Origin of the sequence: Mesorhizobium sp. WSM4898, assembly GCF_029625845.1 — a bacterium.
Lineage (GTDB): Bacteria > Pseudomonadota > Alphaproteobacteria > Rhizobiales > Rhizobiaceae > Mesorhizobium.
In genome coordinates, this window is sequence record NZ_JARTVQ010000007.1 from 115,344 (window position 1) to 203,375 (window position 88,032).

General features: G+C 58.4%; 66 protein-coding genes and 13 pseudogenes (1 of these 79 cut by a window edge). 40 read left to right on the forward strand and 39 right to left on the reverse strand.

Annotated features, from left to right (window positions below; translation table 11 throughout):
* The 5 genes and pseudogenes from P9228_RS24420 to P9228_RS24440 all read left to right on the forward strand — a co-directional run.
* Positions 1-22: the 3' end of a DUF4231 domain-containing protein gene (locus P9228_RS24420; RefSeq protein WP_063169305.1), read on the forward strand. 839 nt of this gene lie to the left of the window's left edge; the window shows 22 of its 861 coding nt (coding positions 840-861); its start codon lies off the left edge, out of view; its stop codon occupies positions 20-22.
* Between the two features lie 9 nt (positions 23-31).
* Positions 32-538 (forward strand): TIR domain-containing protein, encoded by a 507-nt coding sequence (locus P9228_RS24425; RefSeq protein WP_063169304.1) that lies wholly within the window; start codon positions 32-34, stop codon positions 536-538.
* A gap of 483 nt (positions 539-1,021) precedes the next feature.
* Positions 1,022-1,442: pseudogene (locus P9228_RS24430) on the forward strand (transposase); the annotation flags it as partial.
* A gap of 190 nt (positions 1,443-1,632) precedes the next feature.
* Positions 1,633-3,039: an aminotransferase gene (locus P9228_RS24435; protein WP_063169303.1), complete on the forward strand. Its 1,407-nt coding sequence runs from the start codon at positions 1,633-1,635 to the stop codon at positions 3,037-3,039.
* An 870-nt stretch (positions 3,040-3,909) separates the two neighbouring features.
* Complete coding sequence (locus P9228_RS24440) at positions 3,910-4,647, forward strand: LuxR family transcriptional regulator (RefSeq protein WP_082826574.1); 738 nt, start codon at positions 3,910-3,912, stop codon at positions 4,645-4,647.
* Positions 4,648-4,822: 175 nt separating this feature from the next.
* Here P9228_RS24440 and P9228_RS24445 read toward each other — a convergent pair whose 3' ends face one another.
* Together P9228_RS24445 and P9228_RS24450 are read right to left on the reverse strand one after the other, a co-directional pair.
* The gene (locus tag P9228_RS24445; protein WP_063169302.1) at positions 4,823-5,779 is read right to left on the reverse strand and encodes an IS481 family transposase; all 957 of its coding nucleotides are present in this window, start codon (positions 5,777-5,779) and stop codon (positions 4,823-4,825) included.
* Positions 5,780-6,217: 438 nt separating this feature from the next.
* Positions 6,218-6,499 (reverse strand): DUF2285 domain-containing protein, encoded by a 282-nt coding sequence (locus tag P9228_RS24450; RefSeq protein WP_063169301.1) that lies wholly within the window; start codon positions 6,497-6,499, stop codon positions 6,218-6,220.
* 115 nt (positions 6,500-6,614) lie between these two features.
* Between P9228_RS24450 and P9228_RS24455 the strand changes: the two genes are divergently transcribed.
* The gene (locus P9228_RS24455) at positions 6,615-6,848 is read left to right on the forward strand and encodes a helix-turn-helix transcriptional regulator (RefSeq protein ID WP_082826573.1); all 234 of its coding nucleotides are present in this window, start codon (positions 6,615-6,617) and stop codon (positions 6,846-6,848) included.
* A gap of 438 nt (positions 6,849-7,286) precedes the next feature.
* On the opposite strand, the gene P9228_RS24460 is transcribed toward P9228_RS24455, so the two are convergent.
* Positions 7,287-7,553 (reverse strand): DUF2285 domain-containing protein, encoded by a 267-nt coding sequence (locus tag P9228_RS24460; protein WP_063169299.1) that lies wholly within the window; start codon positions 7,551-7,553, stop codon positions 7,287-7,289.
* A gap of 109 nt (positions 7,554-7,662) precedes the next feature.
* Here P9228_RS24460 and P9228_RS24465 point away from each other — a divergent pair, with 109 nt between their 5' ends.
* The 9 genes and pseudogenes from P9228_RS24465 (at position 7,663) to P9228_RS24505 (ending at position 14,493) form a co-directional block, all read left to right on the forward strand.
* Positions 7,663-7,881 (forward strand): helix-turn-helix transcriptional regulator, encoded by a 219-nt coding sequence (locus P9228_RS24465; protein ID WP_029354714.1) that lies wholly within the window; start codon positions 7,663-7,665, stop codon positions 7,879-7,881.
* Positions 7,882-8,538: 657 nt separating this feature from the next.
* On the forward strand, positions 8,539-9,483 hold the full coding sequence (locus P9228_RS24470; protein WP_082826572.1) for a DMT family transporter: 945 nt from the start codon (positions 8,539-8,541) through the stop codon (positions 9,481-9,483).
* The gene (locus tag P9228_RS24475; RefSeq protein ID WP_063169298.1) at positions 9,480-11,462 is read left to right on the forward strand and encodes an argininosuccinate synthase-related protein; all 1,983 of its coding nucleotides are present in this window, start codon (positions 9,480-9,482) and stop codon (positions 11,460-11,462) included. The genes P9228_RS24470 and P9228_RS24475 overlap by 4 nt, the downstream gene beginning before the upstream one ends.
* 221 nt (positions 11,463-11,683) lie before the next feature.
* Positions 11,684-11,911 (forward strand): aminotransferase class III-fold pyridoxal phosphate-dependent enzyme, encoded by a 228-nt coding sequence (locus tag P9228_RS24480; protein WP_263485461.1) that lies wholly within the window; start codon positions 11,684-11,686, stop codon positions 11,909-11,911.
* On the forward strand, positions 11,872-12,120 hold the full coding sequence (locus tag P9228_RS24485; protein WP_063169297.1) for an aminotransferase class III-fold pyridoxal phosphate-dependent enzyme: 249 nt from the start codon (positions 11,872-11,874) through the stop codon (positions 12,118-12,120). Before P9228_RS24480 ends, P9228_RS24485 begins: the two co-directional genes overlap by 40 nt.
* Positions 12,121-12,428: 308 nt before the next feature.
* A pseudogene (locus tag P9228_RS24490) lies at positions 12,429-12,663 on the forward strand (aldehyde dehydrogenase family protein); the annotation flags it as partial.
* A gap of 68 nt (positions 12,664-12,731) precedes the next feature.
* Positions 12,732-13,387 (forward strand): annotated as a pseudogene (locus tag P9228_RS24495) (IS630 family transposase); the annotation flags it as partial.
* Between the two features lie 101 nt (positions 13,388-13,488).
* Positions 13,489-14,148 carry a hypothetical protein gene (locus P9228_RS24500; RefSeq protein ID WP_063169296.1) on the forward strand — a complete coding sequence of 220 codons (660 nt, stop codon included), beginning with the start codon at positions 13,489-13,491 and terminating at the stop codon, positions 14,146-14,148.
* A 144-nt stretch (positions 14,149-14,292) separates the two neighbouring features.
* Positions 14,293-14,493 carry a hypothetical protein gene (locus P9228_RS24505; RefSeq protein ID WP_244514237.1) on the forward strand — a complete coding sequence of 67 codons (201 nt, stop codon included), beginning with the start codon at positions 14,293-14,295 and terminating at the stop codon, positions 14,491-14,493.
* A gap of 307 nt (positions 14,494-14,800) precedes the next feature.
* Here P9228_RS24505 and P9228_RS24510 read toward each other — a convergent pair whose 3' ends face one another.
* Both P9228_RS24510 and P9228_RS24515 read right to left on the reverse strand, forming a co-directional pair.
* Positions 14,801-15,499: an OmpW family protein gene (locus tag P9228_RS24510; protein WP_063169295.1), complete on the reverse strand. Its 699-nt coding sequence runs from the start codon at positions 15,497-15,499 to the stop codon at positions 14,801-14,803.
* Positions 15,500-15,537: 38 nt separating this feature from the next.
* Positions 15,538-17,700, reverse strand: coding sequence for a prolyl oligopeptidase family serine peptidase (locus tag P9228_RS24515; protein WP_082826571.1), 2,163 nt, complete (start codon positions 17,698-17,700; stop codon positions 15,538-15,540).
* A 217-nt stretch (positions 17,701-17,917) separates the two neighbouring features.
* On the opposite strand from P9228_RS24515, the gene P9228_RS24520 reads away from it, so the two are divergent.
* Together P9228_RS24520 and P9228_RS24525 are read left to right on the forward strand one after the other, a co-directional pair.
* Positions 17,918-18,178: a hypothetical protein gene (locus tag P9228_RS24520; RefSeq protein WP_095769041.1), complete on the forward strand. Its 261-nt coding sequence runs from the start codon at positions 17,918-17,920 to the stop codon at positions 18,176-18,178.
* Between the two features lie 93 nt (positions 18,179-18,271).
* A pseudogene (locus tag P9228_RS24525) lies at positions 18,272-18,472 on the forward strand (SMC-Scp complex subunit ScpB); the annotation flags it as partial.
* A 161-nt stretch (positions 18,473-18,633) separates the two neighbouring features.
* Here P9228_RS24525 and P9228_RS24530 read toward each other — a convergent pair.
* The 5 genes and pseudogenes from P9228_RS24530 to P9228_RS24550 all read right to left on the reverse strand — a co-directional run bounded on the left by P9228_RS24530 (position 18,634) and on the right by P9228_RS24550 (position 25,057).
* A complete protein-coding gene (locus P9228_RS24530) occupies positions 18,634-18,870 on the reverse strand; it encodes a hypothetical protein (protein ID WP_063169293.1) in 237 nt (78 codons plus the stop codon).
* Positions 18,871-18,986: 116 nt separating this feature from the next.
* Positions 18,987-19,670 (reverse strand): annotated as a pseudogene (locus P9228_RS24535) (integrase); the annotation flags it as partial.
* Between the two features lie 243 nt (positions 19,671-19,913).
* A complete protein-coding gene (locus tag P9228_RS24540; protein ID WP_082826570.1) occupies positions 19,914-23,447 on the reverse strand; it encodes an autotransporter domain-containing protein in 3,534 nt (1,177 codons plus the stop codon).
* Positions 23,448-24,149: 702 nt separating this feature from the next.
* A complete protein-coding gene (locus tag P9228_RS24545; RefSeq protein ID WP_127287488.1) occupies positions 24,150-24,782 on the reverse strand; it encodes a hypothetical protein in 633 nt (210 codons plus the stop codon).
* A complete protein-coding gene (locus tag P9228_RS24550) occupies positions 24,779-25,057 on the reverse strand; it encodes an AlpA family phage regulatory protein (RefSeq protein WP_063169289.1) in 279 nt (92 codons plus the stop codon). Before P9228_RS24550 ends, P9228_RS24545 begins: the two co-directional genes overlap by 4 nt.
* A 975-nt stretch (positions 25,058-26,032) precedes the next feature.
* On the opposite strand from P9228_RS24550, the gene P9228_RS24555 reads away from it, so the two are divergent.
* Positions 26,033-27,964 carry a potassium transporter Kup gene (locus P9228_RS24555; protein ID WP_063169287.1) on the forward strand — a complete coding sequence of 644 codons (1,932 nt, stop codon included), beginning with the start codon at positions 26,033-26,035 and terminating at the stop codon, positions 27,962-27,964.
* Between the two features lie 307 nt (positions 27,965-28,271).
* Positions 28,272-28,732, forward strand: a pseudogene (locus P9228_RS24560) (OB-fold nucleic acid binding domain-containing protein); the annotation flags it as partial.
* A gap of 512 nt (positions 28,733-29,244) precedes the next feature.
* Here the strand turns inward: P9228_RS24560 and P9228_RS24565 are convergent.
* Positions 29,245-29,741 (reverse strand): annotated as a pseudogene (locus tag P9228_RS24565) (aldehyde dehydrogenase family protein); the annotation flags it as partial.
* Between the two features lie 650 nt (positions 29,742-30,391).
* Between P9228_RS24565 and P9228_RS24570 the strand changes: the two are divergent.
* Both P9228_RS24570 and P9228_RS24575 read left to right on the forward strand, forming a co-directional pair.
* Entirely contained in the window at positions 30,392-30,691 is a 300-nt protein-coding gene (locus tag P9228_RS24570) for a helix-turn-helix transcriptional regulator (RefSeq protein ID WP_210326673.1), read from the forward strand.
* A complete protein-coding gene (locus P9228_RS24575) occupies positions 30,681-31,997 on the forward strand; it encodes a HipA domain-containing protein (RefSeq protein ID WP_063169281.1) in 1,317 nt (438 codons plus the stop codon). The genes P9228_RS24570 and P9228_RS24575 overlap by 11 nt, the downstream gene beginning before the upstream one ends.
* 569 nt (positions 31,998-32,566) lie before the next feature.
* On the opposite strand, the gene P9228_RS24580 is transcribed toward P9228_RS24575, so the two are convergent.
* A complete protein-coding gene (locus P9228_RS24580; RefSeq protein WP_126066776.1) occupies positions 32,567-32,926 on the reverse strand; it encodes a hypothetical protein in 360 nt (119 codons plus the stop codon).
* Positions 32,927-33,442: 516 nt separating this feature from the next.
* On the opposite strand from P9228_RS24580, the pseudogene P9228_RS24585 reads away from it, so the two are divergent.
* From P9228_RS24585 to P9228_RS24595, 3 genes and pseudogenes are all read left to right on the forward strand, one after another.
* Positions 33,443-33,976: pseudogene (locus tag P9228_RS24585) on the forward strand (IS21 family transposase); the annotation flags it as partial.
* A 10-nt stretch (positions 33,977-33,986) separates the two neighbouring features.
* A pseudogene (locus P9228_RS24590) lies at positions 33,987-34,300 on the forward strand (ATP-binding protein); the annotation flags it as partial.
* A 192-nt stretch (positions 34,301-34,492) separates the two neighbouring features.
* Positions 34,493-35,122, forward strand: a complete 630-nt coding sequence (locus P9228_RS24595; RefSeq protein WP_063169279.1) for a hypothetical protein — start codon at positions 34,493-34,495, stop codon at positions 35,120-35,122.
* On the opposite strand, the gene P9228_RS24600 is transcribed toward P9228_RS24595, so the two are convergent.
* Positions 35,088-35,333 (reverse strand): tyrosine-type recombinase/integrase, encoded by a 246-nt coding sequence (locus tag P9228_RS24600; RefSeq protein WP_082826569.1) that lies wholly within the window; start codon positions 35,331-35,333, stop codon positions 35,088-35,090. The two genes, P9228_RS24595 and P9228_RS24600, sit on opposite strands and share 35 nt — an antisense overlap.
* 763 nt (positions 35,334-36,096) lie before the next feature.
* Positions 36,097-36,552: a transposase gene (locus tag P9228_RS24605; protein ID WP_256748481.1), complete on the reverse strand. Its 456-nt coding sequence runs from the start codon at positions 36,550-36,552 to the stop codon at positions 36,097-36,099.
* 793 nt (positions 36,553-37,345) lie between these two features.
* Here P9228_RS24605 and P9228_RS24610 point away from each other — a divergent pair.
* Positions 37,346-37,861, forward strand: coding sequence for a DUF2285 domain-containing protein (locus P9228_RS24610; RefSeq protein WP_224570032.1), 516 nt, complete (start codon positions 37,346-37,348; stop codon positions 37,859-37,861).
* 784 nt (positions 37,862-38,645) lie between these two features.
* Here P9228_RS24610 and P9228_RS24615 read toward each other — a convergent pair.
* The 7 genes and pseudogenes from P9228_RS24615 to P9228_RS24645 form a co-directional block, all read right to left on the reverse strand.
* Positions 38,646-40,113 (reverse strand): annotated as a pseudogene (locus P9228_RS24615) (NAD-dependent succinate-semialdehyde dehydrogenase).
* 415 nt (positions 40,114-40,528) lie between these two features.
* Positions 40,529-41,794 (reverse strand): pitrilysin family protein, encoded by a 1,266-nt coding sequence (locus P9228_RS24620; protein ID WP_128311092.1) that lies wholly within the window; start codon positions 41,792-41,794, stop codon positions 40,529-40,531.
* A gap of 9 nt (positions 41,795-41,803) precedes the next feature.
* Positions 41,804-43,108 (reverse strand): annotated as a pseudogene (locus P9228_RS24625) (pitrilysin family protein); the annotation flags it as partial.
* Positions 43,109-45,058: 1,950 nt separating this feature from the next.
* Entirely contained in the window at positions 45,059-46,387 is a 1,329-nt protein-coding gene (locus P9228_RS24630; RefSeq protein WP_063169275.1) for a HAMP domain-containing sensor histidine kinase, read from the reverse strand.
* Positions 46,384-47,043 carry a response regulator transcription factor gene (locus P9228_RS24635; RefSeq protein WP_024505389.1) on the reverse strand — a complete coding sequence of 220 codons (660 nt, stop codon included), beginning with the start codon at positions 47,041-47,043 and terminating at the stop codon, positions 46,384-46,386. The genes P9228_RS24630 and P9228_RS24635 overlap by 4 nt, the downstream gene beginning before the upstream one ends.
* A 619-nt stretch (positions 47,044-47,662) precedes the next feature.
* Positions 47,663-48,095, reverse strand: a pseudogene (locus P9228_RS24640) (helix-turn-helix domain-containing protein); the annotation flags it as partial.
* A gap of 244 nt (positions 48,096-48,339) precedes the next feature.
* On the reverse strand, positions 48,340-48,798 hold the full coding sequence (locus P9228_RS24645; RefSeq protein WP_224570033.1) for a response regulator transcription factor: 459 nt from the start codon (positions 48,796-48,798) through the stop codon (positions 48,340-48,342).
* Between the two features lie 751 nt (positions 48,799-49,549).
* Between P9228_RS24645 and P9228_RS24650 the strand changes: the two genes are divergently transcribed.
* Both P9228_RS24650 and P9228_RS24655 read left to right on the forward strand, forming a co-directional pair.
* Positions 49,550-50,671 carry a DUF418 domain-containing protein gene (locus P9228_RS24650; RefSeq protein WP_063169274.1) on the forward strand — a complete coding sequence of 374 codons (1,122 nt, stop codon included), beginning with the start codon at positions 49,550-49,552 and terminating at the stop codon, positions 50,669-50,671.
* A 1,543-nt stretch (positions 50,672-52,214) separates the two neighbouring features.
* Positions 52,215-52,427 carry a cold-shock protein gene (locus P9228_RS24655; protein WP_008874821.1) on the forward strand — a complete coding sequence of 71 codons (213 nt, stop codon included), beginning with the start codon at positions 52,215-52,217 and terminating at the stop codon, positions 52,425-52,427.
* A 228-nt stretch (positions 52,428-52,655) separates the two neighbouring features.
* On the opposite strand, the gene P9228_RS24660 is transcribed toward P9228_RS24655, so the two are convergent.
* The 6 genes from P9228_RS24660 to P9228_RS24685 form a co-directional block, all read right to left on the reverse strand.
* Positions 52,656-53,126, reverse strand: a complete 471-nt coding sequence (locus P9228_RS24660) for a MucR family transcriptional regulator (RefSeq protein ID WP_024505385.1) — start codon at positions 53,124-53,126, stop codon at positions 52,656-52,658.
* An 894-nt stretch (positions 53,127-54,020) separates the two neighbouring features.
* On the reverse strand, positions 54,021-54,563 hold the full coding sequence (locus P9228_RS24665; protein ID WP_082826568.1) for a tetratricopeptide repeat protein: 543 nt from the start codon (positions 54,561-54,563) through the stop codon (positions 54,021-54,023).
* Between the two features lie 53 nt (positions 54,564-54,616).
* A complete protein-coding gene (gene sctV, locus P9228_RS24670) occupies positions 54,617-56,680 on the reverse strand; it encodes a type III secretion system export apparatus subunit SctV (RefSeq protein WP_063169272.1) in 2,064 nt (687 codons plus the stop codon).
* A gap of 232 nt (positions 56,681-56,912) precedes the next feature.
* Positions 56,913-57,803, reverse strand: coding sequence for a hypothetical protein (locus P9228_RS24675; RefSeq protein WP_024505382.1), 891 nt, complete (start codon positions 57,801-57,803; stop codon positions 56,913-56,915).
* A gap of 117 nt (positions 57,804-57,920) precedes the next feature.
* Positions 57,921-58,163 (reverse strand): nodulation protein NopA, encoded by a 243-nt coding sequence (locus P9228_RS24680; RefSeq protein ID WP_224570034.1) that lies wholly within the window; start codon positions 58,161-58,163, stop codon positions 57,921-57,923.
* 71 nt (positions 58,164-58,234) lie between these two features.
* Positions 58,235-58,564, reverse strand: coding sequence for a hypothetical protein (locus tag P9228_RS24685; RefSeq protein ID WP_081714433.1), 330 nt, complete (start codon positions 58,562-58,564; stop codon positions 58,235-58,237).
* 1,348 nt (positions 58,565-59,912) lie between these two features.
* Here P9228_RS24685 and P9228_RS24690 point away from each other — a divergent pair.
* Positions 59,913-62,027, forward strand: coding sequence for a hypothetical protein (locus P9228_RS24690; RefSeq protein WP_224570035.1), 2,115 nt, complete (start codon positions 59,913-59,915; stop codon positions 62,025-62,027).
* 525 nt (positions 62,028-62,552) lie between these two features.
* On the opposite strand, the gene P9228_RS24695 is transcribed toward P9228_RS24690, so the two are convergent.
* The 12 genes from P9228_RS24695 to P9228_RS24750 all read right to left on the reverse strand — a co-directional run bounded on the left by P9228_RS24695 (position 62,553) and on the right by P9228_RS24750 (position 72,103).
* On the reverse strand, positions 62,553-63,356 hold the full coding sequence (locus tag P9228_RS24695) for a hypothetical protein (protein ID WP_024505378.1): 804 nt from the start codon (positions 63,354-63,356) through the stop codon (positions 62,553-62,555).
* A gap of 355 nt (positions 63,357-63,711) precedes the next feature.
* Complete coding sequence (locus P9228_RS24700; RefSeq protein WP_024505377.1) at positions 63,712-64,749, reverse strand: EscU/YscU/HrcU family type III secretion system export apparatus switch protein; 1,038 nt, start codon at positions 64,747-64,749, stop codon at positions 63,712-63,714.
* Positions 64,746-65,564 carry a type III secretion system export apparatus subunit SctT gene (gene sctT / locus P9228_RS24705; RefSeq protein ID WP_063169270.1) on the reverse strand — a complete coding sequence of 273 codons (819 nt, stop codon included), beginning with the start codon at positions 65,562-65,564 and terminating at the stop codon, positions 64,746-64,748. The genes P9228_RS24700 and sctT overlap by 4 nt, the downstream gene beginning before the upstream one ends.
* 8 nt (positions 65,565-65,572) lie before the next feature.
* Positions 65,573-65,848: an EscS/YscS/HrcS family type III secretion system export apparatus protein gene (locus P9228_RS24710; protein WP_024505375.1), complete on the reverse strand. Its 276-nt coding sequence runs from the start codon at positions 65,846-65,848 to the stop codon at positions 65,573-65,575.
* A 2-nt stretch (positions 65,849-65,850) separates the two neighbouring features.
* Entirely contained in the window at positions 65,851-66,516 is a 666-nt protein-coding gene (gene sctR / locus P9228_RS24715; RefSeq protein ID WP_029354851.1) for a type III secretion system export apparatus subunit SctR, read from the reverse strand.
* Positions 66,509-67,537, reverse strand: coding sequence for a type III secretion system cytoplasmic ring protein SctQ (gene sctQ / locus P9228_RS24720; protein ID WP_095769044.1), 1,029 nt, complete (start codon positions 67,535-67,537; stop codon positions 66,509-66,511). Before sctQ ends, sctR begins: the two co-directional genes overlap by 8 nt.
* A gap of 89 nt (positions 67,538-67,626) precedes the next feature.
* Positions 67,627-68,139: a hypothetical protein gene (locus P9228_RS24725; RefSeq protein ID WP_063169269.1), complete on the reverse strand. Its 513-nt coding sequence runs from the start codon at positions 68,137-68,139 to the stop codon at positions 67,627-67,629.
* Complete coding sequence (sctN, locus tag P9228_RS24730; protein WP_063169268.1) at positions 68,115-69,473, reverse strand: type III secretion system ATPase SctN; 1,359 nt, start codon at positions 69,471-69,473, stop codon at positions 68,115-68,117. The genes P9228_RS24725 and sctN overlap by 25 nt, the downstream gene beginning before the upstream one ends.
* Positions 69,470-70,093, reverse strand: a complete 624-nt coding sequence (sctL, locus tag P9228_RS24735) for a type III secretion system stator protein SctL (RefSeq protein ID WP_024505371.1) — start codon at positions 70,091-70,093, stop codon at positions 69,470-69,472. Before sctL ends, sctN begins: the two co-directional genes overlap by 4 nt.
* Positions 70,090-70,728, reverse strand: a complete 639-nt coding sequence (locus P9228_RS24740; RefSeq protein ID WP_306462320.1) for a nodulation protein NolU — start codon at positions 70,726-70,728, stop codon at positions 70,090-70,092. Before P9228_RS24740 ends, sctL begins: the two co-directional genes overlap by 4 nt.
* The gene (gene sctJ, locus P9228_RS24745) at positions 70,721-71,557 is read right to left on the reverse strand and encodes a type III secretion inner membrane ring lipoprotein SctJ (RefSeq protein ID WP_272483026.1); all 837 of its coding nucleotides are present in this window, start codon (positions 71,555-71,557) and stop codon (positions 70,721-70,723) included. Before sctJ ends, P9228_RS24740 begins: the two co-directional genes overlap by 8 nt.
* Before the next feature lie 36 nt (positions 71,558-71,593).
* Entirely contained in the window at positions 71,594-72,103 is a 510-nt protein-coding gene (locus P9228_RS24750; protein WP_024505368.1) for a nodulation protein NolB, read from the reverse strand.
* Positions 72,104-72,290: 187 nt separating this feature from the next.
* Here P9228_RS24750 and P9228_RS24755 point away from each other — a divergent pair, with 187 nt between their 5' ends.
* The 12 genes and pseudogenes from P9228_RS24755 (at position 72,291) to P9228_RS24810 (ending at position 87,844) form a co-directional block, all read left to right on the forward strand.
* Positions 72,291-72,989: a secretin N-terminal domain-containing protein gene (locus tag P9228_RS24755; protein ID WP_024505367.1), complete on the forward strand. Its 699-nt coding sequence runs from the start codon at positions 72,291-72,293 to the stop codon at positions 72,987-72,989.
* A 301-nt stretch (positions 72,990-73,290) separates the two neighbouring features.
* Complete coding sequence (locus P9228_RS24760; RefSeq protein WP_024505366.1) at positions 73,291-75,225, forward strand: HrpF/NolX family T3SS translocon protein; 1,935 nt, start codon at positions 73,291-73,293, stop codon at positions 75,223-75,225.
* Positions 75,226-76,281: 1,056 nt separating this feature from the next.
* The gene (locus tag P9228_RS24765) at positions 76,282-76,626 is read left to right on the forward strand and encodes a helix-turn-helix domain-containing protein (RefSeq protein WP_082826567.1); all 345 of its coding nucleotides are present in this window, start codon (positions 76,282-76,284) and stop codon (positions 76,624-76,626) included.
* 37 nt (positions 76,627-76,663) lie between these two features.
* Positions 76,664-78,001, forward strand: a complete 1,338-nt coding sequence (glyA, locus tag P9228_RS24770) for a serine hydroxymethyltransferase (protein WP_063169266.1) — start codon at positions 76,664-76,666, stop codon at positions 77,999-78,001.
* A gap of 57 nt (positions 78,002-78,058) precedes the next feature.
* Complete coding sequence (gene metK / locus P9228_RS24775; RefSeq protein WP_063169265.1) at positions 78,059-79,234, forward strand: methionine adenosyltransferase; 1,176 nt, start codon at positions 78,059-78,061, stop codon at positions 79,232-79,234.
* A gap of 100 nt (positions 79,235-79,334) precedes the next feature.
* The gene (locus P9228_RS24780; protein ID WP_063170366.1) at positions 79,335-80,348 is read left to right on the forward strand and encodes an adenosine kinase; all 1,014 of its coding nucleotides are present in this window, start codon (positions 79,335-79,337) and stop codon (positions 80,346-80,348) included.
* A gap of 65 nt (positions 80,349-80,413) precedes the next feature.
* The gene (tdh, locus tag P9228_RS24785; protein WP_063169264.1) at positions 80,414-81,448 is read left to right on the forward strand and encodes an L-threonine 3-dehydrogenase; all 1,035 of its coding nucleotides are present in this window, start codon (positions 80,414-80,416) and stop codon (positions 81,446-81,448) included.
* Between the two features lie 714 nt (positions 81,449-82,162).
* A pseudogene (locus tag P9228_RS24790) lies at positions 82,163-82,331 on the forward strand (transposase); the annotation flags it as partial.
* Between the two features lie 805 nt (positions 82,332-83,136).
* Positions 83,137-83,823, forward strand: a complete 687-nt coding sequence (locus tag P9228_RS24795) for a response regulator transcription factor (RefSeq protein WP_063169262.1) — start codon at positions 83,137-83,139, stop codon at positions 83,821-83,823.
* A 71-nt stretch (positions 83,824-83,894) separates the two neighbouring features.
* Positions 83,895-85,316 carry a type II and III secretion system protein family protein gene (locus P9228_RS24800; protein ID WP_063170365.1) on the forward strand — a complete coding sequence of 474 codons (1,422 nt, stop codon included), beginning with the start codon at positions 83,895-83,897 and terminating at the stop codon, positions 85,314-85,316.
* A gap of 12 nt (positions 85,317-85,328) precedes the next feature.
* Complete coding sequence (locus P9228_RS24805; RefSeq protein ID WP_063169261.1) at positions 85,329-85,889, forward strand: CpaD family pilus assembly lipoprotein; 561 nt, start codon at positions 85,329-85,331, stop codon at positions 85,887-85,889.
* An 83-nt stretch (positions 85,890-85,972) separates the two neighbouring features.
* Positions 85,973-87,844 (forward strand): acyltransferase family protein, encoded by a 1,872-nt coding sequence (locus P9228_RS24810; RefSeq protein ID WP_063169260.1) that lies wholly within the window; start codon positions 85,973-85,975, stop codon positions 87,842-87,844.
* The last annotated feature ends 188 nt before the right edge of the window (positions 87,845-88,032 follow it).

The following is an 88,032-nucleotide window of genomic DNA, read 5'->3' on the forward strand; positions in this document are numbered from 1 at the left end:
GGTTGCTCGTCAAAACAACTAAGAGACAACAATGGCATACAGCGATCCGACCTATGTAATATTTGACGGCGATGAAGACGCTTGGGCATACCGCTTTATGAAAGGGTGGAACGCCAGCGAGAATGTGAGTTTTGAATTCGCGAACGCTCACGATCTGGACAATATGACGAGCCGAGCACAGGACGAAGATTATGTTAAACGCAATCTTCGCAACAGAATGAATGGATCGAGCCAGGTACTTGTCCTGATCGGTGAGAAGACGAAAAACCTTTTTCGCTTCGTGCGCTGGGAAATGGAATTGGCTCTTGATCTAGGTCTGCCGATAATCGCAGCAAACCTTAACGGCTCGCGGCAACAAGATGTGAGCTGTCCGCCTATCATCAGGGACAAATGTGTTGTGCACGTGCCGTTCAAGATGAAGGCCATCAAGCACGCGCTAGCCAATTGGCCGAGCGAATTTCATCGGCTTTCAAACGCTCAGCGTGGCGATGGCGCCAGGAGCTATGGCGAAAGCACCTATCGCGATCTCGGCTTATAATCGCCACCTAAAAGCACTTAGCCGCCCAAACATCCTCGCCATCCGCTGGCGGCGACTAGCCTTAGCAACGTCCGCCAGCGTGTTCCGAGCTTGCCGAGCGATGATAAGAAGAGCACGACGTCCGATTTGCTGAGTTTGGCTGAAAGCTGCAGGTCATGTGCAACCTATTAGAGGAGCCCCGCTCGAAGCGTCGGATCGTCAGACAAGATCATGTCGCGCGAGGGCGCTGGTTTCGCGAGGAAAAGGAGCGGCTGTTCGATGTTTGAGGCTTGATCCAGCGTTTCGAGACTGCACGAGCGGCCAGCATTGATGGAGGCAGCTTTTCAGGCCGCGCAATTCTGTCGGCTCGCCCCCTCCTGCGAGCCGCAGCTCGGCTCGCCCTGCGCAGCAACCACGAATTTGCGATCGCAAGAAAGGCAACACGCTGACGATAGAACTTGGCGGCGCTGGTCGGCTGCGAATCAAGATGTCAATGGCAAGGAGCTCTCGCCGCGCGTCTTTGCCGGGCCGAACCTTCTGGCTATGCTCCTTCGAGAAGTCTGCCGAGCACCAGCCGCCGCACCGCCAAAGCTATCAATATGCGCGAGGGCACGACCTCAGCCTCTCAGCGCTGGCCAACCAGGTTGGAGCCTGTGCCGCGGCACGGAACCCGCTGCCTGCTGATCGAGGCGAATGTGCTTTGCCCCTGATCACCTCATTACCACCCTTGGGAAGGGCAAGACCGATCCGGACCGTCAGAATGTAAGGGATGACCGGCAGTTCGGCGGAACATGGCCGCCGGCGCTCTATCGTGCCTCGCGCGGCCGGCGGGAACAGCGTCCCGAGCGCTATTCATCCGTCAATATCGCCCGCTAATCGGGCACTATGCTGGGCGCATGCGCGTCGTAAGCTGTTCGTGTTTGCAGGACGCGCCCCCGACCCTCGGCTAAGGCGAAGGTGACGCCTTAGTTTTCACGGCAATTCGGGCCGATCCCGCGAATTTCACGGCGAATAACCTGCATTCCCGAGAAACTCAAGGGACGTTTCCGGTATGCTATTTGCTAAACAGGTGGCTGGCCGAGTGCCCTCCGCCAATTTATCGCGAGGAGAGGGACATGCGCTTGAGCAATCTGGGAACCGAGCAACTCCGGGAGAAGGATAGAAGCTTCGTCTTCCATCCTTCTACGCATCTGGCCAAGCACAGCCGAGGCGAAACGCCAAATAGGATTATGGCCGGTGCGGAAGGCGTCTATATCTGGGACACCGAAGGCCGAAGGAGCCTCGACGGTTTCGGAGGACTCTACTGCGTCAACATGGGATATGGATGCACGGAGATCGCCGAGGCCATTGCCAGGCAAGCACACGAATTGCCGTTCGCGCACGTCTATGCCAGCCAAGGTACGGAGCCGGTCGCCCTGTTGGCAGAGGCCGTGGTCGAGTATTTCGGTCAGAACATGCGAAGGGTCTATTTCGGCCTCTCCGGTTCCGATGCCAACGAAACCAACATCAAGCTGGTCTGGTACTATAATAACATTCTTGGCCGGCCCGAAAAGAAAAAGATCATCTCGCGAAATCGCGGCTATCACGGGTCTGGATTGGTCACGGGTAGCCTAACTGGCCTTCCCTTCTTTCACAATTTCTTCGACCTGCCTCTGGATTTGGTGCGCCATACAACCACGCCGCACTATTACCGCCAGGCGCGTGTCGAGGAGAGCGAGGAAGCGTTCTCCCGGCGCTGTGCCGATGAGCTTGAAGCCTTGATCCTGGCCGAAGGACCGGAAACGGTTGCAGCTTTTATCGGAGAGCCGGTACTTGGGACAGGAGGTATTGTGCCGCCCCCCAAAGGGTACTGGACGTCCATTCAAGCGGTGCTCGACAAATACGATATCCTTCTAATCGCGGATGAAGTGGTCTGTGGCTTCGCGCGAACCGGCGAGAAGTTCGGTTCCCACCTGTATAACATGCGTCCGGATTTCGTGACCATCGCAAAGGGTTTGAGTTCCGCCTACCTCCCCATCTCCGGGTCAATCATTGGCGACCGTGTCTGGTCGGTTTTGGAACAAGGAACTGAGAAGCACGGCGCACTCGGCCACGGCTGGACATATTCGGGGCACACGCTTTGTGCCGCAGCCGCGCTCGCCAATATTCGACTGCTTAAAGAAAAAAATATTCTGGAGCATGTCCGCGATGTTGGACCGTATTGGCAAGACCGGATGAAGGCCGAGCTGGCGGGACATCCCATCGTTGGTGAAGTTCGCGGAGTGGGTATCCTGTCGGCCGTAGAGATGATGCGGGACCCAAAACAAAGGATACCATTCGAACCCGACCTTCAGGTCGGGGTGCGCACTGCAGCTGCTCTGTTTGAGAATGGTGTCATCGGACGGGCCATGCCGCATGGCGACATCCTCGGTTATGCCCCCCCCCTGATCATTACCCGAAAAGAGATCGACATCATTGTCGACGCGACGGTAAAGTCGGTCGATACCACCTATCGCGCGCTGAAGGCCGAGGGTGCCGTATGATTTTGCGATCGCGAAGGAGCGAGTCCGGAGGCAGGCATGTCCCTGCGCGCTACTGCGCCGAGCAGACCCAAAACTGTTGAATTCCAGATATCTGATCTTGAGCATGCTCCGGGCTATTTCAGTCACGATTTGTAACCGAATCAGTTCTGCCGCCGCTGTCCTGTTGCCCAACGACCAGGACCTCTGTGCGGCGCGCCCTGCGGGTGTACCTCCCCGCCGGCAGGGCGCCCTTTTTGACCCACGTAATCAGTATCATTATGGCCCGTGCGGGATCGAGGGTCTGGTAAAGGTCATCTGCACGTTCCGATGCAGATTGAGCTTAGACGTGCCCTTTACATCATTGCAGCGGGCCATAATCATTGCGGTGAATTTTATCACGTCAGGTATATAGAAGGACGATACTCACACGCCACCCCGTTCACAAGGAAAGGCATTTTAATATTGTTGAGACGATTTGCCTATCAAAGAAAAGAAAGCATCGCAACACTTCTTTGCGGATCACGGCGCCCCGGGTGGGGGATGAGCGGCTATCCGAATTGTTATGCTAATGCCGACCCAAATTCCTGCAAAAGCTGGGGTCAATGATGGCTTTTGGTCAGCGCAGGATGATTTCTCCTGATTTGGTCGGTGCAGGGGCGGTCATGATTTAATGCATGGAGATTCTCTGATTGAGCTGTTGAGATCATGAGGCGTCTGCCAGACGCCCATCGGGTGAGCCCAGCATGATTGGGATGACCGACGAAGATCGAAAGTGTGGCAGCATTCTGGAGCCCGGTCAGCCCAGCGACGCCCGCGAATTCAATCACGTTTGTCGGGACATACACGACGCAGCCGGAAGGCGTGCAGAAAGAGGAAGAATCGAGCGCGACGATGACGAGGCACATGCCACTTGTTTTCGAGACATTCCTTGAAAGACTGTCACAGAGTATCGATGAGGCAGATTTCCGGGATGCCATGGCTGAGGCGGCCGGACGACTTGACCTAATCTTCTTTGCCTACCTCTCCTTGCCAGCACGGCCTTCCGGCAAACCGAGGTTAATTTCAAACTATCCACCCCGCTGGACCAGACAGTATCTGGAAAATCAGTATGAGAAACTCGATCCTGTGGTCTTGCGTGCTCGAAATGGCGGCTGCCCGTTTCACTGGGGATCGAATTTGGGAGGCGATAAAATGTCGCCGGCTCAACAGCAGCTATTCGATGAGGCGGCTCAATTCAGCATCTGCTGCGGTTTGACGATCCCAATTGTCGATCTCCGCGGCCGCATCGCTGCGGTTACTTTTGCCGCCGATGAGCCTCGTCCAGTATTTCTTCGGGTCGCTGAGCGGTACGAACAAGCTCTTCAACTGATGGCGGCCTGCTTTCATCGTTGCGTTCGCCGCAAATTGCCGAGCGATCGAACAGTGGATGGGGTTTCGCTGACATCCCGCGAATATGAGTGCCTGAGGTGGGCAGCGCGGGGTAATTCAGCCTGGGTGACCGGCCGCATCTTGGGTATCAAGCCACGCACGATCGCTTTTCATTTGGACAATGCCAAGAAGAAGCTAGGCGTGCGAACCCAAAATCAGGCTATAGCCCTTTTGGGGTCCGAAGGGTCCTCAATTGTCTGAGAAGCTTTTTGATCCCCTTGTGCTCGGGCCATTCGATCGCGCGCTTTGTATCGAGCGTTGACTGGATGCCGAGATCTTCTGTTCCGCCGGCTCGGGCGATGCAGCCGTATTCTTCCAGTCCGCGCCGGTGATCATAGTCTATGGGTGCTCGAGCGGGTGTGTCGTCGCTGACGAGCTAGTTGTGGAGCCTCAACAGGTTGTCCTCGGTTAGAGCGAGGCGACTGATAGGTGTTTTGGACTTTAGGCTCCCGTGGGGACGGTGCCAATTGTATCTGTGCAGCCAGACCGGCAACTCTGCGGCGCGGTGATCTGAAGTCGGATAAGCGATGGCATAAGCCCATTCGCGCAGTGCTGTCTGGATGAAGCGCTCGGCCTTGCCATTGGTCTTGGGTGTATAGGGTCTTGTCCTGACGTGCTTGAGGCCGAGATCGCGGCAGGCCTTGGCGAAGGCCTTTGATCTGTAGCAGGAGCCGTTGTCGGTCATGACGCGGGCTATCGTGACGCCGAGGCTGGCGTAGTAGGCCACCGCCGCCTTGAGGAAGGCGATGGCGCTTTCTTTTTTCTCGTCGGGCAGGATCTGCGAGAAGGCGATGCGGGAGGCGTCGTCGATGCAGACATGGACGAACTCCCAACTGCTGCCGCGCGAGCTGGCATTGCCGGTGCGCTTGCCGGTAATGCGATGACCGATGCGCTCGAAACGACCGAGCTTCTTGATATCGATATGGATCATCTCGCCAGGATGCTCGCGCTCGTAGCGTCGGATCGGCTCGGCCGGTTCGATATCCCGCAACCGCGACAGTCCGGCACGCTTGAGAACCCGGCTAACGGTGGCGGGCGAGACGCCGACCTCATGGGCGATGTGCTTGCCGGTCCAACGTTGCCGCCGCAGCGCCATGATGCGCTCGGCGATCAACGCAGCGGTGGCCTGCGGCATATTGGCGGGCCGCGAGGAACGGTCGATCATGCCGGCCCGCCCTTCGGACTTGTAGCGCTCGACCCAGCGCGCCACGATCTTGGCCGACACGCCGTAGACACGCGCCGCATGGGCTTTGGAGAAAGCGCCTTCTATCACCGACAGCGCCATCTCCTCTCGACGCAGCGGTGTGAGACGGGCATTCTTATGGATGTTCATTCGGACCCTCCGGTGAGTGCTGAAGCTTGGTAACTCCAGTCTCCCCGGTCCGGTCCGAATGGACAACCTCCCGAAAGCTCACAGCTAGTCGTGCGGTTATATAGTTTCCGAGGATGGCCCGCTTGCATACCTGCCTGCCGGTAATCTCTAACCCTTGACTTAGGGCGATGGCTATCGGTTATGCGGCTTGAAAGCGAAGAGGTGGACCCTTCGTCGAGCGCCGGTACGATATGGAGTGCTGCTCCGGGCTAATACCCATCCAGACAGAGCGGAACCTTCTATCACGTCAGACGCTCGGACAGTTGCCAAACCCCGATTTCCTGGGAACTGAATTGTGCTCGCCACCGGGTCCATTTTGCCGGCGCGTCTGTGGTGCAGGCCCCGATCAGCCTGACCAATGGCACAGGAACGCTTCTATGACCGAGCACTGCGAATTTGTCAGCTGGCGAACAATTCCTTGTAGCCGCTCGTCACCATCCAGTTCGCACGGTCGAGATGACTACGAAGCGCCTTCCTGGCGCGCTCCGGTTCAAGTGCCGGATCAATGCCGAGGATCAGTTGGGCCATTTCCTCTTCGGGCGCCTCATCGGCTGAGGCGTCCAGGAGCCTCATATAGATGGTAAAGTGCGCCCTGTCGTAGGCGGTAAGACGGTCAGACCAAGGGACTTCGTCGAGCAGTGTTGAGCTTTGAGTCCTATCTGTTCCCGTTGATTGATTCATGTCTGCCGCGAACCTCGCATGTTGATCGCTGGATCCAAGGCAGAATATCCCAAAATGGGATAATCCGAAACGGGGATTAGTCGCTGAGCCGGTCTCTACCTGCCGGTTCACCTAAATGCCCAAATCTCTTCGATCTCCCCGCCACCAGCGGTTTCTGGCCCAGTTGATCTCACTGCGCAATGTCAAAGGGCTGACGCAGGCGCAGGTGGCTGAGAAGCTTGGTCGTCCGCAATCTTTCGTGGCGAAATATGAGGGTGGCGAACGGCGTCTCGATGTCATTGAGTTTCTCGACGTAACTGCGGCCCTCGATGCTGATCCGTGTGAGATTCTGTTGAGCCTGCGCACGTAGTGGGCGCCCGCGCCCATCACCGCGCGTGCCGTGTGCCGGTGGGTCGAGCCCCGATTTTCTTGGCTCTGGCGTCTCGACCATTCCGCTGCGCCTCCTAGCGCGTCGTTAGACTCTCGCAATTCGCTCTGTTTTGTGCCTTTCTCAGCAGGTGGCGCCGCATCCTTCTAGGCCCGCCGCGGCGTCCCGCAACCCTTAGCCAGCTGTGAGCTTTCAGTAGGTTGTCCATCCGGCCCTTCGGATGCGGTGCGGCTCAGACGGCGGACCCGTTCCTGTCATGATTCGCCGCCGCACCCATTCCTGGGAAGCAGCCATTGGCGAGCGGAGGACAAAATGATGAGACAGCGAAGCGCTGGGCCATCCGCGCTGTGGTGATACGTCGATGCATGGCGGTTGCGCGACTTCGTTGCTTGAAGCGAAGCGACCGCACCGCCCATTTCGTCAACTGGCGAACAAATCCTTGTAGCCGCTCGTCACCACCCAGTTTGCACGGTCGAGATGACTGCGAAGAACGTTGCGTGCGCGCTCAGGTTCGCGTGCCGGATCAATGCCGAGGATCACTTTGGCCATTTCCTCTTCAGTGGCGTTGTCGGCCGAGGCGTCCAGGAGCCTCATATAGGTTGTAAAGTGGTCCTTGTCGTAGGCTGTAATGCGGTCCGACCAGGGGACCTCGTCGGCGAACGGCGTGTTCGATCTGGGCTGCAACATCGCTAATTCTATCTCCGGCCAATGGACCCGCGAAGCCCTGTGCCTGCTAAATGTGGATTACATATTATAGTTGATAAACTCAAGCCGCCTGATCCGCTGGCTTGCGTGCATGGATATGCGCAAGTTGGTCGGACGGAATGTGCAGAGGATCAGGCAAAGGAAGCGCCTGACGCAGGAGCAGCTTGCGGAGATTTCCGGGTTCAGTCAGCAGTACATCAGCGGCTTGGAGAAAGGCCGAAGAAATCCGACAATTATCACGATCTATGAACTGGCATTGGCCCTCGGCGTCAGCCACATGGATCTGGTTCGGCCCGACAAACAGGCATGATACACCCGCCCTCCAAGTAGCTGGCCGCCTGATGGCGCGCGCCGGGTGCTCGTGAACCCAGGCTTTTCTTAGGGTCCCCCGGCAGCCCCTGCCATTTGGCTCGCCCTGGCCCGGCGCACCCTATTGGACAGTCGGCCGCTGCGGTTTTTGTCAGCCTTTCCTGGGGCGGTCGGCATTGCCTTTTAGGCCCGCCGCGGCCTCCCGCAACCTTCGCTCTCGCTTCAGGTCCTTCTCTTGGTTACGATCCTTCGGATGCGGTTCGCCTCTTTCAGCGGGCCTAATCGCTTTCTGCCGCCCACCCCACGGGGACAGCCACGCGAGACTAGTATGGAGCGTTGCGGTTAGCGCACGAACAGCAAAGGAACTGAAAAAACAGGCAACTGTCGAAGCATGGCTGAACCAGCCATCGTGTCGGCATCTTGGAGCCGCGTGTTCGCCTTGAGGCCCTGCCGGTAGGATCCCTGCAGTTGAAGTCATTGTCGGCATTCTGACAACAATGGACATGAACCGCCGAACTATCAAGGCGACCAGGTTGTTGTCTAGCAATGGTTTTCCGAATCGGCACGGCACTTGCGTTACCAAAAACAAGTACGCCGCGGCACGGATCGCCCAAGAGGCTGAACGACCTGATCTGTTTGACCCTCGCAGCAGGGGTGGATGGCTAACACAAAGGAAACTTTGAAGGTGGACGTTTTCGAAAGTTCTCCAATACCTGTCAGGAAAACACGGACGCCATCTTTCTCGGTGGATCTAGCCTTGCTGGGAGTCGCATTCGTTTGGGGGGCGAGCTATCCGGTCGGGAAAGGCGCACTGTTCTACGCGCCGGTTTCGATACTTGTTCTTTATCGCTTCCTGATTACTACGATCATTACGGCAGTGGCTGCAAGACATGAGATCGCATTGGTCTCCTGGGGCGATTTCATCCGCGGCTTCGCATTGGGAACAATACTTTTTTGCATCTTTATTGCTGAAACTTACGGCGTTGCATCGACAAGCGCAATGAACACGGCCTTGATCATATCGCTTTGTGTGATTTTCACGCCGAGCATCGACTATGGGCTATCACGGCGACTTCCACCTACGGGCATTTTGGCAAGTGCTGCCATAGCGTGCATCGGTGTCGGCATTCTCACTGGCGGGATCAGCAGGTTCAGCCCGGGTGACGCGCTTGTCTTGGGGGCCGCGATTCTGCGAGCGGTTATGGTCGTTTCCACCAAACGCCTTCTGGCCGGCCGGCAGATTTCATCTGCAGCCCTGACGGCCATCCAAGGATCGACGGTGGCAACACTTACTTTCGTTTTGGCCGTCGCTCAGTTCGGAATTTCAGGCCTTGTTGTGAGGGCCACCCTTCAGTTTTGGGGCGCTGTTGCCTTCCTTGCACTCTTCTGCACCCTCGCTGCATTCTACATTCAAAATGCCGCAGTGAGAAAATCCACACCGACACGGGTTGGCTTCTTGATGGGAACAGAACCTTTTTTTGGTTTCGTTCTAGCGCACCTTCTTCTGAATGAGCCTTTGACAGTACCGAGCTTGATAGGCGCAGGCCTCGTCCTCGCTGCGACGTTTGCTGGCATCTGGTTTGAGAGCAGGACATCCAAATGAACCCCATCTTGGCTTCCACCAAACCCGCCATCGGCGGCATTTCGAGTTTTGAAGATCTGGAGGCTTTTCCGGACCGAACCGCACCAGTTGCAACCATGTTCAGCGGCGGTCTCGACAGCACCTATCTTCTCTACAAGCTGCAAAGCCTTGGCTTTGCGAACATTGAAGCTGTCGCAGCGGATGTCGGAACGCGCATCGATCAGCCTTTGTTGGAACGGACGGCAGCCATGTTCGGCGCGCGCTTTGTCTGCCTCGAAGGGCGGGATGCCTTTGTCGAACAAGGCGTGAAATCAGCCATTCGAGCCCACGCCAAGTACCTTGGCATCTATCCGTTGAGCAGTTCGTTGAGCCGTCCCATAATCGCATCTTTGGTTGTTAATCATGCTAGGTCAATCAACTCACGGCTGGTTCTTCATACAGCAAACCTTTCTCAAAACAGTCTTCCGCGCCTTAACAATAGCATTAAGCGCTCAGGATTTTCCGGCAACTTCGGCAGTCCGTATGAATGCTCTGTGATATCCCGACAACAGAAGACCTCCGACCTGTCCAAGTGTGGAGCGACTTTTGTGGCGGACCGCACGTGGAGCGCGGACGAAAACCTCTGGTGTCGGGAATTCGAGTCGGGGCCTTTGGAAGATCCCGAGAACTTTTCCATCCCCGAGGAGGCATTTGCTTGGACGCGCCACATTCCCGCAGAGCAGCCGGTAGAGATCAAACTCGGGTTTGCAGACGGAAGTCTCGTGTCAATTGATGACCGTGATGTTGCATTGGTCGACGCAATCCCGTTCCTGAATAACACGGTCGGCAAATTCGGGCACGGCCGCTTTGTCGGGCTTGAACACATCACAACCGGCCAAAAGGTTCTCGAAGTCCGCGAGGCCCCTGCCGCGGCCATTATCTTCGACGCGCTGCGTCACCTCGAAACCGCTTCTCTTGACGTGGCATCAATCGTTTTGAAGCAAGGGCTTGAGCAAGCCTGGTCCCAAGAGGCGGTTTCAGGTGCATGGGGCAGTACTATTCACCAGATGTGCGAACGGGCCATTGCATCCGCCCTCGAGGGCGTTAGCGGGAGCGTCAGCTACATAGTCGATCACACACGCTTTTTACCTCGGTCGATCCGAGCCAGGACGCCGAGATACATTAGGGACCGCGACCTTTGGGAATACCAAGCCGCAACCCACATAGCGTTGTCCAAAGCGTTCCGTCCTCGCCAAGTCACCAAAAGGGAGACACCCGTGGAAAACAACGCACCCCAGGCGCCGGCCAACCTCAGTCAACAATGCACTGACGGTCTGGTGACAAATGGATGGTGGTTTTCAAAAGGCGAGCGCGCCGAAGCCTGCTTTGGCATCGAAATTGATGCAGCCTGGAAGAACTTTGCTGACCATTGGAATCGACTTCTTCTCGATGAATACATGCGTGACGGCGGAACATATCGTTACCGGCGCTATAGCGCTTTTGAATATGACGCGACTGACGGAATCTTTAGGCTCCTACCCCACGCCCCCTACGAACAATCAAAAAGTGTCAATCATCTGAATGGCGGCTTCAAGCGCCACTTCGAGCCCCTTGAAAACTCCTTTATAGACCATCCCGTCTTAGAAAAGATTCTGACAGGTTTCTGCAGAATTCTATGTGAAGCCGCCCGACATGATCGTTGGAATATCAAGATCCATCCCTACCGGATTGTCGCGCGCGATGGTGTAAATGGCAAACCGGCACCCGAGGGCCTTCACCAGGACGGGGTGGACTTCATTGCTTGCTATATGATTGGGCGGGTCAACGTCACCGGCGGCATGAGCATGATCACCGACGCCTCAAAGGAGTTCCTCGGCGAGGTCGAAATGAACTCCCCGAATGATTTTGTGATCTGCAACGACCGCGAAACCTTTCACGATGTATCGTCGATTGTGGCCGAAAACCTGAAAATGCCGTACGCTTATCGCGACGTCCTTGTGATCGCCTTCGAGAAATTATAACGCCCAGCGCGCCGAGAGCATTTTCAACAAGGTTCAATACTGCTTGGTATCCTCTCGGGTGTTCCTGGTGCGGGAACAATGCAGGATTAATTTCTTGCATCTAAACACCTAGATAGCAGTTTCGCCTCTCTGGTATGATGGTTTTTGGCCTCGCGGATCTCGCGTAATACGAATGACCGTGGACACCCCCGATCTTCGCAAGAAAGTGAGAAATTATCCTCATGCTGTCCGACGAGGTGGTCTGCGGCTTCGGAGGCACCGGGAACTGGTTTGGTAGCCAGACATTTGGGATGGAACCGGACATGCTCTCGATCGCCGGGGGGCTTTCATCCGGTCACCTGCCCATTGGCGGCGTCATTATCTCGACAAGATTTATCAATGCGCCGCTGACGAGGCCCACAAGGTCGGCGTGTTCGGTCACGGTTTCACCTACTCCGGTCATCCGGTGATAGCGGCCGTCGCCGCCGAGGCGATCAGGATCTACAGCGAGATCGATTTCGTGACCCAGGCGCGTCGTCTCGGCGATCACTTGCATGGAGCCCTCGCGGACGCGCTCGGCGACCATCCGCTTGTCGGTGAAGCCCGCGGCCGCGGCTTCATCGCGGGGGTTCAGATCGTCGAGGATCGTGCGCCCGTCGCGTCTTCGCGCCCGAGCTGAGGATCGGCGATGTCGAGCGGCGGTGCCGCGAGCACGGCGTCATGATCCGCAATATGGGAGAAGTGCTTGGAATCTGTCCGCCCTATATAATCACCGAAAGCGAGATCGACCCCTTGGTTGACGGCATTCGTTCTGCACTCGACGGCGCCGCTGCTGCGAATTCCCGGGTCGGTCGGGTGGCATGAGTTCCAGCATTAAGACCGACTGCTTCACTTCAGTGGATATTATCGAGCAAACGCTCACCCGAGGGGTGCACTTCATCCGTGTCCGGTACAAAACGTCACCCATGTCTCAGGTCGGGCACGCCGCTCGCCAACGACACCGAGTTCGGCCTCGCGGCCTACTTCTACACCGGCGATCTCGGTCGCGCCTTCCGCGTGATGGAAGGACTGAAGTACCGGCGTCAATGAAGGCCTGATCACCACGCCGGAGGTGCCGTTCCGCGGCGTCAAGGAATCGGGCCTCGGCAAGGAAGGCGGCCTCCAGGGCATCGTGGATTATCTCGACACCAAACATGTCTGCATCGGCGGTCTCGGCGTCTAGTGGTTCCCGCCTGACATAGGAGTCCAATCAGAGATTCCCTTTCTGGCCTGCGCGTGCGAGTCTGGCGCATGCGCACAGGAAGATCGTTCACCGTTTCGTCGGCCGATCGCGTCCGTCTGACGGCGCTGATCAGGGATCGCAACGCCCCGCAAAAGCATGTCTGGCGCGCCGAGATAGTGCTTTTGCCCGCCGACGGCGTCGGCACCGGCGAGGTCATGCGCCGCATCGGCAAGTCGAAGACCGACGTCTGGCGCTGGCAGGAGCGCTTTGCCGCGGAAGGCTGTGACGGGCTGCTGCGCGACAAGACGCGACAGTGGCGCATTCCGCCGCTCGGTCCCGATGTCGGCGAGCGCGTCGTGGCACTGACGCTTGCCGATCCGCCGGGCGAGAGGACCCACTGGACCGCCGACATGATGGCGCAAGCCGCCGCAATCAGCGCCAGCGCCGTCAGGCGCATCTGGAAGGCGCATGGTCTCGCACCCCACCGCTGGCGCCAGGTTCAAGCTCTCCAATGATCCGAAGTTCGTCGACAAGTTGCGCGCCGTCGTCGGCCTCTATCTCGATGCGCCGGCCCATGCCATCGTTCTGTCGGTCGATGAAAAGAGCCAGATCCGGCGCTCGACCGCACCCACCCGGCCTGCCGATGAAGAAGGGGCGGCTCGGTACGATGAGGCACGACTACAAGCGCAACGGCACCACCACCCTGTTCGCCGCCCTCAACGTCCACTATTGTCCCGTTGACGAGAATATCATCTTAGTTGCTTGTAAAAATTTGTTCTCCACTTCCGTCTCCATCGTATCTCAGTCAACGCGATGGAGCAGGAAATGACTACAAACATTGTGAAACTGGAAGAAGGCAGGGCAATCGGCTCTAATCGTGACGTGCCGCTGTCAGATCATGAGGCGGAAGCCCTAGGGCATCTTGCGGTGGCGCTGAGTGGCATTTCGACGACCATTCGGTCCGCCGCCTACAAACACGCGCTAAACTCTAGTCACGCGATGAAGCCCCTAAAGGAGACGGAGGACGCGCTTACCGACTACGACGCCTTGGCGAGGGCGGCGGGCCGAAAGCAGCCGAAAGCGGCGGAGGAGGACGACAGGAAGGGGGACGCCCTAGCGAGAGAGGCCGCCGCACAGGTCAGCAGGGTCGATCAGACCCGATCTTCCCGCTGGAGCAGACCGCGAAGGGTACCGGTGGCATCAACGGACTACGTTCGGCAGGTGGTCATGGCAGATAGTCAGCTTGGAGCAGTGTCGGCACTGGTAAACGCGCGGCGAGTGGCTCCAGAACGCTTCCATGCTTCTGTTCCCAGTGTAGATAATAATCCGGATGCTCCGCTTCTGACCTCTTTTTCGGACTATCTGAGCAGGGTGTGCGGACTGGAGTCAAAGTCCCGCGAAGGCGTTCTCCTGGGCAGCCGCCGCTTTCTGGATTGGTTCCATCACCACCATTCCCGGCCAAGCCCTCGGCGCGTTGACGGCTGAGCATGTCCTTGCCGCTGTCGAACATCGGCTGTCACTATCGGCGACCTCCGGTACCCGCACCGGCAGCAACTTCTCACATCGTATTGGGCTGGCCACCACGACCAGAATCTCGCGCGCGTCGTCCCCAGGACGCCCCACTGGCGTTTGGCTCATCTAACCCTCGAACTCGGCTACGGCCCGTCGACGGTCTTCTTCACATGGGTCGGATTCGACGAAATGGACGAGGTCACAGGCGACGGCCATGCTGAACTGCTCGACGACGGCTCCATCGACATCACCTTCTATCACAACGGCGACGAGGCAATCCTCAAGGCCAAACGGGACACTTCTTCAACGGCCTGCTAGGAGATCCGTGTTCGCCTTGCGCTGACAAAGAAGCTCACACATGACGTCCGGGAGACGATGCTGGCAAATGGTCTGGCTGAAGCATTCCACCCACAATACCAAAGCCCGTCCCGATCCAAAGCGCTTCTAAGCACTCCACCTCAGGCGCAAGGCCGGTTGGCCAGTGCATCTTCTTGGTCCGCCGGAAGAGAACCCCGCCCGACAATAGCTTCATGAGGTCTTGCGCTGCAGTGTCGACCGTAAAAAAGGGCGCGCGAGGCGCCCTTCATTTAAACCGGCAGTCGGGAAGCAGACTTCACTCTGATATTCAAAAGCGGTAGGTGACACCTGCGCCTATCAGCCAGGGATCGAGCTCCGCCTTCCCCGTCAGCTTCGCGCCGGTCACCGTGACGTCGAAGTCCGGCTTCAGGAAAAGCTTCTTCACGTCGAAGTTGAGGCCCCAGTGCTGGTCCACCATGTAGTCGAATCCGACCTGCAGCGCCGTGCCGAACGTGTTCTTCACCTTGAGAGCATCAGCGCTGCCAGTGTCCTGGTTGTAGAAGATCGTGTAGTTCACGCCGGCGCCGACATAAGGCTTGAACGCGCCGAGATCGGTAAAATGGTACTGCAACGTGAGTGTCGGCGGCAGCAGCCAAACTTTGCCGATGTTGCCCAACCCTCCGATCGTCCCTTGGCCCGCGATGTTGGCATAAGTGGTACCGAGTATGAGTTCGGCGGCGATGTTGTCGGTGAAGAAATACGAGATATCGAGTTCCGGCGTCACCGTGTCCGAATACGAAAGACCGGAGCCGGGAAGCGTATCAACGTAGCCCAGATCTTTCGTAACGACGCCCAACGCCCGCAGGCGGACCTGCCAAGGGATTGGCGCTTCGGTGACCGAGGCTCCCGTCTCCGCCAGGACGGTCTCTGCTTGCGCAGGCTCCGCGGCGACGGCCTGCTGTCCCACCATGATCAGGGCCACCGCCGCTGCTGTTGCCCGCGCTACGCCCATTCGCGTTCTCGCCATGAGATTCACTCCTTGATGTTCAGAAAGGATGCACTGCACTATTTCGTCTCCTGCTCGAATGAATTGTTGATGGACCTCAAATGCCCCTCTTGCGTTGCAACGCGTTCCGCCGTCTCCGGAGGGTGATCGTTGAAGCCGATTGCGCTGCGGAGAAAATTGGTGCCTAGACTGATGAATGCGGCTTGCTCCCGATTGTCCTCGCCGCAGCCGTGCCCGCCTGCGCTGGCCTCGTAGAAGTAAGCGGGATAGCCAAGAGCCTGCAGTTTTGCGGCCATCTTGCGCGCATGGCCCGGATGGACGCGGTCGTCGCGTTTCGTGGTGGCGATCAGGATAGGCGGATAGGGCTGTCCCGGCGCTGCGGCGTGATAGGCGGAGATTTCCTTCAGGAAAGCCCAATCGTGAACCTTGTCCGGATCGCCATATTCGTCGATCCAGCTCGCGCCCGCCAAGAGCTTGGTGTAGCGACGCATGTCGATAAGCGGTGCTGTGCAGAACAGAGCCCCGAAATGCTCAGGATAGCGGGTCAGCATGTTTGCGATCAGCAGGCCGCCATTTGAGCCACCCTCGGCGGCAATCCGCCTCGGCAGGGTGATGCCCCTTCGCACGAGGTCGGAGGCAACGGCGGCGAAATCGTCGTGGGCGAGACGCTTGCCCTCCCTGCGCCCGGCTTCGTGCCAGCGGGTGCCGAACTCGCCGCCGCCGCGGATGTTCGCCTCGACACACGTGCCACCGCGCTCGAGCCACAGCTTGCCCAGCGGGGAGTTGTAGTAGGGCAGGAATGATACGCCGAACCCGCCATAAGCGGAAAGGTGAATCGGAGCATCTCCGTTCCCGTTCGCCGGACCAACCTGCGTATAGGGGATCAGCTCATGATCGATAGAGACTGCCTCGTGGCGCGTGACCACCAGTCCGGATGCATCGAAATTCTCCGGGCTGCGCTTCAGGATTGCTGAAGCGCTGAGAGACGGCGCGGCATTCAGATCGAACAGCAAGAGCTGCGGCGGCGTGATCGGATCCTGAGCACAGATCAGGACCTCTCCATTGGTCTCGTGAACTGCCGCATCGAATGACCAGACGTCGACAGTACCTTCGGCGGGCAGGGTGTTCAGGACTCGGCGCGTCCATTCCTGGTGGCCGGGAGTGAACATCTCGAAACGCGGTGCGAGATTGACGAGGTAAGAGATAATGAGCTTCCCGTCATTCCAGAAGAATGACTGCATGGAGCGCCTTTCCCCTGGTTGAAACAGGGTCTCAAAACGGCGTCCGCCGGCGAGGAAAGTGGAAAGCGAGATGACGATCAGCGCGTCGGCGGGATGGGTGGTGCCTCCCACCGTCCAGGGCTTGCGCGGCCTTACCGCCAGCCAGTCGCCGAAGACCCGCCACGACGCGTCGCGAGGAAGATCGATCTGCCTCCTCGGCCCGCTCCTATCGCCGATCCAGCTGATCTTCTCGAAGAAGGCCGGCTGCTCGATGAACCAAAGGCGCTCGCTGCGGCCGGTGCGGTCCGAATGACCAGACACTTGGAAGCTTTCGAACCCGGCCTCGAAGATTGCCGGCGTGGTGAGGGGATCCGCGTCACGCTTCCACAGTCGAACTGTGCGCGCATAGCCGGAGCGGGTGGCCATGCCATTACCAAGCGCACTGGAAAGCAGAAGCGTGTCAGGGTCCAGCCAATTAACGTAGCCTTTGGCCTCGGGGAGGTTGAAGCCGTCGGCGACAAAGCTCAGAGAAATCAGGTCGAATTCGCGATGCACGACCGCGTCGCTGCCGCCGCGCGACAGGCGCAGAACGGCTCTTTCCCGTCTCTCCGGCTCGATGGACGCGCCGTCCCAGATCCAGTCCTCTCCGTCGCTAGCCGCGAGAGCATCCAGATCGAGCAGTAGCTCCCATTGGGGATCCGCCTTCATGTAGGCGGCAAGGGTGGTCCGGCGCCACAGTCCGCGTGGATTACCGTCATCTCGCCAGTAATTGTAGAGGTACTGACTACGGCGCGCGATCAGGGGAAGATTGTCGCGATTGTCGAAAATGGCTGTCAGAGCCGCGCGGTCGCGCTCGAACTGCGTTCCACCGAAGTGCTTCAGAGTCCTTGCCGATTGGCCGGCGGCCCAGGCAAGTGCCCGCTCGCCCTCTACATCTTCAAGCCAGACATAGGGATCGTCGTCGGGAGCATCAAGCGTTGGACGGACATCAAATGCGTTCATGTCCGGACAGCCTTCAGAAAGAAGGGATAGAGGCTTCCGTCGGCTCGGGAACGCTCAGTGTCGGTAGCGGCGCCCACATGTTCGAAAAGCGTGATCATTGATGAGTTCTTCCAGTCGGTGCGGCATCGCAGTGCTTTTGCGCATAGGGCCGCAACCTTCGTGCCAACTGGGAAAATCGTTTCGGAACAATGCGATCGCTCTGGAAGCGTTGTGTCACATGTCCGACATCGTCGAGAATCCGACAACGAGTGCTCCTCCTAATCACCGGATCAACCTCCGGCGCCAGTCGTGGACACTGTGCAGAACTCGAGAAGTGAAGCTCATTGGAGTGAACCTGGTTGACGCCCAACATCTTCGCTCTGGAGCGCTTCACGCACACGGATTCATGGCAGACACCATGATGCGATCGATGCTGTTAGAGACCAAGCTGGCTGCGCCTGTGAGTTTCAGCCGCCAGCTGGAAGCAGCGGAGTTCTGAGGAGAAGGGTGGGGGGCCCAAGCCCTGCCGCAATCTTGGCCTGCACCGTCCCCTTGATTGTTGTGGGTCAACGTCTGCCTGCCCGCTGAATTTGGCACGCCTTACACCTACGTCACGACCAAGACCTTCCTGTTGCACTTCGGCCTCGACACACTGCGGGATTTGCCCGATTTCGAGGCGATTGAGGTTGCCGCGCTGCTCAGCAAGGAGAAGCTGCTGGCGGGCGATACTCCCATCGGGCTGGTGAGTGGTGGAGGAGGTGAGGAGCGACACTCCAAGGCCAGGACGGGCTAGCGCAGCAGATACATGGAAGTAATCGCTTGATATGAGCGGTTGAGAGTCGAATCAGGGAACTATGCGATCACTATCGATAAGAGGTGGCAATATCGATCGTGATTGTATCGGGCCACTCTACGGCGAAGGAGGCGGCAACTTGTGTCTCCGACCCGAAACGATTACCTTGCGGCCATTATGAGCAAGCATTTGGCATCCGTCTTGACGACGTGAACGCGCCCTGCAGCGTACAGCTGGACGACGCGGCGCTGGCCGATTGCTTTGCGGATCTCGATTTGGCCAAGCAGCATCCCGCTCATGTCAGCGCCTTTCTCGGCGAGGTCCCTCTCGCCCAGCAAGTCGAGTTCGCAACCGCGCACCACATTCGCGGTCGACGAGATGAAGGCTTTTGCCGCCAAGTTCTCTGCCTGGTCCGGCGAAAGCTATCCGCTCGCCGCATAATGGCTGGACATGATAGCCGACGCCCGTCCCGAATGGCGGCGGCTTTTTCGTATTATATCGACCTGATCGACAAGATGCGGCGGAACAGGGGTCCACGTGCGATGCGGCCAAAGCGGATCCAGCTCTCGAGCGCGACTACGGGGTAGGTGTGGTCGCTGGAGCCGCGGCCGACCTCGACCTCGCGCCAGCCGGTCTTGCCGCGCAGGGTGACCAGCAGCCCTTGCCGTCAAAAATCTCGATCCAGCTGGCGCCATCGCTGTTGTCGTCGCGCATGACGTCGAGACCGACGATCTCGGAGCGCCGCAGGCCGCCGCCACAGCCCAGGAGCAAAATAGCGCGGTCGCGCAGGCCCTGAGGTCGTGGCCGAGCGTGGCGATCATCGCCAGCAGATCGTCGCCAGGACCGCCTCTTTCTGCCGCGGTGGCTTTGCGTGCTTGCGGCGAATGCCGGCAAGAACCTTATAGATATGCCGCTCCGCGCGGTCCAACGGCCGGCCGCGCTGGGTAAAGTTCCAGGCGAGGCCGGAAAGCCGCCGCTCGATGGTCGCAAACTAAAGGGCAGGGGCGCCACGCTTCGGATCGCCGGCGGCGGTGCCCGAGGCACAGGCGCTGATATTGAGCCTGATCACCTTCGAGCCCGGAGGCAGGGGATCGAAGCCAGCGCGCCGGCACCAGGAGGAAAAATGCCGCCAATCCTTGGGGTAGGCGTCGCGCGTGTTCTCCGAGGTGGCGTTGTAGCCCCTCGCGGTCTCGACCAGTTCCTGGACATGCGCCGGGACTCTTTGAGCCGGGTCTCCATCTCCTTGTAGAGCTTGTCAAGCTCGCCATCGACTGGCTTCAGGTCGTCGATTGAACATTGCGTCATCATAGGCTTTGTGCCTTGTTGTAGCAGGCATCGTCCGTTCGCGCGGCGGACACAGACATCACCGTCGCTGAGCCGAGAACGACGGTAAAAGAAAATGCACTCACTGACTTCATAACCAATCTCTTTTGCGGGTGATTTAGAAACGGACGCCGAGCTTGGCGCTGAACCCGTGTGTCTGGGCATCCGAGGCGATCTGTCCCTGATAGGCGATGCCGAACGTCGCGTTCTCGGTGATGTTTACGTCAAGCCCAGCTTCGAGCAGAGCTGCGTTCTTTGCGATCGGCACGCCCTTGATGGCGAAGGAGGAACCGCCAGCAAAGGCAAGAGCGGTATCCGGCCTGACGTCGCCGAAGGCGTGGCGCCAGCCAAGACCGCCGCGCGCGGTAGCAGTCACGGTGCCGAGGGTCAGTACCGTCGACGCACGCAGACCTAGCGTGGTAAACGCCGTGTCGCTCGAGCGATCCCCGCTCGACAAGGCGGCTGCGCCGCCATTCTCGGTGAAGCCATCGGCGTCAAAATTCACATAAGCGAGATTAGCGTAGGGCTCGAAGGAAGCCGAAGCCGTATTGATACGGTAGCCGAGCTCGCCAAAGGCCTGGAACGTGCCGGCGTCGTAATCGGCCGAAAGGCTGTCGGCGAAGCCTGGAAAGACCACGGACCTGCCGGTCTCGATGCTGTGCCAGGTATAGGCAAGGCCGGAACGAAAACCGAGATTGCCGTTCTGCGTGCCGGCAAAAAGACCGAGATGGTAATTCTCGCTCGAGCCCGACGACGCGCGATCGTCCGCCTCCAAGGAGGTATGGCTGTAGCCGCTGATGAGGCCGAGCCGCCAGCTTTCGCCGACAGCCGCGTCACCGCCAGCCAGAAAGCCGCCTGTCGAGTGATCGAGACCGGCGGCATTGCCGTCGCTGTCGAGATGACCCCAGGCGCCGAAGCCACGGCCCCATACGGCGAAATTCTCACTCGTTGCCGGGGCCAGTTCCAGACCACCCAGCCCATAAGTCATCACCGGAACGCTGGAGGCACCGACGCCGTCGAACGCCGCACGGATCCGTTCGCTCGCGGCATCGCGTACAGAATGACTGTCCTCGATGAGGCCGCTATGAATGGAAGCATGAACCTCGCCTGATAGCATATCGAAAGCGTTGCGGGCTTCCGGCGCCGTCAGGAACAGGATGTTGTCCTGGATCGGATTACCGCTTCCAAGCGCCTGAGCCGCTGCGGCGACCGAGCGTTGATTGAAGGTGCTGGCTACATCGGCAAACGCCGTCGATGTGCGGCTGATATCGAGATAGACATTGTTGGCATCGTAGACGAGCTGGAAATCGACGAAGGGCGTCGCGTCTGTCGCCAGAGCCCCCGTCAGCCCGCCATAGGTGCCGCTTACGCCGCCTGCTGCGGAGAGCAGAGTATATCGGGCATCGACCGATAGCGTTCCCTGCCGCAGCAGCTCGATCTGCGCGCCGCTGTCGATCGCCGCTGCTCCGCCAACATCGATGAGATCGGACGACCTTGCGAGGTCGACCTGATAGATCGATCCGGACTGCTGCGCGAAATCGCCCGTGACAGTCAGTGTGGTGACGATCCTGCTCGGATCGGTCGCACTGCCAGGAGCGACCGTGCCGCCCTCGGAAATGGTGACCGCACCGTAGGTGCCGCCGCCTGCGACGACACCGCCGCTGTTTGCGATAGCCGTGCCCCCGATCTGCCCGTCATTCCCGAGAAAGCCGGACGTGGTCGCATCATGGGAAAGCACACCTGTATCGGCAAGCAGCAATCCCGCGCCGGAACCGACCGTCGTCATGCCGGAAAAATTGTTCTTTCCGCTCAGCGTTTGCACGCCACCGGCAACGAATAGTTTGCCGCCCATATTATTGTTATCAACGTCGAGGTCGTTGATGCTGCCGGCGAACGTGTCGTTCGAATCCGTTAGCACCAGGGTACGCTTGCCCAGTTCGACCGTTCCGCTGCCACTCAGGCTACGAATACGGGCATCGTTGTAGGCGTCGGAGATTCCCCAATAGTCGCTGCCATTTCCATGTTCGGAGATATCGAACGTGCCGTCTGCAACGACTTTCGCTGACCGTTGGATGTTGCCGAGCCCCGCAAGCGAGAGATAGGCATCCTGAGCAATATTCGTCTCGCCGGTGTAGGTGTTGACATTCGTCATCCGGACCACCGTCTTTGTATCAAGCGTCAGCGATCCGGAGCCGGAGACGACACCCGCTATGCCGAACCCGCCCTCATTCCCCATGCTCGTCGTGATCCTGCTCAGACCGGTCCCTTCGGGTGCGGATGAATCGGTAGAGAAGTTGCTGGCAGTGACGAAATGTGACGTATAAGCGGTATACTTCTTCTCCAGATCGAAAATGACCGATCTGTTTTTGAAGAAGTCAAGACCGGCAACAAAACTGGTCTGGTCATTGGGTTGTTCCGTCGTGCCGCTGGTGTAGGTGAAGTCGATATTGTCCAGCCTTACCGGATCGCCATCCGTTCCTGCGATTGTAACGCTCGGGATGTTGCCCGATGCGCTTACGATCTCGCGTTGCTCATTTCTCCGAACATTTTTAAGTTTGACGCCCGCATCCTGAAATTGCTTCAGCATCGCATCACTGATCTCCAGACTGCCACCGCCCGGTGTGCCGGTGTCGAGCAATACCGCGGTCTTGTTGGGGTCGGTGATTGGTGGGGCTCCATCCTTAACCGTGTACTGCAGATTGTAGCTGCCTTCGTATTCGGTCGAGGCATTGGCGCCAGAGCCAGGAAAATTCTGATAAGAATCCTGATCTTTTTCCTCGGGTTCTCCCCATGGCATGGCATTAGTATATTGGGCCCGGAGGCTTGGATTGAGGTTGACAATCGTGCAGGGGGAACAGCCAGGCGTTTGGTCGCTCTCGGAATCCGGATTCACATTGGCGGAGACCACGTAGCCAGACCTGGTGACACTGCCCATCATGCCCCAGACACTTGTCTTGCCAAGAAAATCGCCGGCCCCGAATGTACCTGCGAAATCGCCGCCTTCGTCTGCCATCTTGCCAGCGGTCATTTTCGCCCGCTGCTCCTTATCGGCGTGATAAGGTTCTTGGAGATCCTGACCATACATATCTTTAAGTCCATCCGTCACGGATCCCGGCGTGCACTTAAGATTGTTGTCCTTGCAATACGCATGGGTATAGACAAAATCGAGAATGCGAGCAGCCCGGTATTTCTTATCGCTTACAGACGGCCCGTCGATTGTTATCTTTTGATCTGGATCGACATATGTAAATTTATCAATTTCCACGTTCTGAAGCTTATTACCATACGTTCCGTCCCCGTACGTATATACGTAAGGCGTGTCGGCAATCGGGCGGACCCCGGTCACCTCTGACCCGATCTGCGTGTTGAGCTGGTCCGAGCCCGTGTCGAATACGTATCGCTGCGCGTTGCCATTGTTGATCTTGGCCCAGATGCCCAGGCGGTCATGGCCTTCCCCGACATACTCCAGCGGGATCGAAATCGGGTCGTCGGCCAACGCTTCTCCAGTTGGAAATGCTACCAGACCCACCCCGAGAGACACAGCCGGCAGGAATACCGTCGTCATCGCGGTGGTTGCCGCCAGAAAGTTCTTTGTCCTGAAACAAGCCTGCATACCTGGTCCTCGAAAAAGTCTCGCAAACTGATTGTTCATTGGAACGGCCTCCTGAATTGTTTAACGAGACCCTTTATGGCGGCCCTGGCTGACAACAGCCTGAAAGCTGCAAGCGGCCTGCGAGAATGGGGCGATCCTGAATGACGACAGGTGCTGTCAACAATGGATGAGTGCTCGGCCTGAAAGCTGAGCACGCTTTATGCTCAGGCTGCTGACAAGGCCAAAGCAGCGTAAGTGCGGAGTGAAATCCAAGGTCCACATGGGTCGTCGCGCTTCCCGTGCGCCTGGGAAGGCGCCGGCCCGGCCAAGCTTTCCCAGATCGTCCGGATGGCGCACAAGATACCGGTTCAGGTCGATCGAGATGGAGGCCGAGGCGTATGCCAAGGCGGTCGACTGCCTGACGAAAGATCAGAATGCGTCGCTGGCGCTCTACGATTTCCGCCGGCAGCGAGCTCAGCTCCTGCCGGGCATCCGTGTTTACTGGCGACGAGACACAAGATGTGCCCAAATTGCCACCAGACCGTCACCTGCGATGAGTTTCGGCAACTGATTTTGTCCTTTCAATCGTCGCCACTTCCTGGCCGCGGCCAACATGGGCCACTCGAAGGCAGCAGACTGGCGGCTATATGGACGGGCTGTGAGCCCGCACCGGAGACATTGGCGAAATCTACGATCTCTATAGCAACGTCAAGGAGAAGCGCGAGGTGTTGCAGATGTGGTCAAATCACATCGAATGGCTGATCAAGCAGGCTGCGGATGACGCTCTGGCGGCGTAGCTGCTGGCATGGGCGGAAGATGCGGCGCAACAATCGTCAGAGCCTCATCGAATTGGAGAGCATGCTTGACCAGCAAATGCGCGGCCAATGCTTCGATGGCCGACCAGTGATCGAGTACTAGCCGGGCCGTGCAATCTTCGATCCGCCCCCAATCGGGGCGGCGCGGCATCAGGAACCGCAACTCACCATAGATTCGCTTGGCATCCGCGTAGTCGCTGCTCCCCTCATTCCCATCGGACGCATTCATCGCCATATCGCGCGGGTCCAGATAGCCTTCGAATGCGGATTCTGCAAAAGGACCTGCCAGACACGCAACTATCTCTTGGATCGCTTCATCGCGTTGGAAATGTCGATCCATATCGTTCTCGAAAATCGGCTTTAGCTCCGAGGTGAATCCTTGCGCTGAATAGAAAACCGTGCCTTCGACAAAACCACCGCACTCTCCGTCACCGGCGTCGGGGTAAATACTAACACTTGAGAAAGCAGGGAGTTCACGGTCGTCGTCGAACATCTGACGGTGCAAAACGATGGCGGCCACCGCGTGCCCGGCTTCGTGATGCGCCACAGACGGGAGAAGATATTGGGAGGCTACATTCATGCGGTGCGGCTCTCAGATCTAGTTTCCATCCAAGCCCTGATATCGGATTCAAGCCATGCGACTCGGCCGGGGGAGATGCGACGCCGCTTAGGGAACAGGCCTGCCTTCAGAGTCGCGCGGTCGCGCTCGAACTGCGTTCCACTGAAGTGCTTCAGGGTCTTTGCCGACTGGCCGGCGGCCCAGGCAAGTGCCCGCTCGCCTTCCACATCTTCAAGCCAAAGATAGAGATCGTCGTCGGGAGCATCCAGCGTTGGACGGACATCAAATGCGTTCATGTCCGGACAGCCTTCAGAAAGAAGGGATAGAGGCTTCCGTTTGATCGGGAACGCTTAGTGTTGGTAGCGGCGCCCACATGTTCGAAAAGCGTGATCATTGATGAGTTCTTCCAGTCGGTGCGGCATCGCAGTGCTTTTGCGCATAGGACCGCAATTGTCGTGCCAACTGGGAAAATCGTTTCGGAACAACGTGATCGCTCTGGCAGCGTTGTGTCAGATGTCCGACATCGTCGAGAATCCGACAACGAGTGCTCCTCCTAATCACCGGATCAACCTCCGGCGCCAGTCGGTGACACCGCATTCCTCTGTCTTTCCAGGAGACGGCGTGGACATCAATGCCGTTCCTCACCGAACCCGCCTCCTAGCCCTTCGCCCATACGTCACGGCCGCCCCCCGGTTTGGCTTCAACCTGAAGGATTACGGCGTCCTCTTCGCAGAGAAGATCGGGTTGTTCGTGGCGCGCGCAGCGGAGCCCAAGGAGCTTTTCTGGGTTGCGGATACTGGCATGTCGATATTACGACCGTGTGTCCTTCGACAAGCTTGGTGGCTTCTTCAACCAGAATCTCGCCGCGGAGATCGAATCGTTATCTGCGCCGCAAAGTGCGGCCGGTGAGCGGCGTGGCCCTGCGTTCCAGTTGGCCACGGTCCTCGCTGGGACGAGCAAGTAAATGGCTTGCGCAGCAACGGTGCGATCACACCTGGAGCACGGCGTCATCAGGAAAGCGCCATCCTTGTGCGCCCACGACACCCTGGTCGCCATCGGCCGCATCGCGGGGGGGCACTGTGGGCGATAACCATTCATTGATCTGGGCGATTGAGGGTTCTGCCGGGGCGCTATTGCTGCTCGGTAGGGCTGCGGGCTGGCGAGTCTACCAAGGCGAGCAACGACAGGCGAGACGGCAGACATTACGTGACGGAACTTGATATTGCAGTGCAGCAAGCGTAGAGCACCGCGCGCTTATCGGAGTGTCGTCCATGGCCCTTACCAATGCTGGTAACGAGGCAGAACCTGTCGAACAATCGAGCCATTCTGAGGTCGAGCAGCACAGCACCAAGGCGCTGATGTTGGGCGCACTAGGTGTCGTTTATGGCGATATAGGCACCAGCCCGATCTATGCATTTCGCGAGGCGTTGCATGCATCAGCGGGTGGCAACGTCGCCAGCCGTGGCGACATCCTCGGCGTACTCTCGCTGATCATCTGGTCCCTGACGATCACCGTGACGATCAAATACATCATGTTCGTGCTCCGCGCCGACAATCGAGGCGAGGGCGGAGTGCTGTCGCTTATGGCGCTGGCGCGCAACAGTTTCCCGACCTGCTCTGCGGTGATCCTCGGCATCGGCATCGGCATCGGCATCGTCGGCGCGGCGCTTTTTTTTGGCGACGCCGTCATTACGCCGGCAATCTCGGTACTGTCGGCGGTCGAAGGTATGAATGTCGTCACGCCGACGTTCCAGCCCTATGTGGTGCCGCTGACACTGGCCATCCTGGCGATCGTGTTTGCGGTACAGCGGTTTGGCACCGGCGGCGTAGGATTGGTGTTCGGACCCGTTACCGCGCTGTGGTTCCTGGCCATCGGCCTTTCCGGGCTCAACCACATCATGGACGACCCGGAAATCCTGCTGGCAATCAGCCCGCATTACATCGTGTCGTTCCTGGTCAACTCGCCTGACGTCGCCTTCGTTACGGTTGGTGCAGTCTTCCTCGCCGTCACCGGAGCCGAGGCGCTCTACGCCGACCTCGGCCATTTCGGCCGCAAGCCGATCGTGCTCGCCTGGCTGGCGATCGTGTTCCCTTGTCTGTTGCTCAATTATGTCGGGCAAGGCGCCTTCGTGCTGGCAAATGGCGGCGTTGTCGGTCATCCGTTCTTCGAGATGAACCAGGGCTGGACGCTTATTCCGATGGTCGTGCTTGCCACGGCGGCGACCGTGATCGCCTGCCAGGCGGTGATCTCCGGCGCCTTTTCGCTGACCAGGCAAGCGGTACAGCTCAACATGCTGCCGCGTTTCGTCATCCAGCACACGTCGGAAAAACAGTCGGGCCAGATCTATCTGCCGCGCATCAACCTGATGCTGGCGCTGGTGGTGATGCTGCTGGTGGTCGGCTTCGGCGAATCCAGCCGGCTGGCCTCGGCCTACGGTATTTCGGTGACCGGCAATATGCTGGTGACGAACATACTGCTTTTTGTTGTGATGACGCGCATCTGGAAATGGCCGCTCGGCGTCGCGATAGCCTTAATGGCGGTGTTCGTCTTCATCGATACCGGCTTCTTTGCAGCTAACATCGTCAAGGTATTCGAAGGCGGCTGGGCCTCGCTTGCCATTGCCGCAGTGATCGTGATGACCATGTGGACTTGGATAAGAGGCAGCAGGTATCTATTTGACAAGACGCGCAGGAACCAGATTCCGCTCGATTTCCTTGCGGGCAATCTGTTGAAGAAGAAACCGCAGCTGGTGTCCGGTACGGCCGTGTTCCTGACCAGCGATCCCGCCAGTGCGCCGACCGCGTTGATGCACAGCCTGAAGCACTACAAGGCGCTGCACGAACAGAACGTCATCCTCTCTGTGGTGACGGCGCAGCAGCCCGTGGTGCCCGACAGCGAGCGGATCAAGATGGAAACGATCAATGAGCTGTTCATGCGGGTGACACTGACCTTCGGCTACATGGAACAGCCTAACATCCCGCGTGCGCTGGCGATCTGCCGCAAGCAGGGTTGGAAGTTCGACATCATGACGACGTCCTTCTTCCTGTCGCGTCGCTCGCTCAAGGCGTCACCCAACTCCGGCATGCCGGTGTGGCAGGACAAGCTGTTCATCGGCTTGGCGCGCACGGCCGCCGACGCGACGGAGTATTTCCAGATCCCGACCGGACGTGTGGTCGAGATCGGAACGCAAGTGGCCGTTTAGGTATGCCCGGTTAAGCAGAATCAATTGGCATTTCGCGAGCCGGTGAATGCCTGACCGGGCGGAGGCCACGATGCTTGCGCCAAACTGGGGTCCGGTTCCAGGCCTGAAGCTTCCGGCCCCGAAAGCCGTCCTTTACGCCTGCGATCATTTCCGTTCCGCATTGTCTTGCCGACCCACCAGTCGAGATGCGCTGAAACGACCTCGCCGGGCAGCAACTTATCATTTGAACCTAATCGATGTGCCGCAAGTCCGACCTTCATTCTTCAGTTCACAGGCTAGCGTTGCCAAAATCGGCGTGCCGCCTAACCGGCGCCGCACCGTGACCTGTCAGGATGCTATGCAGGCGCGAGGCAGAAGCTGGCTCGAGGCCGCCGGCCTGGTGCTGGTCCGGCAGCGGCCGGGCTCGGCCAAAGGCTTCATGTTCCTCTGGAGGATGAGACGGGTGCGGCAAACGTCGTCGTCTGGGTCAAGATCTCTCGAGAAATTCCGGCGCGTGCTTCTTGCTTCGGCCATGCTCGGCGTCCGCGGACGCATCCGACGGAAGAGGAGGTGGTGCACCTCGTCGCCCACGAGCTGACCGATCTGTCGGCCGGGCTGGCCAGCGTGGGAAACCGCAAGACGCCGTTTCCGTTGCCGCACGGCCGAGGGACGAGGCTCATCACGGCGGATCGGGCATCGATCCGCGCGGCATGCCGAAGGGGCGCGACATCGTCGATGCAGTATGACCATATCGACCCTATCAAGTTCAAGACGCGTAACTTCCGGTAGCGCTTCCGGAGGCCACTTCAGCAGCATGTTGTGCACACTTTTGTCGGACCCTGTTAACTGCCGATTGGCAGCAGGTCACCCCGTGCCGGATCCCAAATGTCGTCGCTCTCAAGCGCAACGACTGCCCGCACCCTTTTTAAGTCAGCGAGCACCTCCACCGCCGGACGCCGCCCCGTTTCCTGAGCCGCGGCGTAACGGGTGTATTTGTGACTGTCCGGCTCAAACCACTTCAACGATTCCAAAGTAGCCATGGCATCGCCCTTGCGGCTGCGCGTGATGCGAATGATCGTGATCCCATCCTAAGCGCTCGCGTCGAATGGAGACACGCTGCCAACGCTTCATCTGCTCTACCCCATCTTTGTTCCAAGGCGGTCGGATCATCTCAATGAGCCCTGCCTCGGGGTGGCCAAAGCATGCATATTTATCGTTCGGCCCCGCATCGAATTATCATCTGCGATGTGGGACTCGATCTTGGGTTGGCGACGGCTTCGCTCCGGGAGTAGACGTCGGACCACTGATAAGTGCCGGACCTTCTCCACAATTTCTCGGCGGACTCATCGTGAACGCTCGATTGGACGTAAATGCGGTTCGCGGAAACGCAGGTCTGGCCGGCATTGCGGAACTTCGCCTGGACCGCACCGTCAACAGCACCGTCAATGTCGGCATCATCGAAGATGATGAAAGGTGCATTGCCGCCGGTTTCAAGGCTGACCTTCTTGATCTGGTCAGAGCACTGACGCATCAGCAGCCGTCCGACCTCGTTCGAACCGGTAAAGCTGATCTTTGGAATTGGTGCAGAGTTCACGGCCCACGCGATCACCTTCGGACGCATAGATCAGGTTGACCACGCCATCGGGAAAGCCGGCCTGATGGCGAGAGCAAACATTGCACCTAGCCACGCCACGATAAGATCGAGCGCGGCTTCGTTGCGTGCGGGTCTGTGGTCAGTGGAGGGCGGAGGAAAAGCGCTCGGCGTGCTCGCCCTCGCGATACCACTGGTTCGCGCCGGCAAGCGCCAGTTTCTGAGGCAAATCGCCGAACAGCTGGTAGAGCCTTACTCTCAGGGCTTGGCATCTATGTCGCCTACGACCGCCACATGCAGCCCGTCGCGTGCGAAAGCGGCTTTGTGGAAGGCGCTTAGATCGGAGGGCGTTACGCTAGTCAGCCTCCCTTGGGCGGTCTCGAATACGGATGCGTGCGTAGATTCCGCGCCGCCAGGCCAGCTCGGCGATCGCATGAGGTTCGCGCTCATTGGCAATGATTTCGGAGAGAAGCTGGGCGCGTATGCGGTCGAAAAGTGCTGGTGTAGCCGGATGCGGGTCCCGCCGCCGAGAATGTCGGCCAGCAGTCGAGCGCCGCGGCCCCGCACCAGGGACCGCCCATGAATGACTCATGCGAGGCGTCTCAAGGCTGTCCGCGATCCAGCGCCAGATCTCCGCCTCGCCCGAGACGCGCAGAGCTGGCCGGTTGTGCAGGAGCCGTCGGCAATATCCGCCTTCCTCGTTCGGATGGGTAACGCTTGCGATACGGAGTCTTGACTTTGGCAGTCGCTCTGTGACATTACCTATATAAAGTTCGAAAGAAGGCGATATGGATCATGCATAGGTCACAGAGACCCGAATGAAGGCAACGTATAAACGCACCTATTCGCGCTACGCGATGGAAGCGCTTGGCCTTTTCGGTAAGACCATCCGGCTTGGCCGGATGCAGCACCGGTTAACCGCACAGGAGTTAGCCGAGAGAATCGGTGTTTCACGCAGCACCCTGCAGCGCATCGAGAAGGGCGATCCCAAAGTCGAAATCGGACTGATGTTCGAAGCTGCTGCCATTGTCGGTGTGAAGCTGTTCGATGCCGACGGCAATGGCATCACAGCCCTCACAGGCCGCATGGACGATCGCATCGCGCTGCTGCCGAAGCACGTCTACAAGGCCGGCAAGCAGATCGTCGATGAGTTCTAAGGTCCCCAAGTACGACGAAGCCTATGTCTGGGTCTGGCTGCCGGGCGAGACCGCGCCGGTTGTCGCCGGGCGGCTATATGCCCATGACGGACTCGTCAGCTTCAACTATGGCAGGAGCTTTCGTGAACTGGGAAGCGCGATCCCGCTTTATCTCCCGGAACTGCCCCTGAAGGCAGGCGAATTGCCTTTGCTTCCTGGCCTAACCATGCCGGGATGCATCCGCGATGCTGCCCCTGATGCCTGGGGACGACGGGTTATCCTAAACCGCAAATTCGGTGTGAAGGGCGATGAAATCGCGCGGCTCGATATTTCAGAACTGACGTTCTTGCTGGAATCAGGCTCGGACCGCATCGGCGCGCTCGATTTTCAGTTTTCGCCAATGCATTACGAGCCGCGCGCACTGGCCAATGCCACTCTCGAAGAGCTTGTCCAATCGGCGGAGCGGGTAGAGAAAGGTATTCCGCTCACCCCCGAATTAGATCAGGCGCTGCATCACGGCAGCTCGATCGGCGGCGCAAGGCCAAAGGCGCTGATCGAGGGTGACGCCGTCAAGCATGTCGCGAAATTTTCCTCGTCTGCCGACCTTTACAGCGTCGTCAAAGGAGAATTCATAGCCATGCGGCTTGCCGCCTTGTGCGGCATCAGAGCGGCATCCGTCTCGCTCGTTCGCGCCGCAGGCAACGACGTGTTGCTCGTCGAGCGATTCGACCGGATCAAGGTCACGGGCGGCTGGCAACGCAAATCCATGGTCTCAGCGCTGACGATGCTCGCGCTCGATGAGATGATGGCGCGTTACGCCAGCTACCAGGATTTGGCGGAGATCATTCGCCACCGATTCACCGCGCCGTCGGAAACTCTGCGCGAGTTGTTCAGCCGCATTGTCTTCAACATACTTTGCGGCAACACCGACGATCATGCCCGCAACCATGCGGCATTCTGGGACGGCGCTAAGCTCACCCTCACGCCTGCGTACGATATTTGTCCGCAGGCCCGCAGTGGCCAGGAGGCCAGCCAGGCCATGCTCATCAGCGGCAATAACCGCATGAGCCGGATAGCGTCCTGCCTTGAAGCGGCGCATCACTTCCTGCTCAGCGCGCCGGAAGCTCTTGCGATTGTTGAAGGCCAGCTCCGATGCATTGCGGAGAATTGGCCGCGTGTCAGCGAGGAAGCTACGCTATCCGGCACAGATCGCAATCTGTTCTGGGGCCGACAGTTCCTCAATCCCTACGCTTTTACGGCGCTGGAAGGAAGCGCCGACGTTCTCCGCGCTCTGGCTGACGAACTACGCAACAGTGTTCACGCCTGATCCGGCGCTGGATTTCGGACAAGCTCGGCAAGCGCAAGACGCCCACAATATCGACAACCCTTGCCGTGCCAGGACGAAGATTGAACAAACGGCTCTTCAACAGTGACAACGTGCACTGCGGAGAGATGTGGAGCTGACACCGCAAAAGCCCAAGACGCGCGACTTCCCGCGATACAACTCCACATAACTGAGCGTCTACAAGCGGTGCAGCCAGCCAAACATCCAGCCATCAAAGCGATGATCGTCTGATCTTTTGCCGATGACATCACGTCGGGGAAGCCTTGTTCGAGCGCTTGCCGCTTCATATCGATACCGGCCTGGGCGTAGCGCATCGTTAGTTCAGCCCGAGTGGCCTGGCCATCGACTGATGGTGGCGATGTCAACACCCGCCTTGACGAGGTGGATGGCCGTCGTGTCCCGCAAAGGGCGATGATGGATGCTTTTTTCCGCCATGGTGGTTCCTTCGCCCGCAGCCATGTGTGCGCAGCAAGTATGGAACACCGAACCGGGTGAGCAGTGTGGGGCGGTCGTTGCTTTGCTCGGCGGGACAGGGCGATACCAGACGAAGGTCACAATCGAAGATTCAGGATCCCTGAACTCGTGCATCCGTATTGAACATCAGCGAAAACAGAGCGTAATCCCGCTGTCCAGAAGGCGTGCGGCGGACGATACGCGCCAGGACGCTCTTGATTTCCGGGCTCATCGAGATATTCGACAGGTGCCACCCACGCGCCCTCTTGAAGGGAAGTGTCACCACCAGTTGCAGCGTATCCTAATATTCGGGGTGCTCCGAAATCAGGAACCGCGCAAAGGCATGCATCGCCGCCAGCCTTGCATTGCGGGTCGCAACTGCCACGCTCGACCTCAAGTGATGTGAGAAAGCTGCCCATCCTGTCGGTATTGATGTCGGAGACCGCTTCTTCTTTCAAGAATATCTTCCCGCTCTCCCGCGGCATGAGCCCGTGGCATGCTTCGGCCCAATGCTGTGGATTGATGTTTCTTCATGCCACAACCTCGCTGACGAGACCGCCGAAAGCCCCTTCAAAGCGGTCGGTGGCGATCTCTCGCAGCTTTGGAAGGTAGTGCATTGATTTTTCGTGGAATGGGGACCCTGTTTAAAGGGTGATTTTCGTCCAAACGGGACCCCTTAACGATGGGGTCATCAAGATGCCTCCGGCTTGATCGGAGGCATTTGTGTTTTGGATGTTGGTTTTAGAGACGATTGCAAAGATACGTCGGCTGTCGCTGGTCCAGGGGAAGTCGATCAAAGCGATCTGCCGTGAGCTGAAGATCTCGCGCAAGGTGGTGCGCAAGGTCCTGCGTTCTGAGGAGACGCAGTTCCGCTACGAGCGCAAGCACCAGCCCTATCCCCGCATGGGAGCTCGGCGTGAGACGCGGGACCGGCTGCTGTCGGCGAATGCGGCCAAGCCGCAGCGGGAGCGGCTGCCGGTCGCTTCGACGGCTTCCATTGCATTCCCCCGTCGGTGTCGAAGACCTGCACGGTGCGCTTCGACAACAACAAATACTCGGTGCTGTCGAGTGCCGTCGGTCGGCCCATCGAGATCCATGCTTATGTCGATCGGATCGCATCCGCCAGAGGATGGCGTGGTCGTGGGAGAACACGTTCGCTCCTTTGGCCGCAACGAGGTCGCCTACGATCCCTGGCACACGGCGCGCGCCGTTCCTTGGCTGGGTCGTGCGGTCGGCAATGGAGAAGGTGCGGCGCAGCTCAAGGCGGTTGATGACGTCGACCGGCAGATGGTGTTGATCCTCACCTGGGTGCTGACCGACGGATTGAGCGCGGTCGAGGCCGCCTGTCAGGAAGCCATCGAGCACGGTGCATCGTCGGCGCCGGTGATCCTCAACATCCTGGCCCGCAGCCGCGATCCGGCGCCGGGCACGATCCTTTCCATTCCCCAAGCGCTGAAGCTAGCTCACGAGCGGTCGCCGACTGCACCCGCTATGACAGTCTCAGGAGGACAAACAGCCATGGAACGCACCGAGGTACTGGAACTGATGGGAGCGCTGAAGCTCTACGGAATGCGCAGAGCCTATGACGAGATCATGGGCGCGTCGCCATCAAGCGACGGCACGAGCCGCCCAGGATTGTCGGTGATCTCTTGCAGGCCGAGATATCGGAGAAGCAGGCCCGCTCCATCAAATACCAGTTCGCTGTCGCCAAGTTGCCGCTGGCCAAGGACATCGACGACTTCGACTTCGCCGACACGCCGGTCACCCCCTGATGCGCGATCTCGCCCGGCCGCGCCTTCGTCGCCGATCAGCGCAACATCGTCCTGGTCGGCCGCCTTCACGGGTCACCCAACTCGCGCGGAAGGTCGACCGCATTGCGACGGGCGCGTGTCGACTTCCCAACAATGTCAGACAGGAGACGCAACGCTATCGGAGCGATCGCATTGCCCGAAACGATTTTCCCAGTTGGCACGACAATTGCGGTCCTATGCGCAAAAGCAAACTAGACCTGAGAGCCGCACCGCATGAATGTAGCCTCCCAATATCTGCCGCTTGTGGCGCATCACGAAGCCGGGCACGCGGTGGCCGCCATCGTTTTGCACCGTCAGACGTTCGACGACGACCGTGAACTCCCTGCTTTCTCAAGTGTTAGTATTTACCCCGACGTCGGTGACGGAGAGTGCGGTGGTGTTGTCGAAGGCGCGGGTTTTTATTCAGCGCAAGGATTCACCTCGAAGCGAAAGCCGATTTTCGAGGACGATATGGATCGATGTTTGGAACGCGATGATGCGATCCGGGAGATAGTTGCGTGTCTGGCAGGTCCTTTTGCAGAATCCGCATTCGAAGGCTATCTGGACCCGCGCGATATGGCGATGAATGCGTCCGATGGGAATGAGGGGAGCAGCGACTACGCGGATGCCAAGCGAATCTATGGTGAGTTGCGGTTCCTGATGCCGCGCCGCCCCGATTGGGGGCGGATCGAAGATTGCACGGCCCGGCTAGTACTCGATCACTGGTCGGCCATCGAAGCATTGGCCGCGCATTTGCTGGTCAAGCATGCTCTCCAATTCGATGAGGCTCTGACGATTGTTGCGCCGCATCTTCCGCCCATGCCAGCAGCTACGCCGCCAGAGCGTCATCCGCAGCCTGCTTGATCAGCCATTCGATGTGATTTGACCACATCTGCAACACCTCGCGCTTCTCCTTGACGTTGCTATAGAGATTGTAGATTTCGCCAATGTCTGTCAAGGACGCCGCCTTGTGATTCAGTATGTGCTCGATGACGTGTGGCAATACCTGCCGCCTGCCGAGATTTGTCGCGAGCGTCCTGCGCAGATCGTGAAGGGTCCAGTTCTCCAAAGCCACCCCGTCAGTATTGACCTTGCCGTCTAGAGCCTTCTTGCCCTTCGCGTAGCCTGAGAAGTGGCTTCTTTCGTTGCCCCTCGCAGGGAAAAAAACGTGTCATTGGTCTTCGGTACCGTCTGGGGGACCGACACCGCCAGTGTGGACAGCGGAATAAGCGTAGGCTCTTCGTTCTTCGTGCGGTCACCCGATAGTTCCATGTTCCGGCTTCAAGGTTGAGGACCAACGCATCGCGGCAACTTCCGTACGCCTCTGTCCGGTCAGAATGAGCAGCTTGACGATGGAGCCGAACGAATAGCCGATATCGCCCGGTTCGGGCTCACAGCCCGTTCATATAGCCGCCAGTTCGGCATCGTTCACCACTCGCTTGCGCTTGACGATCGGGGCCGGATCCGGATTTTCCAATCCCTCGCGGGGAAACCGCGGATGAGCCGTTGCGGCGGTTTGCGACACCAGTTGAAAAATGCCCGCATACACCAGAAGGCCGTGTTAGCCGCTTGCGGGTGACCCCCGGCGACGATCTTCTTGGTGATGTTAGCAATGTCGGTGTCGATCACATGGTGGATAGAGCGACTCCCGAGGGCAGGCACAAGATACCGGTTCAGGCTGGCCTCGACCAGTGCGGTGTTTTGAGGGTCGTTACTCGGCGGCCTGGAGGTGACCGCCATCGCCGTCCTCGGTATCGTCAGCGCTGATATGCGCCTGATCGGCAAGGAAGGCTGGCAGTTCCGATGGAGCTATGCTGGAATTTGGGTGACGAGGCTGATCAAGCGGCGCTCTGCGGCTTCGTTTCGATGACCTGGATTCCGTCCAGGAACCTGGCACCTGCGATGAGTTTCGGCAACTGATTTTGTCCTTTCAATCGTCGCCACTTCCTGGCCGCGGCCAACAGCTTGAAGACCATCAGCTGGGCGGTTTTCGAGGATAGCGAGCCCTTGGTACGCACCGTGCGATAGCGAACGGTTGCAAAGACGCTTTCGATGGGATTGGACGTTCGCAGATGATCCCAGTGTTGGGCGGGGAAATCGTAGAGCGCCAGCGACGCAATATGATCTTTCGTCAGGCAGTCGACCGCCTTGGCATACGCCTCGGCCTCCATCTCGATCGCATGCGCAAGCAATTTGCGCGCGCCGCTGCGAAGTACATCCGTCAGGGTATCATCGATTTCGTCGGGCTGACGAAGGCGAACAATGTGTTGATAGTCTCGTTCATGGCGTATCACTCTCCTTGAGAGGTACTGGCAGGCTTCATCACCCGCCTCGATACGCCGCTCTCCTCAAGCCGCCATCATCCAGTTTCCGCCATGGCTCCCCCTGATTGATCCGCTTCACCTGTGCAACTGCACAGGCTGCCCTAGCGGGGAGATTGGCCTCCAATGGCGAAAGCTTGCCGCAGGAGACCCTCCGATGACCGTGCCTATGGCGCCGCCGCTACGACAACTTGCCGACAAGCAGCGTGCGATCCACTGCCGCGCTACTGCGCCTTCAAGGGACGTCTGGATCGCGACGCAGGAGCCGATGACCGTTACGGGATCAATTCCAGGTCGCGCTGGCCGTCGCTGTGCCAGTTCGACGGTCTGGTGGCAATTTGGGCACATCTTCTGTCGCCGACAGTGGCGATGGCTGACGCTTCAACGAAACGGGGTCTTCGACGTCTGCTGCCTTCGCCGATGCTTTGCGAAGTGGCATAATGTTTCGACGCACGCAGGCGCGGGCAGGGGATGTCAGTCATGAATCTCCTGACTGGCGCGGATCAGGCCGATTGGCGGGATGAAAGATCATACGACTACACCGCTGGCCTGACGCTGCGGGAGTGGGCTTGGGAGTTCTTACGCCGCAATCCAGCGTTCCAGCGCGATCTGACCGCTGCGCGCCAGCATTGCAAGACTTGGTCTCTCCAATCCTTTCTCGATATGGTCGCGTCGGCCGGCGACCTGTCACGCTGGGGTGTTCTGTTTCGCGGAGTCTTGTGGCCGCGCTTCGGTCGTATTCTGGTGTCCGCTCTGGTGCGTCCATGTGCTGCCGGTCATTGCGGAACGGTTGCCTGCCTCGTCGCCGACACCGCCGTTCGAACTCTCGGCATTGCCCTGTCGTGCAATCGTCCTGCTGGCGCCCGACAAGAGCCAGCATGTTCTTCTTCGCAATGCGGACCACGCGCTGCAGCTCGCCGTCTCGGGCGCGAATATCCTCCACCCTGTTTGCCTGCATACGCAAGCCATCTGGCCCGCGGTGCTTTTAAAGCATCGACTGAGGGGACTGGAGTGCCTCAATGCTCTCAGTCTAGGGCAACAGTTGCCCCCCCGCTTGTTTGCGCCGGAAAAGCGCGGCGTTCGTTTGTCCTTCGTTCTTCGTGCGCTCGACGGTTCGCTCGCCGGAGCACCTCATCGCGAGCTCGCCGAAGTTCTCATCGGTCAACGGCGCGTCCATGCCGACTGGGCGGATCCTCGCGATCATCTGCGCGACCGCATCCGTCGGGCCGTCTCGCGTGGCCGCGCGCTCATGAATGGTGGCTACAGAGATTTCCTAATTTGAAAAGCGACAGTCCGCGCTGTGCGTCGGTGGATGAACGTTCGCTCGCAGCTGTACCCGTCACCAACAGTTCGCCCGCCGACAGGACTGCATGGCGCCTTGCAAGTGCGCTCTGGTCTAGCTTGTCGATGCCGAAATGAGATGGGCGAGGGTGCCAAGGCGGTGGTTCATTAGGGCCGGCCTCGACCTGGACGCACATCATTGGTCGGAAAGCGGCGTGCACCGCAATGTCGCCATAGCAGCCAAGATCCTTTGAGGCCGGACCTGCAGTCCTGTTGGACCGGCGGGTGCAACAATATGGAGGGATCTGAGGCCTCACACCGTTCCCTGGTCGACAGCTCGGTCAACATAGCACCCACCGCTTGATTATGGAAATGGTGTGCCTGGAGTGCAGCGAGTAGCGGCTTGCTGCGCACTGTCCTAAGAATAGCAGTCATGACCCGTCTGGGGTTCTGCAACACGACGATTCAACCGCTTGGGCATTGTCGCATATCCCACAATGTAGAATGCGCAACAGGGCAAAAGCTGATCCATCGGCGGTTTATCAATGCTTTTTGGCTTGGCACGGCACATGCAACGCAATCGGCAAAAGGCGCACGAACTGAGTGGCCCATCGGCCCTAGGAGCGCTGACTTATGCCCTCCCAAGGCATGTCCGGCCCGACAGCGAGCTCAGTCTCCTGCCGGGCATCCGTGTTTCAGGTCAACGGCGTTTGGAACTTCCAATTAGGTGGCGGCATTGACCGCAGGCCGCCCCCCGGTGGGGCGGAGAGACAGTGCAGCAGGTTTCAAATCCCGCCCATGCAAAGATATTTCATTTCCAGATAGTCCTCGAGGCCATGACGGGAACCCTCCCGCCCGATGCCGGATTGTTTGATCCCGCCAAACGGTGCCGCCTCCGAGGACATGCGTCCCGTGTTGATGCCAACCATGCCATATTCCAGAGCCTCTGCCACACGCCAGACCCGCTTCAGGTTTGAGGCATAGAAGTATGCGGCGAGGCCGTATATCGTGTCATTGGCCTCGCGCACGACCTGATCCGCATCGTTGAAGCGAATGATCGGCGCGAGCGGCCCGAATGTCTCCTCTTGCGCGACTGCCATGACGCTGGAAATCTCGGTGAGGACCGTGGGTTCGAAAAACGTGCCATTCTTGCCGATACGCTGGCCCCCGCATCGTATTGTGCCGCCTTTCGCAATGGCATCTGCGACGTGAGACTCGATCTTGGCCAGAGCATGCTTGTCGATGAGCGGTCCGATGTCCACTCCGGCATCGAATCCGTCGCCAACCGACAAGTGCCGGATTCTTTCCACGAATTTCTTGACGAACTCATCGTGAACGCTCGATTGGACGTAAATGCGGTTCGCGGAAACGCAGGTCTGGCCGGCATTGCGGAACTTCGCCTGGACCGCACCGTCAACAGCACCGTCAATGTCGGCATCATCGAAGATGATGAAAGGTGCATTGCCGCCGGTTTCAAGGCTGACCTTCTTGATCTGGTCAGAGCACTGACGCATCAGCAGCCGTCCGACCTCGTTCGAACCGGTAAAGCTGATCTTTGGAATTGGTGCAGAGTTCACGGCCCACGCGATCACCTTCGGACGCATAGATCAGGTTGACCACGCCATCGGGAAAGCCGGCCTGATGGGCGAGGGCGAACATTGCGCCAGCCACGAGCGGCGTCTGTTCAGCGGGCTTGAGCACGATTGTGCAGCCCGCAGCCAAGGCCGGCGAGATTTTGCGCGCCACCATGGAGGCCGGGAAATTCCATGGCGTGATCGTGCCAACAACGCCGATGGGCTGCTTGATCACTAGCATTCGGCGGTCTGTCGAGGGTGCCGAGATCGTCTCGCCATAGACGCGATTGGCCTCCTCGGCATACCATTGCAGATACGCCGCCGCATGCGATACCTCTGAAATGGCTTCGGCAAGCGGCTTGCCCATTTCCGCAGTCAGAATCGCGGCGAGATCGCCTGCATGGTCGATGATCAGCTGATGCCATCGCCAAAGAACGTCGCTACGTTCTCGGGCCGTCAACGCGGCCCATCCCGACTGCGCAACATAGGCCTTGTCTACCGCAGCACGTGTCTCCTCCACGCCCATATCGGGAAGCTCTGCCAAAACTTCGCCGGTCGACGGATTGACGACCTCGAACGTCTTATTGCCAACTGGTCTGCCGAGTGCCGGCAGGCGGTCGATGGCTCCAAACAGGTGCGGGGATTTCAGACGGCGGATCATCGGCAGGCACAGGGGCAATACCGGATTCCTCCTCAACGCAGCGAACATCCAGGTCGACAGGCCGTCAGTGTGTATTCTGCACCAGTGGGTTCGTCGTAGGGCCTCGGCAAAGCAGCTGGTAGACCACGCTAGCCCGATGAAAAGACAGCAGTTTCGTTAGTTTGAGTGCCCGCGGTTCATCAATTGATGGATTAAGCAGTCGGATGTTTGCTTCATCCACCATGCCTGCTGGTGGCATGCGACTGAATTCTGCAAAAAGGCGGCATACATGCTGAGGAGCGCCATTTCGGCGAGAGGCCGCCGGACCGCCAATGCCGCGCAAGGTCGGCGAAAACGACTCCGCGCGTCTGCATGATCTGCTTGGCCCACGGGCCTCCACATTCGCTCTTCCCACGAGAAGCCCCGATGAAGAAGGAAGGTGAGATGAGTTTCTTTACTCATCCTTGCCGCCCAGCGGCGGGCCGACCACCAAAATGGCGGGCTCGGCCGAAAGCAGCTTTTTGGCCGCCGCCTTGACCTGTTTGAGCGTCACCCGACCGATGCTGCGGGCGCGACGCTGGTTGTAGTCGACGTCGGCCTTGTGAATCTGCAAATCCAGGAGCCGGTCTGCAATCGAGCGGGTCGAGCCCAGTTGGTCGATGGCATAGGCGCCGATCAGGTGCTTCTTCGACGCCTTGAGCTCGGCCCCGGTCGGTCCTTGCTGCGCCATCTGCTTTACCACATCTCGCACGATGCTCAGTGTTTGGGCAGCGCAGTCCGAGCGTGTCTCTGTCGTAACCAGAAGCGAGTCAAGGGTTAGTTCAGAGCTGACGTGATAGGCAAGGCCGCGTTTTTGACGTACCTCCTCGTAAAGGCGGGAAGTCAAGTATGAGCCGCCAAGGATGTCGTTCAGCAGCACGGCCGCGTAGAAATCCGGCGCGCTAGGCTTCACGCCAGGCCAGGCCAACGTCAGCGAAGTCTGCGGCAGGTCGTAGTTCTCCTCCACCAGTTGACCGAGTTTCGGCGCGACATCGTAGACGGGGACGAGGGTTTGTTGCTCAGGCAAATCACCAAACAGCTGGTCAAGCCTTTCCCTCAACGTGTTCGCGTCAATGTCACCCACCACGGCAATATGGAGCCCGTCGCGAGCGAAAATGGCCTGGTGGAAGGCGCGGAGGTCGGACGGCGTGATGCCGGGCAGGCTCTCTTTTGTGCCTTCTCCCAGCCTTGAACAAGGATGCGCGCCATAGATCGCGCGCAGCCATTTGCGCTGAGCGATGGCGTTAGGGTCTCGCTCGCTGCCGACGATGCGGGAGACAATCTCGGCGCGGACGCGATCGATCGGCCCCTGCTCGAAGCGCGGCGCGTTCAGCGCGAGCCGAAGCAGGCCGAACGCCGCGTCCTGCTTTTTGGAAAGCATGCACATCGATCCGTAGATGTCGTCGCTTTGCGCGTCCAAACTCATTTCGGCGCCGGCATGGTCGAGCTTCACCTGGAAGGCACCGCTGTCGTAATGGCCAGCGCCTTCGATGAACAGGCCGGCCATCAGTTTGGCCATCCCCTCCTTCCCGACCGGGTCCTGCTTGGTGCCGCCCTTGAAGGCAAAGCCGATGTTGACGATTTCCACTGTGTGGTCCTCCACCAGCCAGGCGATGATGCCCTTTTCGGACTTCACCTCCTGGATGTTCATCGCAGCATGGGGCCGAGCGCCGAGCGTCATCTCTTGATTCTCCGTCTTGGGCAAGAGATAGCCCGTGGTCGAACGGTCGAACGCGAGATAGCGGGCGGCAACTGCTTTGATTTGCTCGGGGGTAACCTTGCGGATGCGATTCGGCCGTTCCTCGACATCCTTCACGGTACCGCCGGTGGCCAGCGTCGAGCCGTAGATGCTGGCGAGCCAGTCCAGGTTGTCTTCCGCAAAGATCATATTGAGCAAATAGTGGTCCTTGGCCTTGCCTAGTTCCTCGTTGCTGACACCATCCTCGGCAATGCGGGCAACTTCGGCAGCGGCCGCCGCTTCGAGATCAGCCAGCTTGGCATCGCCGCGCGGTGCGCCATAGATGGCGAACTTGGTGTCGTCGAGCATAGTGCCCTGGAAATAGACGCGGGCGCTGGAAGCGATACCTTGCTGGACAGCGAGCGCCTGGTAGAGCCGGCCGCGGTTACCGCCGCCGAGAATTTCGGCCAGCAGGTCGAGCGCTTCGGCCTCGCCCGGCTTGGCGGTGTGGTAGGACGGCACCACCCACTGCGTCGAAAAACTGGGCACGCTGACGCGGGCGTCTGAGAGCGTGACGGTGCGCCTGGTGTTCTGCTCGGGCTCAACCGGCCGGATGCGCGGCGGCAGGTCAGGTCCGCGCGCCACCTTGCCATAGGTCTTTTCGGCCAGCGCCCGCACCGTGTCCGGTTCGACATCGCCGGCCACGATCAGCACGGAGTTGTTGGGCCAGTAGTACTTTTCATAGAAGACGGTGGCGTCGACGCGGTTCAGCTGCTCGATCTCCTGCATCCAGCCGATGATCGGGATGCGATAGGGGTGGTTCTGCCACAGCGTCGCGTCGATCTCCTCATGGAGAACGTCCTGCGGGTTGGTGTCGGTGCTTGAGCGGCGCTCCTCGATGACCACATCGCGCTCGGTCTTGACGACATCGTCGGTCAGGATGAGGTTTCGCATTCGGTCGGCCTCGAAGCTCATCATCAGCTCGAGCGCCGACGGCGCCACTGTCTGATAGAAGGCGGTGTAGTCGGAGGAGGTGAAGGCGTTGTTGGAGCCGCCGATCTCGAACACTGCGCGGTCGAATTCGCCGCCCGCATGGTTGGTCGTCGCCTTGAACATCAGATGCTCGAAGAAATGGGCGATGCCGGATTTGCCCGGCGGCTCGTCGGCGCTGCCGATCTTGTACCACACCATGTGGGTGACGATCGGCGCCCGGTGGTTGGGAATGACGACCACCTCCATGCCGTTGTCGAGCACGAAATCCCTCGCCTTGCCGTCCTCCCATGCGACGGGGATCGGAGCCGGCCCCGCGCCGACCAACTCGGACGCAACGGACGTCCTGCGAAGCCCATGAGTGCGGGGCTTGCTTGGTAGTTCTGGTAGGGAGAGTGGGGTTATGGGCTGCGTTCCTGGCAAAGTGATCTGTTCCTCATTTTGAAGGATCTATGTCTCCCGAACGCCTATTGGGAGAAAGTGGATCGGCACGCGACGCCGAGCCACATGAGCCGTCAGCGTGTTGCTGGGCCTGACGCGAGCCTCATCTTTGGATGCGTCCGGGAAACTTTCGGCATGGTGAGGCCATGGGAAGTCTGCTCGTTATCCATTGGGTGTTTGCGGATACCTGAGCATGCCCCGTGCCAAGTAAGAAAGCCCCGATTCGCAAGGTTTGATCCAACCTTGATACTTGCGATATCCGACATTGTCGGGCATCCGACAGAAAGCGCCTTTCGCCGGCGCGCCGGCTATGACGCTCGCCTCCTCCGGCGTGACGACGATCCTTTGGCGGGCGCCGCGCACACCGATCTGCCCGCCTATCAGCACCGCGACATCGAAGGACAGCGCGATCGTGACTGGATGGGTCTTACGCAAACATGCAGCAGTGCCACCGCGATCAGGACTTCATCCGCCCCACAAAGACCCGAGCGCGAGGGACGACGTGTAAGGCAACATGTCATCCTCGATAATGATGCCGCGCATAAAGAGGTAAGGTCCCTCGTCGTACCGGCGAGCCCCTTCGCTGGGTCTCGCGAGGGTCTGGTTTGCGAACGTCGACCGACAGCATCACGGCATGGGCGGCCCCATCGGTAGGCAAGCATTGACCGTGCCATCAGCGTTGAGGCAGCGCAGAGCCCAATTTCCCGGTGCCAGCCGGTACGTTGGAGCTTCAACTGTGGCCAGCCAAGCGGGCCGAGGCCGTGAAACTCCTGATACCCTGGACCGTCCGGATTGCAACGCACGACGCCTTGGTCTCGCGCCAACGTCCATTGACGCTCAGCGAAGCATCATGCGGACGAGCTGGGAAAGCTTGGCCGGGCCGGCGCCTTCCCAGGCGCATGGGACGCGCGACGACCCATGTGGACCTTGGATTTCACTACGCACTTACGCTGCTTTGGCCTTGTCAGCAGCCTGAGCATAAAGCGTGCTCAGCTTTCAGGGCGAGCCTCTTTCATGTTGATAGCATCTGTCGTCATTCAGGATCGCCCCATTTTCGCATGCCGCTTGCAGCTTTCAGACTGTTGTCAGCCAGGGCCGCCATAAAGGGTCTCGTTTAACGCATTCGGGAGGCTTCATCACTCGACCACATTAATTTCGGGCCGTTCGCCGGCGCTCCGAATGGCACTTAACACCAGATCCTCTCCAAACCCGTGATGATCCAAGAGGAAAACGAAAAATCCCTAAATCATAAAAAAGCACCGATACGGTCGGCTCCAGGCTGATGAAATTGCGGTCTCACTGGCCACGCACGATACTTGCGATGGCGATGGCCATTGCAAAGGCCGGTCAAGCACCCAAGACGCTGACAAGCACGCCTCCGACCAAAGCTCGATCGTTGGCAGCCTTTCTAGCCGTATACTTGGGGCATTTTGGGACGGCGATCCGGACGCCGATTAAAACCTGCCGGTCGTCTAAATGGAATGGTTGGTCCGGGTCCTTACTGGACCTGCGCCAACCCGATCGGGCCGGCGCACAGGGGCACCCAGACAATTGGACACGTCGCCTTTGCGCGGCGGCTTGCACTTTCTCGGATGGCCTTTTTTCTCCCCGGGCGAAATCGAGCGAGCGGTGAGGCGGAGCCTTCGATTTTGCCGATCATGTCGTGTCGCTTCGATCGAACTGCTCAGACGATGATAGCGGCATTGATTGCCGCGGCCGAAATGCGTTGTGTGAAGTACGATTTCTACGCCGTATACATACTGCCGTACAGTTCGCCCTGTCAGCAGCCTTGCCAGCAATCCGCCCTGTGTCCAACTGTCGTCGAATTCACCGGTGTCATTGAGGAATTCGTATGATCGCCTCGAAACCATCATTGCGACCGCGGGCGGGCGACGCAAGCTCTAGACTGCCACCGATCCGCTGGATAACCATGTTAGCGATATGTAGACCAAGGCCTGAGCCCGCAGCAGGAGTAGCACCACGACTAAATCGCTTTGTAAGCCCTTCGAGGTCGGGGAGGGGCACCACCGGTCCGGCGTTTGCAATAGCGATGGTTCCATCAGTTTGGACGGAAACTGTTGTCGGAACAGTGGGCAGTCCATGTATCAGCGCATTCTCGATCAGGTTACGAAGGAGGATCCCAAACGCATCGACATCCACTTTGCGCATCAAAGTGGGGCAGCCGTCGACGTTAAGATGCAGGCGTCCGGCATATTGCGGCTTTTTCCTCAGGTCATCGATTTCCAGCCGAACCGATCGGACAAGATCGATCGCGTGATCCGCCATGCCAACCCCCGATTCGGCTTGAGCGAGCTGAAGCACTTTTTCGACAAGGCGGCCAAGGCTCGACAGCGCTTGCTCGATGCCGCGCGCACGCATTTTGGCCGACCCATTGGGAAGCTCGGCCACTAATCTCTGCATCTGAGCGATTGAACCTGCGATCGGCGTGCGCAGTTCATGCGCACTGTTTGCGGCGAACTCGCGTTCGGCCTCGAGAGCCGCCCGCAGACGATCGAGAAGCCGATTGACGGATGCCGCGATTGGAGCCAACTCTGCCGGGAAATCGCCCAAGTCCATTGGTGACAGATTGCCGCCGTCGCGCGATCCGATCTGCTGTCGCAGTACCTCGATTGGCCGCAGCGAGCGCCGGATCACGATCCACCAAACAGCTAAGCTAAAGGGCAGGAGCACGAGTGTCGGAAGGAAGACAAAAAGTGCGCCCTTCGCGATTGTGGTACGGCGGCCATCAAGCGGTTCGGCCAACTGATGATACACGCCGTCTTGGATCTCCTCTGTGTAGACGCGGTAATCAGCGTTTCGCCAAAAGCCGTTACTCAGGGGAGCATCAGGGAAGGGCTGCTGACCCTCTTCCGGTTCAGAAATAAGCACTACCCCGTACTTATTAATAACCTGCTCACGATAGGTCCAGTACTTTTCATAAGTTGGCAAGTGGTTATTGTATTGATCAACGTGTTTTCCATTCAAGACCTTGATCAGCTCTGGTTCTCTGTACTCTGCGCTCCCCTGGAGCAAGTCATCCGAACTTTCGTTTACATTATTGCAAAAAATGAACGCAGCAATGGTTGGGGCGGCGATCCAAACCAGGAGCGTTGCCCCGCCTAACCACGATATCAGCTTTCTCGTCATGCTGTTCGAGTTCGTCATGTGACCACGAGCCTGTATCCGGAGCCACGCACGGTTGCTATTCTATCCCCGCCGATCTTCTTGCGGAGCCGGCTGACATAAACCTCCACTGTGTTGCTCTCGAACTCCGAATTGAATGAATAAAGCGCGTGCTCGATCCTCCCCTTTGAAACGACCGAACCGGGCCGGCGTAGAAGGCAGTCGAGCACCGCCCATTCGCGTCCAGACAGGTGGACCTCCTGCCCGTCGCGGAAGAGGCGTCGCTCGGCTGCCTGTATGGAAAGCGTCCCAACCGAAAATTGCGGCTCCGGAAAATGCCCTTGGCGACGTGCCACTGCACGGATGCGTGCCGAGAGTTCCCCCAGATCGAACGGCTTGACCAAATAGTCGTCGGCGCCAGCGTTGAGCCCCTCGATGCGATGCGAAATCCGATCGCGGGCTGTCAGAATGATGACCGGCGTTGTATCAAGCCCCTTGATCAGCTCCCGCAGATAGTCGATGCCATTGCCGTCCGGCAGGTGAACGTCGAGCAAAATAACGTCGTAGCCGGCCACAGCTGCATGACCGCGCGCTCCGGACAGGCCCTCGGCCCAGTCGACCGCGTGGCCACCAGCCACCAAATGATCGTGCACAGCACTTCTAAGGTCGTCGTCGTCTTCAATGAGCAGTATTCGCATCAGGCTGCCGAGCTCCGGTATGAGGGCAAGGCTCCTGCCTTATTGATCGAAGCTGACAGTAGGCTGAACCGGCGCCAGCGAATATCTGGGGGCTTTCAGGCTGCTGTCAGCTACAATTGCAAGAAAGGGGTCGTTAACAAAGCCAAACGAAGAGGCCTTATGAAACCCCTCCTGATCTCGGCACTTTTGCTCAATGTGACCACCGGCGGCTGTACACTGGTTGGCGGGCAATTCGACGTGGCGGTCAACGAATGGCAGCCGCGCCACGCGTCAATGTCCAGGCTTGAAACTGACAGGTGTCTTAAATACGAGGGCACCGTAGCGGGTGCCTCCAGTTATCGAACAGTGCCTAGCAGGTCAGAAGTGCACTTTGACCATAGGGGTCGTCCGTATTTTCGGCGCTCGCGAACAGAGTCGACGGTCAATCGATGCGCCACTGCCAGAGTCTGGAACGGTCAAGTGTTTGTTATCCCCCGTCCGGGCCATATTCTCTGCCGAGGACCAAGAAGGCCCTATTTTCGGTGCCCACGAACAGAGCCAACGGTCAATCGATGCGCCACTGCCAGGGTCTGGAACGGTCAAGTGTTTGTGATCCCCTGTCCCGGCCGTGTTCTCTGCCGAACTCGCCCTTGTAGTCGGCACACCAAAGATCGTTAGGGCGACAGCCGTTTGAAAGTGGTGTCCCCGTCGCCCTGTTGCGCCTGCGCTTGCGGCGCTCGACCATGCCGTGGCGGTCGAGCACGGCATGCACGGCCGAGATCGCGGGCCGGTGCACATCCGGATACAGCCGGGCCAGCCGCTCGCGTATCTTCGGCGCACCCCATGTCGGCTTGTCTTGCTTGAGGCGCACAATCAGCTTCTCGATTTGAAACGGAAGCTGATTGGCGTGGCGATAGGGCCGCCGCGATCGGTCCGTCAGCCCTCCAGGCCGCTGTCGTTGTAGCGCGTGAGGATCTTGTAGCCGGTCTTGCGCGAGATATCGAACTCCCGGCAAAGCACCGCCATCTTCTCGCGTCCAGCAGCCGGGCGACGAACTTCAGCCGCTCTTCCATGACGTTACACTCCTTCCAAGGCACCTTGCTCTCCTTGCAAAGGGCCGAAAGTGTAACCCATCTATCCGGAATGAACTGTCACCCATCTCTCGGGAAGGAAAGTCATGGCCAAGGCAACTGGAAGCCGAATTTTCTTTTAGAGTATGAATCAGCGCCGTCTGCCGAAAAGCGCGTCCACGATCTTCCCTTTTGAAACGACCGTGCAGGGCTGGGGCAGACGGTAGTCGAGCACCGCCCATCCGCGTCAAGTCAGGTAGACCTCCTGCCCGTCGCGGAAGAGGCGTCGCTCGGCTGCCTGTATGGAAAGCGTCCCAACCGAAAATTGCGGCTCCGGAAAATGCCCATGGCGACGTGCCACTGCATGGATACGCGCTGAGAGTTCCCCCAGATCGAACGGCTTGACCAAATAGTCGTCGGCTCCAGCGTTGAAGCCCTCGATGCGATGCGAAATCCGATCGCAGGCTGTCAGAATGATGACCGGTGCCGATTCAAGTTCCTTGATCAGCTCCCGCAGATAGTCGATCCCATTGCCGTCCGGCAGGTGAACGTCGAGCAAAATAAGGTCGTAGCCGACCACAGCTGCATAATCGCGCGCTTCGGACAGGTTCTTGGCCCAGTCGACCGCGTGGCCACCAGCCACCAAATGATCGTGCATAGCACTTCCAAGGTCCTTATCGTCTTCAGTGAGCAGTATTCGCATCATGCTGCCGAGCTCCGGTATGAGGGCAAGGCTCCCATCTTATTGGTCGAAGCTGACAATAGGCTGAACCGGCGGCAGCGAATTATTTGGGGAGCTTTCAGGCTGCTGTCAGCTACAACTTGCAAGAAAGGGGTCGTTAACAAAGCCAAACGAAGAGCCCCTATGAAACCCGTCCTGAACTCGGCACTTTTGCTCAATGTGACCCCCGGCGGCTGCATCAGCAAATTGATTTGGGAAACAGGCGCGCCGGTTCTAATGACCGACGCAGGCCGAGGTCTGGAGCTGGACCAGCGAACGGCGTCTTCGGTTTTTCAGGCAACAGCCACATGGAAGAATATGATTGGCTCGACCATGCGCCGAGCTTTGTCGAACGGATTGGTCGCGGGCGCACTACCACAGATTATGGCAGGTTTACGCCCTGGCCTTGACACCCGGGGTGATCGTCACCGGCGGAGCCGCGGCGTACTGATCGGATATCTAACGTCGCTGAGTCTCTCGTCGGTGCAGTGGATCTCTCGGCTTAGCCATCATGCAAAAAACGACGGTTCCGCGACACCACTTTTCAGGTCCGTGACACAGGCTTTGTGAGCCGATCTGTTGTTCTTACCCCAGGCTAATGGCTGAACAGCTCTGTCGCCGGCTCGATGCGCCAGATGGCGCGATGTTTTGAACCCTTTCACGAGGCGACGGCAGCAGCCGACCGGCTCTCCTATCGCGGCTCCCGCGATCCACACACCCAACAAGGGAATCTACCATGGTAATGAAGGCACCGGTTGCCGACGCTAGGAATGGGTCGGTAGTAGATCGGCTGGTCGGCATCGACCTCGCTCGGGGCCTGGCTGTCTTCGGGATGTATGCCGCCCATCTCGGTCCCGACCCCGGCGAAGGAGGACTAGTCGGGTTTCTGATGGAACTAACCCATGGGCGGCCGTCGGCCCTGTTTGCCGTATTGGCCGGTTTTTCAATCCTCCTGATTACAGGTCGCAAGGCGCCGAAGTCGGGGATAGCCGGTAGACAGGCCATCGCCAGAGTCGCAATTCGTGCCCTTGTTTTGCTCGCGCTTGGCTCAATCCTGGGCTGCCTCGGTACCCAGGTCGAAGTCATCCTAGAATACTACGGAATTTGCTTCTTGTTGGTATTGCCGCTCCATCGGCTCAGCGCATATCAGCTGGGCTTGATCGCTGCCGCTACGGCATTAGTTCTCCCGCAAGTCCGTTCCTCCCTTCTGTCGGTTGCCCCCAACCTCCTCGACCCGGTCTTCAACCTCATGGTCAACGGCTACTATCCCGCGGTGACCTGGGTTCCTTTCCTCATCGCTGGCATGGCCATCGCGCGCCTTAATCTTAATACGCTAGCAGCGCATTGGCGCCTTGGTCTGGCGGGGGTCGCGCTGGCCGTGTTGGGCCATGGGGGATCCTTGCTCGCGCTGAGTTCCCGCGCTTTGACTGAAACCTCCTTGTGGTGGTCTGACGTTGACGGCGCTTTTGAGCCTTCCAAGTCGTCATTTATAGTCAAGTCGTCATGGATAGCCGCACCTCATAGCGAAACGACGCTTTCGATCGTGGGCAGCACCGGTTGCGCAATGATCATCTTGGCGGCTTGCATGCTCGCTGTGGATGCGCTCCCGCGTCTGCGAAAGCTGGTCTGGCCAATAATCGCAGTCGGCTCGATGTCTTTGACGGCCTATGTGCTGCACATTGCGGGAATAGCCTATCTTATGAAGATAAACATTTTCAAAGACGAGAGCCTGTCCACGCTCTTTGGCTTCGTTGTGGTTATCAGCACTTTTGCGGTGCTTTGGCTGCGCATCTTCCAGCGAGGACCGATGGAAGTGCTGATGGGTAGGGTCGCAGATCTCGCGCGTCACATCCGCTGAGCACCGCCGCGCCCCGGCCTCCCGATCACATTACGGACAAGGTGGGGCTTTGTCCAAAGCTTGTTCGCGGCAGGGGAGGGTACTTCCTCCCAGCCTGCCGCCTTGTTGATGGAAGCTAAAACGGTCGCGCAGGCGCTAGAGTTGCATCGGCATAATCAGCTTAAACTCGCGAAGTTAAACCCGCGGTTGGTCTATCTCGGCCCGCCTCACCTGAAAGGCTAAGGTATCCGTTTCGGTCAAGGGTTTTAGGGGCCATTTTCGCTGCGCCTTGAGGAGAGCGTTTGCTAGGATGAGGAGCTTTCGCAACAAGATGATGACCTTTGCGGGTTTGCCTGCCGCCTTTAGCGCCTGGTATTTTGCCTTGAGGTCGGGGTTGAAGCGCAGGGCGAAGGGCCGGGCATGTAGAGGGCCTGGCGAACATTGGCCCGGCCGCCCCGGATGAAGGCGCGGCCGCTCCATTTTGCCGAGGCCGGCGAGGCTTGCGGCCTTTGGTTCCGAGTTCCGGCATGTCGATGGTGAGTGTGCAGGCGGTGGCATCCGATGCGCCATATGCTGGTCAGGATTTCGCGGCGCTGGACAGCGTCGGGATCGGCTTTCATGAGGGTAAGCATCGTCTGATCGATATCGCTGAGTTCACGTGGATCTGCTTCCAGCCACTCGTTGTTGTGGCGCCTGAGCAAGGCAAGCGGTCAAGGTCTGGCTCTGGTGCTGGCTGCGGTGCGATCCCCGCACGGGCCAGGTGCCGATCGTGTCGACGATCCACCTCGCCGCGACCAGAGAGCTGCTACTCTCTTCCGCTGTTCATTCTGGCCTCTTCGCAATGAATGTCATAAAATCACCTGTCGCAATTAATGGTTTTTGATTTGGCTCCTACAGCTGGCAGATATCGCCGAGAGTTCCGCAGAGAGCGTCGAAAGTTTTGGCCGCCTTCTTCCGCAGCCGCGCCTTGAGTTTTGAGCAGACCTGTCTTGATCGGGTTGAGATCGGGCGAGCATGGCGGCAGGATCAGGAGCCAGTGCCCCTTTGGCCAACCAGTGGGCGGCGCGTACCTTGCCGACAATCTGGGGTTCCGAACCCGACAGTTGGTTTTCAACCCGACAGTGGCCCGCCTCAGAGCAGGCTACCGCCCTTCGGAGCAGGCAGAAGCTAATCGAGGTTCGCGGGTTCCGGTTTGAATGTGCAGGTCGCTGCGCGCCTGATCTTTCGGTCTGGCGGCACATGACAAAAACTCTCATTTTGGCCGACGATACCCGGTCAGGAGCGGGTATCGCAGTCGAGAAGCGACCCGAGCACGTCCACAAGATGTGCCGAGTTTGCAAGGTGTGTCATTGTTTCTGTCAACGTTCGAGCGACAGCGCACGACGAAACGTCTGGCATACGCCTCGTCTGGCACGCGCCTCGCATATGTTGCAGTTGCTGCTGGAGATCAGGCGATCGAGTGGGCCTTGCAATTTTCCGATTTTGATGCGCCTAAAGTCTCGTGTACAAATCAGGCTGGCGTGAATGGCCTGCCTAAGTTGCGACTTATTACAAAGGAATGGATATGGCGACTGGAACGGTGAAGTGGTTCAACAGCACGAAGGGTTTTGGTTTTATTCAGCCTGACAACGGCGGTCAGGATGTCTTTGTCCACATTTCCGCTGTTGAACGAGCGGGCCTGTCGACCCTTAATGAGGGCCAGAAGATCAACTACGAGGTGGAACAGGATCGCCGCACGGGAAAGTCCTCTGCAGGCAGCCTCAGCAAGGCTGGCTAACGGTCCGGGAAAGCCTTGGCAAGGTTCGTCATCGCCGGAACGCATTGACGGCTCGAAACCCGGGCCGGAGCATGCAAGTTAATGCCGCGGCAGGGATTGCTGGAGCCATCATGAATTACTCTGGAAATGAGGCTCTTGGACGGGAAAGGCGGGGCTCATCCCCGCCCTTTGATTCCGCGCAGATTGGGCCAACGGCTGCTGCGCGTCCGAACGACTGTTGATACGGATTTAGGCTGCGACCTTCTTGCGGGTCCGTTTCGCCGGCGCCGTGGCTGGGGCTTCCGGCTCTTTCGGTTTGCGGCCGAGTCCCATGGTCTTGGCCAAGGCGGAGCGCGCAGCGGCGTAATTCGGCGCCACCATGGGATAATCCGACGGCAGACCCCATTTGGCGCGATATTCGTCTGGGGTCAGACCATAGTGCGTCGCCAGATGGCGCTTTAGCGATTTGAATTTCTTGCCGTCTTCAAGGCTAATGATGTAGTCCGGTTCGATCGACTTTTTGATCGGGACAGCAGGTTTTTTTACAGGCACAGGCTCTTCTGCCGGTATGAGTCCAGCCGTGCCGTTTAGAGCCCCGTGCACTTGGGCGATCAGGGCAGGAAGCTCCCCCGCCGGGACGGGGTTGTTGGAGACGTAGGCTGATACAACATCGGCAGTGAGCTCGATGAGGATGTCGGTCTTGTGGGGTTCTTCTGTCATAAACTTCTCCGGGCAGCTTGAAACACAGTTGGGCGAAGTGTCGCTTCATAGTGGCGGTTGCCGCTGAAAGCAAATGGATCGACGGGTGCGCTGCTCCTCCACCATTGAAGTCTCGGCGACGCATCCCGTCATCGTCCATCGCTAAAGGCAGCGTATTGAATTATGGGAGCGGTCGCGCCCGCCCCACCATAGCGATACAGCAAGACAATCAAAAAAGCCGGTCTTTGCTTGGCCCCAAATCTTTTCTCCTTTCGTGAACGCTGAGCTGCCAAGCTGCTACAGTTCACCTCGCGGGGCAACCGTGCACAACACAGGAGTTGCCCGAGCGATACATTCTTCACTTGCCGCTTATCAGCGCTGGTGATTGCACTTTGCAGCCTGCCTCCGGACCCGCAGCGCTCACGCTGTTGGTTTTGCGCCTGCAGGCGTCGGAAGTCGGATCGCCGCAGCTAATTTCCTCAGGCGGACGAATTCAACAAATCGATTGTTTGGATCGAAGGCATCCACACCATCGATGCCTCTAGAATATGATCCAGCTACAATCACCGTGCTGTAATGGCAGGGACGGCCAGCACAAGCGCGACACGATCCGGCGGGTCCATCGCTGCGTTACGTATTCATGGCTACTGCATCGGGCGCTCGGTCGACCGCCTTAAGCCAGGTCGCCGCATTGCGAGACGGTGACCGGCGAGGGAGAGGGCGCTCTGGCAACGAAGCGAGGCGGGTGGCCTTGCGGGTGGCCGCGTGATGTCATCCGGCTCTCCTGCCGATCTCTGCCGGCCAGATCTGGAGCAACTGTTTTGCATAGATATGGCTCTCTTCAGGGGGCCATCTATGATGGGAGCCGAGCGCGTGTTCGAGCCGGGGAACAGGCTGCGCATGCACTGTGCCCACCTATTGCGATCGTGCTAACCTTGGTTGTTCGGACTTGCCGTTAAAGGCAAGCGACAGATTGAAGTTATGCTGCACCATCTGATTGCCTGGCTCGTTTTCGAGAGCTCGCCGATACAGGGCCTGTGCCGCGTCATGCCGCCCCTCAATGTCCAAAATCACGCCCTTCGCATTCAATGCACGTACGTTTCCTGGGGCTGCAACCAAGACGCTGTCGAGCACCTCAACCGCTTCGTGCGGGCGCTTCTGGCCCACCAAGGCATTTGTAAGTCGTATCGCCGCATCAACATTGTCCGGGTGCTGCTTCACCTCATCCCGCAAAGCCCGCTCTTGAACATCCTGACCAACTTCGCGCAAAATGCGTTCGCGCATAGCCGGATCGATTTGATCGGCGCTGAGCAACTCGGGGGAAGATGTCTCCTGCACGGAAAGAGCCGGCTTTTGCCAGCTGGCGCAACCGCCCAAAGGCAGAATGGCGAGTACGGCAAAAAGAAGTGAGTTCCGGCGCAGAAACATAGGCGATGGAGAAACTGTATTACTATTCATGTTATCTCTCAGTTATCGGGGAGGCGCGTGGCGTTCAGTTAGGAAAGGTGGGACTACTCTAACAATCCGCTGTTCGATCCGTGCGGGAGTGTGACGGATCCTGCGGGGCGAATTGTAAAGTCGGAGGCGAGGTCTTGATAAGACAGCACGGCGAGATCAACCCCGTTTCGCGTCAGAAAGCCGCGGACGAAACGTCGGACATCCATCGACGTCAACAGAATAGGGCGGGTTTGACCCGGTTCTGCGTTCGAAAGGACCTGACGTATCTGTGATAGCATCGCTTCGCTTTGCCGATCCTCCAGTGCGAGATAGGGGCCTGCATCCGAATCTCGAACCGCGCCACGCATCACATCCTCGCTCTCGCGCTCGACGACCAGGGCGGACACGATGCCCTCCGTGTTGGCATGGCGGTGGCAGATCTGTCGCTTCAAACCAGAACGGACATATTCCGTCAGCAGGGCAACGTTCTGCTCACGCTCGCTCCATTCGGCCAATGCCTCCAACACGAGACGGGTGTGGCGGATTGGGATACCTTCCTCCAGGAGGCGGCGCAGAACATCGGCAATCCGAGGAATCGGCGTCGTGCGTAGCACCTCTTTCACAAGCTCAGAATATTCCTGCTCCATTCGGCCCAGGAAATGTCGGGTCTCTTGGATGCCCACCAATCGCGGTGCGTAGCGGGTCAACGCTGCATGGACGCGCAAGGCGAGGAGTTCGCCGGGAGCCCTATGCTCCGTGCCGGCGCCCGTAAGGGCCTTTGCAGGGGTATGTTCAACCGGGAGTCTGTCCGTTTTCGGCTCACGTCTAAGGGGGACACCGCTCGAGTCGACGTGCGCTACATCGGCTCGGAGCGCCATCTGGTTTGGATCTAAGGCGTCCTGTTCGACTGGCACGCCCTCGACATCAATTCGGAATTGCGATTCAGGCAGCTGCTCGTCAACCAAGACAGGGATGCGAGGAACGATAATGCCCAGATCGGCTGTGACCAGGAGCGAAACGCGCCCAATATGTTTTTGCAATTCGGCTTGATCGACCGCCTGCATAAGATCTGGCGCTAGAAAAAATGCGATCGGGAATTCCTTCGCAGGCGCGGCTTGCTTAGGCTCCGCTGCAGTTCCACCTTTCGCATCGGCAGTGCCGGCGCCCAGCACATCAGCCTTGACAATGCTTACCGCAGCGAACACTGCGGCCAGCATCAGAAAGACGGGGAGGGGAAACCCAGGAACGAACCCCATTACAACCAGGACGCCGGCCGCCAGTCGCAAGGCTCGAGTGCTGGCCGTGAGCTGACTGACCATTTCTGTACCGAGGTTGATCCTCGCCGTCCCAGTCACACGGGTGACGATGGTCGCCGCAGTAATGGAGAGCAGAAGGGCCGGAATCTGCGATATCAATGCATCGCCTATCGTCAGCAGAGTGTAGTGATGCAGTACCTCGCCGAAGGACATGCCCTTGGAGAGCAGGCCGATCGAAATTCCACCCAGCATGTTGATGCAGATAACCACCAGCCCGGCGATGGAATCGCCCTTCACAAATTTCATCGCGCCGTCCATCGCGCCATAGAGTTGGCTTTCCTTCTCCAATTCGGCGCGCCGCCGGCGGGATTCGTTGGCATCGATGTGGCCGTTGCGTAGCTCTGCGTCGACCGCCATTTGCTTGCCCGGCAGAGCATCCAGCGTGAAACGCGCCGCCACTTCTGCCACCCGTTCGGCACCCTTCGCGAGGACCATGAATTGCACCATGGTGACGACCAGAAATATGACGAAACCCACCACGATATTGCCTGAAATGACGAAATCGCCAAAAGTATGAATAATGCTGCCGGCCTCCCCCTCGGCCAGGATCAGTCGCGTCGTTGCGACCGTGAGCGCGAGACGGAATACAGTGGAAATCAAAATAACGCCGGGCAAAGAGGAAAAATCAAGTGGAGTACTGACATACAGGGCAACCATCATCAGCAGTATGGCCAACCCCATATTGAATCCTATCAGGGCGTCGACCACCACGACCGGGATAGGCATGACCATCATCGCGACAGCCAGAAGCAGCATCAACGCAACCATTAAATCCGGGCTGGCCGGCGCACGCTTGATGAAGTCACGCAGGACGTTGGCCATCGAGACACCTTTGCAATCGGTTGAGACTTACTCTGCTGTTACGCCATGAAACGTGGCTTTCGAACTCCGAAGGCGCCTCAGCCTTGGCCAGCGCGTGACCCTGCATGAGAGCCACAAGCAGGCGCGAAATGGCTGGGCAGCAAATGTTTCCAACGCAGCCAGCTTGTCAGCACCGAGCGCGACAGGATGTTTGGCTGGCCATAGAGTGCTGCTTGATGGGGCCTGCGAGCTTTCAATATTGGAGAGCAGCAATGCGGCCATTCCTGCTCAGCAGCACACGGCTGTCCTCAATACGTTCGACCACCCATCCATCAGCCAAAATGGCGCCGACAAAATACTTCTCGCTGTCGATGACAATATATGGTTGGACCCCATGCCACACAGCTTCGACCGCGATTGCGGATGGCGCCTTCTCCTCTTTGATGAGCACTCCGTTCACCAGTGTTAGAGTACCCTTGGTGCGACGATCGAACGATTGCTGAAGCTTCTGCCAACTGATGACCGATTCAGACGTGACGGTGCCTTCGGCGGTCACAACACCCTTTGCCGACCCAATCTTGACGTCGAGAAGACCCGCTCGATCGACTTCCTCCTGCAGCTCTTGGGCCGCTGCCTCCGTAAGTTCATTGTCAGCGCGGTGACTGATCGTTCTGGACGCGACTTCAGCCCGAAGTGAATTGGGGCTCGATCCACTTGCATTGCCAAGATAGGAGATCGTGCCTGAAAGCGCGCCGATCCCGAGTGAGCTGATTATGACCATGGCGAGCACACCGATCGGTAGGCGCGGTATGCCGGTCGAACCAGGCGGCTCTGCATCCTGCACGGACAAAGCAATGGACATCTCGCCTACGAGCAGGACGACAGGAAGGGGCACAACAACGGACTGGCCTGCGGCGATATTCCGGTTGCCCTCGATACTGAGTCCGGGTGCAAGCGCCTCCAGTTCGATCGACTTGCCAAGAAGAGTTACACGAAGGTGATGCGGTGCCAGTCCCTGCTCGACAAAGACCAAATCGGCATCGAAGCCGCTGCCGATTAAACACTTTTGAAGATCCGTCTTGCCGGTCAGACCGCAATAGTGCCCCGAACGCACTTCGAAACGGAGGGAAACGGCGTCATCCACAGAGCATCTCTCAAACAGGATAGAAGCCGCATGGCAATTGCCATGCGGCTCATTTCGGGACTACGTCGCGTCAATAAGGAGACGCGCTAGGGGGCAGTCTAAAACCCGCTTCCGACATTACGAAACGCGTTCGTCGGCGGCCTTCTTGATGGTCTGGAGATTGGTCGTTAGAGTGCGCAACTGGACACTCCTTTTCGTCGCCTCCAAGCTAACATTGGTTAGTTCCTGCACTTGCGCCTGAAAAGCAGTAGCATCAGCTCCGCTTGTATTGCCGGGAGTGCCACTGTTAGTTTTATCGGTATTGCCGGCGCTACTGGTATTGGTATTGCCTGATTTTTTATTATTATCAACTGCAGCCATGATCATTCCTTTTTCTGTTGGAGTTGTGCCGTCAATAACGGCCTGTATGACCTCACGCCGGATTTCCCGCGTCAGGCATCTTCTGTGTCATCCAAAGCTTCATCGGCCTCAGCCATCGCATCGTTCGCGAATTGGAACGCGAACGATCGCAGGATACTTTGGAAGGCTTCACTTTGTGCTGCAGACTGTGAGTTGTCTTGAAGTTGATCATTTGAAACGGTCCGGTTATCCGCCCGATCGTTCCCGCCAGCTGCCTTGCCATCATTCCCACCAGCTGGCTTGCCATCATTGCCATCAGCCGGCTTGCCATCACCAGAATGCTCGGATTTCGAATCCCCATGGCCCTTTCGGATCAAGGAAGTCCCGAGGTTGCCAACTCCACTCCCAATTGCTGCTATCATCAGGTACTCCGGCATTTGCCATTGGCGGCGACGTGTTAAAGGTTAGCCTCGATCAAGCTAAGGGCGGGAGCTTTCGAGAACCTGACGGCTTTTGACAAAAACCGGCCAGCGCAAAAACGTATGCTCTGCAGGATGTTGCTCTCGCATCGAACAGTCGACCACGATCTCGGCTGTTCGGCCAATCCCGCCGTCCACGCATGCCGCGACCGAATGGCAGCCGCAGCAGCTCGTTTGCATCCTCGATGCTGTGGTGTCGAACAGGAGACACGGTCCACGTGCTGCATGACCGCAATGACCGTATTCTTGCTGGCTCCACGGGCGCACGCAACGAGCAGGAACTCGGTCTTTGCATCACCATTCTCTCGCCTGCACATCACGGCCCGGCGCGGTGAGCTCATTGGCTTCGAGAAGGTCGGCGACCGTACGAACATGGGATGGTCTGCCGGCTTTGGGAGGCCGGTGCGGATCCTCTTCTCACCATATCGAAAGCTTGAAGCGGTCGGATTTTCTTGCCCTGTTCGTGAGAACTCCCATCGTCAGCTAATCGTCAGCCAAGCGGTCTATCTAGGCCGGCCGTGCCTGACCTTCGGATCCAAAGGTCCCGTCTCGACACTTTTTGTAACTATAGATCGAAATGGTCCGCGTGATACGCAACGCACACGCTTCTCTGAAGCAAATGTGTGACTTTGTCGGTGGCGAACGAGAGGAGTGACGCATCAATAAAATCGTCAGGCACGTGTCTAGGAAGGGGAGCTAGCCGAGTTGGTCTGATTTCATTCGCTGTTCCTGGAAATCGGCGGACTGAAGCGCTGATAATCTCAGGACATCGATGGCAACGTTGCGAAAGTCCTGTGAGCTCGGGCCAATCTTGGCCTGCTACTGAGAAGCACTTTGGCGGGAACATTACGCCGTCGCGGGTCTGGCTGACCGTGACGTTAACCGAAAGATGCCGCTGGTCTCGTCAGCCGCCAGCACAATAGCAGCACATTCTCGCCTACTACGGAGACGCAATATGAAGGGCATTGGCCGACCACGGAAATCGCAGGCTGAAACTGGAGCCAGCCGCGCGGGGCGGGCGAGCAGTTCCCTTTCGCAATCAAGTCTTGCTGCGGGAGAAGGTGGACAGTCATTCGATTCCGTTGTGGAGCAGATGCGCTCTGGGGACGCCGATAGGAGGCCCTCCTCCCTTCCAGTTGCGCGCGGTCCAGGCGATGCCCGCGAAAGTCTGCCAGGCGCCTCGATTGGCGAAGATCAAATCCTGAACACACCGCCACGTGGAGCCGCTGCGCCACCACGCGGAACCGTAGCGCCACGTGGCGCAGCCGCAAGGCGGCGCGGTTCTCCCTCCATGTCTGAGGGCGAAGCCATGGCGCCGGTCGGTAGCCAACTATCAACCGCGCAGGTGGAAGGCACCAGCTCATCGTCAAATAAAGATATCAGTCCGACACAGCTCAGAATGAACAGTCTTGTTCAACAACTGACTGATTGCGAGGCTGCGGCCAGGAAAACCGACGTCCCCGAGGAGGCGGTGGAGCTGATCAGTGGGGTCGTCGATGCAGCCTCAGCAATTCTGGAGTACCGCGCTAGCCTGCCTGCGGCTGAGGCGCAGACAATTATGCCAGACGACAAGGTGCGTAGATGTTGCCAGATCGTGTGCGACGCCGCGAATGAAGTAGACAAACTTGGCCTGTCGACGATCACGAAATTGGACAAAAAGACCAAGAAAGCGGCAGGTATGGTCGATAAACTCTACTCCTACTCCCAGGCGGACCGGCAGGAGCTGTTGATTTTAAATGTGGAGAACCACCATACGGCGGCAATTAAGTGGTGGGAAAAAAAGGCATGGCGCTCCGAACGGCAGCGATCCGCCTGCGCTGCCACCGCTAGCCTATCCAGTGGAACGCCCGTGATGCGGGAAGCCGAGCGGTGCGCACTGCGGCTGCGTGCCGGCTCGGTACTGAGTGTCAGGATCTGGCTGGTCCGTGAGCGGATCGGTCTTGCGCGGGCCAAGATTGAACTGCGGGCGAGCAGGTTCGAGCCAGATTTGAAGGAACTCCTCGTCGGTCGAAATGGAGTGGTGCAGCTGATGGCAAGCGCCGCTCAAGAAGCTCTTCGCGCCCTCTCTTTGGCGAAGGGCATAATGGATGATGGCAAAACACTCAACGCTCATGATTGCGCGGTTGTAGAAAAAATCATGGAGCGGCTTTCGGATTTTGGATTGGCGTTGCACGAGGTGCATACCAAGCTAAGCCATACCTACCCAGATGCCGGCCTCCCATTGAAACTGTTCGAACGGATCGTGGACGATGCATGGATCACTGCGCACGATGCCATGCACTTGTTGAACCTGCAGTCTCCGCCGTCAGCCATCATGGCGCCACAGGCCCAGGCGGGCGCTGCGATGCCGGCCAGGGCAGGCGCTGCGATACCGGCTGACACTGCTGGTACGGCTGCAGTGTCAGAAGGCACTACAGCGCGAAGGAAAGGGAAGTCAAAGCATAAGTCGGCAGCTCGCGCCGGGACTTCTGCCGCCGGGCAGCCATCAACACCAGTCGCTGCGAACGCCGGCACAGTGCCAGCAGCCAAGGTTCTCGCGCGCTCGGATCAAGTTGCGAGTACACAGGTGAGAGCGCAAGAGGTGGCTGCGAGTTCGTCGGGGGCAGGCTCGACAATCGGGGGCGCCGCGTTGTCAATGGAGGTATTGACGGAGCGGCTCAAACGATTGGACGAACTTTTGCAGTTCGATCTGGCCGGTCAGCAAAGCGTCGTCTCCCAAGTGCGCCAGATGAAGCCTGAGGAGGCCGGTAAGGTCGTGGACGATGTGGCCCAGTACCTGCGAGCCCAGGCCATTGAGATGCAAACCTGTCTCGCCGGGTTGCAGGGGCGTAATGTACGCCTGCTACTCACCTCCACCCAGCTACCCAAAGTGCACGAACGCACAGACCAGCTCAAAGGGTTGCTGAACATGGTGCTGGGACAGGCCAACGCATTGAATGAAGGAAAAGCCGGCATTACGACTGATTGCATGAAGACCTACGCATTTCCGGCGCAAAAATACCTGGAACATTTGTGCAATGCCGACGAATTGATGCCGCCGGAGGCACCGGTCGCGCTGCGTGGCGAGCCAGGAAAGCTGTTTGAGATGAAGCTGCAGCCCAAGATGCTGGTCAATGGTGCGATGCCGAGCCCGATGTGGGTGCACATCCACACGAGTCGCCCCGTCATGGCCAGAAACTTGGAAGGGCTGGCTGATTCCGAATTCACCGCTTGCCACGTTAAATCCAACGAACAGCGCGGCTACAATCGAGAGCGAGAGGAAGCCGATGCTAGGTCCGGTCGCGAGAAGGTCATAATTCATCGCGGCAAACTCACCCCCGCTTTCTGTAAGTCCTTGTTGACCTCAGGGCTTGGCCGCCAACCACGCCATTCGCGTGCCGAGCTCCCGTCGGCGCAGGCTGCATGACAGGGCACTCAGAATGCGGCCGGCCACGCTGTGAGTCAGCGAGCATTTCTCCTGGCCAAACCGCGAATGCCGCTGCGCGAGTTGCGGTCCGGCGATTGGAGTCGATCGGCTACCGTCAGGGCCGATTTGCGATGTCGCGTTACCGGCTGTTGACGTGGCGGCGTATCTTGCCTCCCATCCAACTTATCGCCGAGATCGCGCCGCCAAGATCGAGGCGGAAGGTCTTCCTGCGAGCGCGGAGCAGGCATAGCCGATCCGATCGGGATCGGCGCATCGCAACGACCCAACGGTGTGGTGGAGAAAATTGGATTCGGGAGAGCTCGGTTCCAAGAGGCGGAGTTCCGGCCCGAATACAATCCGCTCGCAAGCACCCACGATGCGCATCCGCAGTTTATTGTCTGGGAGATGGGCTGGATTGCTCGGCGGCGCTGGCGCTAAGGCGGGGCTGTCGCCGGACAATTAGCATTCACTGCCAACAGCCTTGCAACCGTCACCAGTTGCAAGGCTCGGCGGCGGGTCGACAAATCACATGAAATCGTCGTCGGACCCGCTATCGCTGCTGTCGCTATCCTCGGTTTTGTGGAGATAGAGTGGAGGTTTGCCTGCACGCTGCCACTCACCGGCACTGTTCTTCGTCCATTTGTCGGGATGCTGCGTAGGGTCAAGCACCAGGTCGCCATGATCCACTTCAACAAACCCCATCGTCTGCGCGCGCGCTTGTGCTTCCGGATTAGCCGCACGCCAATTCAGCAACGGTCGGTCGCCGTCTATCCGAAGTTGATGCTCCAGCAGAATATCGCCCGCATTTTCGACGAGCGGATGGGCGACTTGAAGATCCACTATGGAAGTGACCTCAGTTCGACCAGGAAATTGTTCCCGCCAACTTTCCGATTCGAACTCGTTCATGCTGAATCCGCCTTCCATTCTCAGCAGTCCGGCACTCCGGTCTCCCAATTGGTAACTGAAATATCGCGCGTGCTCCGTATCTCGACGGATGCCATATTGCTGAGCAACGTCCGCGGTGCGCCTGGCTCGTGACGATACGAACTCCGAATACTCTTGAGGATTGTCGGCGATGTGCGTGATTTCATCACCATGAAATTGCCTCACCTGTCTCCTGAAGGAAGTCCTGTTGATCTCCACCACAGGAGGTCGGGAATTGAGGGAGTATGCTTGGGGAGCCGCCGATGATGAGGCGCCGCTACCTTCCGATCCGGATAAGTGCATTCGGGCAAATGTGTCCGCGAACCCTTCGCTTCCTGCATCCGATTGCTCGCCGGCATTATGCGCGCGGTAACTATCGGATGAGCCACCAATTCGACCATACATGACGATTCGTACTCCTATGTTTCGCAACCGAGCTCAAGTTAGCACGGCTGTTCAACATAGGGCGCTTAGTTGACGACTAGCTGACGAGGGCATTCCAACGGCTGCACCAATCAAATCCGCACTGCCGGCCTCAAAACCTCGGACTGCGCCACGCACCGGCCAGCAGAGGCTGCAAGGTCATGCCCGGAGGACTTGCCGTAGTTGCTGGGTGGCAGATCCGAGGGGAGTGATTGCCCCAGGCCCGCGGTTGCGCGGTTGGCCTGACAGAGACACTGGGGCACGGATGGCCAGCCGACATTTGCCACTAGCATGGAGCCAGGTCAGTTTTGAACTGGGCAGTCGTGGACTTCCATGACTAGGCCAAGCCTGCGGCAAAGAATGCTTTCGCGACAGGCTGGAAATATTGCATAGGAACCGCGTGGCCGAGTTTTGTAGTGCCTATCAGCTGACGCGCTAAGACATGGTCATGGACGATCGTCAGGCGTAGTGCCCGCGCCTCGCTCAACACATGTGAAACGCGCTCACCTTCGGCACGGCAAACTAAGAACGGCACCCCGGTTTCACCGCGAACGTAACGCAGACCGATCAGGACCGCCCTTCCTGTTAAGACCAGCGTGGCGCGATGCACGCCAAGCGCAGGCTCGTCGGCCGCCTCCTCGCGGATGCGACGCTGTTCACCTTTCAACTCTGGCGCTCCTTGCTGATCCTTCGACTCGCGCGTCACTTCGGTATTGGTCATGCGCATTTCGCGCAGATACAACGCGCGCTGGAGCAGAAGATCGATCAGTCCGCCGACCAGCAGTGCGCCGGCGCCAATTCCCATCAGCAATTTTGTCTCCATAAAGATGAGGCCAACACAGCCCATGCCGCAGATCGGCAGAGGGACCATTGTCTTCCACATCCCGAGAAGGACAATGGAAAAGGTTGCGCTGAGAACCAATACCTTGAACATGGTCTTGCAGACTTCGACCATGGAACGAGCAGACCCCAAGCGCTTCAGCCCTTCAAAGGGGTCAATTTTCTTAAAGCTGAGCTTCATCGGCTCCAGAGAGAAGACAAATCCACCATTGGCTAGCAGGCTGGCCAAAATCACCGCGGCGACAAGGGTTCCAAGCAGCGGGCCAACAGCCGCGACTGTGAGTTGGACGAGCACAACCAATGCCTGCGGCACCGCGGTATCGAAAGGTAGGCTCTGCAACTTGGTGGCTAATAGGAGCGCTTCCCGGCATTTGTCCTCGATCACGCTGCCTCTTAGCCAAAGGTAGCCGAGCCCAGCGCAAGTCCCGACCGCGCGGACGAAATCGGAGCTACGTGGCAGCTGTCCTTTTTTGCGCGCTTCACTTAACTTCTTCGGGCTGGCGGCGTGTGTCTTCTCTTCACTTGTGTCGCTCATGGCAGCAATTTGTCGAACCACTCCAGCACGCCGTTGGCACGTGTGACCTCCAGTTTCATGCTCTCCACCAGATAGGCAGCGTAGGTGACCATGAGAACTGGAAAGACAATGTTCTTGATTGCCGGAGACAGTTGGCTCGCCTTAAATTGCGGGGCAAAGCGACGCAGCAGCATCATCGATATATCAATCAGTATCAGGAAGAACACGACAGGCCCCGAAACCAATAATGCCGTGCGCATTATGCTGTCGAGAAGCCCCAACAACTCCATTGCTCCTGGCCCGCTCAGTGTCGGGTGAAACTGATACACCGGCCAGATCAAGTAGCTGCGGTACAGGACACTGATCAAAGTTTCCAGGCCTCCTGATCCGACGAATATGGCAATCGCAGTGATCCCCAGAAAAACGCCCATCGCGGAAGCCTGACTGTTCGTCGCGGGATCGGCCGAAGCGGTCGGGCTGCTGATGCCGCGTTGGTTGTCGATAAGCTCCCCGGCAGCCTGAAGGCCCCAAAGCGGAATGCCAAGAAAAGTGCCAAGGAGTACACCGACAAAAACTTCCTTGAATCCGAGCAGGGTTAGCTGGATCAGGCGCGTATCAGGATCCAGCGCCGGCAATCCGCCGCTGACGTGTGCCAGGCATGGTAGTGCGAAGCCAACAGCCAAACAGCCCCGGATCAGCCCACTGATCTGCGAGCGTGTGAATACGGGAAAGATCAGCATGATGCCCATCGCGCGGGCTGCCCCAAGACCTGCCGCAACGACGAGTTCGAAAGCCGTCTGGATCAGAATTTGAATATCGGCCGATGGCGCGTCCATGGGGCGGACTAGTAGCTAAGTGTCATTGCGGGAAACTCGGTGAAGATCTGATCGGCTAGCTCTATGAGCGGGGCGCTTAGCACAGGAGCAAACAGCCCAATCACCGCGACAACGACCAGAAGCTTCACGGTGAGCGGCAAGCTTTCATCCTGGATCTGCGTCGCCGCCTGGAGGATGCCGATGACGAGGCCGACAACCACTGATGCAATGAGCGGCGGTAGAATCCAGATCATGAAAACCACCAGTGATTGGCTCATAAGAGTAATGATGCTGGATTCAGTGATGATCAGCCTCCCGGTAACGTATAACTCAGCACAAGCCCATGCATCAATTTTGACCAACCATCAATGGCAACAAACAAGAAGATCTTGAACGGAACAGATATAACAGTTGGTGAGACCATCGACATACCCATTGCCATCAAGATAGTTGTCACTATCAGATCTATAACAATAAAAGGCAGATAAAGTAGAAATCCTATCTCAAATCCGCGCTTCAATTCTGATAGCAAGAAAGATGGTACAAGTATTGCAAAGTCATCAGGCGTGGCTGCAGCGTGCATTTCCTCTGGCCAGACCTTTTCTGTCGAAGATAGGAAAAATCGCCGCTGCTCTTCATTTGTGAATTTCTTGAGATGCTCGCGCAAGGGCTCACTTCCGGCTTTAGCGGCGCTTACCCAGTCGTCGAATGTCTGATAGTGGAGCTTGGGATCCGACATGCGGTCATAGGTCTGCTCAGCAACGGGCGCACTAACGAACATAGTGAGGATCATCGCCGCGGCGTACAGCACCACATTGGGTGGTATGGTCTGGGTCCCGAGCGCATTGCGGACGAGGAAAAGAACAATTGATACCTTTACAAAGGCCGTTGTCGTGGCAACTGCTAAAACCAGCAGACCGAGTCCGGCGGTAACCGCAAGAAGCGCCAGGATTGTCGGCTGAGCTTCACTCATTGCATGCAAACCCGCCACGGAGCCTGATGCCCAGCTCTTCTCCGATGCGGACAATGTCGCCACGCCCGATACGCTGACCATTGGCCACTATGTCGACCGGGCCGTCGATCGGCCATCCAAGTTCAAAAATATGCCCTTCGCCGGCACTTCTTAATTCCCCAAGAGAAATAGGCCAGCGGCCGCATTCAAAGACAAGCACGATCTCGACATCGTCGAGATCCTTAGTAAGCTCCAGTTGCGATCCGGGTTGTGTCATATGCGCACTCTCCAAAGGACACGGTCGCGGGCGGAAAGGCCCCCGCAAGATTAATTCATCGCCGTCAAGATCCGCCTCGGCGCACAACTGGCCGACAGCTAGGGTGATCTGGCCGCGGCCGAACGGCGCAATATCGGGCAACAATGCATCACCGACACATGCGCTTCGAAGAAGCGCCGCAGGAAGGCGAAGCGTGCCGACCTCTCCTGCAACAATGAGCGGGAGCTCTGGAGGCAGCCCGCCCAGCTGCCGCGGCAACTGGGCAAGCAGTTCGCCTAGCGCGCGAAACGCAGGCGGTACTAAGCCGTCAAGTGGCGTGAACAGGAATAGACGGCCCTTGCCCTTGACCGCGCCGAAAATGATGTCGAGTTCAAGATGAGGAGCCAGCATCGTGGCTTCGCATACCCGCACGAGTTGCACGTTCAGACGCGTCGTCTCCTCCAGTCGAGTGACAAGCGGCTCCAGAGCGAGTTCGAGAATTAGCGAAGCAGTTGGCTCGGAAGGGAAGGCCAAGCCGTTCTGCACTGTCGTGATGAACTCCTCTACGAGCGGGCGCGACAGTGACAAGATGACCGTTTCGGCTCCCACTCTCCAGACGCAGTCAAGCATCGGAATGGCAGCAGGTTCCTGCTGCCAGACAAGCCCTGCCGTTCGCACCGATAGCGGCACCTCGTTGATCCGGCTTTGAAACGGCGTGCGCGGCGCTGCTGTATCATTGAGCCACGAGACAACCGTGTGGGACAGTTTCAGAACTGGTTCGAACATGGCGGGTGTGACCGCAGCGCCTATCAAAGACTGCACGGTCGTGTCATTCGGACGACCTCTTGCGACCGTCGGATCCGGTTGCGCGGCATTTAGGCAAGCGACCCCCTCGCATATTTCAGCAGTATCTCATCGTCGGCCTCGATCTCGGCTGCGGCCTCCGAATGAGTCTCGACGGCGCGCCGCACGTCGTCCTCGATTTGTTGCCATTTGTCCCTTGCCGCCGAACATATGACCCATAGCTCCCTCGTCCTGGACGCCGCCATCTCAGCCTCCTCTTGAGCGATTTGGGTATCATCAAGCATCTGCCGTCTGGAATTGATCTCAGCGGCAAGTTGTTCAGTGTGAAGGCGGTGACGGTCGAGCGCTGCGCTAGACAAGTTGTCGAGTGACATCAGATGCTGATAGAGCGCTGCTTCTTTTCTTGAACAATGTTGCTGTATCATTGCAAGCTCCCTAGAGGCATTTTGTACGGCTGAGGCGGCCACATCGCGCTGGGCTTCCTTCTTGGACAGCTCGCCAAGGGCACGACGCTCTTGCATTTCCTTCAGAAGCCGTATACTCGAAGACTGAATCCAGTTTACGCGGTCAGACGCGACATCCATGCGACCGTCTCCTCGAAATCTGACGCGTCATCTTCGCTCTGGCGCAGAAACTCCCTCAGTTCGTCGATTGACGCGACAGCCCGGTCAGTCAGGGGATCTCCACCTGGCTTGTATTCGCCAACATTGATCAAGAACTCGGTCTCGGCATAGCGCGACAGGAGCTCGCGGAAAATGGATGCTGCCTTGCGATGTGTCCCCGAAACGACTGCATCCATGACGCGGCTGCGACTCTGCAGCACATCAATAGCGGGGAAATGCGATCGCGCCGCAATAGCGCGTGAGAGGATGACATGGCCATCGAGAATACCACGCGATTCCTCGGCGATTGGATCACCCGTGCCATCACCCTCTACAAGCACCGTATAGAAGGCCGTGATTGAGCCCCGCTCACCCATGCCGGCGCGCTCGAGCAGGCCTGGCAGCATGCCAAAAACGGAAGGAGGAAAGCCCCGTCGCGTCGGCGGCTCACCCGCAGCAAGGCCTATTTCGCGCATAGCGCGGCAGAAGCGCGTCAGCGAATCCAGCATGAGAGCAACGCGTAGGCCTTGATCGCGGAAATATTCCGCGAGCGCAGTCGCCATTGGAGCGCATTGCGCACGCTCTACCGCCGAGCGGTCGGATGTTTCAACCACGACGACCGTACGGAGAAGGCCCTCTTCACCAAGATTCCTTTCGATGAATTCACGAACTTCCCGTCCACGTTCGCCTATGAGCGCCACTATGACGACGTCAGCGGCGGCACCCTTTACGATCTGTGACAACAGCGTCGACTTGCCACCACCTGGCTCGCCATAAATCCCGATCCGCTGGCCCTCGCCGCACGTCAGCAGACCATCGAGGACACGGACCCCAAGCGGGAATGGCCGCTCAATCATGCGCCTCGTCATCGGATTGGGGGCTCTGCCATGCAGGGGCCGAGTTTCGACGGTCTTGATTTCGCCTTTGCCGTCCAATGGGCGGCAACGACTGTCGATCACGCGACCGAGCAAATCGCCGCCGACGGGCACCTCACGCATTCGGCCAGTGGCCACGACCTCTGCGCGGCTGGATAGGCCCACCAAGTCCCCGATCGGTGTCAGCAATACACCATCACCCGACAGGCCGATCACCTCGGCCTCGAGCGACAGCCCGGTTCGCGGGTCCTCTAGGAGGCAAAGTTCCCCAATACGAGTGTCTGGCAAGACGGCATGAACCAGTGTGCCGATAGCCCGCGTGATCCGACCGCGCACCGCACGCGTGTCAATTCGCTTGGCCGCAGCCCTCAAAGACGAGATTGCTGGAACGAGAGCTCGAGTGTGGGCGTCAGCGTTATGTTCTGGGACGGGCTTTCTCATAGCTCGCCTTTCTCACAGAGCGTCCCGAAACCAAGGCGCAGCGCGCGCATCTGGGCGTCAAGTCCAAGGTCAACATTGCCGTACTCGCTCCACAGCACGCAGCGTTGCGGCGACAATGTCGGGTCGGGCTCGATCCGCACCCTTGGTCGACCATCCTGGCCGTCGCATCGAGCAAACTCTCGTGCAAGCATGTCGACTTGCATGGGAGAAACATGAAGGCAAACGTCGGCGCCGCTGTATTGACACTCTATGGCGTGACGAACAGCCCTCACCAATAGCTCGCCCGGATCGAAAGCGCCGATAAGATCGCTCAATATTTCCATCACGAGCTGCGGCAATTCCTGCTCCAGAGCCGCCTTTCGTCGCGCGATTTCGGAGATTGTCTCCGCAATCAACCCTGCCATCTCCTCGGTGCCTGCATTCGAGCCCTCCATGTGGCCGCGCGCCCACGCCCGCTGGTAAACCGCGCGTGCCCAGTTTCGAACGCGCTGCCGATGCCGTTCTGCCGCGGCAAGGGCTTGCGCGGCGCTGTGCCAGGTTTCGAGCTCGCTCGCGGGTATCAGTGGTCCGACTGGACGCATCTGCGGCGCTATTGGCCCCTCGGAAAGTTCGACTGTCATTTCACCGGGGTCTCTGTCTCAAAATGAGCTACTACAAGTGAAAGCAATTGGCCGGCGGCGGTCCAATGCTCATGTGCTGGAGTCTCCGCGGCAGTCCCCTCGGGCAATCGAAGAAGCACGCGGTTACGCTCGGTCGCTGAACTGTCCTGGAGCCAAGCTCCAAGACATGCGTGTCCATCGTATTCGATTTGCTGAGCGAGTTTTTCTGGGTCCGAGATCAGTCTTTTGTCAACAGCATGCAGCAGGTGTCGGATTCCGAATGCGTGTGCATCCACGCCGATGCGTTTAACAAGGATGGCAAGCTCAGGCTGAGAGACAAACGCGACCAGCGAACGGGCATGCCAGATACTACCAGCAAGAAGGGTCGCTCGATATGGATCATGCCCGCGTAGAAGGTCCGGCCTGCAGCCGATGTGGTTCAGATCCACGTCATCGTTGCCCAGCAATTCTGCCAGCCTTGGATGCAGTCTGGAACACTTCTGCAACTTCACTAACGTTTCGGCCGATAACGCTGGATCAAGACGCGCCGCAAGACGGGTTGGATGGGCCGAAGCCGCAAGCTCGCTCGCGCCCGGAAAGTGCGGACCATCAGGTCGGGCGGTCTGTATAGGCATTGGCAATGAGATGTCACCCACGTCCAATTGCAGGCATTCTTTTGCGAATGGCCTCGACAGCAGAAGCATCCCGGCGCCCCTCGACCTTGGAAACGCCGGTTGATTGCTTGCGCCGACGCGTAACAACGCCGATCAAGAGATAACAGGCCACGGCGAATACGGCTGCGGCAAAACCTGTTACGGTCGCCAGAAGTGGCGCAGGAAGAGGTAGTGATGCTTGTGGCAAAACAGCAGTCGGATCGGGCCGTTGCTCGTGTGCGGAACGTTCTACCGGCACCAAAACCACTTCCACCTTATCGTAGGACAGGCCTTCGATGCTGTCGGCTACAAGCATCTTTATCTTTGGCAGCAGAGCCGCGACATTTGTTTTTGCGTCGTGCCTGATAAACACCGAGGCCGAGGATGGCGTGGCACCGGCTCGCACAAGGTCGTTATGCGGCAGCACGACGTGAACACGTACAGAAAAAACGCCATCGATATCGCTGATCGTCCGCGACAACTCTTCGCTCAGGGCATACACGTAACGGGCACGCTCTTCGGTCGGCGAGGCAATCAGGCCTGATCCTTGGAATATCTCACCGAGGTTCTTGAAGGATTGGCGCGGCAGCCCCTTGGCGTTCAGAAGGTTGATTGAGAAGGCGAGCAGCTTTTCGTCAACCTGGATCGTGCTGGTTCCATCCTTGGCGACCACCCGGATCGCGGCGACCCCGTTGTCTTCAAGAAGTGCGAGCATTTCATTTGCCTCACGCTCTTGCAATTGCGTGTAGAGGTCGGCTTTGCAAGCAGTGAGGGCGACGAGAACTGGCAGCATGACAAGTCTAACCGACCGCCACCCTGACAGGCCACGCATGATTTCGCCCTCGGCCAAGCCAATCATGCGCGCGGTTCAGCCTTCCTTCAAAAGTTTATTCACGGATGATGTGACGCCGCTGACGCCTTTGGAGATAAGCGCCACCTGGGTGACGCCGTTGTAAACATCCCGAAGACCAGCCATCATCGTTTCGAAGTCTTGCCCTTGTTGGGGAATGCCCGAGATTCCGGTTCCCGCCTCACCTGGAACGGGAAGCTTCTGCGCCGGTCCCGGTAGAGCGCCCTTCGAAAGGGCTATGTCATGGTCGAGCGCGGGGAAGGAAACAGTGTTGTGTGGATATAGGGAGGAAATCGTCTGCAACACGCGATCGCCCATGCCGCTCGTCGGCGCAGCCGCGCGCTGAACATCCATCGCCGCAGCAACTGGCGCCGCACTCGCTGGCCCCGCGGCGGCATCGTTTTTCAGCGAGTCGGCTGCATGCCCTAAGGCGCGCTCAAACTGGGCCTGCTCGACAATCGACGGTGATCCGACCCTGGGGAGGCCAGCCGTTAGAGTGGCAGAGATCGACGTGACAGGCATCATCATGTAAGGACTCGGTTGCTCTCTCTGACCGGGCGAGCCCCGCCCATTCATCACCCGGTGTCGGCGCAACACTCCTAGGGGGGCAAGCTGACAACAAGCTGACTAACGGCGGCGTCATTTCGACAATCTAAAATCTCTTCGGCAATTTAGTCACTTGTGATGATTTCAGCGTTTGGTTTATCAGTGCGACATGCCGAGAACGCTTATCCAACCCGTCACCCTGCATGTTTTGAGACTTCTTTGTGCCGGGTTTTTTCTGTCCACCGGGATTCACCCGGCGCATGCAGTCCCGCTGTCCCTTCCGGCGACACCCTATAGATACACGGTTCTGGATCAGGAGCTCGCTGCAGCGTTGCAGGAATTCGGCAACAACCTGAATATCAGGGTCAACATCAGTCCTGCGGTGAAGGGGCGAATTCGCGGACGTATGCCTGATTTGCCACCGCGCGCGTTCCTCGACCGCTTGACGAACCTTTACGGTCTACAATGGTACTATGACGGCCTTGTGCTCTATGTGTCTGCTGCACAAGAATCGCAAACTCGAATGCTTTTGATGACGTCGATTCGCTTCGATGCGTTCAAGGGGGCTCTCGACAAGCTTGATATCTCCGACGAGCGCTATGTGGTCAAACCCGTGCCAGGCAATGGCCTCGTCTTCGTTTCCGGTCCACCGCGCTTCGTCGCACTCGTGGAGCAGACCTTTAACGGCTTGGTGGCGCAGGCGCAGGCGCAGACTCACATAGCGGCAACGCCAAAGGAATCAGTGCTGATCTTGTTTCGCGGCTCCTCCACTACGGTCGTTCGCGACGGACGACCGGATGCTTCTTATTCTTCTGACATCCCACAACAGGATAGCGTTGGCGGGAAGCCTGAGCTGGGCAAGAAATGAACATTGAGGATTTCCCGCAGCTCTGAAGAACATGACTGCGGCTACCCCTTTGTGAACTCTTCGCAAACTCGTCAGTTTCTCGAAAGCTAATCCGCTCATGATGAGTCCCGGCAGCTCTCGCGGTGACTCCGGCCATTGTGTTGGACCGAACCTTGGAGCCGGCCCGGAACACAGCAATTGAAGGCAGGGCAGGCGCATTCGTGACCTGCCGACGCTTGGAATTGTCGAATTTTGTGAAACGCAAGGGATCTTCTGTCGGGGTCTCTTGTGGGGATTTCAACGTCACGTCTGAGGATGCATAATGTCGGCCAGTAATCTTTCAACTTTCTACCGCTCAAATTCGCTACAGTCCGCAAGGGGTTGGCCGGGCCTGAAAGTTTCCCATTTTGCGACCCAGCATCAGCAAAGTGCATCGTGCTTCGAAGCGATGCTGTCCACTTGTGTGCTGGCAGACAAGCCCGGCTCTTTCGCGCAAGGGGATCTGCCAGCGTCGAATCTTGATTCGACAATGGATAAATTGCGGCAGGACCCTTTGGGCCATCTGGCACCGGATGTCTTGACATTGAATGGCTTGGAGCAACACCCACTGGATCTGCTGCCGCCAAATATGAGGGCGGCTCTCAAGGAGGACCAATCGCAACGCTCCAAGGCGACTGAAGCCCAACATCTGCTCGGCGTCACTCCGAAGATCGAGCCGGCTCCCAGGCCGAGCCCCGGAATCACGTGGAACGGTGGGTCGCTGACCACGGCTGAGTTGCAGATTGTTGCGGTACTCAACCGTCACAAGGACCAATGCCCGCTTACTTGGAAGTCGTTGACCGACAAAGCCAATGATCCCTCTACGCCACCGGATCTGAAAGCGGCGATCCAGGGACTGCAGCAGGATTCGGGACTTTTTTATGCGATTGGCTCGCAGGGCGACGGCCGCTGTGGAGGCAAGATCAACGCCAAGGACTTGGCCGGATTTTCAAACCACCACCCACAAGTTGCTGCATTTCAGGAAGCCCAAGCGCGAAGCTACGAGCAGAACTACATACCATCCGACGGCAGCGGAGGTTTGCAGCCTTCGGTCATGACCTTGAGCGATGCCTTGCGGGAGTTTTACCGGTACTCCGAAAATCTGTCCAAGGACCTGAGTCTGGATGAGTTCAAGAAAATGGTCGGCGGCGAATCGAAAAACGGCAAATTTCCGCCCCAGGTCATTGCGGCGGCGCAATATTTCCTCGATCACCCCGATGCTTGGAACCAGTTGTGCGGTGGCTCGAAAGGGAAGATGCACAAAGAGGATTTCCTGCAAGTCGCCTCATCGTCGATGAGCCTCACGCAAACTGAGCTGAATACGGTCGAGATGATCAAGGACCATCAGGACACGTTCTTTGGAAGCGGTGTTCTGACTCGCGACAAACTGGCGAAAATGAAAGACGACAAGAGCCTTGATCCGAAAGTGCGGGAAGCAGCCTCTCAGCTCCTTTCAGATCCTCTTTTGTTTGGCCTCCTGAACAATTCGATCACGGGCTATAAGACCCATCATAAATTCTTCGACTTTGGCGGCGGGCATACGGTTGATTCCGGCAATATCAGCAAAAAAGACTTTGCCCATTTTTGCACAAACATGTCGTCTGCGAACCGCAACGTTCAGCAGCCAATCACCCACGGCGCCCAAACCGCAGAAGAGCAGAATGCCGTCGCGGACATGAAGATGGGCCTGATGGACCAGCCTGACATTAAGTCAGCCAAAAAGAACGGCGGGGCCGTCATGCACGTCGTCGACTCCGTGCTCAAAATCGAGACGAAAGTGCTCGACTTGGCGGCAACGGCGGTGGGACTGCTCAGCTTCATTCCGGGCCTCGGACAAGTAGCCGATCTTGCCTCGATGGTTCTCGAGGCTGAGTCGCAAGCAGCCAATCTCCTGCGTACGGCCATTAACGGAGGCGATATGAAGCGAGCGCTGGAGGAAGCTGGCCTCAATATGGCCGCGCAGGCGATCGGCCTTATCGCAGGCCCCGAGGTCAAGCTGGCCATTCGAAATGGGCTCGTAAAGCACCTGATGGAAGAGGCCTTGGCGGCAGGCATTGATCTTTCGGTCTCGACGGCGCAGGACTACGCAGAAGGCTATGTGAATAACCTCAAAGCGCGCCTTGCAGGCGGCCCTGAGCAAAGCCTAGGCCTTCCGAGCATGCCATCATTCCAGAGTGTGGCAAGCAATGTGCCCTTCGTCGGCATTGCCTTATCCTAGCCGTCGCCTTGCGCGGAAGCTTTGGCTCGCGCGCTGACATAAGGGTCATTGTGGCACAAGCAGGGGTTCATCCGCATCAACGCAAGCGGTGTTCCTGACGCCATCTGGATCGGACTGTGAGGGGGATGTCCGAAGTCTGTGAAGACTTCGGTATATGACGACTTCAGAGTTACGCTGAGCCCAGCCATCTCGAGCCGGTGCGCCGGGTCGAGGTTTTCACGGGCGCCGGCCGGTAGCGGGAATGGTCTCCGGAAGGCACGGCGCGGATGGTGGCGGAGCGGCGCAGCCGAAGGAACGGCTGTCGCGCGCCCAGGGCGGCCTCCCGAACAGCAGACGATGATCTCCTGCCTTGGGCCTATATCCTCGTGCCACGCTCAAGGCAGTCGGCTGAAAACAGCGCTGATTTAAAACAGCATTATCCTGCACTGCACCCTCGATCCTTGCGCTCACCGATCGCTCGTCGACACGCACGCGGTCAAGTCGTTATCGGCGCTATGCCGATGGGCTTCGAGAGCAAGGTGGACGCTGAGCGGTGCGTCAGCCTCAGGGCGCGGCTGGCCAGCTTTGGGTCTCACGCTCTATGACGGCAACACCCGGCTGATCCACTTGGCCTGTTCGCGGGCTCCCGGCAGCGGCGCGGAAGCCACGGTCCGCCTTCCTCGGCTTCAGGCCAAAGATACCGCAGCATGCTCCAGAGCTATGTCTGCCGCCTTCGCCCCATCGTCGCTGGTCATGTGGAAAGGACAAGCAGGCTACGCACCCTATAATCCCGTCGGGCAGGATTCGACAGTCGACGGCGAGACATTCGCCAAACCTCCCCCTTGATTCTCAGCAACGTTAAAAAAAATTCACATAATGTTCGTGAGTGTAGTCTCCTGTCAGGTGGTACATTAGCCCCAATATCTGGCGTCTTAGTCGTAGAAAGGACTGTGATCTATCTTCCATTAGCATCCATACCAGCGGATTTACAGCAAATGACGAGAGAGGTCTCATGCGGATTGATGGGGATAGAAGGGCTAGCGGCTTGCTGCATCCCGTCCGGGTTGATGCTAACCAATGTTGACACTGGTAAATCGCCTAAGGACGGCAGCGCATCTTGATCGCCTTCGAATCCTGGGCCTTTGCGCGCATGCGGATCTAACCGTCGGCGAGCTGGCCGATATTACCGGTCTGCCTCGCGAGCAGGTTCGACGCCACGTTCGGCGGCTGGTCAGAGCCAACTTTCTTTGCTGCAACGAACAACGTCCGCAGTCTTCGTACCATATGCAAGCAGGAGGCAAGGATGGCGAGCTGGCTCAATTGGTGGTCGATCTCCTGCCCCACGATGATGGCCATCATAAAAGAGACCTACAACGCCTGGAAGCAATACAAGACGCGCGGTTGAAGGGACCGCCTGCTTGATCGTGAAATAGATCAGTCCAAATGGAGCGCGACTACCATGGATAACTCCGCCGGCGGCGCCATCGCGCAGCCCGACACTTACGGGCGGCCTCACTTAGCCGCCGTCGACTCCCGCGTTCACGAACTGCTTCTAAGACAGGAGCGTCAGGAGCGGACAACTCTCAAACTGATCGCCTCCGAGAACTTTGCCTCCTCGGCGGTGTTGGAAGCGACCGGGTCGATTTTCACCAACAAGTATGCCGAGGGATACCCCGGTGCGCGCTACTACGCCGGAAACGAGATCGTCGATGAGCTTGAGACCCTCGCGATCGAGCGCCTGAAAGCGCTATTTGGCAGTGAACATGCCAACGTCCAGCCTTATTCAGGCTCGCCAGCCAACCAGGCTGTCTATCGCGCGCTTTTGAGCCCCCGTGACAAAGTCATGGGCTTGCCTTTACCCGAAGGCGGCCATCTGACTCACGGTTGGTCCGTCAATTTTTCCGGCAGCGATTATCAGCGCGTCCCGTACAGGCTGCACGAAAAGACACAGCAAATTGACTATGACCACTTGCGCGAGACCGCCAAGCGGGAACGCCCGAAGCTAATTTGGGTCGGCGGAACTGCTTATCCGCGTATTTTTGACTACGCGGCAATGGCCGAAATTGCTTCGGAGGTGAACTCGTATCTGGTGGCTGACATCGCCCACATCTGCGGCCTGGTTGTCGCAGGAGTGCATCCGAACCCCGTGTCCCATTGCGATGTGGTCACCAGCACCTCTCACAAGTCGATCCGCGGTCCCCGGGGTGGCTTCATTTTATCAAGGAATGAAGACCGTTATCAGCCCCTCCATCATCCGAAGAGCAAACACAATCTGGCCAAACGTATAGACCGCGCCGTGTTCCCTCTTCTGCAAGGCGGACCGCATATGAATACTATCGCCGCGCTTGCCGTCGCTTTGCAGGAAGCAGCGAACTCGTCCTTTCGTGTCTACGGTCAGCAGATCGTCCACAACGCCAAGGCTCTGGCCCAGGCACTTCTGGAGCGAGGTTATGAACTCGTCACCGGGGGCACTGACAATCACATGCTGATCCTTGATCTTCGGGACCGGTCGCTGTCAGGCAAAGCCTATGCGGAGCGCTTATCGCGTGCAGGCATCATTGCGAATTTCAATATGGTCCCGGGCGACCGGCGGCATCCGGCGCTGACAAGCGGCATCCGCTTAGGGACACCAGCGGTGACGTCCATGGGCATGCGCGAAACGGAGATGGTGCAGATCGCCGCTTTCATCGACTCGGTCTGCCGCCAGCCCGATGACCAGGAAGTTCATGCGAGCGTACGAAGAGACGTTGCCGACTTCTGCACTGCGTTCGATGTTCCCGGCATCCCCGACCGATAAGCCACCCCAATCCAGAAACTCCTCACTAACTCCAGCACTTGAAGCGAGGGCATTTTTATGACCAGGCAGTTCGTGTTCTCTTCCGAATCCGTCGGCGCGGGACACCCCGATAAGATGGCAGACAACATCTCCGATGCCATTCTCGATGCGGTCCTGCGCACCGATCCGAAGGCGCGCGTCGCCTGTGAAGTGTTGGTGAAGACGGGGATGGTCGTTGTGGCTGGCGAGATCACCAGCCATGCCCACATCGATTACAGCCAAGTCGCCCGCGATACGATACTCGATATTGGCTACGACGATGATGCGATTGGCTTTGATGGTCGACGTTGCGCCGTCGTTCTGGCCCTCACCGAGCAGTCGCCCGACATAAGCCAGGGCGTTGATGAAGGACGAGGGCAGGATCTCGGGCAAGGGGCAGGGGATCAGGGCATCATGTTTGGATTCGCATGCAACGAGACGGATACATTGATGCCCCTGCCGATCCAACTCGCTCACCATTTGACGAAAAGACAGGCCGAGGTCCGGAAAGCGGGACAGCTTGGCTGGCTGCGTCCGGACGTGAAATCTCAAGTGTCGGTACGCTACGAAGGGCTCCGCCCGGTGGCGCTGGATACCATAGTCCTGTCAACGCAGCATGACGAAGCGGTCTCACAAGCCACGGTCCGCGAAGGCGTCATTGAGGAGATCATAAAACCGGTCCTGCCGGCCCACCTGGATACTTCGGGGATCAGATTTCTGGTCAACCCAACAGGGCGGTTCGTGGTCGGTGGGCCTGCCGGCGACTGCGGCCTCACAGGACGGAAGATCATCGTCGATTCCTACGGTGGGACCGGGCGTCACGGCGGCGGTGCCTTTTCGGGCAAGGACCCATCCAAGGTTGACCGCTCGGCGGCCTATGCCGCCCGGTATGTCGCGAAGAACATCGTTGCCAGCGGCCTTGCGGAGGTCTGCGAGGTTCAGCTTGCCTACGCGATCGGCGTGGCCAGTCCGGTTTCTGTCATGGTCAATACCTTCGGAACCGCAAGGATCGAGGAAAAAAGGATCGAGCGCCTTGTTCTCGAGGTTTTCAATCTCCGACCGAAAGGCATCATCAAGATGCTTGATCTCTTACGGCCGATATACCGCAAGACGGCGACATACGGACACTTCGGGCGTGAAGAGCCTGAGTTCACTTGGGAGAAGACGGACAAAGCTGACGATTTGCTGCGTGAAGCCGGACCGGCAGCTGCGTGAGGGCGGCTGGATCAAGCGCATGCGGCAACCCATTTCAACTCGCGAGACCACGCCCGGCCGGCGTGGCAAGAAGCCGGCTCGGGTTTTGGCGGAGATTTTGATGCCGGATTATGACGTGCTTTGCATCGGCAATGCCATTGTCGACATCATCGCCCAGTGCGACGAGGAATTCCTCGAGACCAACGGCATCATCAAGGGCGCGATGAACCTCATCGACACACAACGCGCCGAACTGCTCTACAGCCGCATGGGCCCGGCGATCGAAGCGTCCGGCGGCAGCGCCGGCAACACGGCGGCCGGCGTCGCCAGCTTTGGCGGCCGCGCGGCCTTCTTCGGCAAGGTCTCCAACGATGCGCTGGGCGAAATCTACGCCCACGACATCCATGCGCAGGGCGTCGCCTTCGGCACCACGCCGCTCAAGGGTGAGCCGCCGACGGCGCGCTCGATGATCTTCGTCACGCCCGACGGCGAGCGCTCGATGAACACCTATCTCGGCGCCTGCGTCGAGCTTGGCCCTGAGGATGTCGAAGCCGACAAGGCGTCCGGCGCCAAGGTCACCTATTTCGAAGGCTATCTGTGGGACCCGCCGCGCGCCAAGGAGGCAATCCGCCAGACGGCGAAGCTGGCGCACGCGGCAGGCCGAGAAGTGTCGATGACGCTGTCGGATTCGTTCTGCGTCGACCGCTACCGCGACGAATTCCTCGACCTGGTGCGCTCGGGCACGGTCGACATCGTCTTTGCCAACAGCCACGAGATCAAGTCGCTCTACCAGACATCGTCGTTCGACGAGGCGCTGGCCCAGATCCGCAAGGATTGCCGGATCGCCGCCGTCACCCGCTCGGAAAAAGGCTCGGTGATCGTGCGCGGCGACGAGACCGTGGTGATCAAGGCGACCGCCATCAAGGAACTGGTCGACACGACGGGCGCCGGCGATCTCTATGCCGCCGGCTTCCTGCATGGCTACACGCAAGGCCGCGACCTGCAGACTTGCGGCGACCTTGGCTCACTGGCAGCCGGATTGGTGATCCAGCAGATCGGCCCCAGGCCCCGTCAGAATTTGCGCCGCGAGGCTGAGCAGGCGGGGCTGACCATTCCGGACGTTCAAACGAGTTAGTGGCCTACCTTCCCGTTGTGCAGGCTATCTCGCCAGAAGCGCAATCACGGAATAGGGAAATCCTGATGTCGAACATGATGAAGGCGCTTGTGAAGGCCAAGGCCGAACCGGGCATCTGGATGGAAGAGGTGCCGGTGCCGGAAATCGGCCCCAACGACGTGCTGATCAAGATCAAGAAGACGGCGATCTGCGGCACCGACGTGCACATCTACAATTGGGACCAGTGGGCGCAGAAGACGGTGCCGGTGCCGATGGTGACGGGCCATGAATTCGTCGGCACCGTTGCCGATTTCGGCGCAGCGGTCACCGAATACAAGGTCGGCCAGCGTGTATCGGGCGAAGGCCACATCGTCTGCGGCCATTGCCGCAACTGTCGCGCCGGGCGAGGGCATCTGTGCCGCAACACGCTCGGCGTCGGCGTCAACCGTCCAGGCGCCTTCGGCGAGTATCTGGCGATCCCGCAGCACAATGTCGTGCCGATCCCCGACGATGTGCCCGATGAGATTGCCGCGATCTTCGATCCCTTGGGCAATGCCGTCCACACCGCATTGTCCTTCGATCTGGTCGGCGAGGACGTGCTGGTGACTGGCGCCGGGCCGATCGGCATCATGGGCGCGCTCGTCGCCCAATGCGTCGGCGCGCGCAAAGTGGTCATCACTGACATCAACCCGGTGCGGCTGGCGCTAGCCAAGAAACTCGGCGTCCAGCATGTCGTCGACGCCTCGAAGGAGAAGCTGCGCGACGTCATGCCGGTGCTCGGCATGACCGAGGGGTTCGACGTCGGCCTCGAAATGTCAGGCGCCGCCCCCGCTTTCCGCGACATGATCGACACCATGAACAATGGCGGCAAGATCGCCATTCTGGGCATCGCGCCGACCGGCTTCGAGATCGACTGGAACAAGGTCATCTTCAAGATGCTGCATCTCAAAGGCATCTACGGCCGCGAGATGTTCGAAACCTGGTACAAGATGATCGCGCTTGTGCAGGGTCCGCTGGATGTCTCCGGCCTGATCACCCACCGCATCGGCATCGACGATTTTCAGATCGGTTTCGATGCGATGAAGAGCGGCAGTTCCGGCAAGGTGGTGATGGACTGGTAGGGATTGCCTTGGCCGCTATTCAGGAAAAGCTGACGACAGCACCTCTGGTCCGCCGGACATTTTCCAACTAGGGGAACATGGCTGGGTGGAGAGCTATGGCTCCGCTACGTGCGCTCGCTAATCATATACGGCGACGTATCGCGGCCCACCCGGTGACGGTCGATGGGGCAATTCGCTTCAGTCGATGACGGAAACCCGGTGAACCGATGCTGAGGCCCCGACGCGATCGTCTATTTCCTATGATCTGCGATTGAGGTCGAGGTGTTGCCGCTTTCAGCGGGTAAGATGCGATAGACGACTTCCGGTACCCTTCCGGTCAGCGAAAAGGAAGGCAACGAGCCGCATTGCCTCAAGCAAAATGTTACCAATAGTGTCCTGTTCCAAAGGGGATGGACAGGTCGTGCCATTCCGGTTCGGGGGAAGGATGGCGCGGCTCAGCATGGCGACACGGTGAAGCGGCGATCGTGGAGCTTTATTGCGGCGTTGACAAGCGGCGCATTCTGGATGAGTTCGAGGCGGTAACCGGCTATTATTCGCAAGCGCGCGATCCGTCTTATGAACCGTCGTGAGCAGAGGCCGTCTGCGGGCAAGAGCCGCAGCCGCTGTTACGGCAGCGATGTCCGCGACGCGCTCATCGTGTTGTGGGAGGATTCGGAGCGGCTGGGTCCGCATCGACGCTCGCGGCGGCCAGCGCCGCCGGGCAGGAATGAGTTCGCAGTTCGCCGCTCGGTGCCAGCCCGCACCTTCGGCGATTGGAAAGATCCGCCGCCCGGCTTTGTTGAGCGCATTCGGGCACGTCTTCGTCAGGGAGCTTCGTGCAGACGATGGTGCTGACCGGATTGCCGCCGGCTGGACCGATTGCATTCCGCTCCGCACGCGCGACAGCGGCAATGTGATCATGGCGATCAAGCAGGCCCGCTCCCGGTTTCGCTGACCCTGTGCTGCTGTTTGCCGGCATCCGCCCGCACAGGAAGAGCTTGTAAAAGTGCGGAAATCGAGGAGCCGTTGGTCGTCGATCTTCAGCCTGAACGCGGTCGTTTGCTGGTGCCGCAAATCGGCTGTTGCATGTACATCCCTGTCAGACGTCAGTTTTCCTCGCCTATTTTGGTGTCGAGCGCGAAGTGCTCCAACCAGATTGCAAGGCTTTTTGGAAATGAGAGCGGCTTTGCGCAGGGCGCTCCGTTGTTGAGCATTCAAGCTACCAAGCCAATGACGCGCAGGTTCCACCAGGCTCGCCAGCCTTGAAGGACAGCGAAAAAAGCAGAGCACGACAGACACAACAGTGCATCAGGACGCCGCAGTCGTTGAAGATGGTGCGCTGCATCCATACCGTGGATGCATTCGATCCAAATAATCGATTTGTTCAATCAGTTTCTCGAAAGCTAACCCTACCCTCTGTGGGAATCGGGCTCTGAGCCGCGACGCTGCCTTGCGAGCGCAGGGGCTGCACGTAGGAGAGATGATGCAACGAGAAATCGCACGCGGGTTGCTGGCCTCGTGGGTTCGCCGACCGGCGTATTTGAGCCCGTCAGTTGGTCCTCACCCGCGCCTATTGCCACCGAGCGACTTGCATGTCCCTCCGACTCGGACCAGTTCCGAGAGCTGCGACGAGTTGCGCGCCGTGTGCTCCGATCAGATGGCCGCCGGTGACGCGTTCGATGGGCCGTCCCTCTTCGAGAGGAGATGAAATGCGAACGCTGCTCGTGGATCATCATGCGGATCTTGCGCGCGCCATGCGACTTGCGCTCGGGGATGGCGGCTTCGTCGTTGATGTCGTTGGTACTCTGGAACTGGCTTCGAGTGCATTTTCTTGCGCCAGCTATGAAATTCTCCTGCTGGAATTGGCTCTGCCAGATGGCGATGGCTTGGGTTGGCTGAGGCAGTTGAGGACCCACGGGCATTCAGTTCCTGCCGTCATTATGAGCAGCCTTAACGATCTCGATAAGCGAATTGCGATCTTCAACGGTGGTGCGGACGACTTTCTGCTCAAACCCATCTCTACCGATGAGCTTATTGCCAGAATGAGAGCCATTCTGCGCCGGGCGACACAGATGACCGACCTGAGGCTCGTATTTGGCAATCTCGACTTTGATCCGGTCGCCCGCCAGGTTTTCGTTGATGGGCACCCAATGATGATCGCACGTCGCGAACTCTGTGTTCTAGAGCACCTGCTTAACCGGGCAGGCCGCATCGTGCCCCGTGCGCAATTGGAAGATCACCTCTATTCATTCAACGACGACGTGTCTGCCAACGCGCTTGAAGTCGGAATTTATCGTTTACGGGGACATCTGACCAGATCAGGTGCAACGCCACGGATCAAGACCATCCGAGGCATTGGTTACATCCTAGAATTGACTGACGCCTCGTCCGCATAGTTTGTCGAATCGAAAGAAGATCTATTTTGCTGATCCTTCAACATCCTTGCGCTGCGCTCAATTGGCGGGCGATCGCCAACAAGGTTACAAGACCTGCAGTGCCCCGTTACCTGGGCCATCTCCTCTGCGCGCTTATTGTGACTTTCCCACTTGGTGTCGCGGCGCAAAACAAGCAGGACAAAGGCCCGCCGCATGCGGCTTCGAATAGCATCAACGCCACGCTGACCCTTTCCTCTTCGCTCGGGGAGACCGTTCATCTGCCCGGGCCAGCCACGACCATCTTTGTTGCTGACCCCACGATCGCGGATTTTCAGGCGCCATCGAGCAAAACAATCTTCGTCTTTGGCAAGAAATCGGGGCGGACCAGCCTATTCGCCTTGGATGGCAATGGCGAGCCTCTCGCCGAATTGCGTATCGTTGTCACGCAACCGATCGGGGATTTACGCGCCATGTTGCGGGAGCAGGTCGGCGACTATCCCATCCGCGTCAACTATACGCCGCGCGGCGCAATCCTTAGCGGGACGGCGCCCGACGCAGAGGTCGCCGACACCGCAAAAAGAGTCACTGAGCAATATCTGGGCGACGGAGCGCAAGTCGTCAACAACATCAAGGTCGCTGGATCCCTGCAAGTTAACCTCAGCGTGCGCGTAGCCGAAGTCTCACGCAGCGCCATGAAGTCACTCGGCGTCAACTTGTCCGCCTTCGGTCAAATCGGCAATTTCAAAGTGGGCGTTCTAAGCGGAAGCGCTGCAAGCGCTGGGTCTGGTTCAACCCAGGGTGGCGGTACAGCAGAAATCGGATTCGACAACGGTGCCGTCAACGTCAGCGCGGTTCTCGACGCGCTCGCCAAGGAGCATATAGCTTCCGTCCTGGCTGAGCCGAACCTCACCGCTATGTCGGGTGAAAAGGCCAGCTTTCTCGCGGGCGGCGAATTTCCCATTCCTGTCCTGCAGGAAAACAGGCAGGTATCGGTTGAATTCCGTCACTTCGGCGTCAGTCTGGAATTTGTGCCGACAGTTCTCAGCAACAATCAAATCAACATTCACGTAACGCCCGAAGTCAGTGAACTGTCGACGCAAGGTGCCGTGCAAATCAACGGAATTTCCGTGCCGGCAGTTTCCACGCGCCGAGCCGATACGGTCGTCGAACTCGCCAGCGGCCAGAGCTTCGCAATCGGCGGTCTAATCAGGCGGAACGTCAACAATGATGTCAGGGCCTTTCCCTGGCTCGGAGAACTGGCGATCCTGGGACCGCTTTTTCGCTCGACCTCGTTTCAAAAAGAGGAGTCAGAACTGGTCATTCTAGTTACGCCTTACATTGTAAGACCAGGCTCCAACCCAAACCAGATGAGCGCACCGACCGAGCGGGCGGCACCGGCTTTGAACGGAGGGGGCGCTCCGACGAATTCCGTGACAAGTCCCCCGCGAGACCGCGCTGCTATCCGTGCGGGCGCGCCAAGCGCCCAGGGCGGTCTCGGCTTCATCATCGAATAGTGTCATCCAAAGATGTTGCGTTTTATAATCCTCTTTGTCGCTCTGGCACCAAGCGTAAGTGGCTGCACAAGCACTACGCCAGTTGATGTCGAACCATCGGCACCAATGCTTGTCCGAGAGGAGACCACCGTCCTGACGTTGCAAAGCCTGCGCGCTTCCGAACGGCAGCGTTTGCGTGTTTTCCTAGACAAGGCCAGTCGCGGCCGGTTCGATGCCATCCACCTCCTCATCAGCGGTTCGCCCCAGCTCAGCGCAGGGGTAGCCCATCAGGCCAGGCAGTTGGCAATCGAAGAAGACAACATTCAATTGCGCGATCAACACGACGCCGGCTCAGTGCGAATTGAGGCGATTGTCTATCACGCCCGTCCGCCGGTCTGTCCCTCATATGGTGCCTTACCCAATGAAGAATCCTTCAAACAGCCGCTTGGTTGTTCGACAGGACATAACCTGGCCGTGATGGTCAACGATCCGCGCGATCTGCTCGACAATCAGGCCGTCAAGGCCGGCGATGGCGATCGTGCTTCTGTACCAGTTGCAACTTACAGAACATTCGGGACGGATAAAGGTGGCTGATACCGCCCTTATCTCGGCAGCACTCCTACCGGAGATTGAAAGCTTCCAATCGCGTCCTGATCTAAAATAAAAGGAACCGCTGGATGCAATATAGGCGCTATATCGAGGGCCTTAGGGCCGTTGCTGTACTTCCGGTCGTACTCTTTCATTTCGGAATTTCGGCGATCCCGGGTGGCTTTAGCGGGGTCGATATCTTCTTCGTCATCTCCGGCTACCTAACCAGCGGAAGCCTCCTGGATGACCTTGAACGCGGCCAATTTTCCATCGTCAACTTCTACTGGCGCCGTGCCCGGCGCATTCTGCCGGCGCTCGTCTTTGTGATGCTTCTCACCTGCATTGCGGCATTGTTCATTCTTCTGCCACCGGATCTGCGCGGATTCAGTCTTAGCATCATAGCTACCTCGACCTTCTGGTCGAACGTTTTCTTCTGGAAAACGTCAAGTTACTTCTCTATCGATGCCGCGCTTCTACCACTGTTGCACACTTGGCCGCTTTCCGTAGCGGAGCAGTACTACATCTTCGCACCAATCCTGATGTTCCTAATCTATCGCTACATCGGGAAGCGCTGGCTGACGACACTTCTTCCGATAATTCTCTGCAGCTTCGTAGTGGCGGTGATGGCGACATCGCTGGCACCCACCGCCGGATTCTATCTGCTGCCGACCCGAATCTGGGAACTCATGTTGGGCGCCCTGCTCATGCTCAAATGCCCCTCGCCGCTGGGCAACCGACTCCTGATGGAGTCGGTGGGGGTGGCCGGATTTGGCCTTCTCGCCATCGGGTTCTTCGCGATTTCGGCGAGTGATCCGTTCCCAGGCTACAACGCCTTGTATCCATGCATCGGAACGGCCCTTCTGATCTATGTTGGCCAAAATACCCCCTCGACGGTCGCCACCCGCATGCTCGAAGTCAGGCCGCTGGTCTGGATTGGGCTCATCTCGTATTCGTTGTATCTTGTTCACTGGCCTCTCAATGCGTTCGCGCACTATCTTTCGTTCCAAAAACTCGATCCGTTGATGACCGGTGCGATGTTGGTGGCAAGCCTCGCATTGGCTGCATTCTCCTGGAAGTTTGTAGAGCAGCCGTTTCGACAGAAGAGGGCCTTCACCTCCCCGGGGCCTATCTTCGCCTTTTCAGCGCTCGCGATCGTTGTCCTTTGTGCCGGCGGAGCGGCGGGGGCGCTCGGCAACGGCTTTCCGCAACGGTTTCCGGACTATGTCCAGCGGCGCATTTCCGTCGGGGACTGGAGGAATGGCATCTGTTTCAACGAGGGCACCAGCCGGATCGAAAGCTGGAATATGGAGGATTGCACGCGCACCAGCGGTTTTCCAACAACGGTTTTTTTGTGGGGCGACTCCTTCGCCGCGCACTATGTTTCCGGCTTGGGTGCTAACATAAATCGATTGCAGGCGAACATCGTTGAATATACGTACGCCAGCTGCGCGCCGATACTCTATTACTACCCGTACGATCGTCTTGATTGTGTCCGGTTCAATCGCAAGGCCTTGGACGTCATCTTGGAAGCGGACATCAAGACGGTTATCCTCAGCGGTAGATGGAGTGACTATGAGGTCAGAGGTTTCGACGGTCTTCAGCAAACAATCGCTACGCTTCGTGCCCTGGGCGTGCGCGTGTTTGTCATCGGCCAGTCTCCGCAGTTCCCAACTGACGTCCGGAAAATTGCGTTCTTCGCCAAGCGCCAAAATCTGGACGATACGTCCTGGCCGATCGCGATGGACCCCGACGTCAACGAACGTGTGCGCTCATTTACCAAAGGCGCCACATTCATCGATCCGCTGAAATTCCTGTGCAGCGCAGGACGCTGCGCCTATTTCGATAGAGGAGAGTTTTTATATTTCGACTATGGTCATTTCTCTTCAGCCGGCGCCACACTGGCAATCTCGAAATACTGGCCGGCTTTTGGCAAGGACAATGCTCTTCCTAAGACGAAGTAGCGGCTCAGCGGCTGACAAGCACCAGTACGGGTCCCAGTGATAGCTCCTGCTTCCGCAGCAGCCGCGACGATGGAGCTGTTCAGGTTTAAGGCCCCCCGATAGTGACCTAGGTGTGGAGCTTCAACAGGTTGTCCTCGATCAGGGCGAGGCGACTGATAGGCGTTTTTGACTTTAGGCTGCCATGTGGA

What these genes read in the sequence shown, in the direction of transcription:
- P9228_RS24650 (WP_063169274.1), top strand. Translation starts at nt 49,550, where the DNA reads ATGGTAATGAAGGCACCGGTTGCCGACGCTAGGAATGGGTCGGTAGTA.
- sctT (WP_063169270.1), bottom strand. Translation starts at nt 65,564, where the DNA reads ATGGACGCGCCATCGGCCGATATTCAAATTCTGATCCAGACGGCTTTC.
- P9228_RS24645 (WP_224570033.1), bottom strand. Translation starts at nt 48,798, where the DNA reads ATGATGCGAATACTGCTCACTGAAGACGATAAGGACCTTGGAAGTGCT.
- P9228_RS24455 (WP_082826573.1), top strand. Translation starts at nt 6,615, where the DNA reads ATGCCCAAATCTCTTCGATCTCCCCGCCACCAGCGGTTTCTGGCCCAG.
- P9228_RS24685 (WP_081714433.1), bottom strand. Translation starts at nt 58,564, where the DNA reads ATGATAGCAGCAATTGGGAGTGGAGTTGGCAACCTCGGGACTTCCTTG.
- P9228_RS24630 (WP_063169275.1), bottom strand. Translation starts at nt 46,387, where the DNA reads ATGACGAACTCGAACAGCATGACGAGAAAGCTGATATCGTGGTTAGGC.
- P9228_RS24655 (WP_008874821.1), top strand. Translation starts at nt 52,215, where the DNA reads ATGGCGACTGGAACGGTGAAGTGGTTCAACAGCACGAAGGGTTTTGGT.
- P9228_RS24500 (WP_063169296.1), top strand. Translation starts at nt 13,489, where the DNA reads ATGACTACAAACATTGTGAAACTGGAAGAAGGCAGGGCAATCGGCTCT.
- P9228_RS24665 (WP_082826568.1), bottom strand. Translation starts at nt 54,563, where the DNA reads ATGAATAGTAATACAGTTTCTCCATCGCCTATGTTTCTGCGCCGGAAC.
- P9228_RS24515 (WP_082826571.1), bottom strand. Translation starts at nt 17,700, where the DNA reads ATGAACGCATTTGATGTCCGTCCAACGCTTGATGCTCCCGACGACGAT.
- P9228_RS24690 (WP_224570035.1), top strand. Translation starts at nt 59,913, where the DNA reads ATGTCTGAGGGCGAAGCCATGGCGCCGGTCGGTAGCCAACTATCAACC.
- P9228_RS24760 (WP_024505366.1), top strand. Translation starts at nt 73,291, where the DNA reads ATGTCGGCCAGTAATCTTTCAACTTTCTACCGCTCAAATTCGCTACAG.
- P9228_RS24450 (WP_063169301.1), bottom strand. Translation starts at nt 6,499, where the DNA reads ATGAATCAATCAACGGGAACAGATAGGACTCAAAGCTCAACACTGCTC.
- P9228_RS24475 (WP_063169298.1), top strand. Translation starts at nt 9,480, where the DNA reads ATGAACCCCATCTTGGCTTCCACCAAACCCGCCATCGGCGGCATTTCG.
- P9228_RS24550 (WP_063169289.1), bottom strand. Translation starts at nt 25,057, where the DNA reads ATGAACGCATTTGATGTCCGTCCAACGCTGGATGCTCCCGACGACGAT.
- P9228_RS24765 (WP_082826567.1), top strand. Translation starts at nt 76,282, where the DNA reads ATGTTGACACTGGTAAATCGCCTAAGGACGGCAGCGCATCTTGATCGC.
- sctN (WP_063169268.1), bottom strand. Translation starts at nt 69,473, where the DNA reads ATGAGAAAGCCCGTCCCAGAACATAACGCTGACGCCCACACTCGAGCT.
- P9228_RS24445 (WP_063169302.1), bottom strand. Translation starts at nt 5,779, where the DNA reads ATGAACATCCATAAGAATGCCCGTCTCACACCGCTGCGTCGAGAGGAG.
- P9228_RS24695 (WP_024505378.1), bottom strand. Translation starts at nt 63,356, where the DNA reads ATGTATGGTCGAATTGGTGGCTCATCCGATAGTTACCGCGCGCATAAT.
- P9228_RS24795 (WP_063169262.1), top strand. Translation starts at nt 83,137, where the DNA reads ATGCGAACGCTGCTCGTGGATCATCATGCGGATCTTGCGCGCGCCATG.
- P9228_RS24725 (WP_063169269.1), bottom strand. Translation starts at nt 68,139, where the DNA reads ATGGATGTCGCGTCTGACCGCGTAAACTGGATTCAGTCTTCGAGTATA.
- P9228_RS24620 (WP_128311092.1), bottom strand. Translation starts at nt 41,794, where the DNA reads ATGACGCTCGGCGCTCGGCCCCATGCTGCGATGAACATCCAGGAGGTG.
- P9228_RS24810 (WP_063169260.1), top strand. Translation starts at nt 85,973, where the DNA reads ATGCAATATAGGCGCTATATCGAGGGCCTTAGGGCCGTTGCTGTACTT.
- P9228_RS24780 (WP_063170366.1), top strand. Translation starts at nt 79,335, where the DNA reads ATGCCGGATTATGACGTGCTTTGCATCGGCAATGCCATTGTCGACATC.
- P9228_RS24680 (WP_224570034.1), bottom strand. Translation starts at nt 58,163, where the DNA reads ATGGCTGCAGTTGATAATAATAAAAAATCAGGCAATACCAATACCAGT.
- P9228_RS24435 (WP_063169303.1), top strand. Translation starts at nt 1,633, where the DNA reads ATGCGCTTGAGCAATCTGGGAACCGAGCAACTCCGGGAGAAGGATAGA.
- sctV (WP_063169272.1), bottom strand. Translation starts at nt 56,680, where the DNA reads ATGGCCAACGTCCTGCGTGACTTCATCAAGCGTGCGCCGGCCAGCCCG.
- P9228_RS24440 (WP_082826574.1), top strand. Translation starts at nt 3,910, where the DNA reads ATGACGAGGCACATGCCACTTGTTTTCGAGACATTCCTTGAAAGACTG.
- P9228_RS24570 (WP_210326673.1), top strand. Translation starts at nt 30,392, where the DNA reads ATGGAAGCGCTTGGCCTTTTCGGTAAGACCATCCGGCTTGGCCGGATG.
- P9228_RS24510 (WP_063169295.1), bottom strand. Translation starts at nt 15,499, where the DNA reads ATGGCGAGAACGCGAATGGGCGTAGCGCGGGCAACAGCAGCGGCGGTG.
- metK (WP_063169265.1), top strand. Translation starts at nt 78,059, where the DNA reads ATGACCAGGCAGTTCGTGTTCTCTTCCGAATCCGTCGGCGCGGGACAC.
- P9228_RS24540 (WP_082826570.1), bottom strand. Translation starts at nt 23,447, where the DNA reads ATGAACAATCAGTTTGCGAGACTTTTTCGAGGACCAGGTATGCAGGCT.
- P9228_RS24545 (WP_127287488.1), bottom strand. Translation starts at nt 24,782, where the DNA reads ATGAATGTAGCCTCCCAATATCTTCTCCCGTCTGTGGCGCATCACGAA.
- P9228_RS24575 (WP_063169281.1), top strand. Translation starts at nt 30,681, where the DNA reads ATGAGTTCTAAGGTCCCCAAGTACGACGAAGCCTATGTCTGGGTCTGG.
- glyA (WP_063169266.1), top strand. Translation starts at nt 76,664, where the DNA reads ATGGATAACTCCGCCGGCGGCGCCATCGCGCAGCCCGACACTTACGGG.
- P9228_RS24555 (WP_063169287.1), top strand. Translation starts at nt 26,033, where the DNA reads ATGGCCCTTACCAATGCTGGTAACGAGGCAGAACCTGTCGAACAATCG.
- P9228_RS24595 (WP_063169279.1), top strand. Translation starts at nt 34,493, where the DNA reads ATGAATGTAGCCTCCCAATATCTGCCGCTTGTGGCGCATCACGAAGCC.
- P9228_RS24470 (WP_082826572.1), top strand. Translation starts at nt 8,539, where the DNA reads ATGGCTAACACAAAGGAAACTTTGAAGGTGGACGTTTTCGAAAGTTCT.
- P9228_RS24805 (WP_063169261.1), top strand. Translation starts at nt 85,329, where the DNA reads ATGTTGCGTTTTATAATCCTCTTTGTCGCTCTGGCACCAAGCGTAAGT.
- tdh (WP_063169264.1), top strand. Translation starts at nt 80,414, where the DNA reads ATGTCGAACATGATGAAGGCGCTTGTGAAGGCCAAGGCCGAACCGGGC.
- P9228_RS24660 (WP_024505385.1), bottom strand. Translation starts at nt 53,126, where the DNA reads ATGACAGAAGAACCCCACAAGACCGACATCCTCATCGAGCTCACTGCC.
- sctQ (WP_095769044.1), bottom strand. Translation starts at nt 67,537, where the DNA reads ATGTTCGAACCAGTTCTGAAACTGTCCCACACGGTTGTCTCGTGGCTC.
- P9228_RS24750 (WP_024505368.1), bottom strand. Translation starts at nt 72,103, where the DNA reads ATGATGATGCCTGTCACGTCGATCTCTGCCACTCTAACGGCTGGCCTC.
- P9228_RS24635 (WP_024505389.1), bottom strand. Translation starts at nt 47,043, where the DNA reads ATGCGAATACTGCTCATTGAAGACGACGACGACCTTAGAAGTGCTGTG.
- P9228_RS24700 (WP_024505377.1), bottom strand. Translation starts at nt 64,749, where the DNA reads ATGAGCGACACAAGTGAAGAGAAGACACACGCCGCCAGCCCGAAGAAG.
- P9228_RS24460 (WP_063169299.1), bottom strand. Translation starts at nt 7,553, where the DNA reads ATGTTGCAGCCCAGATCGAACACGCCGTTCGCCGACGAGGTCCCCTGG.
- P9228_RS24480 (WP_263485461.1), top strand. Translation starts at nt 11,684, where the DNA reads ATGCTGTCCGACGAGGTGGTCTGCGGCTTCGGAGGCACCGGGAACTGG.
- P9228_RS24520 (WP_095769041.1), top strand. Translation starts at nt 17,918, where the DNA reads ATGTCCGACATCGTCGAGAATCCGACAACGAGTGCTCCTCCTAATCAC.
- sctR (WP_029354851.1), bottom strand. Translation starts at nt 66,516, where the DNA reads ATGAGTGAAGCTCAGCCGACAATCCTGGCGCTTCTTGCGGTTACCGCC.
- sctL (WP_024505371.1), bottom strand. Translation starts at nt 70,093, where the DNA reads ATGACAGTCGAACTTTCCGAGGGGCCAATAGCGCCGCAGATGCGTCCA.
- P9228_RS24425 (WP_063169304.1), top strand. Translation starts at nt 32, where the DNA reads ATGGCATACAGCGATCCGACCTATGTAATATTTGACGGCGATGAAGAC.
- P9228_RS24465 (WP_029354714.1), top strand. Translation starts at nt 7,663, where the DNA reads ATGGATATGCGCAAGTTGGTCGGACGGAATGTGCAGAGGATCAGGCAA.
- sctJ (WP_272483026.1), bottom strand. Translation starts at nt 71,557, where the DNA reads ATGCGTGGCCTGTCAGGGTGGCGGTCGGTTAGACTTGTCATGCTGCCA.
- P9228_RS24755 (WP_024505367.1), top strand. Translation starts at nt 72,291, where the DNA reads ATGCCGAGAACGCTTATCCAACCCGTCACCCTGCATGTTTTGAGACTT.